The 109062-nt window shown below is 64.0% G+C and carries 117 protein-coding genes and 3 pseudogenes (2 of these 120 running past the window's edge); 69 read left to right on the top strand and 51 right to left on the bottom strand.

Translation table 11 applies throughout. From position 1 onward, the window contains the following. Both O7A60_RS20000 and O7A60_RS19995 read right to left on the bottom strand, forming a co-directional pair. Nucleotides 1–881, bottom strand: partial view of a DUF6504 family protein gene (locus O7A60_RS20000; protein ID WP_337107698.1) — the 5' portion only. 598 nt of this gene lie to the left of the window's left edge; the window shows 881 of its 1479 coding nt (coding positions 1–881); the start codon lies at nt 879–881; the stop codon falls past the left edge of the window. After that, nucleotides 823–1866: an ImuA family protein gene (locus O7A60_RS19995; protein WP_337107697.1), complete on the bottom strand. Its 1044-nt coding sequence runs from the start codon at nt 1864–1866 to the stop codon at nt 823–825. Before O7A60_RS19995 ends, O7A60_RS20000 begins: the two co-directional genes overlap by 59 nt. A 578-nt stretch (nt 1867–2444) precedes the next feature. Here O7A60_RS19995 and O7A60_RS19990 point away from each other — a divergent pair. From O7A60_RS19990 to O7A60_RS19980, 3 genes are all read left to right on the top strand, one after another. After that, a complete protein-coding gene (locus O7A60_RS19990) occupies nt 2445–2867 on the top strand; it encodes a metallopeptidase family protein (RefSeq protein WP_127280999.1) in 423 nt (140 codons plus the stop codon). 245 nt (nt 2868–3112) lie between these two features. Then, nucleotides 3113–3433, top strand: a complete 321-nt coding sequence (locus O7A60_RS19985) for a type II toxin-antitoxin system RelE/ParE family toxin (protein WP_337107696.1) — start codon at nt 3113–3115, stop codon at nt 3431–3433. Between the two features lie 13 nt (nt 3434–3446). Further along, entirely contained in the window at nt 3447–3728 is a 282-nt protein-coding gene (locus O7A60_RS19980) for a helix-turn-helix domain-containing protein (RefSeq protein ID WP_337107695.1), read from the top strand. A 19-nt stretch (nt 3729–3747) separates the two neighbouring features. Here O7A60_RS19980 and O7A60_RS19975 read toward each other — a convergent pair whose 3' ends face one another. Together O7A60_RS19975 and O7A60_RS19970 are read right to left on the bottom strand one after the other, a co-directional pair. Then, nucleotides 3748–3954: a DUF1737 domain-containing protein gene (locus O7A60_RS19975; protein ID WP_027145959.1), complete on the bottom strand. Its 207-nt coding sequence runs from the start codon at nt 3952–3954 to the stop codon at nt 3748–3750. Between the two features lie 37 nt (nt 3955–3991). Further along, nucleotides 3992–4882, bottom strand: a complete 891-nt coding sequence (locus O7A60_RS19970) for an HpcH/HpaI aldolase/citrate lyase family protein (RefSeq protein WP_337107694.1) — start codon at nt 4880–4882, stop codon at nt 3992–3994. A 340-nt stretch (nt 4883–5222) separates the two neighbouring features. Here O7A60_RS19970 and O7A60_RS19965 point away from each other — a divergent pair, with 340 nt between their 5' ends. Genes O7A60_RS19965 through O7A60_RS19950 form a run of 4 tightly spaced genes read left to right on the top strand, consistent with a single transcriptional unit; the run spans nt 5223 to nt 8987 of the window. Further along, a complete protein-coding gene (locus O7A60_RS19965) occupies nt 5223–5513 on the top strand; it encodes a DUF4153 domain-containing protein (RefSeq protein ID WP_337107693.1) in 291 nt (96 codons plus the stop codon). 3 nt (nt 5514–5516) lie between these two features. Further along, nucleotides 5517–6209 carry a response regulator transcription factor gene (locus O7A60_RS19960; RefSeq protein ID WP_027145962.1) on the top strand — a complete coding sequence of 231 codons (693 nt, stop codon included), beginning with the start codon at nt 5517–5519 and terminating at the stop codon, nt 6207–6209. After that, nucleotides 6200–7795, top strand: a complete 1596-nt coding sequence (locus O7A60_RS19955; protein WP_337107692.1) for an ATP-binding protein — start codon at nt 6200–6202, stop codon at nt 7793–7795. Before O7A60_RS19960 ends, O7A60_RS19955 begins: the two co-directional genes overlap by 10 nt. Nucleotides 7796–7820: 25 nt before the next feature. Continuing rightward, a complete protein-coding gene (locus O7A60_RS19950; protein WP_337107691.1) occupies nt 7821–8987 on the top strand; it encodes an NAD(P)/FAD-dependent oxidoreductase in 1167 nt (388 codons plus the stop codon). A 53-nt stretch (nt 8988–9040) separates the two neighbouring features. Here the strand turns inward: O7A60_RS19950 and O7A60_RS19945 are convergent, their stop codons facing one another. The 5 genes from O7A60_RS19945 to O7A60_RS19925 all read right to left on the bottom strand — a co-directional run bounded on the left by O7A60_RS19945 (nt 9041) and on the right by O7A60_RS19925 (nt 11663). Then, complete coding sequence (locus tag O7A60_RS19945; protein WP_337107690.1) at nt 9041–9766, bottom strand: DUF72 domain-containing protein; 726 nt, start codon at nt 9764–9766, stop codon at nt 9041–9043. A gap of 70 nt (nt 9767–9836) precedes the next feature. Beyond that, complete coding sequence (locus tag O7A60_RS19940; RefSeq protein WP_337107689.1) at nt 9837–10328, bottom strand: SRPBCC family protein; 492 nt, start codon at nt 10326–10328, stop codon at nt 9837–9839. A 40-nt stretch (nt 10329–10368) separates the two neighbouring features. Continuing rightward, nucleotides 10369–10815 carry an SRPBCC family protein gene (locus tag O7A60_RS19935; RefSeq protein WP_337107688.1) on the bottom strand — a complete coding sequence of 149 codons (447 nt, stop codon included), beginning with the start codon at nt 10813–10815 and terminating at the stop codon, nt 10369–10371. After that, on the bottom strand, nt 10815–11132 hold the full coding sequence (locus tag O7A60_RS19930; RefSeq protein WP_337107687.1) for an ArsR/SmtB family transcription factor: 318 nt from the start codon (nt 11130–11132) through the stop codon (nt 10815–10817). Before O7A60_RS19930 ends, O7A60_RS19935 begins: the two co-directional genes overlap by 1 nt. 75 nt (nt 11133–11207) lie before the next feature. Then, nucleotides 11208–11663 carry a GNAT family N-acetyltransferase gene (locus O7A60_RS19925; RefSeq protein WP_337107686.1) on the bottom strand — a complete coding sequence of 152 codons (456 nt, stop codon included), beginning with the start codon at nt 11661–11663 and terminating at the stop codon, nt 11208–11210. 155 nt (nt 11664–11818) lie between these two features. Here O7A60_RS19925 and leuD point away from each other — a divergent pair, with 155 nt between their 5' ends. The 3 genes from leuD (at nt 11819) to O7A60_RS19910 (ending at nt 14657) form a co-directional block, all read left to right on the top strand. Further along, nucleotides 11819–12424 carry a 3-isopropylmalate dehydratase small subunit gene (gene leuD, locus O7A60_RS19920; protein ID WP_027145969.1) on the top strand — a complete coding sequence of 202 codons (606 nt, stop codon included), beginning with the start codon at nt 11819–11821 and terminating at the stop codon, nt 12422–12424. 54 nt (nt 12425–12478) lie between these two features. Continuing rightward, nucleotides 12479–13396 carry a hypothetical protein gene (locus tag O7A60_RS19915; protein ID WP_140510533.1) on the top strand — a complete coding sequence of 306 codons (918 nt, stop codon included), beginning with the start codon at nt 12479–12481 and terminating at the stop codon, nt 13394–13396. Nucleotides 13397–13652: 256 nt separating this feature from the next. Continuing rightward, nucleotides 13653–14657, top strand: coding sequence for a L,D-transpeptidase family protein (locus tag O7A60_RS19910; protein WP_337107685.1), 1005 nt, complete (start codon nt 13653–13655; stop codon nt 14655–14657). A 167-nt stretch (nt 14658–14824) separates the two neighbouring features. Here O7A60_RS19910 and O7A60_RS19905 read toward each other — a convergent pair whose 3' ends face one another. Next, nucleotides 14825–17512 (bottom strand): tetratricopeptide repeat protein, encoded by a 2688-nt coding sequence (locus tag O7A60_RS19905; protein WP_337107684.1) that lies wholly within the window; start codon nt 17510–17512, stop codon nt 14825–14827. A gap of 252 nt (nt 17513–17764) precedes the next feature. Between O7A60_RS19905 and O7A60_RS19900 the strand changes: the two genes are divergently transcribed. The 3 genes from O7A60_RS19900 to leuB all read left to right on the top strand — a co-directional run bounded on the left by O7A60_RS19900 (nt 17765) and on the right by leuB (nt 19843). Then, a complete protein-coding gene (locus O7A60_RS19900) occupies nt 17765–18148 on the top strand; it encodes a RidA family protein (RefSeq protein ID WP_337107683.1) in 384 nt (127 codons plus the stop codon). 13 nt (nt 18149–18161) lie between these two features. Next, nucleotides 18162–18512 (top strand): VOC family protein, encoded by a 351-nt coding sequence (locus tag O7A60_RS19895; protein WP_337107681.1) that lies wholly within the window; start codon nt 18162–18164, stop codon nt 18510–18512. A 227-nt stretch (nt 18513–18739) separates the two neighbouring features. Further along, nucleotides 18740–19843: a 3-isopropylmalate dehydrogenase gene (gene leuB / locus O7A60_RS19890; protein WP_337107680.1), complete on the top strand. Its 1104-nt coding sequence runs from the start codon at nt 18740–18742 to the stop codon at nt 19841–19843. A 19-nt stretch (nt 19844–19862) separates the two neighbouring features. Here leuB and O7A60_RS19885 read toward each other — a convergent pair whose 3' ends face one another. The 4 genes from O7A60_RS19885 to O7A60_RS19870 form a co-directional block, all read right to left on the bottom strand. After that, nucleotides 19863–20312, bottom strand: coding sequence for a MarR family winged helix-turn-helix transcriptional regulator (locus O7A60_RS19885; RefSeq protein ID WP_337107679.1), 450 nt, complete (start codon nt 20310–20312; stop codon nt 19863–19865). Next, nucleotides 20305–20712: an SRPBCC family protein gene (locus O7A60_RS19880; protein WP_337107678.1), complete on the bottom strand. Its 408-nt coding sequence runs from the start codon at nt 20710–20712 to the stop codon at nt 20305–20307. Before O7A60_RS19880 ends, O7A60_RS19885 begins: the two co-directional genes overlap by 8 nt. Before the next feature lie 149 nt (nt 20713–20861). Beyond that, on the bottom strand, nt 20862–21593 hold the full coding sequence (locus O7A60_RS19875) for a DUF805 domain-containing protein (RefSeq protein WP_337107677.1): 732 nt from the start codon (nt 21591–21593) through the stop codon (nt 20862–20864). A 130-nt stretch (nt 21594–21723) separates the two neighbouring features. Then, nucleotides 21724–23592: a DEAD/DEAH box helicase gene (locus tag O7A60_RS19870; RefSeq protein ID WP_337107676.1), complete on the bottom strand. Its 1869-nt coding sequence runs from the start codon at nt 23590–23592 to the stop codon at nt 21724–21726. A 580-nt stretch (nt 23593–24172) separates the two neighbouring features. On the opposite strand from O7A60_RS19870, the gene O7A60_RS19865 reads away from it, so the two are divergent. Next, nucleotides 24173–25207 (top strand): aspartate-semialdehyde dehydrogenase, encoded by a 1035-nt coding sequence (locus tag O7A60_RS19865; protein WP_140510518.1) that lies wholly within the window; start codon nt 24173–24175, stop codon nt 25205–25207. Between the two features lie 652 nt (nt 25208–25859). Here O7A60_RS19865 and O7A60_RS19860 read toward each other — a convergent pair. After that, nucleotides 25860–26267, bottom strand: coding sequence for an ACT domain-containing protein (locus O7A60_RS19860; protein ID WP_140510516.1), 408 nt, complete (start codon nt 26265–26267; stop codon nt 25860–25862). Between the two features lie 200 nt (nt 26268–26467). Between O7A60_RS19860 and O7A60_RS19855 the strand changes: the two genes are divergently transcribed. Next, nucleotides 26468–26878, top strand: a complete 411-nt coding sequence (locus O7A60_RS19855; protein WP_337107675.1) for a DoxX family protein — start codon at nt 26468–26470, stop codon at nt 26876–26878. Between the two features lie 123 nt (nt 26879–27001). Then, entirely contained in the window at nt 27002–27265 is a 264-nt protein-coding gene (locus O7A60_RS19850) for a glycine zipper domain-containing protein (RefSeq protein ID WP_027146224.1), read from the top strand. A 105-nt stretch (nt 27266–27370) separates the two neighbouring features. On the opposite strand, the pseudogene O7A60_RS19845 reads toward O7A60_RS19850, so the two are convergent. From O7A60_RS19845 to O7A60_RS19815, 7 genes and pseudogenes are all read right to left on the bottom strand, one after another. Further along, nucleotides 27371–28216, bottom strand: a pseudogene (locus tag O7A60_RS19845) (acyl-CoA thioester hydrolase/BAAT C-terminal domain-containing protein). A 126-nt stretch (nt 28217–28342) separates the two neighbouring features. Next, the gene (gene rpsP, locus O7A60_RS19840; protein ID WP_027146222.1) at nt 28343–28744 is read right to left on the bottom strand and encodes a 30S ribosomal protein S16; all 402 of its coding nucleotides are present in this window, start codon (nt 28742–28744) and stop codon (nt 28343–28345) included. A gap of 49 nt (nt 28745–28793) precedes the next feature. Continuing rightward, entirely contained in the window at nt 28794–29120 is a 327-nt protein-coding gene (locus O7A60_RS19835; RefSeq protein ID WP_027146221.1) for a chorismate mutase, read from the bottom strand. 7 nt (nt 29121–29127) lie between these two features. Further along, nucleotides 29128–30723 (bottom strand): signal recognition particle protein, encoded by a 1596-nt coding sequence (gene ffh, locus O7A60_RS19830; RefSeq protein WP_337107674.1) that lies wholly within the window; start codon nt 30721–30723, stop codon nt 29128–29130. A gap of 388 nt (nt 30724–31111) precedes the next feature. After that, entirely contained in the window at nt 31112–32065 is a 954-nt protein-coding gene (locus O7A60_RS19825; RefSeq protein WP_337107673.1) for a CPBP family intramembrane glutamic endopeptidase, read from the bottom strand. Between the two features lie 189 nt (nt 32066–32254). Further along, nucleotides 32255–32851 carry a DUF1236 domain-containing protein gene (locus tag O7A60_RS19820; protein ID WP_337107672.1) on the bottom strand — a complete coding sequence of 199 codons (597 nt, stop codon included), beginning with the start codon at nt 32849–32851 and terminating at the stop codon, nt 32255–32257. A 62-nt stretch (nt 32852–32913) separates the two neighbouring features. Further along, complete coding sequence (locus O7A60_RS19815; protein WP_337107671.1) at nt 32914–34008, bottom strand: zinc-binding metallopeptidase family protein; 1095 nt, start codon at nt 34006–34008, stop codon at nt 32914–32916. 293 nt (nt 34009–34301) lie between these two features. On the opposite strand from O7A60_RS19815, the gene O7A60_RS19810 reads away from it, so the two are divergent. Continuing rightward, a complete protein-coding gene (locus tag O7A60_RS19810) occupies nt 34302–35099 on the top strand; it encodes a lytic murein transglycosylase (RefSeq protein WP_140718499.1) in 798 nt (265 codons plus the stop codon). A 47-nt stretch (nt 35100–35146) separates the two neighbouring features. On the opposite strand, the gene O7A60_RS19805 is transcribed toward O7A60_RS19810, so the two are convergent. Then, nucleotides 35147–35668, bottom strand: coding sequence for a hypothetical protein (locus O7A60_RS19805; protein ID WP_337107710.1), 522 nt, complete (start codon nt 35666–35668; stop codon nt 35147–35149). A gap of 108 nt (nt 35669–35776) precedes the next feature. Beyond that, on the bottom strand, nt 35777–37000 hold the full coding sequence (locus O7A60_RS19800; protein ID WP_337107670.1) for an argininosuccinate synthase: 1224 nt from the start codon (nt 36998–37000) through the stop codon (nt 35777–35779). Between the two features lie 192 nt (nt 37001–37192). Between O7A60_RS19800 and O7A60_RS19795 the strand changes: the two genes are divergently transcribed. Next, complete coding sequence (locus tag O7A60_RS19795) at nt 37193–37834, top strand: LysE family translocator (protein ID WP_027146213.1); 642 nt, start codon at nt 37193–37195, stop codon at nt 37832–37834. Here the strand turns inward: O7A60_RS19795 and O7A60_RS19790 are convergent. Genes O7A60_RS19790 through rlmN form a run of 3 tightly spaced genes read right to left on the bottom strand, consistent with a single transcriptional unit; the run spans nt 37806 to nt 39966 of the window. Then, nucleotides 37806–38288: a hypothetical protein gene (locus O7A60_RS19790; protein WP_337107669.1), complete on the bottom strand. Its 483-nt coding sequence runs from the start codon at nt 38286–38288 to the stop codon at nt 37806–37808. The two genes, O7A60_RS19795 and O7A60_RS19790, sit on opposite strands and share 29 nt — an antisense overlap. Continuing rightward, nucleotides 38285–38734, bottom strand: coding sequence for a hypothetical protein (locus O7A60_RS19785; RefSeq protein ID WP_337107668.1), 450 nt, complete (start codon nt 38732–38734; stop codon nt 38285–38287). The genes O7A60_RS19790 and O7A60_RS19785 overlap by 4 nt, the downstream gene beginning before the upstream one ends. Further along, complete coding sequence (gene rlmN / locus O7A60_RS19780) at nt 38731–39966, bottom strand: dual-specificity RNA methyltransferase RlmN (protein WP_337107667.1); 1236 nt, start codon at nt 39964–39966, stop codon at nt 38731–38733. Before rlmN ends, O7A60_RS19785 begins: the two co-directional genes overlap by 4 nt. 244 nt (nt 39967–40210) lie before the next feature. On the opposite strand from rlmN, the gene O7A60_RS19775 reads away from it, so the two are divergent. Both O7A60_RS19775 and O7A60_RS19770 read left to right on the top strand, forming a co-directional pair. Further along, nucleotides 40211–40510, top strand: a complete 300-nt coding sequence (locus O7A60_RS19775) for a hypothetical protein (protein ID WP_140510494.1) — start codon at nt 40211–40213, stop codon at nt 40508–40510. A gap of 199 nt (nt 40511–40709) precedes the next feature. Beyond that, nucleotides 40710–42065, top strand: coding sequence for a chloride channel protein (locus O7A60_RS19770; RefSeq protein ID WP_337107666.1), 1356 nt, complete (start codon nt 40710–40712; stop codon nt 42063–42065). Between the two features lie 55 nt (nt 42066–42120). Here O7A60_RS19770 and O7A60_RS19765 read toward each other — a convergent pair whose 3' ends face one another. From O7A60_RS19765 to O7A60_RS19755, 3 genes are all read right to left on the bottom strand, one after another. Continuing rightward, complete coding sequence (locus O7A60_RS19765; RefSeq protein WP_015314944.1) at nt 42121–42624, bottom strand: invasion associated locus B family protein; 504 nt, start codon at nt 42622–42624, stop codon at nt 42121–42123. Between the two features lie 286 nt (nt 42625–42910). Continuing rightward, the gene (locus O7A60_RS19760; protein WP_337107665.1) at nt 42911–43273 is read right to left on the bottom strand and encodes a YkvA family protein; all 363 of its coding nucleotides are present in this window, start codon (nt 43271–43273) and stop codon (nt 42911–42913) included. A 138-nt stretch (nt 43274–43411) separates the two neighbouring features. Then, a complete protein-coding gene (locus tag O7A60_RS19755) occupies nt 43412–43708 on the bottom strand; it encodes a 4a-hydroxytetrahydrobiopterin dehydratase (RefSeq protein ID WP_337107664.1) in 297 nt (98 codons plus the stop codon). A 50-nt stretch (nt 43709–43758) separates the two neighbouring features. Here O7A60_RS19755 and O7A60_RS19750 point away from each other — a divergent pair, with 50 nt between their 5' ends. Continuing rightward, complete coding sequence (locus O7A60_RS19750; RefSeq protein ID WP_337107663.1) at nt 43759–44277, top strand: low molecular weight protein-tyrosine-phosphatase; 519 nt, start codon at nt 43759–43761, stop codon at nt 44275–44277. On the opposite strand, the gene thpR is transcribed toward O7A60_RS19750, so the two are convergent. Beyond that, a complete protein-coding gene (gene thpR, locus O7A60_RS19745) occupies nt 44181–44777 on the bottom strand; it encodes an RNA 2',3'-cyclic phosphodiesterase (protein WP_140510914.1) in 597 nt (198 codons plus the stop codon). The two genes, O7A60_RS19750 and thpR, sit on opposite strands and share 97 nt — an antisense overlap. Before the next feature lie 129 nt (nt 44778–44906). Then, the gene (locus O7A60_RS19740; protein ID WP_337107662.1) at nt 44907–45551 is read right to left on the bottom strand and encodes an arylesterase; all 645 of its coding nucleotides are present in this window, start codon (nt 45549–45551) and stop codon (nt 44907–44909) included. 85 nt (nt 45552–45636) lie between these two features. Between O7A60_RS19740 and O7A60_RS19735 the strand changes: the two genes are divergently transcribed. From O7A60_RS19735 to O7A60_RS19720, 4 genes are all read left to right on the top strand, one after another. Further along, nucleotides 45637–46332: an ABC transporter ATP-binding protein gene (locus tag O7A60_RS19735; protein WP_337107661.1), complete on the top strand. Its 696-nt coding sequence runs from the start codon at nt 45637–45639 to the stop codon at nt 46330–46332. Further along, a complete protein-coding gene (locus O7A60_RS19730; RefSeq protein ID WP_337107660.1) occupies nt 46332–48881 on the top strand; it encodes an ABC transporter permease in 2550 nt (849 codons plus the stop codon). Before O7A60_RS19735 ends, O7A60_RS19730 begins: the two co-directional genes overlap by 1 nt. A gap of 231 nt (nt 48882–49112) precedes the next feature. Then, nucleotides 49113–49886 (top strand): Bax inhibitor-1/YccA family protein, encoded by a 774-nt coding sequence (locus O7A60_RS19725; protein ID WP_140510906.1) that lies wholly within the window; start codon nt 49113–49115, stop codon nt 49884–49886. 105 nt (nt 49887–49991) lie between these two features. Then, nucleotides 49992–50570 carry a GNAT family N-acetyltransferase gene (locus tag O7A60_RS19720; RefSeq protein WP_337107659.1) on the top strand — a complete coding sequence of 193 codons (579 nt, stop codon included), beginning with the start codon at nt 49992–49994 and terminating at the stop codon, nt 50568–50570. Between the two features lie 60 nt (nt 50571–50630). Here O7A60_RS19720 and O7A60_RS19715 read toward each other — a convergent pair whose 3' ends face one another. After that, nucleotides 50631–51017 (bottom strand): DUF2794 domain-containing protein, encoded by a 387-nt coding sequence (locus O7A60_RS19715; RefSeq protein WP_027146198.1) that lies wholly within the window; start codon nt 51015–51017, stop codon nt 50631–50633. A 520-nt stretch (nt 51018–51537) separates the two neighbouring features. On the opposite strand from O7A60_RS19715, the gene O7A60_RS19710 reads away from it, so the two are divergent. From O7A60_RS19710 to O7A60_RS19685, 6 genes are read left to right on the top strand one after another with little or no spacing between them, the layout of a single operon-like run. Continuing rightward, entirely contained in the window at nt 51538–52197 is a 660-nt protein-coding gene (locus O7A60_RS19710) for a helix-turn-helix domain-containing protein (RefSeq protein WP_337107658.1), read from the top strand. Nucleotides 52198–52232: 35 nt separating this feature from the next. Beyond that, a complete protein-coding gene (locus tag O7A60_RS19705; RefSeq protein WP_027146196.1) occupies nt 52233–53303 on the top strand; it encodes an extracellular solute-binding protein in 1071 nt (356 codons plus the stop codon). Between the two features lie 22 nt (nt 53304–53325). Then, nucleotides 53326–54189, top strand: a complete 864-nt coding sequence (locus tag O7A60_RS19700; RefSeq protein ID WP_337107657.1) for an ABC transporter permease — start codon at nt 53326–53328, stop codon at nt 54187–54189. After that, entirely contained in the window at nt 54189–54986 is a 798-nt protein-coding gene (locus O7A60_RS19695; protein ID WP_337107656.1) for an ABC transporter permease, read from the top strand. The genes O7A60_RS19700 and O7A60_RS19695 overlap by 1 nt, the downstream gene beginning before the upstream one ends. Further along, on the top strand, nt 54983–56119 hold the full coding sequence (locus O7A60_RS19690) for an ABC transporter ATP-binding protein (RefSeq protein ID WP_337107655.1): 1137 nt from the start codon (nt 54983–54985) through the stop codon (nt 56117–56119). The genes O7A60_RS19695 and O7A60_RS19690 overlap by 4 nt, the downstream gene beginning before the upstream one ends. A gap of 21 nt (nt 56120–56140) precedes the next feature. Next, complete coding sequence (locus tag O7A60_RS19685) at nt 56141–57526, top strand: NAD(P)/FAD-dependent oxidoreductase (RefSeq protein ID WP_337107654.1); 1386 nt, start codon at nt 56141–56143, stop codon at nt 57524–57526. A gap of 58 nt (nt 57527–57584) precedes the next feature. Here O7A60_RS19685 and O7A60_RS19680 read toward each other — a convergent pair whose 3' ends face one another. Further along, nucleotides 57585–58400 carry a DUF1223 domain-containing protein gene (locus O7A60_RS19680; RefSeq protein WP_337107653.1) on the bottom strand — a complete coding sequence of 272 codons (816 nt, stop codon included), beginning with the start codon at nt 58398–58400 and terminating at the stop codon, nt 57585–57587. A gap of 180 nt (nt 58401–58580) precedes the next feature. Here O7A60_RS19680 and O7A60_RS32150 point away from each other — a divergent pair. After that, a pseudogene (locus O7A60_RS32150) lies at nt 58581–58694 on the top strand (ceramidase domain-containing protein); the annotation flags it as partial. A gap of 72 nt (nt 58695–58766) precedes the next feature. On the opposite strand, the gene acnA reads toward O7A60_RS32150, so the two are convergent. Continuing rightward, complete coding sequence (gene acnA, locus O7A60_RS19675) at nt 58767–61457, bottom strand: aconitate hydratase AcnA (RefSeq protein ID WP_337107652.1); 2691 nt, start codon at nt 61455–61457, stop codon at nt 58767–58769. 285 nt (nt 61458–61742) lie between these two features. Between acnA and ccmA the strand changes: the two genes are divergently transcribed. The 4 genes from ccmA (at nt 61743) to O7A60_RS19655 (ending at nt 63956) form a co-directional block, all read left to right on the top strand. After that, nucleotides 61743–62354 (top strand): heme ABC exporter ATP-binding protein CcmA, encoded by a 612-nt coding sequence (gene ccmA / locus O7A60_RS19670; protein ID WP_337107651.1) that lies wholly within the window; start codon nt 61743–61745, stop codon nt 62352–62354. A gap of 52 nt (nt 62355–62406) precedes the next feature. Next, a complete protein-coding gene (gene ccmB / locus O7A60_RS19665) occupies nt 62407–63072 on the top strand; it encodes a heme exporter protein CcmB (RefSeq protein WP_337107650.1) in 666 nt (221 codons plus the stop codon). Nucleotides 63073–63204: 132 nt separating this feature from the next. Then, the gene (gene ccmD, locus O7A60_RS19660) at nt 63205–63378 is read left to right on the top strand and encodes a heme exporter protein CcmD (RefSeq protein ID WP_140510363.1); all 174 of its coding nucleotides are present in this window, start codon (nt 63205–63207) and stop codon (nt 63376–63378) included. Continuing rightward, nucleotides 63375–63956, top strand: a complete 582-nt coding sequence (locus O7A60_RS19655; RefSeq protein WP_337107649.1) for a DsbE family thiol:disulfide interchange protein — start codon at nt 63375–63377, stop codon at nt 63954–63956. The genes ccmD and O7A60_RS19655 overlap by 4 nt, the downstream gene beginning before the upstream one ends. A 208-nt stretch (nt 63957–64164) precedes the next feature. Here O7A60_RS19655 and O7A60_RS19650 read toward each other — a convergent pair whose 3' ends face one another. After that, nucleotides 64165–64332: a hypothetical protein gene (locus tag O7A60_RS19650; protein WP_023774506.1), complete on the bottom strand. Its 168-nt coding sequence runs from the start codon at nt 64330–64332 to the stop codon at nt 64165–64167. 252 nt (nt 64333–64584) lie between these two features. On the opposite strand from O7A60_RS19650, the gene O7A60_RS19645 reads away from it, so the two are divergent. Both O7A60_RS19645 and O7A60_RS19640 read left to right on the top strand, forming a co-directional pair. Beyond that, nucleotides 64585–65505 carry an SMP-30/gluconolactonase/LRE family protein gene (locus O7A60_RS19645; protein ID WP_337107648.1) on the top strand — a complete coding sequence of 307 codons (921 nt, stop codon included), beginning with the start codon at nt 64585–64587 and terminating at the stop codon, nt 65503–65505. 23 nt (nt 65506–65528) lie between these two features. Next, complete coding sequence (locus tag O7A60_RS19640) at nt 65529–65738, top strand: tautomerase family protein (RefSeq protein ID WP_027145571.1); 210 nt, start codon at nt 65529–65531, stop codon at nt 65736–65738. Nucleotides 65739–65761: 23 nt separating this feature from the next. On the opposite strand, the gene O7A60_RS19635 is transcribed toward O7A60_RS19640, so the two are convergent. The 8 genes from O7A60_RS19635 to O7A60_RS19600 form a co-directional block, all read right to left on the bottom strand. After that, the gene (locus tag O7A60_RS19635) at nt 65762–66292 is read right to left on the bottom strand and encodes an NADPH-dependent FMN reductase (RefSeq protein ID WP_337107647.1); all 531 of its coding nucleotides are present in this window, start codon (nt 66290–66292) and stop codon (nt 65762–65764) included. 35 nt (nt 66293–66327) lie between these two features. Continuing rightward, entirely contained in the window at nt 66328–66948 is a 621-nt protein-coding gene (locus tag O7A60_RS19630; protein ID WP_337107646.1) for a pyridoxamine 5'-phosphate oxidase family protein, read from the bottom strand. Nucleotides 66949–66971: 23 nt separating this feature from the next. After that, nucleotides 66972–67646, bottom strand: a complete 675-nt coding sequence (locus O7A60_RS19625; protein ID WP_337107645.1) for a septation protein A — start codon at nt 67644–67646, stop codon at nt 66972–66974. Nucleotides 67647–67703: 57 nt separating this feature from the next. Then, entirely contained in the window at nt 67704–69557 is a 1854-nt protein-coding gene (ftsY, locus tag O7A60_RS19620; protein WP_337107644.1) for a signal recognition particle-docking protein FtsY, read from the bottom strand. Between the two features lie 12 nt (nt 69558–69569). After that, nucleotides 69570–70895 carry a tRNA (N(6)-L-threonylcarbamoyladenosine(37)-C(2))-methylthiotransferase MtaB gene (gene mtaB / locus O7A60_RS19615; protein WP_337107643.1) on the bottom strand — a complete coding sequence of 442 codons (1326 nt, stop codon included), beginning with the start codon at nt 70893–70895 and terminating at the stop codon, nt 69570–69572. Then, a complete protein-coding gene (dapF, locus tag O7A60_RS19610) occupies nt 70895–71779 on the bottom strand; it encodes a diaminopimelate epimerase (RefSeq protein WP_337107642.1) in 885 nt (294 codons plus the stop codon). The genes mtaB and dapF overlap by 1 nt, the downstream gene beginning before the upstream one ends. Nucleotides 71780–71894: 115 nt before the next feature. Further along, on the bottom strand, nt 71895–72056 hold the full coding sequence (locus O7A60_RS19605) for a DUF1328 family protein (RefSeq protein ID WP_013892243.1): 162 nt from the start codon (nt 72054–72056) through the stop codon (nt 71895–71897). Between the two features lie 74 nt (nt 72057–72130). Next, the gene (locus O7A60_RS19600) at nt 72131–73141 is read right to left on the bottom strand and encodes an MBL fold metallo-hydrolase (protein ID WP_337107641.1); all 1011 of its coding nucleotides are present in this window, start codon (nt 73139–73141) and stop codon (nt 72131–72133) included. 205 nt (nt 73142–73346) lie between these two features. Between O7A60_RS19600 and O7A60_RS19595 the strand changes: the two genes are divergently transcribed. The 3 genes from O7A60_RS19595 to zapE all read left to right on the top strand — a co-directional run bounded on the left by O7A60_RS19595 (nt 73347) and on the right by zapE (nt 75789). Then, nucleotides 73347–73790, top strand: coding sequence for a VOC family protein (locus tag O7A60_RS19595; RefSeq protein WP_337107640.1), 444 nt, complete (start codon nt 73347–73349; stop codon nt 73788–73790). Between the two features lie 137 nt (nt 73791–73927). Continuing rightward, nucleotides 73928–74467, top strand: coding sequence for a protease inhibitor Inh/omp19 family protein (locus O7A60_RS19590; RefSeq protein WP_140510339.1), 540 nt, complete (start codon nt 73928–73930; stop codon nt 74465–74467). A gap of 122 nt (nt 74468–74589) precedes the next feature. Continuing rightward, nucleotides 74590–75789 (top strand): cell division protein ZapE, encoded by a 1200-nt coding sequence (zapE, locus tag O7A60_RS19585; RefSeq protein WP_337107639.1) that lies wholly within the window; start codon nt 74590–74592, stop codon nt 75787–75789. Between the two features lie 37 nt (nt 75790–75826). Here zapE and O7A60_RS19580 read toward each other — a convergent pair whose 3' ends face one another. Then, a complete protein-coding gene (locus O7A60_RS19580) occupies nt 75827–76255 on the bottom strand; it encodes a GNAT family N-acetyltransferase (RefSeq protein ID WP_337107638.1) in 429 nt (142 codons plus the stop codon). A gap of 212 nt (nt 76256–76467) precedes the next feature. Between O7A60_RS19580 and mdh the strand changes: the two genes are divergently transcribed. The 10 genes and pseudogenes from mdh (at nt 76468) to lpdA (ending at nt 87631) form a co-directional block, all read left to right on the top strand. Continuing rightward, nucleotides 76468–77436, top strand: a complete 969-nt coding sequence (gene mdh / locus O7A60_RS19575) for a malate dehydrogenase (protein WP_337107637.1) — start codon at nt 76468–76470, stop codon at nt 77434–77436. A 46-nt stretch (nt 77437–77482) separates the two neighbouring features. After that, the gene (gene sucC, locus O7A60_RS19570) at nt 77483–78676 is read left to right on the top strand and encodes an ADP-forming succinate--CoA ligase subunit beta (protein ID WP_337107636.1); all 1194 of its coding nucleotides are present in this window, start codon (nt 77483–77485) and stop codon (nt 78674–78676) included. A gap of 4 nt (nt 78677–78680) precedes the next feature. Next, nucleotides 78681–79052 (top strand): cupin domain-containing protein, encoded by a 372-nt coding sequence (locus O7A60_RS19565; protein WP_337107635.1) that lies wholly within the window; start codon nt 78681–78683, stop codon nt 79050–79052. Nucleotides 79053–79055: 3 nt separating this feature from the next. Beyond that, the gene (locus tag O7A60_RS19560; RefSeq protein WP_337107634.1) at nt 79056–79553 is read left to right on the top strand and encodes a DUF1579 family protein; all 498 of its coding nucleotides are present in this window, start codon (nt 79056–79058) and stop codon (nt 79551–79553) included. A gap of 12 nt (nt 79554–79565) precedes the next feature. Beyond that, nucleotides 79566–80468: a succinate--CoA ligase subunit alpha gene (gene sucD / locus O7A60_RS19555; protein ID WP_337107633.1), complete on the top strand. Its 903-nt coding sequence runs from the start codon at nt 79566–79568 to the stop codon at nt 80466–80468. A 127-nt stretch (nt 80469–80595) separates the two neighbouring features. Beyond that, nucleotides 80596–83580 carry a 2-oxoglutarate dehydrogenase E1 component gene (locus O7A60_RS19550; RefSeq protein WP_337107632.1) on the top strand — a complete coding sequence of 995 codons (2985 nt, stop codon included), beginning with the start codon at nt 80596–80598 and terminating at the stop codon, nt 83578–83580. 47 nt (nt 83581–83627) lie between these two features. Further along, nucleotides 83628–84905: a 2-oxoglutarate dehydrogenase complex dihydrolipoyllysine-residue succinyltransferase gene (gene odhB / locus O7A60_RS19545; RefSeq protein ID WP_337107631.1), complete on the top strand. Its 1278-nt coding sequence runs from the start codon at nt 83628–83630 to the stop codon at nt 84903–84905. 38 nt (nt 84906–84943) lie between these two features. Beyond that, nucleotides 84944–85449: pseudogene (locus tag O7A60_RS19540) on the top strand (hypothetical protein). Continuing rightward, nucleotides 85446–86201, top strand: coding sequence for an SDR family oxidoreductase (locus tag O7A60_RS19535; RefSeq protein WP_027145550.1), 756 nt, complete (start codon nt 85446–85448; stop codon nt 86199–86201). The pseudogene O7A60_RS19540 and the gene O7A60_RS19535 overlap by 4 nt, the downstream one beginning before the upstream one ends. A 23-nt stretch (nt 86202–86224) precedes the next feature. After that, the gene (gene lpdA, locus O7A60_RS19530) at nt 86225–87631 is read left to right on the top strand and encodes a dihydrolipoyl dehydrogenase (RefSeq protein WP_337107630.1); all 1407 of its coding nucleotides are present in this window, start codon (nt 86225–86227) and stop codon (nt 87629–87631) included. Between the two features lie 675 nt (nt 87632–88306). On the opposite strand, the gene O7A60_RS19525 is transcribed toward lpdA, so the two are convergent. The 3 genes from O7A60_RS19525 to O7A60_RS19515 form a co-directional block, all read right to left on the bottom strand. Next, the gene (locus O7A60_RS19525) at nt 88307–89374 is read right to left on the bottom strand and encodes a TraB/GumN family protein (RefSeq protein WP_337107629.1); all 1068 of its coding nucleotides are present in this window, start codon (nt 89372–89374) and stop codon (nt 88307–88309) included. A gap of 62 nt (nt 89375–89436) precedes the next feature. After that, a complete protein-coding gene (locus O7A60_RS19520; protein ID WP_337107628.1) occupies nt 89437–90375 on the bottom strand; it encodes a tyrosine recombinase XerC in 939 nt (312 codons plus the stop codon). Nucleotides 90376–90436: 61 nt separating this feature from the next. Then, complete coding sequence (locus O7A60_RS19515; protein ID WP_337107627.1) at nt 90437–91759, bottom strand: DUF6161 domain-containing protein; 1323 nt, start codon at nt 91757–91759, stop codon at nt 90437–90439. A gap of 408 nt (nt 91760–92167) precedes the next feature. Between O7A60_RS19515 and rimM the strand changes: the two genes are divergently transcribed. Beyond that, the gene (gene rimM, locus O7A60_RS19510) at nt 92168–92767 is read left to right on the top strand and encodes a ribosome maturation factor RimM (RefSeq protein WP_337107626.1); all 600 of its coding nucleotides are present in this window, start codon (nt 92168–92170) and stop codon (nt 92765–92767) included. Then, nucleotides 92764–93462: a tRNA (guanosine(37)-N1)-methyltransferase TrmD gene (trmD, locus tag O7A60_RS19505; RefSeq protein ID WP_337107625.1), complete on the top strand. Its 699-nt coding sequence runs from the start codon at nt 92764–92766 to the stop codon at nt 93460–93462. Before rimM ends, trmD begins: the two co-directional genes overlap by 4 nt. On the opposite strand, the gene O7A60_RS19500 is transcribed toward trmD, so the two are convergent. Beyond that, the gene (locus tag O7A60_RS19500) at nt 93444–94196 is read right to left on the bottom strand and encodes a sulfite exporter TauE/SafE family protein (protein ID WP_337107624.1); all 753 of its coding nucleotides are present in this window, start codon (nt 94194–94196) and stop codon (nt 93444–93446) included. The genes trmD and O7A60_RS19500 overlap by 19 nt on opposite strands. 339 nt (nt 94197–94535) lie before the next feature. Here O7A60_RS19500 and rplS point away from each other — a divergent pair, with 339 nt between their 5' ends. The 7 genes from rplS (at nt 94536) to leuC (ending at nt 100421) form a co-directional block, all read left to right on the top strand. Continuing rightward, nucleotides 94536–95081, top strand: coding sequence for a 50S ribosomal protein L19 (gene rplS, locus O7A60_RS19495; RefSeq protein ID WP_027055127.1), 546 nt, complete (start codon nt 94536–94538; stop codon nt 95079–95081). Between the two features lie 156 nt (nt 95082–95237). Then, complete coding sequence (locus O7A60_RS19490) at nt 95238–95651, top strand: organic hydroperoxide resistance protein (protein ID WP_337107623.1); 414 nt, start codon at nt 95238–95240, stop codon at nt 95649–95651. Then, complete coding sequence (locus O7A60_RS19485; protein WP_337107622.1) at nt 95648–96190, top strand: MarR family winged helix-turn-helix transcriptional regulator; 543 nt, start codon at nt 95648–95650, stop codon at nt 96188–96190. The genes O7A60_RS19490 and O7A60_RS19485 overlap by 4 nt, the downstream gene beginning before the upstream one ends. 196 nt (nt 96191–96386) lie before the next feature. After that, entirely contained in the window at nt 96387–97184 is a 798-nt protein-coding gene (locus tag O7A60_RS19480) for a transporter substrate-binding domain-containing protein (RefSeq protein ID WP_337107621.1), read from the top strand. Nucleotides 97185–97268: 84 nt separating this feature from the next. Next, a complete protein-coding gene (locus O7A60_RS19475) occupies nt 97269–98078 on the top strand; it encodes an amino acid ABC transporter permease (RefSeq protein ID WP_337107620.1) in 810 nt (269 codons plus the stop codon). Nucleotides 98079–98133: 55 nt separating this feature from the next. After that, entirely contained in the window at nt 98134–98769 is a 636-nt protein-coding gene (locus O7A60_RS19470) for a class I SAM-dependent DNA methyltransferase (protein ID WP_337107619.1), read from the top strand. Nucleotides 98770–99011: 242 nt separating this feature from the next. After that, complete coding sequence (gene leuC, locus O7A60_RS19465; protein WP_140510293.1) at nt 99012–100421, top strand: 3-isopropylmalate dehydratase large subunit; 1410 nt, start codon at nt 99012–99014, stop codon at nt 100419–100421. 36 nt (nt 100422–100457) lie between these two features. On the opposite strand, the gene O7A60_RS19460 is transcribed toward leuC, so the two are convergent. Continuing rightward, nucleotides 100458–100775 (bottom strand): hypothetical protein, encoded by a 318-nt coding sequence (locus O7A60_RS19460; protein WP_337107618.1) that lies wholly within the window; start codon nt 100773–100775, stop codon nt 100458–100460. A gap of 148 nt (nt 100776–100923) precedes the next feature. On the opposite strand from O7A60_RS19460, the gene O7A60_RS19455 reads away from it, so the two are divergent. Further along, nucleotides 100924–102120 carry a GGDEF domain-containing protein gene (locus tag O7A60_RS19455; protein ID WP_337107617.1) on the top strand — a complete coding sequence of 399 codons (1197 nt, stop codon included), beginning with the start codon at nt 100924–100926 and terminating at the stop codon, nt 102118–102120. A 74-nt stretch (nt 102121–102194) separates the two neighbouring features. Continuing rightward, nucleotides 102195–103412 (top strand): GGDEF domain-containing protein, encoded by a 1218-nt coding sequence (locus O7A60_RS19450; protein WP_337107616.1) that lies wholly within the window; start codon nt 102195–102197, stop codon nt 103410–103412. On the opposite strand, the gene O7A60_RS19445 is transcribed toward O7A60_RS19450, so the two are convergent. Beyond that, entirely contained in the window at nt 103396–103800 is a 405-nt protein-coding gene (locus O7A60_RS19445; RefSeq protein ID WP_337107615.1) for a hypothetical protein, read from the bottom strand. The two genes, O7A60_RS19450 and O7A60_RS19445, sit on opposite strands and share 17 nt — an antisense overlap. A gap of 225 nt (nt 103801–104025) precedes the next feature. Between O7A60_RS19445 and O7A60_RS19440 the strand changes: the two genes are divergently transcribed. The 7 genes from O7A60_RS19440 to O7A60_RS19410 form a co-directional block, all read left to right on the top strand. Continuing rightward, nucleotides 104026–104451 (top strand): hypothetical protein, encoded by a 426-nt coding sequence (locus tag O7A60_RS19440; protein ID WP_337107614.1) that lies wholly within the window; start codon nt 104026–104028, stop codon nt 104449–104451. A 256-nt stretch (nt 104452–104707) separates the two neighbouring features. After that, nucleotides 104708–105124, top strand: a complete 417-nt coding sequence (gene sdhC / locus O7A60_RS19435) for a succinate dehydrogenase, cytochrome b556 subunit (protein WP_337107613.1) — start codon at nt 104708–104710, stop codon at nt 105122–105124. Then, the gene (sdhD, locus tag O7A60_RS19430; RefSeq protein ID WP_027145531.1) at nt 105124–105519 is read left to right on the top strand and encodes a succinate dehydrogenase, hydrophobic membrane anchor protein; all 396 of its coding nucleotides are present in this window, start codon (nt 105124–105126) and stop codon (nt 105517–105519) included. Before sdhC ends, sdhD begins: the two co-directional genes overlap by 1 nt. A gap of 4 nt (nt 105520–105523) precedes the next feature. Beyond that, nucleotides 105524–107359, top strand: a complete 1836-nt coding sequence (gene sdhA / locus O7A60_RS19425; RefSeq protein WP_337107612.1) for a succinate dehydrogenase flavoprotein subunit — start codon at nt 105524–105526, stop codon at nt 107357–107359. Between the two features lie 2 nt (nt 107360–107361). Next, entirely contained in the window at nt 107362–107796 is a 435-nt protein-coding gene (locus O7A60_RS19420; RefSeq protein WP_337107611.1) for a DUF3052 domain-containing protein, read from the top strand. Further along, complete coding sequence (locus O7A60_RS19415; RefSeq protein WP_337107610.1) at nt 107796–108575, top strand: succinate dehydrogenase iron-sulfur subunit; 780 nt, start codon at nt 107796–107798, stop codon at nt 108573–108575. Before O7A60_RS19420 ends, O7A60_RS19415 begins: the two co-directional genes overlap by 1 nt. 62 nt (nt 108576–108637) lie before the next feature. Next, a protein-coding gene (locus O7A60_RS19410; protein WP_337107609.1) for a YceH family protein crosses the window boundary here: on the top strand, nt 108638–109062 show its 5' portion. 205 nt of this gene lie beyond the right edge of the window; the window shows 425 of its 630 coding nt (coding positions 1–425); the start codon lies at nt 108638–108640; its stop codon lies beyond the right edge, outside the window.

Below are 109062 nucleotides of genomic sequence, written 5' to 3'. Positions count from 1 at the left end.
TCGATATGCTGCTCGAGCGCGGCCAGCCTTTCATGGAACAATTTCCGGATCAGCAAGGGTTCGCGCATCGGCCGCGAGGTGCCGAGGGCGATGCGGCTGACGGCGCCGTCGACGCGAAAGAGCAGCAGCGCCAGCGTCCGGGCGCCTTCGCCGCGGCGTTCGAGGTCGGTCTTCAAGGTCGTCGCCAGCATGCCCACCAGCCTTTCTATCTCCTCCGTCAGCGTGACGGGCTCAGCGAGATGGCGTTCGACCGAAAGCGGCGCGACGGGAAGGCGCGGTGAGATCGCTTCGTCGAGACGGCCGAGCGCCTGGTCGAGGCGCTGGAGCAGCAAAGCGCCGAAGCGGCGGGCGAGCGGCGCGCGCGGCGCGGCCATGACGGCGCCCGCCGTGCGCAGCCCCACACTTTCCAGGCTGGTCCGGGTTTCCGGCGCTATGCGGAGGGCGGCCAGCGGCAAGGGGGCAAGCAAGGCTTCCTCCTCGCCCGATACAACGATGCGGTCGCCGCAAAAGCGTGCCGCCGCCCAGGCCGCCCCGGGCGTACCGGCAAGCCCGGCGCGGACGTCGAACCCCTGGTGAAAAAAGCGCGACAGGATCTCGTCCAGCATGGCGCGTTCACCGCCGAACAGATGGGTGCAGCCGGTGACGTCGAGGAACAGGCCGTCGATGCTGTCCAGCGCGACCAGAGGCGTGTAGCGGTCGCACCAGTCGGCAAGGCCCTCGAGCAGGCGCCGGTCGGCCTCCGGATCGGCTTCGACGATGTCGATCGACGGATGCATGGCGCGCGCATCGGCAATCCCCATGTCAGGCTTCAGGTGCAGCGCCTCAGCCCGCTCGTCGAGGGCCGAGATGCGCTGCGCGTTGCCCTGGCGGTGGCTGATCACGAGCGGTGGGTGAGATGGCCGCGGATGATCCGACGGCCGGGAACGCCAGGATTTCCCCAGACGCTGCCGCAGGATCCTTTCGGTCGCGAGATAGGGAAACCACAGGGACAGGATTCTCTGCCCATTCGCTTCCTCCACCGCGTCTTTCCTCGCCCCTTCTTTCCTCGAATCCGCGTTCATCGGGGTTCCACTCCAGTGTGAATTGTCCAGGCAGGGCCGTGCGGCTCTTGCCGATGCTGATGGTGAAGGCGGGGTGGCCGATCGAGCCGGCGAGCGGCCCGGCGACCGTGGCGCGCGGCACGGCCGGCGCCGAGGCGGCGATCAGACGGACAGGCGCCGCCGTCGGCTCCGGCTCGGCCGCCTGCCGCAGCAGGAACACCGGCCGGCCGGTAGCTTGCGCCCTTGCATGCAGCCGGCGTGTCGCGGTCAGGTCGAGCCGCCGCGGATTGCCACGGATTTCCAGGATAACGGCGGCAAGCGCGGTCATCCTGGCGGCTTCCTCGGCGACCCACAGCGCATCGACAAGCCGGGGCGCCTCGGAAAACAGCAATTGTCCGGGCTCGATGCCGAAGCAGCCATGCAGCCCCCTGGCGTAGGGAAAGCCGGCCTCGCGGAAAATTTCCGATGTTCCGACCCATAAGACGGGCAACCCCTGCGCCCGGTTGAGGATCAGGCTGACGAGCGACAGAGCGAAGCCGGCCACGGCTCCCGCATCGCGGGTTTCAAGACCATGGATTTCGGTCAGGGCGGCTTTCGGCAGGCCGCCGCTGAGCGCGGCATCGAGCCGCTCGATGCCGATGGGCAGGAAAGCATCCGGCAAGGCCGCGGCAAGGCCGCGCCGGACGATCGTCAGGTCGCTGCCGGCGTCGGCATCAAGGGTCGCCGCCGCCGGCGCCTGCAGGCGCTCGGGCAGCGTTCCCTCTATTTTCGCGATCTGGCGGCGCAGGGCAAAAACAGTCTCCCGCGCCACGGCGGTCATCGCCATGACGGTCAGCTTCCACTCACGATTGTTCCTGTTATGTTCTCTAGGATTCCAGAGCCGATCCGAAGAGTCAAGCAGAGTCATGAGGAATTTATTCCTGCACGTATCGCACATGAGTCCGACATTCACATGTCCGCACGTCACCATGAGGTCGTCATCCCTGGGCGAAGCAGCCGCGCAGCGGCGTCGCGGAGACCCTGGGATCCATGCCGCGACCTTGGCCGTGAAGTGCAGCGGAGCAAGTTCTGCACCGTGGCAGCGCCCAGAAGTCACGGCATGGATTCCGGGGTCTGCGCCGCGTCGCTGCGCTCCTTGCTCCGCCCCAGAATGACGAAGTGATGGGCGTTTCCTCGCCAATCGCCAACGTATTCGTCATCGAGGCTTCCTAGCCGCGAGACTAACGCGGCCACCAAATGAGACGCCCTGGCCGGCGCTGCGCGATGGTGGAAGGTCCGGCATGAGTTCTCCTGATACATGGCCGGACGCGATTCCCCGGCAGCGGCAAAAGCGCCGGCAGAAATTGCCGCGCCATTTGCCTGGACCAGCACGAAAGCCTATATGCCGGGATCAAAGGACAAAGCATGGCCCGCATCTACAAGACCCGCACCTGGCATGGCGAACTTGCGCCCTCGATGGAGGAACTGGAGTTCCTGGCCCTGGAGGCCTACGCCCATCTGCCGGAGGATTTTCGCAAGCTGACCGGCGAGATCGTCATCCAGATCGCCGAATTCCCGACCGACGAGATCATGGACGATTTGTCGCTGGAGACGCCGTTCGACCTGCTCGGCCTGTTCGAGGGGCGCGGCATCGCTGAACGCTGGAACCCGCAAACCGGCGAAGGCCCGAACCGCATCACGCTCTATCGCCGCGCCATGCTGGACTACTGGGCCGAAAACGAGGAATCGCTGGGCGACATCGTCACCCACGTGCTGATCCACGAGATCGGCCACCATTTCGGCCTGTCCGACGATGATATGGAGAAGATCGAAGAGGCTGCTGAGTAGGCTGTACCTTCGTCACCCTAGGGGTCTGCGCCGCCTCGCTTTGCTCCCCTAGCAGGACGAAGGGAGGGAGGGCCTTTCCCTACTCACTCGCTGAGTTGGGTGTCAGGCCCGTATTCCTGAACGTCGATATCCTCGACCATGGCCTAGTCGCAGCATGGGTCGGTGAGCCGCCGCTATAGTCATCAATCGGTCGCTGGCGGGTCACTGTCTTGCGCAATTATACAAGTTTTGATATAAGTCTGCCAATGCCAGTGACGAAGCGCTTAGAGTTTCTCGGAGATTCTCTTGCCCAGCTCCGAGATTTTCCAGAGGCGGCGCGCAGGGAAACAGGCGTCCAGCTGCATAAGGTGCAACTCGGACTTGAACCAAGAGACTGGAAGCCGATGACGACGGTCGGCCCGGGTGTGCGGGAAATCCGCGTCCGCGACGACGCCGGCGCGTTCCGGGTGCTTTACGTTGCGAGCATAGGCGATGCCGTCTATGTGCTGCACGCCTTCCAGAAGAAGGCGCAACAGACGGCGAAACGAGACTTGGATCTTGCCGCATCGTGGTTCAAGCAAATCTAGTGGAGATCCGACGATGGAACGTCAGAGTTTTGAAAACGTGTGGGACGCACTGGAAGGCACTTCGGCCGAATCCGCCAACATGACTATGCGCTCCAACTTGCTGATCGCGATCGAACAGCGGGTGCGGAGCTGGGACGTTACCCAGGCCGAAGCAGCCAACCGGCTCGGGATTACCCAGCCACGCCTTAACGACCTCCTGCGGGGCAGGATCACGAATTTCAGTCTGGATACGTTGATCAATCTTGCCGCGCTGGCCGGACTTACCGTGCGTCTTGATATTGTCGAGGCCGCCTGATGCTCTCTTTGCCTTCCACCTACCAGTCGCTGAGCTTGGTATCCGGCCCGTATTCCTGGCCGTCGACATCCTTCACCACGGCCTGGCCGCAGCGCATGGTCTTGGCTTTCTTGTCATAGGCGTAGGTCGGCGAGCCGAACAGATGCCAGCCCTTGTTCAGCGCCGCCGTCACCTTATGGCAGAAGCTGGCGTCGTCCGGGGCGGTGAGAAAGCGGTAGAGTTTCATCGTCCAATTCCTGTCATGTATCCCAAGTCGACGAATATCATGCGCCGATGGCGGCGGCCTTCGCCAGCAGTTTTTCGGCCTGCGCCAGGTGCAGCCGCTCGACCATCCTGCCATTCAGCGCGATGACGCCCTTGCCGCTGTTTTGCGCCAGCGCGAAGGCATCCTTCACCGCGCGCGCCTCGGCCAGCGCCTGCGCCGACGGCGCGAAGGCACGGTTGGCGGCCTCGATCTGCGATGGATGGATCAGCGTCTTGCCGTCAAAGCCCATGGCGGCGGCCTGAGCGCACTCGCGCGCAAACGCGTCCGGATCGCGAAAATCGTTGAACACCCCGTCGAGCATGTCGAGGCCGCCGGCGCGCGCCGCCAGCAGCATTTGCATCAGCCATGGCAGGAGATAGGCGCGGTCCGGCGTCGCCAGCACGCCGGTATCCTTGATCAGGTCATTCGTTCCGGCAATGAAACAATCCAGCCGCGAGGCGGGATCACGGCCGAGTTCGGCGATGGCGCCGATGTTGAGCATGGCCTTGGGCGTCTCGATCATCGCCCATAGTTTCACGCTGTCGGGAGCAAAATTGTCGTCCAGCACATCGCCGACCTCAAGCACGTCGCGCGGCGTGTCGACCTTGGGCAGCAGGATGCCGTCCGGCTCCGCCTTGGCGACGGCCGCAAGATCGTCAGCGCCCCATTCGCTGGACAGCGCATTGACGCGCACCACCATTTCGCAGCGCCGGCCATTGTGGTCGGCATCAGGACGGTTAGCCAAAATGCCGGCCAGTTTTTCGCGCGCGGCGATCTTGTCGGCGGGGGCAACGGCGTCCTCCAGATCGATGATGACAGCGTCGCAGGCAAGCTGCGCGATCTTGGCCAGCGCCTTCTCGTTGGAGGCCGGGACATAGAGCACGGAGCGGCGCGGGCGGTAGGGTTCCATGTCCGATCTATGCCGCGTGTGGTTGGTCGAGGCAAGCGTCCGCCCGGTACCTGACACGAGCCAACCGCGAAAGCTCGCGCTGCCCCTTGCCTGTCCGTCCTCTGCGGCAGTTGCGGAAGGGGGCCCTGCACGAAAACTGCACTCGCCTGCGGAAAACCTCCTCCGATCCGCCGCATCGCTTCCCTGCCAGCCTGCGAGACAGACGGCATGCACAAGCGAGCAAAACCCCGTCTGCCCTATCGGCTGCGCAGCGAAGGCTGGTGGCTGGTCGACCCGCCACGCGCCAAGCCCGCCGCAATTGTCATCCCCTTTGTCCGCCCGCATCGCGCTCGGAAAATCCATGGCCGCGGTCCGCCAATCTTCCGACGTTATCCCTAGCGCTTATGCCTGCTGTTTCATCAACGTCGCCGTGCTGATCGCCAATTACAATGTCGACCATTCCCTCGAAATGACCGGCCAGGTCATTCCCCTCGACGCCTGGTATCTGCGCTCGCCCGGTCCAGGCGCGTTTCCCGCGCTGGAAAACAGGCGGAGCTGGAACTTTCGTGACTGGCGCCTGCTTCGATATCTCGACAGCAAGGGGTCGCTCGTGCTTCCTCAGCCTTCGCAACCTTCCTTGCCGGACCGCTGACCGATGCCGCATCACATTCTTGTCGCCGACGATGACCCGCATATCCGCGAAGTGATCTGTTTCGCGCTGGAAAAGGCCGGCATGAAGACGGCTGCCGTGTCCGATGGCGCCGCCGCCCTGCAGGCGATCGAACGGCACACGCCCGACCTTGTCGTGCTCGACATCGGCATGCCGGAGATGGACGGGCTGGAGGTCTGCCGGCGGCTGCGCCAGCGATCAGACGTGCCGGTGCTGTTCCTGTCCGCGCGCGACGAAGAGATCGACCGCATCCTCGGGCTCGAAATGGGCGGCGACGATTATGTGACAAAGCCGTTCAGCCCGCGCGAACTGGTCGCCCGCGTCAACGTCATCCTGCGGCGCGCCCGCCCGGCAGGGCCCGAACCGGTTGACGACAGGCAGTTTACCCATGGCAAGCTCACGCTAGTGCCGGCCAGCCATAGCGCCGGCTTCGACGGCCGGCCGCTTACCCTGACCGGAATAGAATTCTCGATCCTGAAAGGATTTCTGGCGCGGCCCACCCACGTGCTCGATCGCGACGCGGTGATGGCCAGTGCCTATGCCGGCAAGATCCATGTCGCCGACCGCACCGTCGACAGCCATATCCGCAACATCCGTGCCAAGCTGGCGGCGGTCGGATGCCTGGATGCCATCGAGACAGTGCACGGCGTCGGCTTCCGGCTCGGCCGATGCGGCTGACGACCTCAAGCAAGTGGAGCGGCCGCAAATGGCGGCCGCGCCTCGCCACGGTCGTCGTCGCCATCCTGATCCTGGTCATGGCCTTGCCGCTGGTCGGCCTGTTCTTCTTCCGCCTCTACGAAAACCAGTTGATCCGCCAGACCGAGGCGGAGCTGATCGCGCAGGGTGCGGCCATCGCCGCCATCTATGCGCAGGAGGTGCGCGACGCCGGCATTTCCGGAGACAAGCTCGGTGTGCCGATGCCTGAGGCCAATGGCACCGCGAACCGAGGCGCCGATTCGCCTTATCGGCCGATCGAGCCGCAGCTCGATCTCGCCTCGGATTACGTGCTTGCGACCCGGCCGGCGGGAACGCCTGCCACAGCCGATCCAGCCTTCGCCGCGATCGGCGCGCGGCTGACCGGCATTCTCGACGCGACGCAGAAAACCACGCTGGCCGGCTTCCGGCTGCTTGATCCCACAGGTGTCGTCATTGCCGGGCGCGACGAGATCGGGCAGTCGCTTGCCGAGGTCGAGGAGGTGCGTGAGGCGCTCGCCGGGCACTATGCCAGCGCGCTCAGGCTGCGTATCCCCAACCAGCCGCCGCCGCCGCTCTATTCGGTCAGCCGCGGCACCAGGGTGCGCGTCTTCGTCGCGCTGCCGGTTGCCGTCGACGGCAAGGTCGCCGGCGTGGTCTATGTCTCGCGGACGCCCAACAACATCATAAAACATCTCTATGGCGAACGCGGCAAGGTGACAGCGGCGGCGATCGCCATCCTCGGCGGCACGCTGCTCATCGGCCTCGTCTTCCTGCGCACCGTCAGCCGGCCGATCTATGCGCTGATCGACCGCACCCAGCGCATTGCCGCGGGCGAGCGCGGCGCGATCCGGCCGCTCGACCATCATGGAACGCGCGAAATGGCCGAATTGTCCGCCGCCTTCCTCGACATGGCCGAAAAACTGCAGGCGCGCTCGGACTCGATCCAGACCTTCGCCACCCATGTCTCGCATGAGCTCAAATCGCCGCTGACGGCGATCCAGGGCGCTGCCGAACTGCTGCGCGATTCCGGCTCGGCGATGGATGATGACGAGCGGCGGCGCTTCTCCAACAATATCGTCACCGATGCCGGGCGGCTCAATTTGCTGGTGCGGCGGCTGCTCGACCTGGCGCGCGCCGAAAACCTTGCACCCAGCGGCGAAAGCACCTCCGTCGGTGCGGCGCTGGCGCTGCTTCCCGTCGACACCAGGCTCGCGGTTCGCGTCGAGGCCGGCGGCGATCTGGCCTTGCGCATCTCGGCCGAGAACGGAGCAATCGTATTTGGCAATCTCATCGACAATTCGGCCCGGCACGGCGCGACGCAAGTTTCGATCACCGCCGCAAGCGCCGGCGGCAAGGCGACGCTGCTGGTCAGCGACGACGGCGCCGGCATTTCGCCAAGCAACCAAGCGCGCATCTTCGAGCCGTTCTTCACCACGCGCCGCTCTACCGGCGGCACCGGCATGGGGCTGGGCATCGTGCTGGCCCTCCTGAAAGCGCATGATGGTACGATCCGGCTGGTTGACACCGAGCGCGGCACGCGCTTCGAGATCACTTTGCCGGTCGCGTAAGACGGACGGCGGATCGGAGAAAAAAGTGCGCTACGACATCGTCATCATCGGCGGAGCCATCGTCGGGTCCTCGGTCGCTTACTATCTGCGTGAGGAAGGGTTTTCCGGCTCGATCGCGCTGATCGAACGCGACCCACAATTCGCCCATGCGGCGACGACGCTGTCCATGGCGTCGATCCGCCAGCAATTCTCCATTCCGGAAAATATCCGCCTGTCGCAATTCACGCTGAAACTGTTCCGGCGGCTGAAGGAAGAATTCGGCGCGGACGCCGATATCGGTTTTCGCGAGGGCGGCTATCTCATACTTGCCGGCGAGGCCGGGCTGCCGATCCTGAAGGCCAATCACGCGGCGCAGGTCGCCGAGGGCGCAGACATCCTGCTCGAGGACGCCGACCAGCTGACGCGCCGCTTCCCCTGGCTGTCGACCGAAGGCATCACCGCCGGCGCCTATGGCCGAAGCGGCGAAGGCTGGTTCGACGCCCATGCGATGCTGATGCTGTTCCGCAAGGCGTTGCGGGAGAAGAAGATCGACTTCATCAGCGCTTCGGTCTCCGGCATCGAGCGGCAGGGCGACCGCGTCACCGGCGTCAGCCTCGACAATGGCGATCGGCTGGAGGCCGGCATCGTCATCAATGCCGCAGGGCCGAACGCCGGCAAGGTCGCCTCCCTTGCAGGGCTGGCGCTGCCGGTCGAGCCACGCAAGCGCAATGTCTTCGTCTTCGAGGCGCGCGAGAAATATGCCGACATGCCGCTGCTGGTCGATCCCTCCGGCATCTATGTCAGGCCGGAGGGATCCGTCTACCTCACCGGCGGCGCCGAGCCGGAAGAGGGCGACGGCCCGGCCAATGCCGGGGATTTCGAGGTCGACTGGCCGCTGTTCGAGGAGGTGATCTGGCCGGTGCTGGCGACCCGCATCCCGGCCTTCGAGGCCATCAAGCCGACGCGCGCCTGGGCCGGGCATTATGACTACAACACGCTCGACCAGAACGCGGTGATCGGCCCGCATCCCGAGGTGACGAATTTCCTCTTCGCCAACGGATTCTCCGGCCACGGCCTGCAGCAGGCGCCGGCGGTCGGCAAGGCGCTGGCCGAATTGATCGTACATGGCGGCTACCGGACGATCGACTGCTCGGCGTTTGGGTATAGCCGGGTTGCCGAGGGAAGGGCGTTCCGGGAATTGAACGTGATTTGAGGCGGGGCGGGCATGCCTCTCCCTTCTCCCACAAGGGGAGAAGGAAGAAGCGTCTACGCCATCATCGCATCAACTTTAAGTGCATCGCCAAGCGCATTGCCTCCGGCCGTGTTGTCGAAGATGCCCCAGACCTCGGCACCCGCAGCGGCCGCTGCCTCCAATTGTCGGCTAAATCGGGCGAGATTTTCGGCGTCGTAATCGGAGTAATAGACGCGCGGCGCGCCGTGCCAGCGGAAGTAGGCGAGGCCAGGCCAGCCGCCCGGCACCGCGGCAGATGGCACCGGAGCGGGGTCGGCGGCGACACGCGCAATCCGGCGATCGGCCAGAAGCGCTTCAGCGTCCGGTTCGAACCAGCCGGGATGCCGCGGCTCGCAGACCAGCCTGGCCTTTGTTCGCCTGCTGTCGAAGAAACGGCGCGCGACTACCGGCTCGAAGGGCAGGCTCGGCGGCAGCTGCACCAGAAGCACGCTCAGCTTTGCGCCGAGACCTTCGACCTGCTGGAGAAAGCTTTCCAAAAGCTCGTCGCAGTCGACGAGACGGCGCTCATGGGTGATCGCCTTCGGCAGCTTGACGGCGAAGCGAAAGTGCTCCGGCACGGCGCGCGCCCAGCGCTCGTAGGTCTCGCGGCGATGCGGCTTGTAGAAGGACGTGTCGATCTCGACGATCGGAAAATGCCGGCCGTAGCGTTCGAGATGCGATCCGGGTTGCGGAAAATCTTGCTGGTATCGTGTCGGAATGCCCCAGCCGGCCGTGCCTATGAAACATACCTGTTTTGCCATGCATTGGATGTGGACCGGACGAGATCCGGGTCAAGGCGGACAAAGGGTATGCAAAGCAGCGACCCGCCGCTCACGCTGCAACCCGCCTTCCAGCCTCGACGTGCGCTTGAAGCCAGGCCAGCACCCGCGCCCACCCCTCTGCATGTTCGGCCGCCGCCTCATGCAGCCCGGCAAAGCCGCCATGGCAGATGGTGACGCGCGTGCCATTGGCGACCGGCTCCAGCAGCCAGGCGGCCGTGGTTTGCCGCCGGCCAAGCGTAGGATGGTCCCACTCATAGGTCCGCGTCTGCACGATCCGGCGCGGCGCTTCGATTTCGAGGAACTCGCCGCTGGCCGGCAGGTCCATGCCGTCAGCCGTGCGGACAATAACGGTCCAACGGCCGCCGACGCGCGGGTCGGCCGACCAGTCGACCATTCGGTAGGTCTCGGCTGACCCCCACCATTGCTCTACCTCCTTGCCGACCAGCGCCTCGAAGGTGCGTTCCGGTAGCGCTTCCATCTCGGCGGACGCCATGACGGTCTCGCCATTGGTCATGCTCCGTACCCTGAGAGCGTGCATCATGGATGTCTCCACGGATTTGTTTCGCTAGCGAAACGAGCCTTCACCCTTTCGATGGCGGGCGCTCGAACCCCTTGCCGGTCTCGAGCAGGCTCTTGAGGCTGGCCAGCACCAGCGGCCAGCCCATGGCAACGTTGCCGATCAGCCTGTGCGGCCCGTCCGCTTCATGGGTGACGGCAAGCTTCATCAACTCGCCTTCCTGTTCGATGGTGAAGGTGCAGCGCGTATAGCCGTCTTCCCTGATCTCGGGCATCCATTCATTGCGCCATTTTATGACCAGGCGTCGCGGCGGGTCGATCTCGAGGATCTCGCCGCTGTCGGCGACTCGCCCGTCCGGGAAGATCAGCTTCCAACTGGAGCCCACTTTCCACTCGCTCTCCTGATAGGAGCAGAGGAAAAACTGCCGGTTGAACTCCGGGTCGGTCAACGCTTCCCAGAGCTTTTCGGGCGTGGTTCGGATATAAGTCACATAAACGAAGCTGTTGCTCATCAGTCTTCCCTTTCGAGGCGTTTCTTCAGCTCGCTGAGGGCTGTCAGTCGCCCCCGCTCGAATTTGCCGATCCAGCGTTCGGCGATCTCATTGATCGGAACCGAATTGAGGTAGTGCTCCTTCTCCCGGCCCCGGCGGATGGTGGTGACGAGGTTTGCTTCCTCCAGGATCGCCAGGTGCTTGGTCACCGCCTGGCGGGTCATGGCCATCTCAGCGCACAGCGCATTCAGCGTCTGCCCATTCCTGGCATGGAGGCTGTCCAGCAATTGCCGGCGTGTCGGGTCCGCCAGGGCGCGAAAGGCTGCATCCATGCTCATGGCTTTAATATGCAACCAAATGGTTGCATGTCAAGCGGCAAGATGCCCGTTGTTGGCCGTAGGCGGGAGAAGAAATCAGCGCTTGCGGGAGATCCAGAAGGCGTCGGGCATACGTTTCATGCCGATGCGTTCGTAGAAGCCGACAGCGTCGGGCATCGAGATCAGGCTGATGGCGACCGACGGTCCGAGCTGCCGGACAACCTCGTCCATCAGCCCCTTGCCGATGCCCAGGCCTTGCGCCTTGGCCGAGACGGCGAGATCGGAGATGTAGCAGACCCAGGAAAAGTCGGTCAGGCAGCGGGCAACGCCAACCAGCGGCTTGGCTTCCATATCGAGAGGGGCCATGTCGAGAGGGGCCATCTCGAGACGGGCGGTCACGATCAGGTTGGCGCCTTCCAGCATCGCCTTCAGTCTTGCCTCGTCATCGACGGGCCTGACTTCGCCGAGACCGGATTCCACCAGCACGCGGCGGAATTCGGGAATGCCGAGCGTCGGTTCGCGCGCGTAGAGGACGTGGGCGTTTTCTGCCATGGGACCAGACTGCACCATCGGGCGGCGATTTCGAAGCCGTTTTTATGCGGCACCCTCTTGCCGGCACCCACAAACAGTTGCCTTTTATTTGCGCGCGGCTTTGTGTAAACCGGGCCCCAGCAAATCCCCCGCAACGAAAAACACGGGCCAAAGCCATGGAAAAATTCACCAAGCTCACCGGCGTCGCCGCTCCCATGCCGATCGTCAATGTCGACACCGACATGATCATCCCGAAGGATTATCTCAAGACGATCAAGCGCACCGGGCTTGGCACCGGCCTGTTCGCCGAGATGCGCTACAATGACGACGGTTCGGAAAATCCGGATTTCGTGCTCAACAAGCCGGCCTACCGCAAGGCGCAGATCCTGGTCGCCGGCGACAATTTCGGCTGCGGCTCGAGCCGGGAACACGCGCCATGGGCGCTGCTCGATTTCGGCATACGCTGCGTCATCTCGACCTCGTTCGCCGACATCTTCTACAACAACTGCTTCAAGAACGGCGTGCTGCCGATCACCGTCAGCCCCGAGGACCTGGAGAAGCTGATGGACGACGCCTCGCGCGGCTCCAACGCCACTCTGTCGGTCGATCTCGAAGCCAAGGAAATCCGTGGTCCGGACGGCGGCGTGGTCACATTCGACCTCGACGATTTCAAGCGGCACTGCCTGCTCAACGGGCTCGACGATATCGGCCTGACCATGGAAAAGGCCGGCGCCATCGCCTCGTTCGAGAAGAAGAACGCCGAACTGCGCCCCTGGGCCTGAGCGGCGAATAGACCGGTCCTTTCGGGCCGAGCGGCGACCGAGGGAGGGACAGTCATGACACGTTTGCTTCTGGCCGGCGTTTGCGCTTCGGCGGTGATGTTTCTGACGATCGCGGGCGCGCATGCACAGACCGGCACTGACGATGCGTCCGGCGCCGCCGACCAGGGCGCGTCAAGCACGGGAAACGTGGCGCTGGCCGAGGATGACAAGCAGGCGCCGATCCCGTTCGAGGGCGGTCAGCTGACCATCACGCAGCCGGAGCAGGACGGCGAAAAGGTGCTGGCCTATGACGGCAAGCAACTGGCCAGCAACTACGATGTCTTCTTCGACAAGATCGTGGAGGTCGGCGGCATCAAGGTGGCGCTGTTCAATGTCGGCGATGGCGGCAATCAATGCGGCCCGGCGACGGTGATCGTCTGGAAGCCAGAAGGCGGCGAGATCCAGGGCACCACGGTCGAGCAGGACGAGTGCGGCGCGCCGCCCTCCGCAGTGTCCGACAACGCCATTTATTTCGTGCCGTATCTCCTGCCGGGGGACCAGAAGCCGGCGCTGCAGTGGTCGCCGACGGATGGGCTGACGATTTCGGGCAATCTCACCTACATGCCGGAACCCGGCACCGACTGGAAAGACATTGATCCGGAAAAGTACCAGAACATCATCGACGCCTTCCACAATGAGGCCGTCTACAAGGAAGCCGAAAAACTGCTCGGCAAGGACATGCCCGACATGGCGACCAGCCTGCTGGTCGGCGGCGGCACGGAAAAGACCGCGTCCGGCGCCTTCTACGCCAGCGGCTGCGTGCCGCATGATTGCGGCGGCAATGACGGCTTCATGGCGGTCGACCCGGCCAAGCATCAGCTCTATTTCGCCCGCCGCGGCGACAATGGCCAGCCGAACGCCTGGCCGGCGGTGGCGACATGGCCGGCCGACGTGAAGGAGGCGCTGGACAAGGCGCTGGGGTCGGCGAATTAGCTAAAGCATTTCCGGCGAAAACAGGGCGAGGCGAATTTCCTCCGGCTTACGCGCGACAACCGTCCATTGTTGCCGACGCGCGCAGGACTGCGGTTTATACGCCGTTCTTCCTTTGAGTGCCGCCGATCGCCGGCGCGGAGATCGAGGATGGTCTTCGCCCAACCCGCGTCAACGGCGATATTCGTGGGGCAAATGGAACCAGATCGGCCGCGCGGCGTCATAGAAGCAGCTTCGCGGCAGTGCCTGGAGTAAATTGATGGTCAGGCTCGTTCTTCTGGCGTTTGTTTTGTTGGCCTTCGCATCTGGCGCCACGGAGGCGGCAAAGCTGGACGCAGCCGCCATCAACAATGCTCAATTCGGCGAAGCCGCAACGAAGGGCGTCGATGCGACCGTGCTGAAGGCACAGATCCTTTTGGACCGCGCGCGGTTCTCGCCTGGCCTGATTGATGGCCGCCAGGCGGAGAACTTCACCAAGGCGGTGCGGGCATTTCAGGGGGCCAACGCGCTGCCCGCCGATGGCAAGCTCAACCGGGAGACCTGGGACAAGCTGGTCGCAACCTCACCAGGCCCGGTTCTTGTGAATTACGAGCTGACGCGCAAGGATGTCCGTGGACCGTTTACCAAGCGCATTCCGGCCAGTATGGAAAGAATGGCTCGCCTGCGCAGGCTCGGCTATCGCAGTTCGCTGGAACGGATCGCGGAGCACTTCCACATCAGCGAACAATTGCTGCGAAGGCTCAACCCGGGCATCAGCTTCAGGAGGGCGGGCGCAAAGCTGCTGGTGCCGGCTATCGCCCGAGGCGATCCGCCCTCAGCCGTTGCCAACGTCGAAGTCGACAAGGCCGCGCGCCAAGTTCGCGTTCTCGACAATTCCGGCAAAGTGGTTTCGGTCTACCCCGCCTCGATTGGAAGCGAAGAGAAGCCGGCGCCGAGCGGCGAGGCACAAGTCACACGCGCGGTCCACAATCCCACCTATCACTATGATCCCAACTTCGCCTTCAAGGGGGTCAAAACCAAAAGGCCCTTCACCATCGCCGCCGGGCCTAACAATCCTGTCGGATCGGTCTGGATCGACCTGTCCATTGAAAGTTACGGGATTCACGGCACGCCCGAACCAGGCAAGATCGGGAAGACTTTTTCGCATGGTTGCATCAGACTGACCAATTGGGATGCCGAAGACCTGGCCCTTGAGGTGCACAAAGGCACAAGGGTTGTCTTCACCGGAGAAACGGCTGAATCGGCCAACGACCAACCGGGCTGACGCATGGCGGCGATGCAGATCCCTGAGCCGGTACTCGGAGCCGCACGGAGAGCACCTCACGGTAGCCGGCGCACGAGATCTTCACCGTCGAAATCCACAGCGGCGCTTACCGCTCGGAGCCTGCCATGGGCCGGCCGGAACTGCTCGCAATCCCAACCGGACAAGCTTTAGTTCGCTCCGAGGCTCAGCGCCTTCTTGCGGTCGGCCTCGGCGCGCTTGCGATTGCCCTTGGCTTGCCAAGCCTGGCTTCGAGCTTTGTAGGCTGTGGCGAAATCAGGCTTGAGCGCTATCGCTTGGCTCAAATCGTCAATGGCTCCATCATAGTCCGCCCTGCTGGTGCGGATCACGCCTCGGCCAAGATAGGCAAAATGGTTCTTGCGATCGAGGCTGAGCGCCATTTCGAAATCGCGTATCGCCGCGTCATCCTTATGATTGCCCATCCATATGAGGCCTCGATCGGCATAGACCCTCGCGTCCTTGGGATTGAGGCTGATGGCCATCTCGTAATCCGCAAGCGCCCCCTGGTAATCTCCCTGAAAACCACGGTTTTGGCCGCGGTCGTAATAGGTATCGGGAAAATTCGGATTGAGCGCGATCGCTTGGCTGTAATCGGCGACGGCACGGGCGTAATCGCCCTTTGCCTCCCAGGCCAAGGCCCGGGCCAGATAGGCGTCATGGAATGCCGGAAAGAATGCAATCGCCTTGCCGTAAAGGGCGATGGCATCGTCATAGTCGTCTTTTTCCTGCAGTGCCCGACCCTTGTTGAACGTCTGCGCGGCCAGCGAAGTCCAACTCGGCCTCGTCGCTTCCTCGCCAGCCGGGCCAGCGGCTTTGCCTGGCATCTTCGATGCGTTCGCTTCGTCTCTTGCTAGGATGGCCAACTTGCGACCCTTGCGAGCGGCGGCCATCTTAGGATTGAGCTTCAGCGCGTGGTCGAAATCGGCAACAGCCGGCTCGTAGTCGCCCTTGGTGAACCAGACGCTGCCCCGCGCAAAATACACCGGCGCATACCGCGGCTTGAGTTCGACTACGCGGCTGTAGTCGGCGATGGCGCGATCCAGTTCGTTCTTGTTGGTCCATGCGACGGCGCGGCCCAGATAAGCGTCTAAATAGTTGGGATAGAGTCCGACGGCCTTGCCGAAGTCGTCGATGGCTGCGTCGTACATGCCCTTCTGGACAAGGGATATACCGCGGCCGACATAGGCCCGGGCTTTTGTCGGATCGAGCGCAATTGCCTTGCTGTATTCGGCGATGGCGCGATCGTATTTGCCTTTGTCGTAAAAAGCATCGCCCCGATCGATGATCGCCTTGAGGTTCTTGGGGACGGGGCCGACCGCGTCCGATCCGCCATCGCCTTTCCACAGCGCTTTACCTTCCGCGGCCGTCATGTCCGGAACGGTAGGCTTCGGAGCGTCTGCATCGGGCCTTGGATGCGATTCGTCCGGCGGCGACGTGAGCTTGACGCCGTCGCTCGCGACCTGCTCGTCGCATGCCTCAGCCCGCTGCGGATCGAGTTCGATGGCGCGCCGGCAATCCGCCACGGCGCCGGCCTTGTCGCCGTTCAGGGCTCTCGCGCGGCTGCGTACGAGGTAGGCCCTGGCGTTGTTTGGGTCGAGGCTGATCGCCTTGGCGAGATCGAGAAGCGCACCACCGGCGCTATAATCCGCCAGCCGCGCTTCGGCGCGTTCGACCAGGATTTCTGCGGCGGCTGGGTCCGTTTTGTTCCTGGTTGCCGACTCGTCCGGTTCGCCGGACGCCTGCTCATTGCAGGAGCCTGCGCGCCTGAGGTCCAGTTCGACGGCGCGCAGGCAATCTTTGGCGGCAACGGCGTAATTTCCCTGCGACGCCTCGGCGAGCGACCGGTCGTGAAAGGCTTCGGCACTGTAGGGATCGAGCTCAATCGCAAAGCTGAAGCTGTCGATCGCGCCGGCAACATCGCCCAGCACCTGCTGCTCCAATCCCCGCTTCAGAGTCCAGGCAACGCGCTCGGAATGATCCTCCTTCTTGGGATAGAGCTGAAACGGCTCGTATACCGGCGGCGCGGCAGGCTCTTCCGCGGCCCCGTCTGCGTCATAAGTCGGGCTGGATACTGGGTTGGGCGCCGTGGCTTGGACGCTCAGTCTTTCCTTGCGGTAATCGGGATTGGCCGGGTCGAGCGCAATAGCCTTGTCCAGATCAGCGATTGCCTTGTCGGGATCGCTCGCCTTCCAGACCAATGCCCGAATAAAGTAGGACCTTGGATCGGCCGGCTTCAAAGAGATGGCTTTGTCGAGATCGGCAAATGCTTCCTTCGCATTGCCGATCCGGGCCATGGTCATGCCGCGTACCCGGTAAGCTTGGGCGTCGGTCGGGTCGAGGCGGATCACTTCATTCAGATCGGCAAGAGCGCGGCCGTAATCTTTCTTCAAGCCCCAGCTTTTGGCGCGGTTAAAGTAGAAAGTGGAATTTGCCGGGTCCAGCCGGATCGCCTCATCGAACGCGGCGATGGCGCGGGTATGGTCGCCCTTGTCCTGCCAGGCAATGCCGCGGACGCCATAAGCCTTTGCGTTGGCCGGGTCGATGTCGATAGCTTCGTCGCAATCAATGATGGCGCGGTCGTGCTCGCCTTTCTTGCTGAATGCCCTGGCGCGATTGACATAGAGGCTGGCGTCACCCGGCGCGATCGCGCGGGTGCAGGCAGCGATCTGCCGGTCGGCGTCGACTTTGTCGTGGCTGAAACAGGTTGCCTGGTCTACGCTGGCCGCCGATGCTGGCGCGCCGAGACCGACGAGGGCGACCATCCCCGCCAGCGATAGCCAGCCGTGCAACAACCCTGCAACAGCAGCGCGCCCCAGCGCGCTCGTTCGGCGTGACATGGTCTAATGCTCCCCCCGGAGTTGCTGAGACGGCTCTTGCGGTTACTATAGTTCTGTTTTTGTTCCTAAATGCAAGCAGAAATTGCAATAGCTGCGGCCGCCGCCGATCTCCTCGCATCATGGAGTCCGGGGACGCGGCGGGAAGGAACTGGCCGTCGACATCAGAAATTCTGCACCGTCGATCCATTCGTCTTGGCCCTTGGCGGGATCGCGCTTTCCCCACAGAGTAACTGCAACCATGTGAGGCTCCTCATGCGCAAGCTCATCTCCACCGGCTCTCCGTTCGAAAAGACCGCCGGCTATTCGCGTGCGGTGGTGCAGGGCGACTGGTGTTTCGTCTCCGGCACCACCGGCTATGACTATGCGACCATGACGATGCCGGAGACGGTCGAGGCGCAGACGCGCAACTGCCTGGCGACGATCGGCAAGGCTTTGCAGGATGGCGGCTTTGACATGGCCGATGTGGTGCGGGCGCATTACTACGTCACCGACCAGGCTTTCGTGGACGTGGTCTTCCCGATCCTCGGCGAGACGTTCGGCGACATCAGGCCGGCGGCGACCATGATCGTGTGCCAGCTCAACAAGCCGGAAATGAAGATCGAGATCGAGGTGACGGCGCTGCGGCGTACGGCCTGAGGAGACCTACGCCATGAAGGTCAGGCGCATCGTGGCCAATATCGAGACACCGAACGCGACGGCGGCGAACCGTTTCTACCATGACGTGCTTGGCCTCGACATCCTGATGGATCAGGGCTGGATCGTAACCTACGGTTCCGGGGAAACGATGCAGGTGCAGGTCAGTTTCATGGCGCAAGGGGGGTCCGGTACGCCGGTGCCGGACCTGTCGATCGAGGTCGATGACGTCGATGCGGCGCTCGAGGCCATGGAGGCCGCCGGTTTCGCCATCGAATACGGACCGGCCGACGAACCCTGGGGCGTGCGGCGCTTCTATGTGCGAGATCCCCTTGGCCGGCTGGTCAACATTCTCTCGCATCGGTGAGGGCATGTTCCGTGGGGCTATGGCTTGGATTCGTGACATGTCGGCAGGCCAGAGGGGGGCGCGAAGGATCGCTGCTTGGCCACTGTTCAGCACCGCTGCGTCCTTACGGCTTGCGCTGCAACCGCTTGGCGTTTAGCAAGGCCGCGGTCGCACAGCGCCGCGCGCCTCCTTGGCGCGCAAAGGACGCTGTGCAAAATCGAAACGCAATCTTTCTGGGACGGCTCTCCATGGCAACGAAGCATCTTTTCCTGCTCCCCGGCGACGGCATCGGCCCCGAGGCCATGGCCGAGGTCAAGAAGCTGATAGCTGCCATGAACGCAAAGCTCGGCAGCGGCTTCGTCACCGATGAGGGCCTGGTCGGCGGCTGTGCCTACGATGCGCATGGCGCGGCGATTTCCGATGCCGATATGGAAAAAGCGATGGCCGCGGACGCTGTGCTGTTCGGTGCCGTCGGCGGGCCGAAGTGGGATGCCGTGCCTTACGAGGTGCGGCCCGAGGCCGGCCTGCTTCGGCTGCGCAAGGACATGGAGCTGTTCGCCAATCTGCGCCCGGCAATCTGCTACCCGGCGCTGGCCGCCTCTTCCTCGCTGAAGCAGGAAGTGGTCGAAGGCCTCGACATCCTCATCGTGCGCGAGCTGACCGGTGGCGTCTATTTCGGCGAGCCCAAGCAGATCATCGATCTCGGCAACGGCCAGAAGCGCGGCATCGACACGCAGGTCTACGACACGTTCGAGATCGAGCGCATTTCGGGCGTCGCTTTCGAGCTCGCGCGGACCCGCAAGAACCACGTCACCTCAATGGAAAAGCGCAACGTCATGAAGTCTGGCGTGCTGTGGAACGAGGTCGTCACCCAGACCCACAAGGCGCGCTATTCCGACGTCAAGCTCGACCACATGCTGGCCGACGCCGGCGGCATGCAGCTGGTGCGCTGGCCAAAACAGTTCGACGTCATTGTCACCGACAATCTGTTCGGCGACATGCTGTCCGACATCGCCGCCATGCTGACCGGCTCGATCGGTATGCTGCCGTCGGCCTCGCTCGGCGCGCCCGACGTGAAGACCAAGAAGCGCAAGGCGCTCTACGAGCCGGTACACGGCTCGGCCCCCGACATCGCCGGCAAGGGCATCGCCAACCCGATCGCCATGATCGCCTCCTTCGCCATGTGCCTGCGCTATTCCTTCGGCATGGTCGATGAAGCCGACAAGCTCGAAGCTTCAATCGCCGCCGTGCTCGACCAGGGCTGGCGCACCAAGGATATTTTCTCCCCCGGCATGACCGAGGTTGGCACCGTCGAGATGGGCGACGCGATTATCGCAAAATTCCTGGCCTAGCCGGCAGGGCGGCTCGGCCTCAGCGGATCTCGCCGGCAAGCTGCCGCAGCAGGCCGACGAGCTGCGCCTCGTCCACAGGTTCGAAGAAGGCCGCGTCGGCGGTCTCGACGGCGACGATCGCTTGCTGTGCGGCGGCCACCCCGGCGGCGGTGACGCGGATCACCTTGGCCCGGGAATCCCGGGGGTCGGCCTCGCGTGCGATCAATCCTTTCGCCTCCAGCCGGGCGACGACGTCCGAGGTCATCTTCACCTCCGTGCCGGCCTGGGCGGCGAGCTGCACCTGGTTGGGCGGCTCGCCATTGCGTGCGAGCCACATCGCCGAGGCGAGCAGCACGAATTGGACATGTGTCAGGCCGAGCGGCGCCAGCGCCGCCGTCATGACACGCTGCCAGCGCATCGTGGTCCGCCAGAGCAGCAATCCGGGGCTCTCCGATGGTCCGCCCTTGAAGCGCGTGTCCAGTTCAGCCACGGTTCGCCAACGCCTCCGCCTGCTCGAACAGCTTGGCCATCGAGACGTCGAAATCGCCACTGATCTGCGGCCCGAGTTCCGGGCCGACCTCGGCGGCCGAAGGGCCCGAGATATCAAGCCGGTGCGTCACCTGCGTGCCGCCTTCGACGGGCACCAGCGTGTGCCGGAACAGCAGCGTGGTGTCACCGAACGAAGTTTCATCGGCATAGGTCAAATTGTCGACGAAATCGACGATGGTCGATTCGAACGTGTCCTGTCCGACCGGTGTCACCGAGACGCGGGTGCCCTTGGCGAACGGCCCGTGCAGCACGAAAGTGTCGGACCCCTCATAGGTCAGGCGGCCTTCATGCAAGGCTCGCGCCGGAAGCGGGGAAGTCGCGGTGTATTCATTGGTCCACATCGTCTTGGCTCCGTCTTGTCCGATCGACTATTCGATCCGTGCACAGACTATCTGTGTGCGGATTAAATTGTAAGCGGAATTTTCGGCCGCAACGTTTGATGAGCGGACTATCCAGCAGGGTTGCTCATGATTGCCATATGCACGCCAAGCTATATGCCGACACCAGCCGGCACCGGTCCCCACTGGTTTTCACGCGCCTGGGTCGGGATCAACGCGAAGACCAGGATGATCAGGCTGCCGATGCTGGGGATGAGGATCACCAGATAGAGCCAGCCCGACAGGCCGATATCGTGCAGCCGGCGCACCGTCATGCCGAGGCCGGGCAGGAGCGTCGCCAGGAGGAAGGTGCCGCAGAGGCCGACCGTCACCACCGCGGAGACGTCGGTGTCGAAATTGCCCATTTCGATATCGGTGAAGATGCCGATGCCGCCGATGATGAGCAGGCAGACCACCCAGAACAGGCAGTAGCCCCAATATTCCTTGCGGCGGGCGCGGCCGGCGAAGTTGAAGTAGTTCCGCGTCAGGCCACGCCAGAAATAGCCCCAGAGATCACTGGGTTCGGCGGTGGCGCTCTCGCTGGATCGGCCGAAATGCTGCGCCTGCGGTGCGCGGGCCGCGGGTGCGGTGCCGGGTTGAGCCGGAGCGGCGTTTATGCCGGCGGCCACGGTCGGGTTTGCGGCCGGGCTTGCGGTGGTTTGGCCGGCGATCGAAAAAACGTCTCGCGCCTGGCCGCCGCCCGTCTGGAACTCGACCACCGTCCCATTGGGCATCGCGGTTTGCCGGCGCAGGTTCTCGCGGGTGAAGGTGTAGCGGTTGCCGTCGGCGCCGGTGATGAAGCCGAAGCCCTGATCCTCGTCATAGTGAAGCACTTCGCCGCGCATCGCCCACCCCCTTGTCGCCACGTCCCTGCCAAGATGTGGCACAGGGCCGAGCCGATGGGCAAGCCGCCCATAAGCCACCGCCTTCGCGGCAAATGACGCAAAAATCAGCAGCGAGGCTTTCGCGTCGGTCTTACGACGGCCGCTTCTTCGTCTTCTTATGCTTAGGCGCGCCGGTGTTTTCGAATTTCGGCTTGCCCGGCTTTTTCGCCCACGGCTTTGCCTCATGCGCGGCTGCCGGGCGCTGGTCGGCGGAAGCCGGTGCACGCTTCTCGAACTTGCGCTTCGGCGCGTTCGGGTCGAACGGCGCCTTGCCGCGATGCGGTTTCTTGTCGGGGCTGGGCGGCTGATAGCCGGCCCGCGACAAGTCAGGCGTGCCGTCCAGCCGCCTCACCACGATGTTGCCCTGCAATTTGCGGTCGGGGCCGATCGCGGCGAGAAAACGCTCGGCCCAGTCGGCGGCGATCTGCACGAACGTCTCTTCCGGCTGCATCTTGATGGCGCCGATCTCACGCTTGCTGATGCTGCCGGCACGGCACAGCATCGGGATCAGCCAGCGCGGCTCGGCATTTTGCCGGCGTCCGACCGACAGCGAGACCCAGACGCTGGCGCCGAAATCGTCGCGGCGGCTGGGCGCCTCGTCGCGGTGCGCAAACTTCTCGCCCGCCAGCCTTTCGCGCGAAGGTGTGAAAGGCGCGACGTCCATCAGATCCTCGGGCGCGGAGCGGCTGGCGCGGCACTGGCGCACAAAGGCGGCCGTCACCTGTTCGGCACCATGCCTGGCGAGAAGCGCGTCGATGAACGCACGCTCGTCGTCCTTCACCGGTTCGTCGAAAGCCGGATCGGTAAGGATGCGCTCGTCGTCGCGCCGTATCACGTCGTCGGCCGAGGGCGGGCTCGCCCATGTCGCCGTCAGCTTGGCGCTTTGCAGCAGCCGCTCGGTGCGCCTGCGGGCGCTATTGGGCACGATCAGCGCGCTGACGCCCTTGCGTCCGGCACGTCCGGTGCGGCCGCTGCGGTGCAGCAGCGTTTCCGGATTGGTCGGCAGGTCGGCGTGGATCACCAGCTCGAGGTTGGGGAGGTCGATGCCGCGCGCCGCCACGTCGGTGGCGATGCAGACTTTCGCGCGGCCGTCGCGCATCGCCTGCAGCGCATGGCTGCGTTCGTTCTGGCTGAGTTCGCCCGAGAGCGCGACGACGGAAAAATTGCGGTTGTTGAAGCGGGCCGTGAGATGATTGACGGCGGCACGCGTGTTGCAGAACACCAGCGCGTTCTTGGCTTCATAGAAACGCAGCACGTTGATGATGGCGTTCTCGCGGTCGGCCTGGGCGACATTCAGCGCCCTGTATTCGATGTCGAGATGCTGCTTTTCCTCGCCGGCGGCCGAGATGCGCACGGCATCGCGCTGATAGCCCTGGGCGAGCGTGGCGATGGAGCGCGGCACGGTGGCGGAAAACATCAGCGTGCGGCGGTCGGCCGGTGCGGCATCGAGAATGAATTCGAGGTCCTCGCGAAAGCCGAGATCGAGCATCTCGTCGGCCTCGTCCAGCACCACGGCCTTGAGCGTCGACATGTCGAGTGAATTACGGGTGATGTGGTCGCGCAGCCGGCCGGGCGTGCCGACGACGATATGGGCGCCGCGCTCCAGCGTCCGCCGTTCGGTGCGCATGTCCATGCCGCCGACGCAGGATGCCACCGTGGCGCCGGTCGGCTCGTAGAGCCATTCGAGCTCGCGCGTAACCTGCAGCGCCAGTTCACGCGTTGGCGCCACCGCCAGTGCCAGCGGCGCCGCCGCCTGGCCGAAACGTTCCGCGCCGTCGAGCAGCGTCGGCGCCATGGCAAGGCCGAAGGCGACGGTCTTGCCCGAGCCGGTCTGTGCCGACACCAGAGCGTCGGCCTGCCCGAGCTCCAGCACCGCCTTCTGCACCGGTGTCAGGTCGGAATAACCGCGTTTCTCCAGCGCTTGTGCCAGCGCGGGAACAATACCTTCGAAGTTGGACATCTCATTCTTTCGGAATTCAGGGGATTGCTCTTACGAAGCACATCCGGGACCGGCACGCGTGCCGGTCAGACAATCTTTGGGTGTTCGTACTTCTTGCGGTGGCCATTGTACAGTGCAGCCCGCCGAGCTTCTTCCCTTCTCCCCTTGTGGGAGAAGGTGGCCTCGCGAAGCGAGGTCGGATGAGGGGTGCTCCAGCTTGGCAAGGACGGTGTTCCGTCACCCACCCCTCAACCGTCTCGGCGCTGCGCGCCGATCCACCTTCTCCCACAAGGGGAGAAGGAAAAGAGGCGCCAATTGACTCCTGCGGCAAACCGCGTAAAAGCCGGCATCGAACGGGATCAATCTCGATGCGCGGGCTTTTGATGGCTCTTCTTGCCTTCGACGTCCCCGGCCACATCAGTGGGGCCGGACGCGTTGGTGCATCTTACCGTTCGACCAAAACTATGGCCAAAACCACCACCAAAACGGTGTGATTCCCTTGGCCTAACCACCCTCTCCCGGGTCCGGCCCGGGGGACGGAACCCGCACTTGGCCGGCGGGTTTTCTCCAAAAACCAAGCGGAGAGGGACAGGAGATTTCTATGAGTTTCAAGGTTGCAGTCGTCGGCGCCACGGGCAATGTGGGCCGGGAAATGCTCAACATTCTGGAAGAGCGCGGCTTTCCGGTCAGCGAAGTCGTGGCGCTCGCCTCGCGGCGCAGCATGGGCACGGAAGTGTCGTTCGGCGACCGCACGCTGAAGGTCAGGCCGCTCGACCAGTATGATTTTTCCGACACCGACATCTGCATCATGTCGGCCGGCGGCAACGTCTCCAAGGAGTGGTCGCCGAAGATCGGCAAGCAGGGCTGCGTCGTCATCGATAATTCATCGGCCTTCCGCTACGATCAGGACGTGCCGCTGATCGTGCCCGAGGTGAATCCGGACGCGATCTCGCTGTTCACGCGCAAGAACATCATCGCCAACCCGAACTGCTCGACGGCGCAGCTCGTCGTGGCGTTGAAGCCGCTGCATGATGCCGCCACCATCAAGCGCGTCGTCGTCGCCACCTACCAGTCTGTATCCGGCGCCGGCAAGGAAGGCATGGACGAACTGTTCACGCAGACGCGCGCGGTGTTCGTCGCCGACCAGGTCGACGTCAAGAAGTTCACCAAACGCATCGCCTTCAACGTCATCCCGCATATCGATGTCTTCCTCGACGACGGCTTCACCAAGGAAGAGTGGAAGATGGTCGCCGAGACCAAGAAGATGCTCGACCCCAAGATCAAGCTGACGGCGACCTGCGTGCGCGTGCCGGTGTTCATCGGCCATTCGGAAGCGGTCAACATCGAGTTCGAGAAGCCGATCACCGCCGACGAGGCGCGCGACATTCTGCGTGAAGCGCCTGGCTGCCAGGTCTTGGACAAGCGCGAGGATGGCGGCTACATCACGCCGCTGGAATCAGCCGGCGAGGATGCCACCTTCATCTCGCGCATCCGCGAGGATTCGACCGTCGACAACGGCCTGTCGATGTGGATCGTCTCCGACAACCTGCGCAAGGGCGCGGCGTTGAACGCGGTGCAGATCGCCGAACTGCTGGTCGAACGCGGGCTCATCCAGCCGAAGAAGAAGGCGGCTTAGTTTTCGCTCACGGGCCGTATCGCCGCTGCCGCGGCGGGCCCTCCGCGAGGGCGCCGGACGACCGGCGGCCCGCGGTCGCGGGCTCGGCCTTCGGCCGTTAGCTCCCTTCTCCCCGTCATTACGGGGAGAAGGTTCCGGCAGGCGGATGAGGGGCAGCGCCGGCCAGCCGATTTGGCGCTGCCGGATCATGAAATTAGCAGTCAAAGTCGCTCTGCGCCGATTTCACGGGCCGTATCGCGGCTGCCGCGGCGGGCCCTCCGCGAGGGCGCCGGACGACCGGCGGCCCGCCGTCGCGGGCTCGGCCTTTCGGCCGGATGCCTTTCCTTCTCCCCGTTTACGGGGAGAAGGTGCCCGAAGGGCGGATGAGGGGCAGCGCCGGCCAGCCGATTTGGCGCTGCCGGGTCATGAAATTAGCAGTCAAAGTCGCTCTGCGCCGATTTCACGGGCCGTATCGCCGCTGCCGCGGCGGGCCCTCCGCGAGGGCGCCGGACGACCGGCGGCCTGCGGTCGCGGGCTCGGCCTTCGGCCGGATGCCTTTCCTTCTCCCCGTTTGGCGGGAGAAGGTGGCCAAGGGCGGATGAGGGGCGCCGGCCATACCGATTTGGCGCTGCCGAGTCATGAGATTAGCCGTCAAAGCCGCTCTGCGCCGATTTCAACTCGCGCTATCCATACTCAGTTCGCGCAGCACCGCCATCGCCTCCTCCGCCCGCCCGGCCGGCACAAACAGATGGTCGTGGTAAAAACCCGAGACCGGATTGACGCCCATGCCGGCGGCGGCGAGGCGTGCGGTGATGGCGGCGAGGAAGCCGACGGCTTCGAGCGATGAGTGGATGTTCAGCGTGATCATCCGGCAGCGGAACGAAGCCTCCAGCCCCGTGGTCCGGGCGGCTTCCTCGGTCACGATCAGCGTCGTGCCCTCGCGCTCGCGAAACACCATCACCGGCTCCAGGCCTTCGGGCTGCGGCACGTGCGGCGCCAGCGTGGCAAAGACATAGGTGCCATCAAGCAATTCCGGCGTCATCGACGCCAACAATGTCCTCAGATCGGTCTCGCCGGTCATTTGTCGTCTCGCCTGGTGCACTGCCCGCTCCTCAATAGCCCGCCATGGACGAATGCCGATAGCTCTGCTGGCAGCAGAGTCCGCAGCATGGTGGAAATCGGCGCCAAGACAAATCCAGACACGTGTCGGATCGCCGCCTCATGGCACGTCCTTGGTTCGACCCCGCCGAAAACGGGGCTAACCATCAGGAGGGACCACCAATGAGCATTTCTCAAACCGCGCCTGTCTCGTCCGGTGCCCTGTGGACCGGCCGCGTGCTCAGCGGCCTCATCATCCTGTTCATGATCTTCGACGGCGCCATCAAGCTGCCACCGCTCGATATCGTCACCCAGACGATGGTGCCGCTCGGCTGGCCGGCCGAGGCCAATGTCGCGCGCATGCTGGGCATCATCGGCCTGATCTCGACCGCGCTCTACGCCCTGCCACGCACCTCCGTGCTCGGCGCCATCCTGCTCACCGCCTATATGGGCGGCGCCATCGCCACCAATGCGCGTATCGGCAATCCGCTGTTTTCGCACACGCTGTTCGGCGTCTATCTCGGCATCATCCTTTGGGGCGGCCTCTATCTGCGTGACCCCAAAGTGCGCGCCCTGATCCCGTTCAGCCGGTAGCCGTTCCGCGCCAATCGCTGCCAGGTGTCGTCGCGATCTTCATTCTTCTCGGGATCAAATTAGCCGTTTGAGAGTTAGGGACTTGGCGGCGAGACGGCGATCCGCATGTGAGAGGAACGACAAATGAAGAGAATCCTGACCATTCTGGTGCTGACGACGGCGCTCGGCGCCTGTTCGCAGACGGAAAAAGGCGCGGCCGTCGGCGGCCTCGGCGGTGCCGCGGTTGGCGCGGCGGTCGCCAACAATCCGGTGCAAGGCGCGGTTGTCGGCGGTGCCGTCGGGGCCGTGGCCGGTGCGCTGATCGGCCGGGCCAGCGAACCGGGCCGTTGCCGCTATCGCGACCGCAATGGCCATACCTATGTCGATCGCTGCCCAAGCGGCTATTGAACGACCGCATGCCAAAAATGAAGAGCAAAACGGCGGGCTTTTGACCCGCTGTTTTCGAATCGATGAATTGGCTGCAACTCGTTTGAGGCACTATCACGGGGCGCGCTACAGGAGCTCCCGGACGTATCGCCAGGCGTCCCGCCCCAAACCCGCGTCGGCGCGGTCATTGCCGCCATGGGCATGCGAGCTTGAGCGCGGCGTGGTTTCACCCGGCAGGAGAATGCGATGGCCGGCGTCGGGAGCCGAAACGAGGCGTGTGGCCTTTCCGGCGTCTTTTCGACGCCGGACGATCGAGCGGGCAAAATCCAGGGATGGCCACAGCGCGTCGCCGCCGCCCGCGACCAGCACGATCTCCGCCGAAATAACCTCGACGGGAATGGCGGCCCTGTCCGCTTGCTGTTTGAATCTTGCCAGGCAGTGTTCGAAAAACCCTCGATAGGACACAAGACCATCGAGGTAGCTTGCCCTCCAATCCGGGTCGGTTGGAACAAACGGGCATGGAACCCCCTTCAGCGTCTATGACGACCGCTCGGGCCAGCTGATGCCGTCGCGGCCCGGCCCGATGTTGCCCCAGACCACCGATGTCGGGCTGATCGCGAGCACGGCATCGATGCGCGGGTCATGCGCCGCCGCGAGCAAGGATGCCTCGGCGCCCTTGGATGTGCCGACATAGATGATGCGCCGGCACCCCAATCCGACAAGCCAGTCGGTCGCGGCGAAAAACGTCTCCAGGGGGATTTCGCATATGCCTGGGACCTGGCCTTCGCCGTCGAACCAGCGGAGGGCAAGGGCAGAGACGCCCACATCGGCGAACAGTCGTGCGCGCTCGACATCGACGCGGCCGCTCGATCCGCCCAGCACCACGACACCTGTCGTGGCATCGACGCATCGTAACAGGGTTCCGGCGACGCCGCCGGACAGGATTTCCTCCGCGACTGCTCGTTCGCCCATTGGATCCTCAGCCGGAAATCAGAAGCTTTTCCAAGGACACAGCAAAGGGCAGGTGAGTGACAATTGCAAACAGCAAAACGGCGGGCACAGGCCCGCCGTTCTGTTTGCGCAAGGAATAGGAAGCGATTACTCGGCGGTGGCGGCTTCCGCTTCGGCTGGTGCGGCAGCGGCCGCGGCGACGGCGGCAGCGGCGTCGTCCTGGGCCTTCTTCAGCAGGGCGGCGCGTTCCTGCGCCTTCTTGCCGGGCTCGGCCTTCTTCGGGTTGGAGCGGGCTTCGCGCTTGGCAAGGCCGGCTTCATCGAGGAAGCGCAGCACGCGGTCGGTCGGCTGGGCGCCGTGCGACAGCCAATGCTTGACGCGGTCGGCGTCGACCTTGATGCGCTCGCCGTCCTTCGGCAGCAGCGGGTTCCACGAGCCGAGCGACTCGATGAACCGGCCGTCGCGGGGCGAACGGGCGTCGGCGACGACAACGTGGTAGTAAGGACGCTTCTTCGAGCCCGCACGGGCCAGTCTGATCTTCAGTGCCATTTTCTTTTCTCCTAAAAGCTCTGATTTCGTTGATTGTTCAGGCTGGTTGTCAGCCGGTTTTCGTCACGCCGTTGGCAGCGGCGATCTGTTCGTGGTGCCGGATCACTTCGCGGACGACGAAGTTGAGGAATTTTTCCGCGAAATCCGGGTCGAGATGCGCATCTTTCGCAAGCTGGCGAAGACGGGCGATCTGCTGCTGCTCGCGCGCCGGGTCGGCCGGCGGCAGGCCATGCTCGGCCTTGAGCATGCCGACCGCCTTGGTGCAGCGGAAGCGCTCGGCCAGCATATGGATGAGGGCGGCATCGATGTTGTCGATCGAGGCGCGGTAGCCGGCCAGGATGGTGCGGGCGTCGGCCATGTCCTTTTCTTCGTTCATAGCGTCCTCACTTTTTCTTGCCGAGACCGGGCAGGCCGCCACCACCGCCAAGGCCGGGAAGCTTCATGCCGCCAGGCAGGCCGGGCAAGCCGCCGCCTGGGGCGGGCAAGCCCTTCATGCCACCGAGGCCGGCGGCCTGCGCCTGTTTCTGCAAGGCTTCGAGCTGCTTGGGATCCATCTTCGACAGGTCGGGCATGCCGCCGCCCATCATGCCGCCCATGCCACCCCCGGGTACCATGCCGCCAAGGCCCATCTTGGAGGCGAGGCCGCCCATCATGCCGCGCATCAGCCCGCCGCCTTTGCCCTTGCCGCCCATCGCCTTCATCATGTCGGCCATGCCGCGATGCATCTTCAAAAGCTTGTTGATCTCGGCCGCATCGGTGCCGGAGCCGGCGGCAATGCGCTTCTTGCGCGAGTGTTTCAGTATATCGGGATTGGCGCGCTCGGCCTTGGTCATCGAGGAGATGATGGCGAGCTGGCGGCCGAACATCTTGTCGTCGAGGCCGGCGGCGGCCATCTGGTCCTTCATCTTGCCCATGCCCGGCATCATGCCCATGATGCCGCCCATGCCGCCCATCTTCGACATCTGCTGAAGCTGCTGGGCGAGGTCGTTCAGGTCGAACTTGCCCGACTGCATCTTCTTGGCCATCGCCGCCGCCTGCTCGGCGTCGATGTTTTCCGCCGCCTTCTCGACGAGCGAGACGATGTCACCCATGCCCAGGATGCGGTCGGCGATGCGCTTGGGGTGGAATTCCTCCAGCCCGTCCATTTTTTCGCCGGTGCCGATCAGCTTGATCGGCTTGCCGGTGACCGCGCGCATCGAAAGCGCGGCACCGCCACGGCCGTCGCCGTCCATGCGGGTCAGCACAAGGCCGGTGATGCCGACGCGCTCGTCGAAGCTTTTCGCCAGGTTGACGGCATCCTGGCCGGTCAGGGAGTCGGCGACCATCAGGATCTCGTGCGGGCTGGACACTTTCTTGATGTCGGCCATCTCGACCATCAGCGGCTCGTCGATATGGGTGCGGCCGGCGGTGTCGAGGATGACGACGTCATGGCCGCCGAGCTTGGCCGCCTGCACGGCGCGCCTGGCGATATCGACCGGGTTCTGGCCTGCTATCACAGGCAGCGTCGCGACCTTGACCTGCTCGCCGAGCTGGCGCAACTGCTCCTGCGCGGCGGGGCGCCGCGTGTCGAGCGAGGCCATCAGGACCTTCTTGTTCTGCCGCTCGGTCAGCCGCTTGGCGATCTTGGCCGAAGTCGTCGTCTTTCCGGAGCCCTGCAGGCCGACCATCATGACGACGACCGGAGCAGGCGCATTGAGGTCGATGGCGACGCCCTCGGCGCCCAGCATGTCGACCAGCTCGTCATGGACGATCTTGACGACCATCTGTCCGGGCTTGATCGACTTCAGCACGGCGGCGCCGACGGCCTTCTCGCGCACCTTGTCGGTGAAGGAACGCACGACTTCCAGCGCCACGTCGGCCTCGAGCAGCGCACGGCGCACCTCACGCAACGCCGCCGAGACATCAGCCTCGGAAAGCGCGCCGCGGCCGGTCAGGCCGTTCAGGATGGAGCCAAGGCGCTCTTGCAGGGACTCAAACATTGATCAACCCACCGCGCGAGAGCGCCTTGGAGTCATAGTGATCCCTGTCGGGCCGATGGCCCTCCACGCCTCTTGTGCGCTGCTGCAGCGATTCAAACATTCGTTTTCCTTTTCCCTGGCACCCGGATGGTGCCCGAGAGGTAATGCGTTCGCGCCCAGTCTCCAAGCCAGTCCAAGCAAAAGCCCAAAATCAAAAAGCACCCGGGGGCGCACAGCGCTGCCGGGTGTTGGCCTCCAGGATCTGTTTACAGCACTTGGCCTCAAGAGGCTTCGGCGTCCTGGTCGGCTTGCTCGGAGGGATACTCGTCGCGGAATTGGTGGGCTGTAGACAGGAAATCGGCGCGAGAGTCAAGGCAAGGCCGGTGTCGCGCCGTTTCCCGGACCGCGATCAGGCCATACCCACGGCGTTCGGGACCTCGGCCGAGACCCTGAGCGGCGAGCGTGGGTGCAGCAATAGAGCAATCGTCAGCAAGCTGCAGGCGATGCCGATGAGGGCGATGAGAATTGCATCCGACATCATCCATCCCGGCCCTTCGAGCGGCTTGGCGGTGAACAAGGCGAAGGAATTGTAGCTCTGCTGATGCGAGATCAGCAGGAAACCGGTGAGGTTGTTGCCGAGATGGGCGCCAAGCGCTGCGCCGAGATTGCCGGTGGCATAAACCATGAGTGTCAGAAGCAGCGCGAAAGCGGCGATCGAGACCAGCACGCAGGCATTGATGGCGGCCGACGAACCGCCGCTCCAGTGCAGCGAGGTGAACAGCAGGCCGGGCAGCAGCGCCCAGATGAAAGGGCTGCGGAAGCGGCTGGCGAGGCCGCGCAGCAGATAGCCGCGAAACAGCACCTCTTCCGACGAGGTCTGCAGCAAGGTGAGCGCGACGATCGGGATCGCGAACAGCAGCCAGGACGACAGGCTGATCGTGCCGCGAGCGATCCCCGGCGCCAGCAAATAGAGCAGGATTTCGGACAAAGCCGAGGTGATCAGCACCGCGATCAGCCCCTTGAGGAAGTCCGGCCGCGATACGCGGCGGCCGGTGCCGAGGAGGGCCGACAGCGGCTCGCCATGCACCCAGCGCATGGCGATCCACAGGCCGATCCAGATCCCGGCGAAGGAGGTGAGCGCGCTGAGGATGCCAATGGGCGAGGCGAGAAAACCCTCCATGCCATATGGCGCAGCCGTAACCTGCCAGGCGAAGTAAACATGTGTGCCGCCGAACAGCACGGCCGCGGTGGTGGCGCCCCAGAGCAGGACGACGATCAGCGTCCCCAGAAATAGACGCAACAAAGTCGTCCTGGCGTTCGGCGTGTTGCGATAGCGCTCGAAGGCAGTGTCGTCGATTGTCACGTTTGTCCTCGATCCGAATCCATCGCTGCTTGATCCAGCTGTCCTTGATCTAGCCGATGGCCTCGGGAATCGGAATCGATATCACCAGGGATACGCGCAAACGGATCGCCCGGCACCCAAGCGCCGCCCGGGTACCGGCAGGTTCTTTCCAGTGTCGCAAGCGGCCGCTTCGGCGACCTCTGGCCTCTGTCAACGCACCACGTACATGATGCGCCTTGTCTGCGGATCGACCAGCGTCGGCTGACCGTTCACATAGATATAGCGATACTTGTAGTCGGGAATTTCGCGCAACTCGACGGTGTCGGGCAGGGTTGCGCCGGTCACCACCTCGCCTTCGAGATAGACGGGGTCGAGGCGATGGGTGTCGACATAGGTCCTGACCTCGGCCGGAGGCCGGACGACGGTGTCGATCGGCTCGCCGGCGACGATCGCTCCGGTGTACTCGGTCGAATAGTTGCCGATGTCGTCCGGCGGCGAGACGACGGCAACGGCGGAGCGGCGCTGCGTCAGCACCACGCGGCTACCGCCGAAATCGGCGGTGACGTAGTCGGAATAGACCCAGCCCTGGCCGCCGGCTTCGGCGATCGTGCACCATTTGCTGTTTTCGATGCAGCCATTGAGCGTCGCCGACTGGCCGGCGGCCAGCACGCCGATCACCGGATATTGCGGGCCCGGGCCAGCGCGCACGTTGAGATCGGTGACCGCCGACACGGCGGTGTCCGCCAAGGCGGCGCCCGACATCATGGTGAACACTCCGGCGATTGCGGGAAACAATACGGATTTCATGGTTTCTCTCCGTTTTCGTGGTCCCTCGCCAGCGAAACGGGGCAGCAGCGCATGCGTTCCGGTTAAAACGCGCGAGCCAACTCACGATTTCCCGTGTCTTTCGGCAAGCTGGTCACAAGATCGTGAACAAAGGCCAGTTTCTGCGCCGTCACGTCCGAAATGACGAAGGGGTAGAGGTCGGGCAGGCCCATGCAGCGGTTGATCGAATTGGAGGCTTCCGACAGCACCAGCCAGCGGGCAAGGATCTTGTCGAAGGGTTCGGGCGTCTTTGCAGGCTCCGAGGGCGCTGCCTGCAGCCCGCCGCCGGTATCGCCCCGCGGCAGTTCGGCCGCCTCCACCGTCTCCAGCCGGCCGAGCGGGAAGTTGAGCGCATGGACCATCTCCAGCGTGTCGGTGATGTGCAGATGGTGGGCCCAGGTCTCGGCCCAGTCCTCCCACGGATGCGAGGTGGCGTAGGCCGAGATGTGGTTTTGCTGCCAGTCGGGCGCGGCGCCATCGGCGTAGTAGGCCTTCAGCGCCTGTTCGTAGTCGGCGCGTTCGTCGCCGAACAAAGCACGGAACGCTTCCAGCCCTCGCGGATCGTCGCGGATCAGGCGGTCCCAGTAATAATGGCCGAGCTCGTGGCGGAAATGGCCGAGCAGCGTGCGGTAGTTCTCGCCCATCTCGACGCGACGTTTTTCGCGCTCGGCTGAATCGGCCTCGGCGACGTTCAGCGTGATCAGGCCATTGTCGTGGCCGGTGAGAATCCGTTCGCCGCCCGGGCCGCCGCCGATCGGATCGGCGAGGAAGTCGAAGGCCAGCCCGATCTCGTCCGTCGGGCTTTGCTTGGGCGCCACCGGCAAGCCGAAGGCGAGCAGCGAATAGATGGCGCGCTTCTTCGCCGCCTCGACGCGGATCCAGCGGCGGCGGTTGCCGTCGACCGAGAGGTCGGGGATCAGCTGGTTCAGCACGCAGGCACGGCAGAAGACCTGCCCCGGCTCGGCCATCCAGTTGCAGGCGCATTCGTCGGCATTGGTGCACTGGATGGCGCCGTCGACGCCGGACAGGACAAAGCGCGCGCGCTCAGGATCATAGAGCACGAGACTGCTGCAGTTCAGGCACTGGGCGTTCTCGAAATAGAGACGGTGGCCGCAATGCGGGCAGTCGAAAAGTTTCATCTCGGTCTCAATTCATCAGAAGGGCACAGGATGCATGGCGGCCCGTGCCCAAACGCGAGCCACCGGCCGGTGTTCCGCGGTCCGGCGAGACTATCTCGCTTCGCTGGTCCGGGCGCTCCGATGCGGTCCATGGCCGGCATCAACGTTTTTCATGCATGGCCTCGCCATAATAATCACTTGATCGTAGGCAAATTCCCCGGCATTCGCCAGCATCGCGCCACAGACGGTGACAAATGCGCGTTTCGCTGGCAAATTCGCAATCGGGACGTGAATCAGGCAACCAGGAGAACAACATGGCATTTCTTGCCAAGGGTAGGATTTTAGCAGCCGCGGTGGTGGCGGTGCTGGGGCTGGCAACGGGCGCGCAAGCGGCGGCCAGCTGCGGCAAGACCGGCGCCGGCTTCGACGCCTGGAAACAGGATTTCGCCGCCGAGGCCAAGTCCGAAGGTGTCGGGTCGAGGGGGCTGGCCGCTCTGGCCGGCGCAACCTATGCAACAAGGACCATCTCCGCCGACCGCGCCATCCACAAGGCGTTCAGCGGCTCGGTGGACGATTTCATGAAGCGCCGTGGCGGGTCCGCGATTATTTCCAAGGGCCGTTCGCTGAAGAAGTCGAACGCGGCGCTGTTCAACCAGATCGAACAGAACTACGGCGTGTCGCCGGGCGTGCTGCTCGCCATCTGGGGCATGGAGACCGGCTTCGGCGCCTCGATGGGCAACCAGAACACGGTCTCCGCCATTTTGACGCTTGCCTATGATTGCCGCCGCCCCGACTATTTCCACCCGCACGCCATCGCGGCCCTGAAGCTGGTTGATCGCGGAGCGTTGACCGCCTCGTCGGTCGGCGCTATGCATGGCGAGATCGGCCACACGCAGTTCCTGCCCGGAAACGTCCTGAAATATGCGGTCGGCAGCGGAAACCTGCGCGACAAGGCCACCGCTTTGGCCTCCACCGCCAACTTCCTCAAGGGTCACGGCTGGCGGGCTGGCGCCAGCGCGCAGTCGAATATAGGCGCGATCGCCGGCTGGAATTCCGCAAGCGTCTATCAGCAGGCCATCGCCCGCATCGCCACCGCGATCGACGCCGACTGATCGAACCGCACGGCATTGAACGAAGAACCCGGCCTTCGCGCCGGGTTTCATTTCACGTCGAGCGCATAGGAGCAGCCGGCCAGCGTCTTGCCGGGATGGGATTCGACCGTCGAGACGTTGAGCGTAATGCGCGTGGCAAGGCTCACGCCGCCGGACTCCTCGGTGCTTTCGGCCACGACCTTCTCACCGAGGAACTTGTCCGGCGTCGAGACCGTCGCCGGGACGTCGAACTGGCGGGCGAGGTCCGGCGCGGCGATGCCATCAAGCACGGCCATCGGCCCTGTCGCGGTAAAGACGATTGTCTCGGTCTCGCGCCCGAAGACATGGACCGGGGCGGGCAAGTCATATTGGCGCAGGAACGGATTGCCTGACGGACCTTCGTTCCAGCTCAGCGCCTTCGCGGCGCCGGGTTCGCCGGCCAGCCAGAGGGCAAAGCCGTTATAGCCGGGCACGTCGGACCGGCACTCGATCAGGGCGGCAAGGTCAAGCGAGGCAGGGTCGAAATCCCCGGCCATGGCCGGGGCCGCCAGAAGGACCAGCGGCACCAGGCATCTGCCGGGACAGCGCATCCCGTCTACAGATATCGCGGCGAACAGGATTTGCTGCGACATGCCGTAAGCTTCTGATTTTATGCATGTCGTTGTCCCGGAACCGAGGACACTTCCGGGCGGCAGGCATTAGCTGTTGCGGTTGCGCGCGGCCAATGTCCGCAGCCTCAGCGCATTGAGGCGGATGAAGCCGGCGGCGTCCTTCTGGTCGTAGGCGCCACGGTCGTCCTCGAAGGTGACCAGCGCGTCGGAATAGAGCGTCTTCTTCGATTTGCGACCGGTGACCATGACATTGCCCTTGTAGAGCTTCAGCCGCACCGTGCCTTCGACGTCTTCCTGGCTCTTGTCGATCATCGCCTGCAGCATCAGGCGCTCGGGCGAGAACCAGAAGCCGTTATAGATGAGCTCGGCATAGCGCGGCATGAACTCGTCCTTGAGGTGGGCGGCACCGCGGTCGAGCGTGATCGATTCGATGGCGCGATGGGCCGCGATCAGGATGGCGCCGCCGGGCGTTTCATACACGCCCCGCGATTTCATGCCGACGAAACGGTTCTCGACAAGGTCGAGCCGGCCGATGCCATTGTCGCGGCCGAGATCGTTGAGCGCCGCCAGCATGGTTGCCGGCGACGGTCTCTTGCCGTTGAGCGCGACCGGGTCGCCCTTCAGGAACTCGATCTCGATCTCGGTGACGGCATCCGGCGCGTCCATCGGCGACACGGTGCGCTGATGCACGAATTCCGGCGGCTCCACCCATGGATCCTCCAGCACCTTGCCCTCGGAAGAGGAGTGCAGGAGGTTGGCGTCGACCGAGAACGGTGCGTCGCCCTTCTTGTCCTTCGGCACCGGGATCTGGTGCTGTTCGGCGAAGTTCATCAGGTCGGTGCGCGACTTGAACGACCAGTCGCGCCACGGCGCGATGACCTTGATGTCGGGGTTGAGCGCGTAGGCGGAAAGCTCGAAACGCACCTGGTCGTTGCCCTTGCCGGTGGCGCCGTGCGCAATCGCGTCTGCACCGGTCTCCCTGGCGATCTCGACCAGGTGCTTGGAAATCAGCGGTCGCGCGATCGAGGTGCCCAGCAGGTAAGTGCCTTCATAGACGGTGTTGGCGCGGAACATCGGGAAGACGAAGTCGGAGACGAATTCCTCGCGCACGTCGACGACGCGGATGTCCTTGATGCCCATCATCTCGGCCTTGCGGCGTGCCGGCTCCAGCTCGCCGCCCTGGCCGAGATCGGCGGTGAAGGTGACGACTTCGGCGCCGAGTTCGGTCTGCAGCCATTTCAGGATGATGGATGTGTCGAGGCCGCCGGAATAAGCGAGCACGACCTTCTTGACGTCTTTGATCTTGGACATTTGGCAGTTCCACGACAGGAGTTCTCGGCGCGCGAGGTATCACGCCGCTTCCAGGCTGCGCAAGGGATGAACACGAGGCAGGTGGTGACACCAGGATCGAGCAGGGCTGGATCAGCACTCTTGCCGTCCGGCCGCTGGCAAGAACGGGCGGCATCCTCTATAGCCTGACGTCCCCAACCCAAAGGCCTGCCCATGTCCTTCATTCCCGACACCGCCACGCTGGTCCAGTTCGCCATCGCCACCGTGATCCTGGCGATCACGCCAGGCCCTGATATGACGCTGTTCGTGTCGCGCACGCTGAGCCAGGGTAGGGCCACAGGCTTCGCCTCGATGGCCGGCGCGCTGTGCGGCACGCTGATCCACACCACGCTGGTGGTGGTCGGCGTCTCGGCGCTGATCGTTGCCTCGCCGATGGCTTTCTTCGTGCTGAAGATCTTTGGCGCCGGCTATCTCGTCTTCCTGGCCTGGCAGGCGATCGCCAAGGGCTCGGCCTTTTCGCCGGAAAAGAAGACGGGCCCGCGGATCTCGCTGCTGCGCAGCTGGGCCGCGGGGCTCGGCGTCAACCTGCTCAACCCGAAGATCATCCTGTTCTTCATGACCTTCCTGCCGCAATTCGTCTCCGCGCACGATCCGAACGCGCCCGGGAAGCTGTTCTTCCTTGGCTCCATGTTCATCGTGCTGTCGATCCCGGTGACGGCACCCATGGTGCTGGCGGCGGAAAAATTCTCGGCGGCGATGAAGGCCAGCCCGCGCGTGACGCGGGTGGTCGACTATCTCTTCGCCGGCGTGTTCTCGGCCTTCGCGCTCAAGATCCTGACGGCCCAGGCGAAGTAGGAGCTTTCTCGTCCTTCCACCAGCTTCCGGCCCAGCGGCCGGCGCTGAGCCAATAGAAGATGCCGCCGACCATGCCACCACCGAGCACCGCCATGATCGCGCTGGTCTCGGTGACGGCAAAAGCGGAATCGCGGATATTGTCGACCAGACCGAGGAAAACTCCCGCCACCAGCGCGCCCGCCAGCGCGTAGAACAGCCAGTCGCGCCGGCCGAGGATTTCGGCAATCAGGATGACGATCGCGGCCGGCATGAAGCCGAAATAAGCGACAAACAGGGCGACGAAAGGAATTGAAAAATAGAGCGATGCCGCCGCCGCCGGATGGGCTTGCGCCGGCGCGTAACCGAGCGAGGCCAGGAACAGCATGTTGAGGAAGGCGCTCGCCGCCAGCGAGGCGATGGTGTAGCCGAACAGGATGACGGCGAAGCGCACGATATAAGCGACGAGACGGTTCATCGGGGATCACGGCCCGTGAGATGACCGGACTTGTGTCCAGCCAGAAGCCAGTAGACCCAGCCGGCGACAATGCCGGCCGCGGCCAGAAAACCGAGGAAGCCCGGATTGAAAACGAAGCCTCCAGCGGAGCCTGGGACAAAAACACCGAAGGCGATCGACGTGACCGCGCCCGTGACGGCAAAGTAGAACCAACCTCGCAGCGCCAGCCGTTCGGCGACGAAGATCGCCGGGCCGACGATCAGCAACGCGCAGATCGCCACGGTCAACACGGCGAGCGGGAAGGAGGCCAGCCAGTCGAATGTGAAAATGATCGACCAGTTGCCGTCCTCGATCCCGGCCAGGAGAACGATCAGCAGCACCGGCACCAGGATCGAGGTGAGCACAGCGGCGACGTAGCCGACTGTTATGATGGCGAAGCGCTTCGAGCAGGCGACGAGACGGTTCACACCTCGCCGTGCCCCGCGATCATCATGGCTTCCAGCGCCAGCCGGTCGACCTTGCGCATGCGTTCCGATTCCGACTTCAGCTGGCCGCAGGCGGCCAGGATGTCGCGGCCGCGCGGCGTGCGGATCGGTGAGGCATAGCCGGCATTGTTGATGTAGTCGGCGAACTTCTCGATCGTCTCCCAGTCCGAGCACTGGTAGTTGGTGCCAGGCCACGGGTTGAACGGGATCAGGTTGATCTTGGCCGGAATGCCCTTGAGCAGCTTGATCAGCCCCTTGGCGTCCTCGATGGAATCGTTGACGTCCTTCAGCATCACATATTCGAAGGTGATGCGCCTGGCGTTGGACAGGCCGGGATAGGCGCGGCAGGCGGCGATCAGCTCCTTGAGCGGATACTTCTTGTTGATCGGCACCAAGAGGTCGCGCAGATCGTCATTGGTGGCATGCAGCGAGATCGCCAGCATGACGCCGATCTCCTCGCCGGTGCGGAAGATCTCCGGCACGACGCCGGAGGTCGACAGCGTGATGCGGCGCTTCGACAGGGAAAGTCCGTCGCCGTCGGAGGCGATCAGCAGCGCCTTCTTGACCGACTCGAAATTATAGAGCGGCTCGCCCATGCCCATCATGACGACGTTGGACACTTTCCGGCCCTCGGCGGGCACGATGGCGCCATCCGGCGTGTCGCGGTCGGGGAAGTCGCCGAGCCGGTCGCGGGCGGTGAGCAACTGGGCGAGGATTTCCTCAGCCGTCAAATTGCGCACCAGCTTCTGCGTGCCGGTGTGGCAGAACGAGCAGGTCAGCGTGCAGCCGACCTGCGAGGAGATGCACAGCGTGCCGCGGCCTTCCTCGGGGATATAGACGGTTTCGATCTCGACCGGCCGGCCGGCGCCGCGCGGCGGAAAGCGGAACAGCCACTTTCGCGTGCCGTCGGCGGAAATCTGCTCCTCTACAATCTCGGGCCGGGCGACGGTGAAATGCCTGTCGAGCTCGGCGCGCAGGTCCTTGGAGATGTTGAACATGCCGGCGAAGTCGGAAACGCCGCGCACGTACATCCAGTGCCAGAGCTGCTGGGCGCGCATTTTTGCCTGACGCTCCGGCACGATGCCTGCAGCGACGAGGGCCTCCGCGAGCTCGGCCCGTGTCAGGCCAATCAGCGACGGTTTTTCGGCCGGCATGGCGCGGGTACGCAAGGCGTCACGGGCACCGTCGGCGGTGAGGTCGAGTGAAAGGGTCATGGTTGCACAGATATAAGCGGTTTACGGCCGATTTCATCCATCGTGCCTGATCTCAAGCGGGGCGCATAGCACAGCTTGGCGGCAGAGTCATGCCGCGGGCGATCGGGCAGCCTGTCCCGCCGCCGGGCCGTGGTGCTTCCCCAGTGCGCGATCGATCACATATTCGTGTCAGCGTAACGGCCGGCGCGCCATCCGCGAACCCTGAATGGGGCAACTGTGCCCCTGCACAATGGGAGTATGCGGAATGAAATCGATCAAGCTCGCCGTCATTGCCGGCCTCGCCGCTCTTTGCGCCTCGCAGGCGTTCGCCGAGGACACGATGGGCACCATGACCATGATGAAAGGCGGACAAGTGACGGCGATCATGCCGGACGGCCACATGGGCACCATGATGCCGGACGCGAAGATGGGCGCCGATATGATGAAGATGGCCAAGCCGATCAAGCATTGCATGATGATAATGACCGACGCCAAGGGCAAAGCCTATATGATCGACACGTCGACCAAGAAGGCCCAGGCCGAATGTGAAAAAATGGCCATGTGACGATCTCGCAACGATTGCCCGCCGGCGTGGAGGCCGGCGGGTCGCGCAGCTTTCACTTCGATTGAAGGAGGCGCTCTCTGGATCATGCTCACGAGCGGACGCCCAACACCGCGGCCCGTTCATCCCGGCCGATCGTCAGACTCTTGCTTGATCGGTGTCATGCCTGTGTTAGGGCTGGGTTTTCCCCGCGAGGACAGACATGGCCGGCCAATCGCGAAGACATCCCATGCTGCGGCGTTCGCGCGCCATGTGGGCCTCGCGCCGCGTCTGGCAGCCGCGCCTGGTGTTCTGGGCCGGTGCGATCTCGATCGGCCTGATCAGCGTGTTGTTTGCCGTGCTGGCCGACAAGGCACAGGCGCTGTTTCATGTGGTGATCGGCAATGATGGTGGCTGGCGCTTCTATCTGCCGCTTGCGATCACCCCGCTTGGCTTTGTCCTGTGCGCGTGGCTGGCGCACGCCTTCTTCCCCGGCTCGCAAGGCAGCGGCATTCCGCAGGCGATCGCCGCCCGGCACCTGCGCGACGACGACGACCGCAGCCATATCCTGTCGCTCAGGCTGGTGGCGGGCAAGATAGCCCTCACTCTTGTCGGCCTGTTCTGCGGCGCTTCCATCGGCCGCGAGGGGCCGACCGTGCAGGTCGGCGCGTCGCTGATGCTGCAGGCGGCGCGCTGGGGCGGCATGGCGCAGGCGCGCGGCCTGATCCTGGCGGGATCGGCCGCCGGCATCGCCGCCGCCTTCAACACGCCGCTTGCCGGCATCGTCTTTGCCATCGAGGAAATGGGCCGCACCTATGAGGCGCGCACCAACGGGCTGGTGCTGACGGCGGTCATCCTGGCCGGCCTCGCCTCGCTCGGCGTGCTCGGCAACTACACCTATTTCGGCGTGTCCAAGGAGACGATCTCGTTTGCCGTCGACTGGCCGCTGGTGACCGCCTGCGGCGTGATCGGCGGCGGCTTTGGCGCCTTGTTCTCGTTGCTGGCGTTGAAGGCGACGCGGCGTATCCGGCGCTGGAACGCACTGCAGCCGCTATGGCGCGCGCTGCTGGTGGCGGCGGTCTGCGGGCTGGCGGTGGCGGTGATCGGCATCGCGTCGGGCGGGCTGACCTTCGGCACCGGCTATGCGCAGGCGCGCAGCGCGGTCGAAGGCACGCCGCTGCCCTGGTTCTTCTTCGCCGAGAAATTCGCGGCCGGCCTGCTGTCGATGATTTCAGGGATACCCGGTGGCATCTTCGCACCCTCGCTGGCGGTGGGAGCGGGCATCGGCAGTTCGCTCGGCCTGGTGTTCGGCAGCGGCGCCGGCGTCGCGGCGCTGCTCGGCATGGCCGGCTATTTCGCCGGCGTGGTGCAGGCGCCGATGACGGCCTTCGTCATCATCCTCGAAATGACCGGCAATCACGACAATGTCATCGGCCTGATGCTGGCCTCGATGCTGGGCTACGGCACGGCGCGCCTGATCTCGCACGAGCCGCTCTATCACGCCCTGTCGCGGGTGTTTATCGCCGAAGCGATCCGGCGGCGGCGGGCGGAAGCCGCACCGGAATCAGGCCACGGCTGAAAAAAGCAAAAGGCCGGGGTTGCGGCCCGGCCTTTGGTTCAAAAACGAAGATAGCCTATTTGCACTTGGCGATCGAGGACAGCGCCGCCGAGATGCCCTTCAGCGAAAAGACATAATTCGTGGGATTGCCGCGGCCCGACTTCGCCGACACCTTCATGTCGGTGCCGGTCTTCATCGCCGCGATCAGCACTGGTTCCTCGGCGGCGTTCTCGACCCAGGCCGATTTTCCGCGCGTGAACATCGAGAAGCTCTTCTTGTCGATGGTGACGGTGGCCTTGGAGCCTTCCTGGAAATTGTAGCCGGCGATGAACTGCGGCTCATAGGATACCTGTTGGCCGGGCCGCTGGCTGACGAAGAAGAACATGTCGCCATGGTCGAGCGTCGGCGGCTGCTTGTCGGTCGGCACGGTCAGCACGTAGCAGACCTTGCCGCCCGACGCCTGGTAACTGTAGGTGCCCCAGGCATTGTGCTGGCCGATCTTGGTCGCCTGCTGCGCCAGCGCCGGCGCTGCCGAGGCCGCCAGGACCAGGCTCGAAACTAGTGCAATCAATCCGCGCATCGTTTTTTCCCGTATTCCAAATGGTGCGGAGGCGGGCCGCGTGGCGTCCTGCCGTCGCTTCATTTTGATTTAATCTGGGTTACCAAACGGTGAAGTTCCCAAGAGAAAAGGACCTTTACCCCAGGAAACCGCCGCCATTTCCGCGCCGCCGCCTTGTCAGCGGCCGGCACGGCGTCCCTTTGGCGACTTGGAGGCCACGAAAACGGCAAGAGTTTGACTTTTGACCCGCCGCTGAGGGCCCCTGTCCAGGGGCTGAGCCGACGTGGCGGATTTGGGCGGCGGGACTTTAGCTCTTGTCGGCGATGGCGTCCTTGGCGGCCTGCCGGTGCGCCGGCGTGATATGGGCGCTGACGGCGGTGATCGCGGCGGTCAGCACGGCGATGTCGTCGGTGAAGCCGAGGCCGAAGATGAAGTCGGGGATGAGGTCGACCGGCAGGACGAAATAGCCGAGCGCGGCCACCAATATGCCCTTGGCGCGTAGCGGCGTTTTCTTGTCCATGGCGCAGTAATAGGCGGCGACGACGTCTTCCATGAACGGGATCTGCCGCGCGGCCTTCTTGGCCGTGCGCCAGAACTTTTCGCGCACTTCGCCCTCGCCGCCCAGTCTGTCGCCAAAGCCGAAGAAGTCAAAACCGGATTCTTGCGCCATCAATCTCTCCTCGCGGGTCCCAGCGTATACTGGCGCATGCCCGCGGATCAAAATGTGGTGAAAGCCGAACCCGGCTGCAAGATGCGGGCGCCGATTTGGCGGGTCCGCGCCGGGCCCATGAGCATGGCCAGTCCGCGTTCAGCCGCCGAAATAGCGGTTCATCTTCTTGGCCAGTTCGATATCGAGCGCCGTGACGCCGCCGGCGTCATGCGTGTTCAACGTCACGTCGACGGTCTTGTAGACATTCGACCAGTCGGGATGATGGTCCATCTTCTCGGCGGCCAGCGCGACACGGGTCATGAAGGCGAAGGCTTCGGAGAAATTCTTGAAGGTGAAGGTGCGGGCGATCGAGGCGCCGTCCTTTGCCAGCGCCCAGCCGTCAAGCGCCGTCAGTGCTGCTTCGGCGGCTTCCCTGCCCAGTTTCTCTCTCGTCATGTCCGCTTCCCGTGCTATTGCGCTGGAGTAGGCAGCATAGCGCCGGATCCATGATAGCGAAGCCCATAAATTCCATTCTTTTCGTCTGCCTCGGCAACATCTGTCGATCGCCGCTGGCGGAAGGCGTCCTTCGCGCCGTGCTTTCGGAGCGCGGATATGGCGGGGATATCGTGCTCGATTCGGCCGCGACCGGCGGCTGGGAGGTCGGCTCCGCTCCCGATCCGCGCTCGATTGCTATCGCGTCGCGCCACGGCATCGACATCTCGCGGCAGCGGGCGCGCAAGATCGTGCCGGAGGATTTTCACCGCTTCGACCTGATCTTCGGCATGGACCGATCCAACGTCCGCGACCTGAAGGCGCTGGCGCCGGTGGCAGTGCGCGATCGCATCCACCTGTTCCTGGACTTCGCCGAGGGAAGGCCGCGCGATGTGCCGGACCCCTACTATGGGGACCGGGAAGCGTTTGCTTCGGTCTATCGCATGATCCGCGAGGCGTCGGATGCGCTGGCGACACGGCTTGCGGCGCGCGTATCGACGCCGGACAGCGGCCAGGCTTCCTCGACGACATAAGGGCCGCCGCCGACCGAATCACGCGACGACATCAGGACGAAGCGGCCGATGCGGAACGGTAGCGTCGAGAAATTGCCGCGCGCCGACAGATATTGGGCGACGTCGAGCGGGCTCGAATTGCGCAGGCGCGCCAGCGTCACATGCGGCATGAACTTGCGCGGATCGGCGGGAATGCCGAGCCGTTGGCAAATGCGCTCGATCTCGGCCTGAAGGGCGGCCAGATCGGGCGAGGGGGAAGCGCCCGCCCACACCGCATGCGGCTTCTTCTGGCCGAAAGCGCCGACACCCGACAGTGCCAGCGAGAAGGACGGGCGCTGCACCCGGTCGAGCGCATTGGCGATCTCGTCGGCGACATGGCCTTCGACATCGCCGATGAAGCGCAGCGTCAGATGGTAATTTTCGACGTCGATCCAGCGGGCCCCGGGCAGGCCGCCCCGGAGCAGGGACAGCGAAAGGGCGGCATCACGCGGAATTTCGAGGGCGGTGAAAAGACGCGGCATGAAGAGCCTCCCTTCCTCGAATCGAACTGTCATCCCTAGCGAATCATCGATAATCAAATGGAGCAAGTGGTTTGTTGGTCGCAGGCCTTCGCTAAACGTTTCCCCAACGGAAAGCGGCTTTATCGGACATCATGAATCTCCCGGCGCCGCCGCGATGGCCTTCTCCACCGTCGGCAGGATGCGCTCGACCATCTGATCGACCCCTCTGGCGTTCGGATGCAGGCCGTCTCCGAGTTGCAAACTGGACTGGCCGGCGACGCCGTCGAGAAAGAACGGATACAGCGTAACGCCGTATTTCGCGGCGAGTTCCGGAAAGACGGCGTCGAAGGCGCTCTCGTAGTCGGCGCCGAGATTGGGCGCGGCGCGCATGCCGGCCAGGAGCACGGCGATCTTGCGCCCTTTGAGCTTGCCCAGCATCGCGTCAAGGTTCTTCCGGGTGATGTCGGGTGAAACGCCGCGCAGCATGTCGTTGGCGCCGAGTTCGAGGATGACAAGCTGCGTCCCGTCCGGCACCGACCAATCGAGCCGCGCCAGGCCGCCGCTGGAGGTATCGCCGGACACCCCGGCATCGGCGACGGCGACGTCATGGCCCCTGGCGCGAAGGGCGGCCTGCAATTTGTCGGTAAAGCCCTCACCCGGCCCAAGGCCGAACCCCGCCATCAGGCTGTCACCGAAGCCGACGATCTTGAATGGCTCGGCGCGCGCCGACGAAATGGCGCCGCAAATGGCGAGGAAAACGATCAGGCCTGCGGCAAAGCGGCGTTTGAAAGACATGCGGCAGGCCCCATATGACAGAGAATTCTTCCGGCGATGGCTTCCGACAGGCAGAGCCTCCCTTTCCATATAGGACGCTTTCATTTTGACAGAAGCCGTCATCGCGCTGAAAGACGTATCCCTGACACTCGGCGAAGGGGCCTCGTCCGTCCATGTGCTGAAGGGCGTCAGCCTCGAAGTGGCGTGCGGCGAGGCGACGGGCATCGTCGGTCCGTCGGGGTCCGGCAAGTCGACATTGCTGATGGTGCTGGCCGGGCTGGAGCGGGTCGACTCGGGTACGGTACGAATCGCCGGCGAGCTGCTCAACGACAAAACCGAGGATCAGACCGCTTCGTTTCGTGGCCGAAACATCGGCATCGTGTTCCAGTCCTTCCACCTGATCCCCAACATGACCGCGCTCGAAAATGTCGCGGTGCCGCTGGAACTGGCCGGCCACGCCGATCCGTTTTCGGTGGCGGAGCGGGAACTGGCGGCCGTGGGCCTCAGCGACCGCGTCACCCATTACCCCGGCGAACTCTCGGGTGGCGAGCAGCAGCGCGTGGCGATCGCCCGGGCGCTGGCACCGTCGCCGCGCATCCTGATCGCCGACGAGCCGACTGGCAATCTCGACCAGGCGACGGGGCGGCAGGTCGCCGATCTTCTGTTCGCGAAGGCCGCCGAGCGCGGCATGACGCTGGTGCTGGTCACCCATGATCCGGCGCTCGCGGCGCGCTGCTCGCGCCAGGTGTCGATGCGCTCCGGGCGGATCGAAGCGCCGGCGCCGGTCAAGGTCACCGCCTGATGCCGCTGGCGCGGACCTTCAAGCTTGCCATCCGCTTCTCTGTGCGCGAGATGCGTGGCGGCCTGTCCGGCTTCCTTGTTTTCCTCGCCTGCATAGCGCTCGGCGTCGCGGCCATCGGCGGCGTCAATTCGGTGGCCCGCTCCATTACCGCCGGTGTCGCCGATCAGGGCCAGACGCTGCTCGGCGGCGACCTTCGCTTCCAGATCAACCAGCGCGACGCCAACCAGGCTGAACTTGGCTTTCTCGACGGGCTGGGCGTCGTTTCGCATACCGCAGGCATGCGCTCGATGGCGCGCCTGGCCGACGGATCCGATCAGGCGCTCGTCGAGGCCAAGGCGGTCGACGAGGCCTATCCGCTCTATGGCGCGCTGGAAACCGAACCGGCGCTGACGAAGCAGGAACTGTTCGGCGGGCAGTTCGGCGTTTTCGGCGCCGCTGCACCCGGCCTTTTGTTCGAACGGCTGCATCTCAAGATCGGCGATCGGCTGAAGCTCGGCAACGCCATCTTCGAACTGCGCGCCAGGCTGGTCAGCGAGCCCGACGCGGTTTCCGACGGGTTCGGCTTCGCGCCAAGGCTGATGATCTCGACCGAGGGCCTGGCCGCCACCGGGCTGATCCAGCCGGGCAGCCTGGTCGAGAACGCCTACAAGGTCCGGCTGCCCGCCGGTGCCGACGAGGCGCGGCTCAAGGCCATCCAGGACCAGGCAACCAAGGATTTCCCGGAGGCCGGCTGGTCGATCCGCACGCGCGGCAACGCAGCACCGGCGCTGTCCTCCAACATCGAACGCTTCTCGCAATTCCTGACGCTGGTCGGGCTTACCGCGCTGGTGGTCGGCGGCGTCGGCGTCGCCAATGCGGTGCGTGCCTATCTCGACGGCAAGCGCGGCGTCATCGCCACCTTCAAGAGCCTGGGGGCGTCCGGCGGCTTCGTCTTTGCCGTCTACCTCGTGCAGATCCTGATCATCGCCCTGCTCGGCATCGGCGCCGGCCTGATGCTTGGCGCGCTGATGCCGTTAGTCGCAAGTGCCGCCCTGCAGTCCGTCATTCCGGTGCCGGCGCAAGGCGGCTTCTATCCCGGCGCGCTCGCCATGGCGGCGCTGTTCGGCCTGCTGGTGACGCTCGCCTTCGCGCTGCTGCCGCTCGGCCGCGCCCGCGACGTGCCGGCGACCGCGCTGTTCCGGGAGATGGGGCTGGAAGGCCGCGGCTTGCCGCGCCCCGTCTATGTCGTTTGCGCGCTCGGCATCGCGCTTTTCCTGGCGGCGCTGGCGATCCTGTTTTCGGGCGACCAGCGCATCGCCTCGATCTTCGTCGGCGCCACGATTTTTGCTTTCCTGGTGCTGCGGCTCGTTGGCGGACTGGTGCAATGGGCAGCCAGGAAAAGCCCGCGCGTGCGCTTTGTCGCGCTCAGGCTCGCCATCGCCAACATCCACCGGCCCGGCGCGCTGACGCCATCGGTGGTGCTGTCGCTGGGGCTTGGACTGACTCTCCTGGTGACGCTGGCGCTGATCGACGGGAATCTCCGGCGCCAGATCTCCGGCAACCTGTCGGAGCGGGCGCCGAACTTCTTCTTCGTCGACATCCAGGGCAGCGAAGTCGATGCCTTCTCATCGCTGATCGCAAAGGAGGCGCCGCAGGGAACGCTGGCCAAGGTGCCGATGCTCCGGGGCCGGGTGATGGCGCTCAACGGCGTCGATGTCGACAAGGTCAACGTGCCGGCCGAGGGCGCCTGGGTGCTGAAGGGAGATCGCGGCCTGACCTATGATATCAGGCAGCCGGAAAACGCGACGCTGACCGAGGGCAAATGGTGGCCGGACAATTATGCCGGCGAGCCGCTGGTTTCGTTTTCCGACAAGGAGGGCAAGGAAATCGGGCTGAAGCTCGGCGACACCGTCACCGTCAATGTGCTCGGCCGCAACGTCACGGCGCGGATCGCCAATTTCCGCCAGGTCGAATGGGAGACGATGGGCATCAATTTCGTCATGGTGTTCTCGCCCAACACATTCGCGGGCGCCCCGCATGGCTGGATCGCGACGCTCACCGAAAAGAGTGCTTCGAGCGCCGACGACGCGCGCGTCCTCAATGCCGTCACCCGCGCTTTCCCGGCGGTGACGACGGTGCGGGTCAAGGACGCGCTCGACATCGTCAACCGGTTGGTCGGCCAGCTCGGCACGGCGATCCGGGCGGCGGCCGGCGTGGCGCTGATCGCCTCGGTCCTGGTGCTTGCCGGCGCGCTTGCCGCCGGCAATCGGGCGCGCATCCACGACGCGGTGGTGCTGAAGACGCTGGGCGCGACGCGCACCACGCTGATAACGGCCTTCTCGCTGGAATACATGCTGATCGGGCTCGCCACCGCGATCTTCGCGCTCGCCGCAGGCAGCGCCGCCGCCTGGTTCGTCGTCGCGCGCATCATGACCTTGCCGTCGCATTTCATGCCGGAAGTCGCGGTCGCCACGATTGCCTTTTCGCTGGTGATCACGGTCGGCATCGGCCTTGCCGGCACCTGGCGGGTGCTTGGCCACAAAGCGGCGCCCGTGCTGCGAAACCTCTGATTCGCCGCCCTGCGCCGCCTGCCCCAGGTTAAATCTTGATAAGAATGCCATCCAAAACGGCCGGCGAGGCGGCATTTTGGCCTGTCACGAACCGTTACAACAGGTTACGGTCTTGTTCTCGACGCGAATAACCATCATATTTCGGCGCAGGCATGCTGGAGCCCCGCCAGCGGCGCCTGGGTCCGCAAGAGGCCCGACACCGGACGGGGCAGAAGCAACAGAGGATTTCCAATGGCTGATCCCATTCGCAATTATCAGACGTCGGCGGTGCCCGGCGTCCGCGCCGACATCGACCAGGGTCTGCGCGCGTACATGATCAAGGTCTACAATCTGATGGGGCTTGGCTTGCTCATCACCGGCCTTGCCGCCATCGGCACGATCATGCTCGCCACCACCGCCGACCCGGCCTCGGCCGTCGCGACGCTGCCGAGCGGCGAGATGCTGACCTCGTTCGGCTATGCGATCTTCGGTTCGCCGCTGCGCTGGGTTGTCATGCTGGCGCCGCTGGCCGCCGTGTTCTTCCTGTCGTTCAGGATTCAGTCGATGAGCGTCGCCGCCGCGCAGACGACCTTCTGGGTCTATGCCGGCCTGGTCGGCCTGTCGCTGTCGTCGATCTTCCTGGTCTACACCACGGCAAGCATCTCGCAGACCTTCTTCGCCACCGCCGCCGCTTTCGGCGCGCTGTCGCTGTTCGGCTACACCACCAAGCGCGACCTGTCGGCGATGGGCTCGTTCCTGATCATGGGTGTGTTCGGCATCATCATCGCGTCGGTGATCAACATCTTCCTGCAGTCGTCGGCGCTGACCTTCGCCGTCTCGGCGATCGGCGTGCTGGTGTTCGCCGGCCTCACCGCTTACGACACGCAGAAGATCAAGGAGATGTATTTCGAGGGCGACGCATCCGATGTCGCCGGCCGCAAGGCCATCATGGGCGCGCTGTCGCTCTACCTCGACTTCATCAACCTGTTCATGTTCCTGCTCCAGTTCATGGGCGACCGCCGCTAAGCGGTATTGGACCATCAACTCCTGGAAGGGCGGCCCAATGGCCGCCCTTTTCTTTTATGTGGGCCTCTGCTGTTGTCGAGGGCACATAAGAGGGCTGCATAGAGAATGAGCAGTATCGTGATCAGGCCGGCAACCCCGGTCGACCTCGACATAATCACGGAAATCTATGCCGACGCGGTCACCAACGGCACGGCGAGCTATGAACTGGAGCCGCCCAGCCGCGCCGAGATGGGCGCGCGATTCGCCACGCTGGCGGCCGGCGGCTTTCCCTACCTGGTGGCCGAGAAGGACGGCGCCGTGCTCGGCTATGCCTATGCCGGCTCCTTCCGGCCGCGCCCGGCCTATCGCTTCATCGTCGAGGATTCGGTCTACGTCGCGCCTGACGCGAAGGGCCAGGGCGTCGGCCTCAAGCTGATGCAAAGCCTGGTCGGGGCGGTGCGGGCGGCAGGCTTTCGCCAGATCGTCGCGGTGATCGGCGATGGCCACGCCGACAGCGCCTCGGTCAGGCTGCACGAGAAGCTCGGCTTTCGCCATTCCGGCCGCCTCGAAGGCTCCGGCTACAAGCACGGGCGCTGGCTGGACACGGTGTTCATGCAGCTATCGCTGAACGGCGGGGCATCGGTGCCACCCGATCCGGATTCGTTGCCGGAGCGGAAATTCCGGAAGGGGGAATTGAAGAATTGAAGAATGAAAGAAAAATGGCGCTTACGTCAGACGCCGAGTGTCAATTCCTCAATTCCCGGTTCAAACCTGGACCAGCTTCAGCTTGCTGTCGAAGACGCCAAGCACGCGGCCAAGCTCCTGGCCGCGTTTGAGGATGCGCCCGCCCGCCGCGATGACGGCGAAGGCGCCCTGCTTGCGCGCCAGTTTCGGATCCTTGACGATCTGGAACAGCGGCACTTCGCTGGCGCGACGAAAAACGGAAAAGACAGCGCGGTCGGTGAGATGATCGATGGCGTAGTCGCGCCATTCATTGGCGGCGACCATACGTCCATAGAGCCTCAGGATCTGGTCCAGTTCACGCCGGTCGAAGCGGACCGGCTGGTCGAGGCGTTCACGTCGCGCCTCGTGTAGCGGGATCAATATTGCGGATGCGTCTCCATCCCCCATCCCGCCGCCGTCATCAGTCATGCCTCGATCCTTCAAAATGAATCTTTGCCAACCAAAGTTGGCCCCTTCGCAACCCAATTGCAAGAGCCGGCGAAGCGAAGCCGGCGGCTAGCCGTTTCCGTCGCGTCCAGTCACGTTTGTGAAACGCGTGTTGGAATTGGTGATGCTTCGCCACATTTCTGCCTTTTTTTATCCGCGCTCATGCCCCAATGTCCGACGAATTTACCGGCGTTGCCTGAGACGGTTCGGTCCGGCACCGGCTCGTAAACCCCAAGCCCCCCGCCCACGGGTCTGCGTCGGATCGAACCAACCTCGGCCTTTTCCACGGAAAAGCGCCAGGTGCGACGATCCCAAAACCTAAATGACCGGCGTCAGAAGCAAGCTGACGTCGGTTTTTTCGTTTTTGCACCTTTTTTACGCAACTAAGGCGACCCGTGGAACTCGGCGTAGAACCCGAGGCGGCCATATCGACTCAATTCCACCGACGTGCTTGCCATTTGCCGTTTCACTTAATAGGGTGTTAAGTGAAACGGAGACGGCAATGCCAGGCGCATCGGACTCCACGACAAAACAGGTGAATGGCGGGACGGCAGCGCCAGAGGCCGGCGGTGTCGGCCCTCGCATCAAGGCATTGCGCACGGCGCGGCGCGTCTCGCTGCGCCAGCTCGCCGACATGACCGGCACGACCGCTAGCTTCATCAGCCAGCTCGAGCGCAATCTGTGCGGCGCCAACACCGGCACGCTGCTCAAGATCGCCGCCGCTCTCGACCTCGGCATCAACGATCTGTTCGAGGACAATGCCCGCCCCCTGCACAAGGTGCTGCGGCGCGATGAGCGGCCGGTCGTTCCGGTCGGCGCGCAAGGCCGCAAGATGCTCCTGTCGCGGCGGCCGATCCACCAGTTCGAGGTCTATGCCGGACATTTCGAGGTCGGCGGGTCGACCGGCGACGAGACCTATGTCCATAGCGGCGAACACGAAATGTTCATGGTGCTCAAGGGGACGGTGGAGCTGACGCTTGCCGACGAGCGCCATGTGATGCGCGAAGGCGACAGCGTCGAATACGCAACGTCGGTGCCGCATCGCACGGTCAATGTCGGCGACACGCCGGCGGAGGTGCTGTGGATCATCGCGCCGCCAACCGCCGGCGCGCTCGAACTCGATCAATACAGACCCGGAAACCGCTCGCATCCGGGTGAATGAAAACAAATGCGAGTTCTGCAATGGGAGAGTTGATCATGAGACTGAGATTTGGACATGCGGCGTGCGTCGCCGTGCTTATGGCTGCTACCGCCGCGCTCGCACAATCCAAGCCGGTGGCGGGAGAGGTGGCTGAAGGCTCGCTGAAGGGCAAGACGCTGACCTTCGTGTCCTATGGCGGAATCTACCAGGACGGCCAAGTGGCCGCGCTCAAGGAGTTCGTCGACAAATCCGGCGTCAAGCTGCTCAATGACGGCCCGACGGAGATCGCCAAACTGCAGGCGCAGGTCGAGTCCGGCAATGTCACCTGGGACGTCGTCGATACCGACGACCTGCCGCCCTATGTCTATTGCGGCAAGCTGTTCCAGAAGCTCGATCTGACGAAGCTCGACGTCTCGAAAATCCCGGAAGGTCAAGTCGGCGAATGCTCGGTGCCGGCGATGAACTACGGTGTCGTGCTGATGTACAACAAGGAAAAGTACGGGGATAATCCGCCCAAGAGCTGGGCCGACTTCTTCGATACCCAAAAATTCCCAGGCGTGCGTGGGATCGACGGCTCTGGCAGCCCGACCGGCGGTTTGCTGGAACAGGCGTTCAAGGTCGCCGGCGGCGACCCGAAGGCGATGACGGTGGCCGACATCGACAAGGCCATCGATGTGGTCCGCAAGCTCGGCCCCGACACCATTTTCTGGAAGACCGGCGCCGAATCGCAGCAGCTCGCCGAATCCGGCGAGGCCGACATGCTGATGATGTGGACGGGCCGCGCCATGACGGCAGTCAAGAACGGTGCCAAATATGCACCCGCCTGGCAGGACTGGCTGGTGGTGATGGACCAGATGACGATCCCGGTCGGCGTCAAGGATACGGATGCATCCTACGCGTTGCTCAATGCCTATCTCGGCAAGCATGCCCAGGAAATATTGGCGGAGAAGACCTCCTACACGCCGATCAACAACGACGCGCAGCCCAAGGTCGACGCTTCCGTGTCCGCCTACCTGACCAACACGCCTGAACGCCAGAAGCAGGGCTACAAACAGAATTTCAAGTTCTGGGTGCCGAACTTCGCGGTGGCGCAGGAGAAGTGGTCGGCGCTGATGGCCGGCAACTGACCGGCTGACGGGAACACAGACCGTGAGCGCGTCCAAGCCAACCATTCCTGCTGCCGAAAGGCGCCGGGCATGGCGGCCGTACGCGCTCGCGCTGCCGGCGCTGGTCCTGCTCCTGGCGGTGATCGGCTATCCGCTGCTCACCATCATCCTGCGCAGCCTGTCGGAGCCGGAGTGGGGCCTGCAGAACTATATCTGGTTCTTCAGCATGCCCATCAATCTCACCGTGCTCCAGCGGACCTTCGTCATTTCGACGTGGGTCACGCTGGTGTGCATGGTCTCGGCCTATCCCTACGCCTATCTGATGACCGCGGTCGGGCCGCGCGTTCGGCTGGTGCTGATGCTGTGTGTGCTGATCCCGTTTTGGGTGAGCGGCGTGGTGCGCACCCTGTCGTGGGTCATTCTGCTCCAGGATTCAGGGGTCATCAACTCGATCCTGCGGTCGCTCGGGCTCGGCGGCGTCAGGCTGATCCGTACCCAGACGGGCGTGGTCATCGGCATGGCGCAGGTTCTTTTGCCCTTCATGATCCTGCCGCTCTATTCGGTCATGAAAGGCATCGACCTCAGGCTGATGCGCGCCGCGCAAAGTCTTGGCGCCCGACCGTCCCGCGCCTTCTTCACCATCTACCTGCCGCTGTCGCTGCCGGGCGTCTATGCCGGGGCGATCATCGTCTTCATCCTGGCGCTCGGCTTCTACATCACACCGGCTCTGCTCGGCGGTCCGCGCTCCACCATGCTGTCCACCCTGGTGCAGACGCAGGTGCTCAGTCTGCTGCAATGGGGCAGGGGCGGCGCGATGGGCGTGGTGCTGCTGGTCACGACCTTCGTGCTGCTGGCGCTTGCCGCGCCGGTGATGCGATCCCGGTACCGGGAAGCGGAGCGGCGCTGATGGAGATGAAGCCGCTCACGCGCGTCGTCCTGGGTCTTGTCTGCCTGCTGGTGGCCATATGGCTGGTGGCGCCGACGCTGGTCGTGGTGCCGATGTCGTTCAACGAGAACAAGTCGCTGGCGTTTCCGCCGCAGGGCTTCTCCTGGCAGTGGTACCAGAATTTTGTCACCAACCCGGATTGGTCGAACAGCTTCCTGAATTCGCTGAAAGTCGCCTCGATCGTCGCGGTGCTGGCAACGGTGCTCGGCACGCTTGCCGCCTTCGGCCTCGACCGCATGAAAGCGCGGCCGGCAAACCTGCTGCGCATGCTGATGTTGACACCGATGGTCGTGCCCGGCGTGGTGCTGGCCATCGGCATCTATGCTGTCTATCTCGATACGCGGCTTGTCGGCACGCTGCTCGGCTTCGTGCTCGCCCACACCATCCTTGCGCTGCCCTTCGTGCTGACTGCCGTCTCGGCCAATCTCGAAGTGTTCGACAGGCGCCTCGAGACGGCCGCGGCGAGCCTGGGCGCGAACGCGCTCACCACGTTCCGCACGGTGACGCTGCCGTTGATTGCGCCCGGCGTGCTGTCAGGGCTGCTGTTCGCCTTCGCCACCTCCTTCGACGAGATTGTCGTGTCGCTGTTCATCACCAATCCCTATCTCAAGACATTGCCGGTGCAGATCTTCGCTTCCATCACGCGCGATGCCGACCCCACGGTAGCGGCCGTCGGCACGATCCTGTTGTTTGCCACCACGATCCTGATCGGCAGCGGCATGCTTCTTCTTGGCCGTGAGCGGAAAGGACGCCAATGAATCCGGGGCAAGAGAGCAGGGGGAATCCGGGGCAAGAGAGCAGGGGCGCGGCGATCGATCTGAAGTCGATCAGCAAGGCCTATGGCAGCTTCAAGGCGCTGGACGGCGTATCGCTGCACATCAAGGCCGGCGAGTTCATGACGCTGCTCGGGCCGAGCGGCTCCGGCAAGACGACGACGCTCAATGTCGTTGCCGGTTTCACCGAGGCCAGTTCGGGCGCGCTGGAAGTGGGCGGCAAGAGCGTCGTCGGCGTCCCGGCGCACAAGCGCAACATCGGCGTGGTGTTCCAGCATTACGCGCTGTTTCCGCACATGACTGTGAGCCGCAACGTAGCCTATCCGCTCGCCCTGCGCGGTGTAGCCGGAGCCGAGCGCGAACGCCGCGTGCGCCAAGCGCTCGACATGGTCAAGATGGCGGATTTCGGTCACCGCTTTCCCAGCGAACTTTCGGGCGGCCAGCAGCAGCGCGTGGCGCTGGCGCGCGCCATCGTTTTCGATCCGCCGCTGCTGTTGATGGACGAGCCGCTCGGCGCGCTCGACAAGAAGCTGCGCGAATGGCTGCAGCTCGAAATCAAGCGCATCCACCGCGAACTCGGCACCACCTTCGTCTATGTGACGCACGACCAGGAAGAGGCGCTGGTGCTGTCGGACCGCATAGCCGTGTTCAACCGGGGCCGCATCGAACAGATCGGCACCGGGCGCGAGCTGTATGACGAACCGGCGACGCTGTTCGTCGGCAAGTTCATCGGCGATTCCACCGTGCTGCGCGGGGCCGCCGCCACCTCCGGCGGGGAGACGGCGATCGACATTGCGGGCCAGAAGGTCGCGACAGCCAAGCGTCTCGCCAATGGCGGCAGGCCGGTCATGCTGCTGCGGCCCGAAAAGCTGGCGCTTGCCCGCCGTGGTGCCGGCGGCGTTGGCCGCAACCGGCTCACGGGGCGCATAGGCGAAGCGATCTATCTCGGCTCCGGCTCCAAATACGAGGTCGATCTGGCCGACGGCTCCAAAGCCATCGTACGCTCGACCCTGGAAGCAGACAGTTTTGCCATCGGAGACGAGGTCGACGTGCTGTTCGCCGGCGCCGACGTGAAGCTGCTCGCCGACGACGACAAGGCCGACCTGACGCTTACCTGATTTCGGAACGGATTTCAAAAAATGCAAGCCAAGCATAATGGCGACGTGTCGTTCTGGTATGCCGATATCGGCGGCGTTCCCGCTTATCGGCCGCCCTTGCCCGGCGACATCGAGGCCGATGTCTGCGTCGTCGGCGCCGGCTACACCGGCCTGTGGACCGCCTATTATCTGAAGAAGGCACAGCCCACGCTGCGCATCGCCATCGTCGAAAAGGAGTTCGCCGGCTTCGGCGCCTCGGGCCGCAATGGCGGCTGGCTGTCGGGCGGTTTCAGCTGGTCGCGCGAGAAATACGCAAAAACATCGTCGCGCGGCGCCGTGATCGACATGCAACGCGCCATGTTCGGCACGGTCGAAGAGGTGATCGCGGTGACGGAAGCCGAGGGCATCGATGCCGATATCCGCCGTGTCGACAACATCACCGTCGCCACCAACGCCGCGCAATTACAGCGCGCCAAGGCAGAATACGAGGAGCTGCTGGGCTGGGAGATGCCGCCGGAGCGGCTGGCCTTCCTCGACGCGCGGGAGGCGCGCCAGCGCATCGCCATCGACAAGGTGCTGGGCGCCTTCGTCGTGCGCAACGTCGCGCGTGTACAGCCGGCCAAGCTGGTCCAGGGTCTGGCGGCCGCGGTCGCGCGGCTCGGCGTGCCGATCTACGAGCAGACGCAGGTGCTGGCGATCGAGAAGGGCAAGGTCACCACCACCAGAGGCATCGTGCGGGCGCAAAAGATCGTCCGCGCCACCGAAGGCTTCACGGCTGGCATTCCCGGCTATGAGCGTCTCTGGCTGCCGCTGAACAGCGCCATCGTGGTGACCGAGAAGCTGCCGCAAGAACTCTGGGACGCGATCGGCTGGAACGGTTACGAGGTGCTGGGCGATGCCGCGCACACCTATTGCTACGCTCAGCGCACGCGCGAAGGCCGCATCGCCATGGGCGGCCGCGGCGTACCCTATCGCTTCGGCTCGCGCACCGATGTGCGCGGCCGGACCCAGCAGGCAACCATCGGCCAGTTGCACGAGGTGCTGACCAGGCTGTTGCCGCAGACCAAAGGCGTGCGCCTCGACCATGCCTGGTGCGGCACGCTCGGTGTGCCGCGCGACTGGTGCACGACTTCGGGTTTCGATCGTGAGAGCGGCATCGGCTGGGCCGGCGGCTATGTCGGGCTCGGCGTGTCGAGTTCCAACCTGTCGGGCCGCACCTTGCGCGACCTGGTGCTCGGCCACGACACCGAACTGACCCGGCTGCCCTGGGTCAACCGCACGGTCAAGAAATGGGAACCGGAACCGCTGCGCTGGCTCGGCGTGCACACCATGTACCAGCTCTATCGCATCGCCGACCGGCGTGAAGCAAACGGCTTGGGCCGTACCTCACGCCTTGCGGCCTTTGCCGATCGCCTGACCGGACACTGAAACCATTCGAAGACGATGTGTAACGGGTTGCGTCTGGAATTGCGCCGAACCCGTGATGTTACAGGTTTCGATCGATGGAGGTCTCGGATCCGGGCTTGTGGATGAAAGCCGCACCCAGGATGGGACCCGGGAGGCCATCCTTGCCGACCGATTGCAAAAGCACGGCGCAGCCGCCCTTCTTGGTGATCTCGCTCAGCGGCAATTCGTAGCGCTGCGCCTTGCCGTGCCACATGCCGGCGGTCTGGATCCCGGTGACCGCGTTCCAATAGGTCATCTTGCGGCCGGAGTTCTCGCCCTGGCCGATCTTGACCGTCTGCGGTGCGTCGAAATAGACGATGACGACATGGGCGTCGTTCGGGCCGGTGCCGGCATCGCCGGTGTCGATGATCACACGGTCGCCGGCGCGGCTGACCTTGATGGGCACACGCATGCCTTCGCCGGCACGGGCCATGCGGGCAAGCGCGCCGTCGACCTCGGCGCGATTGGCGCCGTTGACATGCATGCGGCCGTTCAGGACGGCCTGCGGCGTATAGACGGAACGGCTGCTGAAATAGCGCATATAGTCATATTGCCGCTCGGTGTTTTCCTTGTGGCTCAGCGTGTCCTTCCAGCCGAGATAATCCCAGTAGTCGACGTGGTAAGCGAGCGCGACAAGGTCTTGCCTGGTGGCGAGTTCGGCGAAGAACGCGTCCGCCGGCGGGCAGGAACTGCAGCCCTGGCTGGTGAACAGTTCGACCACACCAAGCGGCCGGTCGGGCTGGGATTTTTCGGCCTGGACCGTTTCGGGCTCGCTGCCTTGGCCAGCACCGGCAAAAACCGAGAAGGCCAGCGCGAAGGCTGCCAGCCACAATGATCGTCGCGAGGCCATGACCATTCCAATTCCCGCCGGTGATGCCGGCTTTGTTCTGCTTTGCCGAAATATGTGGCAGAACGGGAAGTCAACGGGAAGTCACGTTGCGGTGAAATTTTATCGCTGCAATCGTGAGGTAAGGCCGCAATAGGAGAAGCCACTGCATTTCACGGTGTGGTTCGATCCGGCGGCGGCATCATCCCCATGTGGCAGGTTCTCCTCACCCCCGCCGATCTCTATTGCGAACGCACCGGGCCTGGACTTTGGTCCGGGCCGGTCAATGCTTTGACGAAGCGTGCCTTCATCGCTGCAGGACTGTAGGGGAGTAGGGGAGTAGGTTACCCGTTTCGGGCTTAGTGTCCTTATTCCTACTCCCTTACTCCCTGCTTTCTACGCCGCCAGATCGCGCAGCACGTATTGCAGGATGCCGCCGTTCTTGAAGTAGTCGAGCTCATCCAGCGTATCGATGCGGCAGATGATCGGCACATTCTTTATCGTGCCGCCGCCATAGGTGATCTTGGCGACCATCGTCTGGCGCGGCTTGATGGCGCTCAATCCGTCGATCTCGACCATCTCGTCGCCCTTGAGGTTGAGCGAAGCCCACGAGGTGCCGTCCTCGAAGACGAAGGGGATGACGCCCATGCCGACCAGGTTCGAGCGATGGATACGTTCGAAGGACTGGGCGATGACGGCGCGGACACCCAAGAGGTTGGTGCCCTTGGCCGCCCAGTCGCGCGACGAGCCGTTGCCGTATTCGACGCCGGCGAAGATGACCAGCGGCACGCCTTCCTTCTTGTATTCCATCGCCGCGTCGTAGATCGATTCCTCTTCCTTCGTGGGATAGTGGATGGTGTAGCCGCCCTCGCGGCCGTTCTCGCCCAGCATGTGGTTGCGGATGCGGATGTTGGCGAAGGTGCCGCGCATCATCACCTCATGGTTGCCGCGCCGCGTGCCGTACTGGTTGAAGTCGGCGACGCCGACGCCATGGTCGGTGAGGTATTTGCCGGCCGGCGAGGCCGCCTTGATCGAACCCGCCGGCGAGATGTGGTCGGTGGTGATCTTGTCGCCGAAGAGGCCGAGCACGCGGGCGCCCTTGATGTCGCCGATCTTGCCGAAACCTGATGTCATGCCGGCGAAGTAGGGCGGGTTCTGCACATAGGTCGAATCGTTGTCCCAGGCATAGGTCTGGCCTTCCGGCGCCTTGACGTTCTGCCAGTACTCGTCGCCCTTGAAGACGTCGGCATATTTGCGGGCGAACAGCTCGCGGGTGACGTTCTTCTCGATGAACTCCTGGATCTGGGCCGAGCTCGGCCAGATGTCCTTGAGATAGACCGGATTGCCGTTCCTGTCGTCGCCGAGCGGCTCCATGGTCAGGTCCTTGGTCACGGTGCCGGCCAGCGCGTGCGCCACGACCAGCGGCGGCGACGCCAGGTAATTCGCCTGCACGTCGGGCGAGACGCGGCCCTCGAAGTTGCGGTTGCCGGAGAGCACGGCTGCAGCAATCAAACCTTTGTCGTTGATGGTCCTGGAGATCGGCGCCGGCAGCGGGCCGGAATTGCCGATGCAGGTGGTGCAGCCGAAGCCGACCAGGTTGAAGCCGATCTGGTCGAGCTCCTTCTGCAAGCCCGACTTTTCCAGATATTCCGCCACCACCTGGCTGCCGGGCGCCAGCGAGGTTTTTACCCACGGCTTCTGCTTCAGCCCGAGGCGGTTGGCGTTGCGGGCAAGCAAGCCGGCGCCGATCAGCACGGATGGGTTCGAGGTGTTGGTGCACGAGGTGATGGCGGCGATGACGACGTCGCCATGGCCAAGATCATGGTCGGTGCCCTCGACGGCGTAGCGCTTGGAGATTTCCGCCGCCTTCTTGTATTCGGTCTCCATCGCCTTGGCGAAGCCGGCCGGAATGCCTTCGAGCGCTACGCGGCCTTCCGGACGCTTGGGACCGGCCATCGACGGCACGACGCTGTCCAACTCCAGTTCGAGCAGATCGGTGAAGACCGGGTCGGCGGAGCCGGCCTCGCGCCACATGCCCTGCGCCTTGGAGTAGGCCTCGACCAGGGCGATGCGGTCCTCGCTGCGGCCGGACATTGTGAGGTAGCGGATGGTTTCCGAATCGACCGGGAAGAAACCGCAGGTGGCGCCGTATTCGGGCGCCATGTTGCCGATGGTGGCGCGGTCGGCCAGCGTCATGTTGGACAGACCTGGGCCGAAGAACTCGACGAACTTGCCGACGACACCCTTCTTGCGCAGCATCTGGGTGACGGTGAGCACGAGGTCGGTGGCGGTTACGCCCTCCTTGAGCTTGCCGGTGAGGCGGAAGCCGATGACTTCGGGCAGCAGCATGGAAACCGGCTGGCCGAGCATGGCCGCCTCGGCCTCGATGCCGCCGACGCCCCAGCCGAGCACGCCAAGGCCGTTGATCATGGTTGTGTGCGAATCGGTGCCGACGCAGGTGTCGGGATAGGCTGTCGTTTCGCCGTCCTCGGTGTTGGTCCACACGACCTGGCCGAGATATTCGAGGTTGACCTGGTGGCAGATGCCGGTGCCGGGCGGCACGACGCGGAAGTTGCGGAACGCCTGCTGGCCCCATTTCAGGAACTTGTAGCGCTCTTCGTTGCGCTCATATTCGAGCTCGACGTTGCGGGCGAAAGCCATCGGCGTGCCGAACTCGTCGACGATGACGGAATGGTCGATGACGAGGTCGACCGGCACCAGCGGGTTGATCTTCTGCGGATCACCGCCGAGCGAGGCCATGGCGTCGCGCATGGCGGCAAGATCGACCACGGCCGGAACGCCGGTGAAATCCTGCATCAGCACGCGGGCCGGGCGATAGGCGATCTCGACGCCGGCGGTGCCCTTGTCGGTCAGCCAACCGGCCACCGCCTGGATGCTCTCCTTGGTAACGGAGCGGCCGTCCTCGTTGCGCAGCAGGTTTTCCAGCAGCACCTTCATAGAATAGGGCAGTTGGGCAATGCCGGTGAGGCCGTTCTTCTCGGCCTCGACGAGGTCGAAATAGGCATACTCGGCGTCGCCCGCTTTCAGCGTGCGGCGGCAATTGAAACTGTCGAGGGATTTTGACACGTGCGATCCGTCCTTGTCTGTTCAGCCTGAAAGGGAACGGACGCCGATGGCATGCAATCACGCGCAAAGGTGCGGGTACGGCCATTTCCGCTGTCCGTTCCCAAGCAACCCGAGCCGTTCAAGGCGGCGCGTGCGCTGGTTCGGCGCTAATTCTGTTCCCGCGCCGACCGCTGGCACGGATGACCCGCATATAGAGAATTTTCTGGAATAGTTCTAGACAGTTGCAAAGCAAATTTGTGCGATGCGGCAGCGACCGTGCCGCTTCGTTCGAGAGACAGGTACGGGATGCGGCTGATCGCCGAAAATCTGGGCGGCGAGCGCGGCGGCGCGGCGGTGTTCTCCGGCATCGGGTTTGCGTTGGAGGCCGGGCAGGCGCTGGTCGTCACCGGGCCGAACGGTTCGGGCAAATCGACCTTGCTCAGGGTGGTCGCCGGGCTGCTGCCGAAAGCCGAAGGCCGTGTGCTGCTCGAAGGCGGCGGCGAGGAATTCCCCTCTATCGCCTCCGCCTGCCACTATCTCGGCCATCAGAACGCGATGAAGACGGCGCTGAGCGTGACGGAGAATTTGCGTTTCTGGCGGGAGTTCCATGGCGAAGGCCGGCTCGATGTCGAGGAGGCGCTGGAAACGGTCGGACTGGGCGGCATCGGCCATCTGCCGTTCGGCTATCTCTCGACTGGACAGCGACGACGCGCGGCGATCGCGAAGCTTCTGGTCAGCCATAGGCCACTGTGGCTGCTGGATGAACCGACGGCTGGGCTGGACAAGGCTTCGGAGGAGCGGCTTGCGGGGCTGATGACGGCGCATTGCGCGGATGGCGGTATGGTCGTGGCGGCAACGCATTTGCCGCTGGGATTGGAGGGCGCGAAGGCGTTGGCGATGGGGGAGGCCTTTCCATGACTGCACTTTACGGCGCGACAGAACGCCAGCCTCAGCAAGGGACCACATCGTAATGTGGTCCCTCCTCCTCCGCGACATCCGCCTCTCGATCCGTGCCGGCGGTGGCGCGCTGACCGGCGTCATCTTCTTCCTTGCCGTCATCGCCACCATCCCCTTCGGCGTCGGTCCGGACCTCAAGCTTTTGGCCCGCATCGGTCCGGCGATCCTGTGGATCGGGGCCTTGCTTGCCTGCCTGCTCGGGCTCGACCGGCTGTTCCAGGCCGACCGCGAGGACGGCTCGCTCGATCTGCTGGTGCTCGGCGACGACCGGCGCATGCTGGCGCTGACGGTGCTGGTGAAATGCGTGGCGCACTGGGCGGGCAGCGTCTTGCCGCTGGTGGTCGCCGCACCCCTGCTCGGCCTGTTCATGAACATGGAGCCGTTGGCCATAGGCGCCACGGCGCTGACGCTTCTGGTCGGCACGCCGGCCATCACCTTCATCGGCGCTGTGGGTGCGGCGGTGGCGGTGGCGCTGCCGCGTGGCGGGCTCCTGATCTCGGTGCTGGTGCTGCCGCTGACCATCCCGGTGCTGATCTTCGGCGTTTCGGCAAGCTATGGCGCGACGGCCAATCTGGATCCGTTCCTGCAGCCCTTCCTCATTCTTGCCGCGCTGACCTTGTTTCTTGCGGTGCTGGGCCCGGTGGCCGCGGCGCTTGCATTGCGTCATGGCACGGATTGAGGTGGCCACGAGCGGCAGAGGCTGCGGCGCGGCGGCCGATTGCGCGGGCCGTGGCGCGAGGTTAAGGGAAGGCATGATCGAGCGCAGCGAACGGATCGGGTTGGCGGGCGGCATGCCAAGGAGGCGGCCGGCATGAGCCCGCACGCCCTCTACGTCACCGCCGCCTATGCCATCACCGCAGTGGTGCTGGCCGGACTGATCGGCTGGATTCTCATCGACCAGCGGGCACGCAAGCGCGAACTCGCCGAACTCGAGGCGGCTGGCGTGCGCCGCCGTTCCGACAAGACCGGGGCGGGAAAGCCGTGAGCAGCGAAATCGAAACGCCGCCGCCGGCCCGTCGCCGCCTGCTTGTATTCTTGCCGCTGCTGGTCTTCCTCGGCCTGGCCGGACTGTTCCTGTCGCAGCTCTTGTCTGGACGCGATGTCTCGGAAGTGCCGTCGGCTTTGATCGGTTTGCCGGCACCGCAAACCAACCTGCCGCCCTTGGAGGGCAGCACTCTGCCGGGGCTCGATTCGAAGGCCTTCGCCGGCAAGGTCACGCTGGTCAACGTCTTTGCATCGTGGTGCGCCCCATGCCGGGAAGAGCACCCGGTGCTTCTGGCGTTGGCGCAGGACAAGCGGTTCGTGATGGCGGCGCTGAATTACAAGGACCGGCCGGAAAACGCCCGCCGCTTCCTCGGCGACCTCGGCAATCCGTTCCAGGCGATCGGCGTCGACGAAGCCGGCCGCACGGCGATCGACTGGGGCGTCTATGGCGTGCCGGAAACCTTCGTCATCGGCAAGGATGGCAAAATAGCCTACAAGCATGTCGGCCCGCTGACGGCGGAGTCCGCCAAGGAGCTTCTGTTACCGCAGATCGACAAGGCGCTCGCAGCGCCGAAGTGATGTCGCCTTGCTTCCATGCCGCGCCGTTGACCAAATGACGCAACGGTCCAGAATTGGCGCTTGTTAACGAGCGAAATCCACCGATCATCGCAAACATCTGTTCTGCAGCGTTGCGGTGCTCGAAAGTCGCGGCATGGATCCTTGGGTCTTCGCTCCGCTTCGCGTCGCTACGCCCAAGGATGACGAACGTGACAGGTCGACCGAATACTCAGCCGTAGATCTGCTTGTGGATCTGGTAGAGCATTTCCGAGCGATCGGCGCGCATGTCGGCCAGATCGCGGCTGGAGAAGCTGTCGATTTCGGCGACGAGGCGGTTGTAGTGCTTGCGCTTGGCGATGCTGCTGCGAGCGCGGGTCATGAGATCGTTGAAGATCATAGCAAGGTTCCTTCTGTGCCGCATTCTCGCGGCGGGTTCTTCCTCCCTTGATCGATACGGAACATGACATAGTAATGGTGCATTGCAAAAAGAAGATGTTGCAATGCACCATTGCACGCAGCGCATAGCCGGTTAATGGCGTCCTAAAGGCACGTCCTGTCCGTTTTGTCTTACAAATTGCTGATAGCCCGTCTTGCCAGATCGGTCGCGGGCTGGCTTGATCCGGCGTCACGTGATGCCGGGAGGAAATGCATGGCGGCCGCAGACTATTACGAAATTCTCGATCCGCGTTTCGCGCGCCTGTTCAACGGCAGCGCGCAAGTGGAGAAACTGTTTACCGGCTGCCGCTGGGCGGAAGGGCCAGCCTGGTTCGCCGCCGGCCGCTATGTCGTGTGGTCCGACATTCCGAATAACCGCATGCTGCGCTTTGACGAGACGGACGGCAACGTCAGCGTGTTCCGCCAGCCGTCGGGCAACTCCAACGGCAACACCGTCGACCGGCAGGGCCGGCTGGTCACCTGCGAGCATTCGGGCCGCCGCGTCAGCCGCACCGAGCATGACGGCTCGGTCACCACCGTCGCCGCCAAATGGAAGGGCAAAAGGCTGAACTCGCCCAACGATGCGGTGGTGAAGTCCGACGGCTCGATCTGGTTCACCGACCCGACCTATGGCATCGACACCGACTATGAGGGTGACAAGGCCGACAGCGAGATCGGCGCCTGCCATGTCTACCGTGTCGATCCCGACAGTGGTGAGGTCGAAGCCGTGATCACCGATATGGTCAGGCCGAACGGGCTTGCCTTCTCGCTCGATGAAAGCCTGCTCTATGTCGTCGACACCGGCCGCACGCATGGCGCGCAGAATCCGGCGCATATGCGGGTGTTCAATGTCGGCAAGCACGGCAAGAAGGTTTCGGGCGGCAAGGTGTTCGCCGACTGCACCGCCGGCCTGTTCGATGGCTTTCGGCTCGATGCCGACGGGCGTATCTGGACCAGCGCCTTCGACGGCATCCATTGCTACGATCCGGACGGCACGCTGATCGGCAAGGTCAAGGTGCCGGAGGTGACCGCCAATTGCGTGTTCGGCGGCGCCAAGCTGAACTGCCTCTACATCGCCGGCACCACCTCGCTTTATTCGGTGCGGCTGATGGTGAATGGGGCCAAGACGTACTGATCAGGAATGAAGGGGAGGACGTCATGCCATTCGTCAACATCCGCATCGTCAAGGAAGTGATCGCCGCCGATCCGGCAGGCAAGAAGGCTGACATCGCCAGGAAAGTCACGGCGGCGATCATGGACGCCACCGGACTTGGCAATGACGATATCTGGGTGGTCTTCGAGGAAGTCAACGCCCGCGACTGGTATGTCGGCAAGACCGATGTCGAGACATTGCGGGCGAAGGGCTAGGGCGGCGGAAGAGAGGTCGTCGCTCAACGCGAGCGAATGAAATCCGCGAAGGCAGCCAGCGCGTCGCGCATGGCCAGCACGTTCGCCGGCTCCGCCAGAATGCTCGCCACCTCCGGCGGCTTCTTGCCGAGCAGGGCAATCTCCGGTTCGCCATCATAAAGCGCGAACGACATGGTGCGCATGATCTCGGCCAAAGCCGCGCGGGCATAGAGGGAACGCGGCGAGGCGTGCGCGAGCATGGCCGGCTTGGCAACGGCGGCGTCGCGCGAGACCAGCCAGTCGAGCGCGTTCTTCAGTCCGCCCGGCACGCCATGGGCATATTCGGGGCAGGAGACGATGATGCCGTCGGCGCCGGTGACGGCGTCGATCAGATCGGAAGCATCGCGTGGCGTCCGCTCACCCTCATCGTCGGGGTTGAAGATCGGCAGGCGGCCAAGTCCGTCATAGACGGTGACGCGACAGCCCTCGGGCGCGTTCAACGCCAACGCCGCGACCAGGGCCGAATTGGTGGAGGCCGCCCGCAGGCTGCCTGAGATGGCAAGAAGATTGAGCAAGATGGACAGGTCCGGGCGAATCGTGGCCGAAAACCCTACCACATCGTCTGCTTGTACTCGTCGTCCAGCCAACGGTCGGTCGCCTCGGCCGAATCGGCCAATGCCAGTTGGTCGCGCAGGATCTGGCCGAGCGTCGGCAGCGTCGCGCGGTCGTACCAGCTCTCCGGCTTCCACAAATCGGAGCGCATGAAGGCCTTGGCGCAATGCATGTAGGCGGCCTTGACGGCGACCACGATAACGCTTTGCGGCGTCTTGCCGTCGACCGCGAGGCGCCCGCGCAAAGTGGCATCCACGGTGATACGGGCTTCGCCGTTGACGCGCAGCGTCTCGTTCATGCCCGGTATGAGGAAGAGCAGCCCGACCGAGGGATTGCGCAGGATGTTCTCCAGCGTATCCAGCCGGTTGTTGCCGGGCCGGTCGGGGATGGCGATCGTCTTCTCGTCGAGAATGGCGGCGAAGCCGGGCTTGTCGCCTTTCGGGGTGACGTCGGCATTGCCTTCGCCATCGGACGACCCGATCAGCACGAACGGGCTCTTGCCGATGAAGGAGCGGCAATGGCCGTCGAGCGCCTTCAGTTCCTTGCGGATCGAGCCATCGGTCGGGCGCGGGGTCTTGTAGATCGTCCGCAGCTCTTCCCGGGTGGTGACGAATTCCATGGCTCTCCCCTTTAGTCCCTGCCTTATTTGCCGGCTTTCTCTTCCCCGCCGGCCTTGTCGTCGAGCGAATGGCGCAGGATCAGCGGCATCTGGCTGAAGGTGAACAGAAGCGTGATCGGCATGATGCCCCAGACCTTGAAGGTAACCCAGGCGTCGGTGGAAAAATTGCGCCAGACAACTTCGTTGACGATGGCCAGAAACAGGAAGAACAGGCCCCAGCGGAAGGTGAGCTTCCGCCAGCCTTCGGCATCGAGTTTGAAGGCGGACTCGAAGACATAGCCGAGCAGCGAGCGGCCGAAGTACAGGCCGCCGAGAAGCACGCCGCCGAACAGCGTGTTGACGATGGTCGGCTTCATCTTGATGAAGATGTCGTCCTGCAGATAGAGCGTCAGCGCGCCGAAGATGAAGACGACCACGCCCGACACCATAGGCATGATCGGCAAGGTGCGGGTGAGCAGCCATGAGGCGATCAACGCGATCGCGGTCGCGGCCATGAACAGGCCGGTGGCGACAAAGATCGGGCCACCGAATTCAGCCAAAACGGGTAATTTCTGCGTCAGCCACTCGCCGCGCGCATTGGCGAAGAAGAACACCATCAAGGGCCCGAGCTCCAGCACCAGCTTGAGCACGGGATTGACGCCTTCCTTCTTCTCTTTCTGCGGGTCGGACGGATCGCGTTCGAGAATGGGTGGGTTCATGGTATCCTTCTAACGCACGATCCAATCCGGAAGCCTCACTTCCGGCATCGTGCTTGTTCAAGCCACTCCAGCGATCGCCCTGGCGAATTCGCTTGCCGAGAAAGGTTCGAGGTCGTCGACCTGTTCGCCGACGCCGATGAAATAGACCGGCAATCTGTGCTTTGCCGCGATCGCCACCAGAATACCGCCGCGCGCCGTGCCGTCCAGCTTGGTCATCACCAGGCCGTTGACGCCGGCGACATTGCGGAAGATCTCAACCTGGTTGAGCGCGTTCTGGCCGGTGGTGGCGTCGACCGTCTGCAGCACCGTGTGCGGCGCATCCGGATCGAGCTTGCCCAGCACGCGGACGATCTTTTCCAGCTCCGCCATCAGTTCGGTCTTGTTCTGCAGCCGGCCGGCGGTGTCGATGATCAGCACGTCCGAACCTGCCTCCTTAGCCCTCTCGAAGGCATCGTAGGCGAGACCGGCGGCATCGGCGCCGAGCTTGGAGGCAATGACGGGCGATTTCGTGCGTTCGCCCCAGATCTTTAGCTGTTCGATGGCGGCGGCGCGAAAGGTGTCGCCGGCGGCCAGCATCACCGACAGGCCGCCATCGGTCAGCTTGGCGGCGAGCTTGCCGATCGTCGTGGTCTTGCCGGTGCCGTTGACGCCGACGACCAGGATGACATGCGGCTTGTGCGAAAGGTCGAGCTCGAGCGGTTTCGCGACCGGGGCGAGCACCTTCTCCACCTCGGCCGCCATGACCGCGCGCACCTCTGTATCGGAGACGTCCTTGCCGTAGCGGCTGGAGGCCAGTGAATCGGTGACGCGCAGCGCCGTTTCCACGCCAAGATCGGCGCGGATCAGCACGTCCTCCAGGTCCTGCAGCGTCTCCTCGTCCAGTTTGCGCTTGGTGAAGACGCCGGCAATGTTGCCGGTCAGCTCGCGCGAGGACCGGGCAAGCCCGTCCCGCATGCGCTGAAACCAGGATCGCCTCGGCGCCGGCTCGGGCGCCTTCTGCGGCTCGGCCTTCTGCTCGACCTTCCTGGCAACCGTCACCTTGCCGGGCGCGGGTTTTGCCTCCGCGGCGAGTTGCGGAACCGATTGAGGCTCGGGCGCGATCTCGGCGATGACCGGTTGTGTTTCGACCGGCGCCGGCTGGCGGATGGGTGGCGCGATTTCCGCTGGTGGAATGCCTGGCTCGGTTTCGGCCGCTGGCGGCGGAAGAACCTCCTCCTTCTCTTCGTCACCATACGGGGACAAGGTGCCGGCAGGCGGATGAGGGGCAGCGCCGGCCTCTGAAGCTGGCTGCTCGACGCCGGCCGACGGAGGCACTTCAACCGGCGCCGCCGGTGGCACCTCGACCGGTGCGGGCACCTCGGCCGGCACTTCGACGGGCGGCGTCGGCACTTCGACGGGCGCGGGTTCCGGTTGCCTCTCGGGACGCGAAGGAACGATCTCCGGCTCGGATGGCGCGGGCGGGGGCACCTCTTGCGGCCGCGGTTCGGGCGTTGGCTCCGGAACGGCGGGCCGCGCCGGAATTTCCTCGGGCGCAGGCGGCTCGGCAGGGGTTTCCGGAGCAGGCTTTGGCACTTCCGCGGGCTTGGGTTCAGGTAAAGGCTCCGGGGTCGACGGAACGATCGGCTCCGGTGCGGGCGGAATGATCGGGGCAGGCTCCGGTGTTGGTTCCTCGGCGGGCGCTGGCCTTACCTCCTCATCCTCCTCAAGGGGAGGACGGGGCGCGGCCGCCGGCGCGGCTTCCGCCGCAGGCTCCTCGCGCTTCAAAAACTCCGGCAGGGCCTGCTCGGCCGCCGGCTTCAGCGCGTCGAGCTGGTCCCAATTGATCGGCGGCAGCGGGGCGGTCTCGTCGATGCGCTCCTCGACGACCTCCTTCTTGCCGAACGAAAATATCTTCTTGAAAAAACCAGCCATGCTTTTGCGTTCTCAGGCGGCGTGGGCGGCAAGCGGCGTCGCCATCAGCCGAGCGCCATCGTGGCCGGTTATATCAGCTTCGACGATCTCTCCCGGCGCGCTGGTGCCGAGTGCGGCAAGCGTGAACCCTTCGGTGCGGCCAAGACCGTCGCGCTCGATCAGGATCGACTGGCGGCTGCCGGCAAGCGAAGACAGGTGCCTGACATAGGCCGCTTCGCCGGCGGCGCGCAGCCGCGCGGCGCGCTGCTTGACCAGCTCGCGGCGAACTTGCGGCATGCGCGCGGCGGGTGTGCCTTCGCGCGGTGAAAACGGAAAGACGTGGAGATGGGTCAGGCCGCATTCCTCGACGATCTCCAGCGAATTCTCGAACATGGCGTCGGTCTCGGTCGGGAAGCCCGCGATGATGTCGGCGCCGAAAACAATACCCGGACGCAGCTTGCGCACATCCTCGCAAAAGCGGATTGACTGATCGCGCAGATGCCGGCGCTTCATGCGCTTCAGGATCATGTCGTCACCCGACTGCAGCGACAGATGCAGATGCGGCATCAGCCGCGGCTCGGTGGCAATGGCGTCGAGCAAGTCCTCGTCGGCCTCGATCGAATCGATGGAGGACAGCCTGAGCCGCCTCACGTCGGGGACCTGCCTGAGGATGGTCTTCACAAGCTTGCCGAGCTTCGGCGCACCCGGCAAGTCGGCTCCGAAAGACGTCATGTCGACGCCGGTCAGCACGATCTCGGCATAACCGTTGCCCGCCAGCCGCTTGACCTGCTCGACCACGGCGCCCATCGGCACCGAGCGCGAATTGCCGCGGCCATAGGGGATGATGCAGAAGGTGCAGCGATGGTCGCAGCCGTTCTGCACCTGCACGAAGGCACGTGCCCGGCCCTCGATGGCGTCGACCATGTGGCCGGCGGTCTCGCGCACCGAGAAGATGTCGTTGACGCGCGCCTTCTCGGTGTCGTTGACGCCGAAATCCGGCAGCGCGCGATAGGAATTCGCCTTGAGCTTCTCCTCATTGCCAAGCACGAGATCGACCTCGTCCATGGCGGCGAATTTTTCGGGCTCGGTCTGCGCGGCGCAGCCGGTGACGATGATGCGCGCGGCCGGGTTGTCGCGGCGCGCCTTGCGGATCGCCTGCCTGGCCTGGCGCACCGCTTCGCCGGTGACTGCGCAGGTGTTGAAGATCACGGCGCCACCTGCCAGCGCGGCGAGGCCCGCAGTTTCGGCCTCGCTCCGCATCACTTCGGACTCATAGGTGTTGAGCCGGCAGCCGAAGGTCACCACGTCGATGCGGCCGGGCTGCTTCGCCACGTCGACGTCTTTGGCAAGAGCGGACATCAGGCCGCGCTTTCGGTATCGCGGGCCCATTGTCCGGTCGACGGATCGAAGCTGCCGGAAAATTCCCATTCGGCCGCGCCGGTCAGGATGACGTGGTCGTCATCGCGCCACTCGACATGCAGCGTGCCGCCGCCGGGGGTCAAAAGGTTGACGCTGCGGCCGGTGCGCCTGGTGCGGGCCGCTGCAACGACAGCCGCGCAGGAGGCGGTGCCGCAAGCCTTGGTCAGGCCGGCGCCGCGCTCCCAGGTGCGGATGATCATGCTGTCGGGTGAGGTCACCTGCGCGATGGTTATGTTGGCGCGCTCGGGAAAGATCGGATGGTTTTCGAGCAGCGGGCCGAAACGGTCGAGTTCATAAGTCCAGACGTCGGCGTCGACCCAGAAGATGGCGTGCGGATTGCCCATCGAGACGGCGGAGGGCGAATGCAGCACCGGCGCGTCGATCGGGCCAACCTGCAATTCGATCATGCGCGTATCGCGGAACTCCTCGGCCAGCGGAATATCCCGCCAGCCGAAGCGCGGCGTGCCCATGTCGACCGAGATCGAGCCGTCGGCATGTTCGCGGGCATTGAGGACGCCGGCCACGGTCTCGAAGGTGAAGGTCTTCTCGCCGGTCTCGGCGGCCAGTGCCTGGACGACGCAGCGCATGCCGTTGCCGCAAGCCTGCGCGCCGGACCCGTCTGAATTCAGGATGTCGACGAAATAGGCGGTGCCCGGCGTCCTGGCGTCATGGATCGCCATGATTTGGTCGAACCGCGTCGCCGCGTCGCCATTGAGCGTGATGGCAGCCGCGGCCGTCACCCGATCCGCACGGCCGCGCATGTCGGCAACGATGATCTCGTTGCCGATGCCGTTCATCTTGGCGAAAGGGGCCGTGCCTGCCATTGCTCCGAAAATTCCATGTCCGTTCGGCGCTATATGGCGGAAACGGGCAGGAATTACCAGTGCGCAGCCGCGTTCACGGCGAAGGCGCCGGACCGACATCACGGCGAAGGCGGACTTACGTCACCGCGAAGACCCCGAACAAGATCAACAGGAAGATGATGAGCACGATGCCGATGAGAATACGCGCGCCGGTGGCGGCGGCGCCGGCCAGCGCCGGCATGCCGAGCAGGCTCGCCGCGGCGGCGATGATCAGGAGAATGATGATCCATCTAAGCATGGGAACGCCTCGCAAGCCGAACACATTGAAACCGGTTGAAAAACGCGGTTGTCGAGCTTGGGTTCCCGAGGCTATCAAATCCGGGGCACTTCCCAGACTTCGCCGGGCCGCAAGGCACGGAAATGCTCTCGCGGCAGGCCTTCGGCGTCCAGCGCTTCGACCAGTTTCCGGACCGGCTCGTCGAACGGCTCGTCGGTGAGCTGGAAGGTGCCCCAATGGCAGCCGGCGGCGAAGGCGGCGTTGCACAACAACATGCCCTGGACGGCTTCCTCGGGGTTCTGGTGCTGCGGCGCCATGAACCAGCGTGGCTCGTAGGCACCGATCGGCAGGATGGCGAAACGGAACCCGCCATGTTTTTCCGCCATCAGCCGGTAGTTGATGCCATCGTGGAAGCCGGTATCGCCGGCAAAATAGATCTTTCCGCCCGGCGTCTCGATGACGAAGCCGGCCCACAACGCCATGCGCCGGTCGCGCGCCCCGCGCGCCGACCAGTGATGCGCGGGCTCGACGTGGATGGCGGTGCCTTCGCCGGCATCGACCCTGTCGCCCCAGTCATGCGCGGAAAGCCGCATGCCGGGCACGGCGGCGGCGATGATGGCATCGTTGCCGAGCGGCGTCACCACCAGCGGATCGTGCGTCTCCTTCAACTGCCTCAGCGTGGCAAGGTCGAGATGGTCGTAATGGTTGTGGCTGACCAGCACGAGGTCGATCGCCGGCAGATCGCCAAAAGCGATACCCGGCGGATTGACGCGTCTGGGTCCCACAAAGGAGAACGGCGAGGTGCGTCGCGACCAGACCGGATCGGTGAGGATGTTCAGCCCGGCGGTCTGGATCAGCAAGGTGGCATGGCCGACCATGGTCACGGTCAGATCGGCCCCTTGAACCGTCGCGACCGGCTTTGCCTGCGCAAAGGGGCTCGGGCTGGCGGCCGGCCATTTCGCGCGTTGGCCGCTGAACTGCCATTTCAACAGGTCCCTGAAGGGGCCGGGCATCCGGCCGCCGGGATTGAAGAACAGGGTGCCGTCGAAGTGATCGCTGGGCGGGCCGCTGTAGTAGCGGTTGGCGGCTTTCTGTCTCGCGGCCAAGGTCTGCGCTCCAGCGGGTTTGGGTGAACTCTTTTTTCACGCACTCCCTGGGGAAAGCGCCACGCATTCTTCCGGGAAAACCGCTTTTCCTGGAACTGCTCACATCTAGAGATAAGCCCCGCCGCGGCTGGCGCAAGCGTTTGCCGGCCGAAGGCCAAGGGCGGCGAAGCGGTCTCGGCTAGGATCAGATCAGGAGGAAGACGCCATGGCGATGAAGCGGACCAAGATGCCCTGGATGAAAGCCGAGGATTTCGGCCGTTCGCTGCCGCGCGGCATCGGCGTCAATCTGCTGGTATCGGACATGGCGGCGATGGAAGCCTTCTGCCGCGACGTGCTTGGTGCCCGCATCGTCTATGCTGACGAGGATTTCGCCGCGATCGAGCTTCTGGGGTCGGTGTTCATGCTGCATGCCGACCATTCCTATCTCGACAATCCGATGACGGGCTCCATCACGGGCGCCGAGACGCGCGGCGCCGGCATCGAACTGCGCCTTTATGGCGTCGATCCCGACGCGGTCGAGGCGGCGGCGCTGGACCATGGCCACATCGTGCTGGCCGGCGCGATCGACAAACCGCATGGTCTGCGCGAGTGCTATATCGTTGGACCGGACGGATATGTGTTCGTGCCGAGCGCGCCGCTCGCCGGATGAGTGCGATAAATTTGCAACAATTCGTTCCGCAAACCCTATTTTAACCATATCGGGTTGAAATTTCGCCACCTTCTCCATCTTGGTGGAGGTGAGATTGCGCGGACGGCGTCCCCCAGCCGAATCCGACGGAGGTTGTAATGAATTTTTCGAAAGGCGGCCTGGTGGCCGTATCCCTGGCGGCACTCGTTGCGAGCGGCTGCTCAACCTCACGCTTCTCGTCGATGGACGACCAGCAACCTGCACCGTTGCAGCCGGCGCCTGCCGGCCAGGTGAGCTCGAATCAGCTGCCGCCGCCGGCCTCGCCCGGCACCACCGACCCGTCGCAATTCCCGACCGCGCCGGCGAACACGCAGGTTGCCTCGCTGCCGCCGGATGGTGCGGCGCCGGCAGGCGCCGCGGATCTCAACGCGGCAAGCGTCGCCGGTGTCTGGAACGTCAGCGTCTCCGGCCAGAGCTGCAAGGTGGCGACGCCGCAGACCAAGTTCGGCGCCGGCTTCCGCGCCGGACCGCTGCATTGCCCGGCGCCGATCGATGGCATCAAGTCGTGGAACGTCGCCGGCAAGCAGCTGACGCTTTATGACGAGAACGGCGGCTCGCTGGCGCGGCTCTATTCGTCGGGCGGTTCGAAATTCGACGGCCAGACTTCCAATGGGCAGCCGATCTCGCTTACAAGATAGGCTAGGGTATGCTGATATTCAGGTGATGCCGGCCTGCGAATGGCGGCTCGGCCTGACCCGAATCCCAACATGCGCCCTCTCGCTCTCTCTTGGGCGTCCTGCTTTGAACAACGACGTGAACGATGCATCTGCGTGACGGCCTCCAGACCCATGCGACCGTCAGGCAACGCTACGATCATCTGGTGGAAACCGGCGCGATCGGACGCGATGGCGCGCAGGAAGGGATCGCCGCTGCGCTCGACCGGCTGACCGTGGAGATCTCGGCCAAGCGGCTGGCGCACAAGTCCAGTGCGCTGGGCTGGCTGTTTGCCCGCAAGCGCGAGACGCATGAGGCGGTCAAGGGCCTCTACATCCATGGCGGCGTCGGCCGCGGCAAGACCATGCTGATGGACATGTTCTTCGAGCTCTTGCCGGTCAGGCGCAAGCGCCGCGTCCATTTCAACGACTTCATGGCCGACGTTCAGGACCGCATCCAGAAGCACCGGCAGGCGCGCAAGGAGGGCACGGCCAGGGAAGACGACCCGATCCCGCCGGTGGCCAAGGCGCTCGCCGAGCAGGCCTGGGTGCTGTGCTTCGACGAGTTCTCGGTCACCGACATCGCCGACGCCATGATCCTGTCCAGACTGTTCTCGGCGCTGTTCGCCAATGGGGTCGTGCTGGTCGCCACCTCGAACGTGGCGCCGCAAAACCTCTACCGTGACGGGTTGAACCGCCAGCTTTTCCTGCCGTTCATCGCCATATTGGAACGCCACACGCAGGTGCTGTCGCTGGACAGCGACAAGGACTACCGGCTGGAAAAGCTCGCCCGCACGCCAGTCTATGTCACGCCTGCGGATGCGGCGGCCGACCAGGCGCTCGACGAGGCCTGGCAGGCGATGACGCGCGGGACGGCGACGGCCGAGACGTCGCTGACGCTGAAGGGCCGCAAGGTCGCGGTGCCGGCCGCCGCCGGCGATGCCGCGCGTTTCTCCTTCGCCGATCTCTGCGAAAAGCCACTCGGCGCGCGCGATTATTTGGCCATCGCCGGCCGGTTTTCGTCCGTCTTCATCGATCATGTGCCGGTGCTGGGTGAAGGCAAGCGCAACGAGGCAAAGCGCTTCATCCTGTTGATCGACACGCTCTACGACCATCATACGCGCCTTGTGGTGAGCGCCGAGGCGCCGCCGCATGAGCTTTATGTGGCCAAGCGCGGCGTCGAAGTGTTCGAATTCGAGCGCACCGCCTCACGGCTGATCGAGATGCAGAGCCGCGACTGGCTGGAGGATTGGGCGGAGCGGCGGAAGGCGAAGGCGGCCCCAGCGGAAGCGCGGGCGCAGGCCTGAAATATCCGGAAGCCGCTGTCCCGTCAGCTTAGAAAATCTACAGCCCGTACACATACATCACAAAGCTCTTCGCCTCGTCATGCGGTTCCTTGCGCGCTTCATAAAGCGCCCGGGCTGGCAGATTGTCCGGCTCGGTGCCGACCCAGGCCTCCTCGCAGCCGTGCTCGCGGCCGAGCGCGAACATGGCGTCCAGCATTTTGCGCGCAATGCCCCGGCGCTGAAAGGCCGGCGAGACCCCGACTTCGTCGATATAAAGTTCGGTCGGCTTGTCCGGGTGGCGGTGGATGACCGCCGCGCATTGGCCGACGACAACGTCCCTGGCCAGGGCGACGATCATGAAATGGCCTGATTGCGCGAGATAGCTGGCAAGGCGATCGAGCCGCACCGGCTCGTCGAACACATCGTCGGCAACCCGCATCACAAGGGTGTCATCGCCGGGATTGAGCCTTCTGATCTCGATCGTCATCGTGTAAATTCTCCCAAGTCGGCTTACAAATTTTGACGTTTACGTAAATCCCAAACACTCTAACCGATTGAAAATGCAAGGGTCGAAATAATCGTTTGAATTTATCCCGCACCGGAGCTATTGGGTGCGGCGAATTCGCGGTCCCCGCAGCATTCCGGCCTCTTCCTCGACGCCGTGTTGGCGCGTCACAGACAAAGGGAAATCATCCTCACATGGCACGCAACAAGATAGCGCTTATCGGCTCTGGCATGATCGGCGGCACGCTCGCCCACATGATCGGCCTCAAGGATCTCGGCGACGTGGTCCTGTTCGATATCGCCGAGGGTATCCCGCAAGGCAAGGGGCTCGATATAGCGCAGTCGTCGCCGGTCGATGGCTTCGATTCTCGGCTGACCGGCGTCAATGACTATGCCGGCATCGAGGGTGCGGACGTGTGCATCGTCACCGCCGGCGTGCCGCGCAAGCCTGGCATGAGCCGCGACGACCTGCTGGGCATCAATTTGAAGGTCATGGAGCAGGTCGGCGCCGGGCTGAAGAAGTACGCGCCGAAGGCCTTCGTCATCTGCATCACCAACCCGCTCGACGCCATGGTGTGGGCGCTGCAGAAGTTTTCGGGCCTGCCCAAGACTCATGTGGTGGGCATGGCCGGCGTGCTCGACAGCGCGCGTTTCCGCTACTTCCTGGCCGAGGAATTCAAGGTCTCGGTCGAGGACGTCACCGCCTTCGTGCTCGGCGGCCACGGGGATTCCATGGTGCCGATGATCCGTTATTCGACGGTGTCGGGGATTCCGCTTCCCGACCTGATCAAGATGGGCTGGACTTCGAAGGAAAAGCTCGACCAGATCGTGCAGCGCACCCGTGATGGCGGCGCCGAGATTGTCGGCCTGCTCAAGACCGGCTCGGCTTATTACGCGCCGGCGGCTTCGGCGATCCAGATGGCCGAATCCTACATAAAGGACAAGAAGCGCGTGCTGCCTTGCGCGGCGCACCTCTCGGGCCAATATGGCGTCAAGGGCACCTATGTCGGCGTGCCCGTGGTCATCGGCGCCGGCGGTGTCGAGCGCGTCATCGAGATCGACCTCAACAAGGCCGAGCAGAAGATGTTCGAGGTTTCGGTGGCGACCGTGCAGGGCCTGACCGAGGCCTGTGTCAAGATCGCGCCGCAGCTCGCCTCGAAGTAACCCGCCAAAACATCACCCCCGGCAACCGACCTGGAGATAGTTCCCGATGAACATCCATGAATATCAAGGCAAGGCGCTGCTGAAGAGCTTTGGCGCGCCGGTGGCCGAAGGCGTGCCGGTGTTCAAGGCAAGCGAGGCGGAAGCCGCGGCACAAGCGCTGCCCGGCCCGCTCTACGTGGTGAAGAGCCAGATCCATGCCGGCGGCCGCGGCAAGGGCAAATTCAAGGAGCTCGGCCTCGACGCCAAGGGCGGCGTGCGGCTGGCGAAGTCGGTCGCCGAGGTGGTGGCCAACGCCAACGAGATGCTCGGCCACACGCTGGTCACCAAGCAGACCGGCCCGGCCGGCAAGCAGGTCAATCGCCTCTATATCGAGGACGGTGCCGACATCGAGCGCGAGCTCTATCTCTCGATCCTGGTCGACCGCTCGGTCGGCCGCATCGCCTTCGTCGTCTCGACCGAGGGCGGCATGGACATCGAGGCGGTCGCGCACGACACGCCGGAAAAGATCATCACCGTCGCCATCGACCCGGAAAAGGGCGTGACGGCCGACGACGTGAAGGCGCTCAATGGCGCGCTGAAGCTCGACGGCGACGCGACCAGGGATGGCGGCACGCTGTTCCCGATCCTCTACAAGGCCTTTGTCGAGAAGGACATGAGCCTGCTCGAGATCAATCCGCTGATCGTGATGAAGAGCGGCCGTCTGCGGGTGCTCGATGCGAAAGTGTCGTTCGACAACAACGCGCTGTTCCGCCACTCCGATCTGATGGAACTGCGCGACACCACCGAAGAGGACGAGAAGGAGATCGAGGCGTCGAAATACGACCTCGCCTATGTCGCGCTCGACGGCAATATCGGCTGCATGGTCAACGGCGCCGGCCTTGCCATGGCGACGATGGACATCATCAAGCTCTATGGCGCCGAGCCCGCCAACTTCCTCGATGTCGGCGGTGGCGCTTCGAAGGAGAAGGTGACGGCGGCGTTCAAGATCATCACCAGGGACCCGGCCGTCAAAGGCATCCTGATCAACATCTTCGGCGGCATCATGAAGTGCGACATCATCGCCGAGGGCGTGATCGCCGCGGTCAAGGAAGTCGGGCTGAAAGTGCCGCTGGTCGTGCGCCTCGAAGGCACCAATGCCGAGCTCGGCAAGAAGATCATCAACGACAGCGGTTTGAACGTCGTGTCCGCCGATGATCTTGATGACGCGGCCAAGAAGATCGTTGCGGCGGTGCAGGGCTGAGACGGTGCCTCCGCGCAAGATAAATCTGGTCGAGGCGGCGGATCAAACGATCACCGGGGTGTTCGATCCGCATATCGCCGGCGATGTCAATGACAGCCGGGCCAAGGTCGCCAAGTTCGGCGAGACCTTCGACTGGCACGCGCATGACAATGAGGACGAAGCCTTCCTCGTGCTGCGGGGCAGGATCGCCATCGATTTCCGCGATGGTCCGGTTGAGCTCGGCGAGGGCGATTTCATCGTCGTGCCGCGCGGTGTCGAGCACCGGCCGCGCTCGCTCACCGCAGAGCCCGTGGTGCTGATGTTCGAGCCGGCGACGACGCTCAACACCGGCAATGCCAAGAGCGATCTCACCGTCACCGATCTGAAGCGGCTCTGATCCATGAACGCGGCGTCCTTCTCTTCGCTCTCGGCCGACCATCAGCGCCTGCAGGCGCTGGTCGGCGCGTGGCGCGGCGAGGAAGAGGTGGCGGACACGCAATGGGCCGATGGCGGCACGGCGACCAGCGAAGTTTTGGCGGAAGCGGAGTTCGGCGGCCAGTTCGTGGTGCAGCGTTATCGTCAGCGTCGCGACGGCACGATTTCGTTCGGTTCGCACACCGTATTCGGCGTCGACCACCAGAACGGCGTCGGGACCATGCACCAGTTCGATTCGATGGGCTTCGTGCCGTTGTCGCCTGCCACGGGTATGTGGAACGGCAACGAGCTGGTGCTGGAGCGCTCGTCGCCGCGCGGCTTTGCGCGCGTGACCTATATTTTCGACGATGCCGACACCTACCGCATGCGATTGCATTTCAAACCTGCCGGCAGCGATGACTGGCAAGACATGGTGAGTGGCGTCTACCGGCGCGTCTCACCTTCCTCGATCAACGGTTTTTAGAAAAGGGCTCCGATGTCCATTCTCGTCGACAAGAACACCAAGGTGCTGGTGCAGGGCCTGACCGGCAAGACCGGCACGTTCCACACAGAGCAGGCGCTGGCCTATCACGGGACAAAGATGGTCGGCGGCATTCACCCGAAGAAGGGCGGCGAGACCTGGACCGGCGCGAAGGGCGAGAGCCTGCCGATCTTTGCCACGGTCGCCGAAGGCAAGGAAAGGACAGGCGCCAACGCCTCCGTCATCTACGTGCCGCCGGCGGGCGCGGGCGAAGCCATCATCGAGGCGATCGAGGCGGAGATCCCGCTGATCGTCTGCATCACCGAAGGCATTCCGGTGATGGACATGGTCAAGGTCAAGGCGCGGCTCGACCGCTCGACTTCGCGGCTGATCGGACCGAACTGTCCGGGTGTGCTCACCCCCGACGAATGCAAGATCGGCATCATGCCCGGAAACATCTTCCGCAAGGGTTCGGTCGGCGTTGTTTCGCGCTCGGGAACACTTACCTATGAGGCCGTGTTCCAGACCACCAATGTCGGCCTCGGCCAGACCACCGCCGTCGGTATCGGCGGCGATCCCGTCAAGGGCACCGAGTTCGTCGACATGCTCGAGATGTTCCTCGCCGACGATGAGACCAAGTCGATCATCATGATCGGCGAGATCGGTGGTTCGGCCGAAGAAGACGCCGCGCAGTTCCTCAAGGACGAGGCCAAGCGCGGCCGCAGGAAACCGATGGCGGGCTTCATCGCCGGGCGCACCGCGCCGGCCGGCCGCACCATGGGTCATGCGGGCGCGGTCATCTCCGGCGGCAAGGGCGGCGCCGAAGACAAGATCGCGGCGATGGAATCGGCCGGCATCAAGGTTTCGCCCTCGCCGGCGCGGCTGGGCACGACCTTGGTCGAGGCGATCAAGGGTTAAGTGAGTAGTGAATAGTGAGCAGTGAAAAAACTGAGCGGTGAACAAATGAGAGACATCCATTTCTCTACTGACTACTGACTACTTACTCCCCAAAAAAAGGAGACGGAGCCAGGCTCCGCGGACAAAAATGGCACGACAAGATCAGGCCAACGACCAATTCTCGCTTACCTCTTTCCTCTATGGCGGCAATGCCGATTACATCGACGCGCTCTACGCGGCGTATGAGGACGATCCCGCCTCGGTCAATCCCGAGTGGCAGGAGTTCTTCGCCGGACTGAAGGACGATGCCGGCGATGTGCGCAGGAACGCCAAGGGCGCCTCATGGGCCAAACCCTCCTGGCCGTTGCAGGCCAATGGCGAATTGGTGTCGGCGCTCGACGGCAATTGGGGCATCGTCGAAAAGCACCTGGAAAAGAAGGTCAAGGACAAGGCGGTCACCAACGGTGTCGTGCTGTCCGACGCCGATGTGCATCAGGCGACGCGCGATTCGGTGCGCGCCATCATGATGATCCGCGCCTTCCGCATGCGCGGTCATCTGCATGCCAATCTCGACCCGCTCGGCATTGCAAAGCTCGAAGACTATAACGAGTTGTCGCCGGAGAATTACGGCTTCACCGAAGCCGACTACGACCGGCCTATCTTCCTTGACAATGTGCTCGGGCTCGAATTCGGCAGCATCCGGCAGATGCTGGAAATCCTCAACCGCACCTATTGCTCGACGCTCGGCGTCGAGTTCATGCATATTTCCGATCCCGAGGAAAAGGCGTGGATCCAGGCGCGTATCGAGGGCGCCGACAAGGAGATTTCGTTCACCGCCACCGGCAAGAAGGCGATCCTGCAGAAGCTCGTCGAGGCGGAAGGCTTCGAGCAGTTCATCGACGTCAAGTACAAGGGCACCAAGCGCTTCGGTCTCGACGGCGGTGAATCGTTGATCCCGGCGCTGGAGCAGATCGTCAAGCGCGGCGGCCAGTTGGGCTTGAAGGAAATCGTGCTCGGCATGGCCCATCGCGGCCGCCTCAACGTGCTTTCCCAAGTGATGGCCAAGCCGCACCGCGCCATCTTCCACGAGTTCAAGGGCGGCTCCGCAGCCCCCGACGAGGTCGAGGGCTCGGGCGACGTGAAGTACCATCTCGGCGCCTCCTCGGACCGCGAGTTCGACGGCAACAAGGTGCACCTGTCGCTGACCGCCAACCCCTCGCATCTGGAGATCGTCGATCCCGTGGTGATGGGCAAGGCGCGTGCCAAGCAGGATTCCCTGTTCGGCCGCGGCCGCGAGGAAATCGTGCCGCTGGAGGAACGCGCCAAGGTGTTGCCGCTCTTGCTGCACGGCGACGCCGCCTTCGCCGGCCAGGGCGTGATCGCTGAAATCCTCGGCCTGTCGGGCCTGCGCGGCCACCGCGTCGCCGGCACGCTGCATTTCATCATCAACAACCAGATCGGCTTCACCACCAATCCGCGCTTCTCGCGCTCGTCGCCGTATCCGTCCGACGTCGCCAAGATGATCGAGGCGCCGATCTTCCACGTCAATGGCGACGACCCGGAAGCCGTGGTGCACGCCACCAAGGTGGCGATCGAGTTCCGCATGAAGTTCCACAAGCCGGTGGTCGTGGACATGTTCTGCTACCGCCGGTTCGGCCACAATGAGGGCGACGAGCCGGCCTTCACCCAGCCGCTCATGTACCGCAACATCCGCACCCATAAGACGACGGTGCAGATCTATGGCGAGCGCCTGATCGCGGAAGGCCACATCACCCAGGCCGAGCTCGACCAGCTCAAGGCCGATTGGCGCGCGCATCTGGAAGCCGAATGGGAAGTCGGTCAGCATTACAAGCCCAACAAGGCCGACTGGCTCGACGGCGCCTGGTCGGGCCTGCGCACGGCCGACAATCAGGACGAGACAAGGCGCGGCAAGACCGCCGTGCCAGTCAAGACGCTGAAGGAAATCGGCAAGAAGCTGACCGAGGTGCCGAAGGATTTCGAGGCGCACAAGACGATTATCCGCTTCCTCGAGAACCGGCGCCAGGCGATCGAGTCCGGCGAAGGCATCGACTGGTCGACGGCGGAGGCACTGGCCTTCGGCGCAATTCTACTCGACGGCAATCCGATCCGGCTGTCGGGGCAGGATTCCGAGCGCGGCACCTTCTCGCAGCGTCATTCCGTGCTTTACGACCAGCGCGACGAGACCCGCTACATCCCGCTCAACAATCTGTCGGCGGCGCAGGCCGGTTACGAAGTCATCAACTCGATGCTGTCGGAAGAGGCGGTGCTGGGGTTCGAATATGGCTACAGCCTTGCCGAGCCGAAGGCGCTGACCTTGTGGGAGGCGCAGTTCGGCGACTTCGCCAACGGCGCCCAGGTGGTGTTCGACCAGTTCATCTCGTCGGGCGAGCGCAAATGGCTCAGAATGTCGGGCCTCGTCTGCCTGCTGCCGCATGGCTATGAAGGCCAGGGCCCGGAGCATTCTTCCGCCCGGCTCGAGCGCTTCCTGCAGCTTTGCGCCGAAGACAATATGCAGGTGGCCAACTGCACGACGCCGGCCAACTACTTTCACATTTTGCGCCGGCAGCTGAAGCGCGACTTCCGCAAGCCGCTGATCCTGATGACGCCGAAATCGCTGCTGCGTCACAAGCGGGCGGTGTCGACGCTGCCGGAAATCTCGGGCGAAAGCTCGTTCCACCGGCTGCTGTGGGACGACGCCCAGCTGTTGCCGAACCAGGCGATCAAGCTGACCAAGGATTCCAAGATCCGCCGCGTCGTGCTGTGCTCGGGCAAGGTCTATTACGACCTCTATGAGGAGCGCGAGAAGCGCGGCATCAACGACATCTACCTGCTGCGCGTCGAACAGCTCTACCCGTTCCCGGCCAAGGCGCTGATCACCGAGCTGTCACGCTTCCGCAACGCCGAGATGGTGTGGTGCCAGGAGGAGCCCAAGAACATGGGCGCCTGGTCGTTCATCGATCCGTATTTGGAATGGGTGCTGGCGCATATCGACGCCAAGCATCAGCGGGTGCGCTACACCGGCCGTCCCGCGGCCGCGTCGCCGGCGACCGGCCTGATGTCGAAGCACCTTGCCCAGCTCGCCGCCTTGCTCGAAGACGCTCTCGGCGAATAAAGCAGAATTGGGCGAATAGAACTGAAGCGAAAGAACGGACAGGCACAATGGCTACCGAAATCCGCGTTCCCACCCTTGGCGAATCCGTCACCGAAGCGACCGTCGGCAAATGGTTCAAGAAGGTCGGCGATGCCATTGCCGCCGACGAGCCGCTGGTCGAGCTCGAGACCGACAAGGTGACTGTGGAGGTGCCCGCCGCCGCCGCCGGCACGCTCGGCGAAATCACTGTAAAAGAAGGCGAGACGGTCGGCGTCGGCGCGCTGCTCGGGTCGATTTCGGGCGGTGGGGCGGCTGCTCCCGCGACCAAGCCGCAAGCGGTAGCGCAGGCTTCGAGCCCCGACGCGGCGCAGACCACCAAGCAGGCCGCGGCAGAGACCGCCAAGGTTGCAGGCGACGCCGGCCCGGTCGAGCCGCGCACCATGCCGCCGGCGCCGGCAGCGGCAAAGCTGATCGCCGAGAACAATCTGTCGGTCGACCAGCTTTCCGGCTCGGGCAAGCGCGGCCAGGTGCTGAAGGGCGATGTGCTCGACGCCATCGCCAAGGGCGCGCCGTCGCAGCCGGCCGAAACGCCCAAGGCAGCGCCAGCACCGGTCGCGGTCCGGGCGCCGTCGTCGGGCGACGATGCTTCGCGTGAAGAGCGCGTGCGCATGACCAAGCTGCGCCAGACCATCGCGCGCCGGCTGAAGGAAGCGCAGTCGACCGCAGCCATGCTGACCACCTTCAACGAGGTCGACATGTCGGCCGTGATGGCGCTCAGGACCAAATACAAGGACGTGTTCGAGAAGAAGCACGGCGTGAAGCTCGGCTTCATGGGCTTCTTCACCAAGGCCGTCACGCACGCGCTGAAGGAAATCCCTTCGGTCAATGCCGAGATCGACGGCACCGACATCATCTTCAAGAACTATGCCCATATCGGCGTCGCGGTCGGCACCGAAAAGGGTCTCGTGGTTCCGGTCGTGCGCGATGCCGACCAGATGTCCATCGCCGAGATCGAGAAGGATATCGGCCGGCTGGGCATTGCCGCACGTGACGGCAAGCTGTCGGTGGCGGATATGCAGGGCGGCACCTTCACCATCTCCAATGGCGGTGTCTACGGATCGCTGATGTCGACGCCGATCCTCAACGCGCCGCAGTCGGGCATTCTCGGCATGCACAAGATCCAGGAGCGGCCGGTCGTGGTCGGCGGCCAGATCGTGATCCGGCCGATGATGTACCTGGCGCTCAGCTACGATCACCGCATCGTCGACGGCAAGGAAGCCGTAACCTTCCTGGTGCGCGTCAAGGAAAGCCTGGAGGATCCCGAGCGGCTGGTGCTCGATCTCTGAGGCGGTCGGATGGCGGGTTGCGGCAGGGCTGGCCAATGATGGCCCTTTTGCCTGGGCTCGCCAGACCGGTCGTGCTGGTGGCCGGCATTCTCGCGGCTGTTGCAAATGCCCATGCCGCCTGTCCAACCGAGCTTGCCGTTTACGGCGACAGCCAGAGCGGCGCGGAGATCGACTTCACTCCAACAGGCACGTCGACCACCGTCACCAACAGGTTTCGCTTGGTCCTCGACAACAATGTCGTGCTGAACGGTATCGTCATATGGACCCAGGGCGTGGCGCGGCCGAACGGCGCGCTGATGTACAAATGTCCGGAAGGCGATGTCACCGGCGAGGAGCTTGCCGCCTGCACGCTGTGGAACGGCGTCATCTACACGTCCGACGAAAAGGGCAATATCGGGCTTTTGCCGGCCGAGGGCGTCGAGGCGCCGAAGACGCTGATCCTGCCCGATCTCGGGCCGGCGTTGCGGCATCCCGGGCCTATGGCGGCAGCGGTTTTTCGAAAGTGCCGTCGGATGTGTTCGCGATGAAGGGATGCCAGGAATGAGCGCGACGCAAAAAGTGCTGCTGGTCACCGGCGGCAGCCGTGGCATCGGCGCTGCCATTTGCCGGCTGGGAGCCAAGGCTGGCTATCGCGTCGCGGTCAATTACGCCTCCAGCAAGGCTGCGGCAGATGCGCTGGTTGCCGAGATCAAGGCCGGCGGCGGCGAAGCTGTTGCCGTCAGGGGCGATGTCGGCAAGGAAACCGATATCGTGGCCATGTTCGGCGCTGTCGACCACGCCTTTGGCCGGCTCGACGCCTTCGTCAACAATGCCGGAATTGTCGACGTCAAGGCGCGCGTCGACGAGATGGATGTGTCACGGCTGGAACGCATGATGCGCATCAATGTCGTGGGCTCGTTCCTGTGCGCCCGCGAGGCCGTCAAGCGCATGTCGACGCGGCATGGCGGGTCGGGCGGATCGATCGTCAACATCTCGTCGGCGGCGGCGACGCTGGGCTCGCCGGGCGAATATGTCGACTATGCAGCCTCCAAGGGCGCCATCGACACCTTCACCATCGGCCTCGCCCGCGAGGTGGCGATGGAAGGCATTCGCGTCAATGCGGTGCGGCCGGGCATCATCGACACCGACATCCACGCCTCCGGCGGCCAGCCCGACCGGATAGAACGGTTTCGCGATCTTCTGCCGATGAAGAGAGCAGGCACGGCGGATGAAGTCGCCGGCGCGGTCCTCTATCTTTTATCCGATGCCGCGTCCTATACGACGGGCGCGATCCTGAATGTCAGCGGCGGCCGCTGAGCCCCAAGCAAAAGGGAAACAACATGGCTTATGACGTGGTTATCATCGGCTCGGGACCGGGCGGCTATGTCTGCGCCATCAAGGCGGCGCAGCTCGGGCTGAAGGTCGCGGTGGTCGAGAAGAACGCGACCTTCGGCGGCACCTGCCTCAACATCGGCTGCATCCCGTCCAAGGCGCTGCTTCATGCCTCCGAGATGTTCGCCGAGGCCGGCCATTCCTTCGACACGCTCGGTGTCGAAATCCCGGCACCCAAGCTGAACCTGAAGAAAATGATGGCGCACAAGGACGCGACGGTGTTGTCCAACGTCAATGGCGTCGCCTTCCTGTTCAAGAAGAACAAGATCGATGCCTTCCGCGGCACCGGCAAGGTGGTCGCCGCCGGCAAGGTCTCGGTGACCGGCGAGGACGGCAAGGTCGAGGAGATCGAGACCAAAAACATCGTCATCGCCACCGGGTCCGATGTCGCCGGCATTCCCGGCGTCAAGGTCGATTTCGACGAGAAAATCATCGTGTCGTCGACCGGCGCGCTGTCGCTGGAAAAGGTGCCTGGCCATCTGGTGGTGGTCGGCGGCGGCGTCATCGGGCTCGAACTCGGCTCGGTCTGGGCACGGCTCGGCGCCAAGGTCACCGTGGTCGAGTTCCTCGACAGCATTTTGGGCGGCATGGACGGCGAGGTGTCGAAACAGTTCCAGCGGCTGCTCTCCAAGCAAGGTTTTGAGTTCAAGCTCGGCGCCAAGGTCACCGGCGTCGCCAAGGCCAAGAAGGGCGCGACCGTCACTTTCGAGCCGGTCAAGGGTGGTGCCGCCGAAACGATCGATGCCGACGTGGTGCTGATCTCGACCGGACGCCGCGCCTTTTCGGATAGCCTCGGTCTAAAGGAAGCCGGCGTCGACGTCGATGAGCGCGGCCGGGTCAAGGCCGACGGCCACCTCAGGACCAATGTTCCCGGTATCTATGCCATCGGCGATGTCATCGCCGGGCCGATGCTGGCGCACAAGGCCGAGGACGAGGGCGTGGCGGTGGCCGAGACCATCGCCGGCCAGGCCGGCCATGTGAACTATGAGGTCATTCCGAGCGTGGTCTACACCAGTCCGGAGATCGCCTCGGTCGGCAAGACCGAGGAAGAGCTGAAGAAGGCCGGCATCGACTACAAGGTCGGCAAGTTTCCCTTCACCGCCAATGGCCGCGCGCGCGCCATGCTGCACACCGACGGGTTCGTGAAGATCCTGGCCGACAAGCAGAGCGACCGCGTGCTCGGCGTCCATATCGTCGGCTTCGGCGCCGGCGAGATGATCCACGAGGCGGCGGTGCTGATGGAGTTTGGCGGCTCGTCGGAAGACCTGGCGCGCACCTGCCACGCGCATCCGACGATGTCGGAAGCGGTGAAGGAAGCGGCGCTGGCGACGTTCTTCAAGCCGATCCATATCTAGGCTGTCTCGACATTCAGGTGATGCCGGCCTGCCAAGGGCGCGTTCCCGCGCTTCCCCGTTCTACTGCGTCGCAGTAGGACTGTACTTATGTATTTTAAGTACGCTCAGTTCTCGGACCTCACCATTCTTGGCTCGGCCTGACCTGAATTTCAAAACACCCTGTGCTCGCCGTCCAAAACGAAACGGCCCGCCTTTGAGCGGGCCGTTCCTCTTTGATTCGAGCCGCCTACTGGGCTGGAGCCGGTGCGGGGGCAGGCGCGGGAGCTGGGGCTGGTGCCGGAGCGGGCGCGGGAGCCGGTTCGGCTGGCTTGGCCGGTTCGGCGGGCTTCATCGGTTCAGCGGGCGCGGGCGCGGGCGCCGGTGTGCTGGCCGCTGGCGGCTCGGCGGGTGCCGGGTGCTGGCCACTTCTTCCGAAAACGTAATACGCGACTATCGCCAGAATAACGACGACCAGCGCAATCAGCCAAGGGCTGCCGCCACCGCCGCTCGGCCGAGGGGCATTGGTGGACGAATTGTACGGATCGTTTGGGTTTGGTGTGTTCGCCATAAACGTGTCCTCCGGGAAATAAAAATGGTCAATCAACATCCATCAACGCGCAACCGTTGATTGGGTTTCACGCTAGCGGAGGAAAACGCCGGAAACGCGGCGTTTGCGGGCCTCCGCTGCCATCCGACTCAATTGACGGCGGTGACAGTATAGCCGGCTTTGCGGAAATCCTCGACCAGTCCCTCTGGACCGGGAAGATGCAGCGCGCCGACCGCCATGAAGGCGTTGCCCTTGGCCAGAATCGGCCCGGCATGATCGACCATCACCTTGTTGCGGCTGGTGATCATGGTCTCCTCGAAGGCGGCATAGCCCGCGGGATTGTCTTGCTCGTCGGGCATGGCGACGCGGAACAGCGGCCAGAACATGCCGGTGTCGCCACGCTGGTAGAGCACGATCATGGTCTCGTTGATATCGTTGACCTTGTCGCCCAGCTTCAGCGTGTCGACCAGACCCTTCATGTGGAAGGCGAGCGGCAGCGAAGCCATGGCGCGCAGCTGGCTCTCGGCCGTTTCCAATCCTTCCACCGGCTTGCCGGCCGCCTTGGCGCTCTCCGCCAGCTTGACGTCGAGCACCGGCGCTCCGCCGGCCTGGCGGGCGAGTTCGCAGGCTGGAAGCGCCATCATGGCCGACAACATCCATGGCTTCATCTTGGCGACCGTTGCCGGCGGGATGCCGCGCGCGTCGAGCGCGGCGTTCATAGCCGCCGCTTCGTCCGGCGACAGCAATGACGACAGCGTCGTGGAGTCGGTGAACATCATCAGGTCCGGCTCCTTCAGCATCGCCGCCATCATCTTCTGCTTGTCGAGCACGTCGGTGGTCTCAATGATGAGGGTGCCGGCGGCGTCAAAGGCTTTCTGCGCATAGACCGGCAGCGTGGTCACGCGCGGATCGGTCATGTGCATGGTGCCGAACAGGTAGGATGGCTGTTCGCCTGATTTTTCCAGCTTCCACAGCAGGCCCTTGCCATTGAGCGTGGCCGCCGCCTCCGCCTCGATCTTGTCGTAGGTGGCGGGGTTGCCCTTCTGCAAGGCCGACAGCATGTCGGCGCCGGTACAGGTCGGGACTTCCGCGTGCGCCCTGCCGGCGGCGAACAGCAGCACGGCAAGGAAGGACAGGAAAAACAGCACGTTGAGGGCGACAAGCAGTTTCAGCGAGACGGAAGCTGCACGGTCGGCGATGGCGATGACGCGTTTCATGATCCCATTTCTAGGACCGAAAAGCGGCAAAACCGTTAATCGGGACGGCAAAATTGAAGGGTTCAGGCCCTGGGGTGGGCCGATTCGTAGATTTTCAGCAGTCTTGCGGTGTCGACACCGGTGTAGATCTGCGTCGTCGACAGGCTGGCGTGGCCCAAGAGTTCCTGGATGGTGCGCAGATCGCCGCCACGGCCGAGCAAATGGGTGGCGAAGGAATGGCGCAAGGCATGCGGCGTCGCGGTGTCGGGGAGGTTGAGTGCCGCGCGCAGTTTCGCCATGTCGCGCTGGATGATGGCCGGGTTGAGCGGGCCGCCGCGCGCGCCGCGAAACAGCAATTCCTTCGGGTCGAGATGGTAGGGGCAGAGCCTGCGGTATTCGGCGATCGCCCTGATCGCCACCGGCAGCACCGGCACCAGCCGCGTCTTGCCGCCCTTGCCGGTGACACGCAGCACGGTGTCGGCCTCCGATGCCAGATCGGCGCCGGCCAGCCCAAGCGCTTCCGAAATGCGCAGGCCCGAGCCGTAGAGCAGCGTCAGCACGGCGGCGTTGCGGGCAGCGATCCAGGGTTCTTCGGCCAGCTGACCCTCGACGGAGACCACGTGCCTGGCATCGCTCGCCGTCAGCGGCTTGGGCAGCGATTTGGGCTGGCGCGGCGCGCGCAAGGCAGCCGCACCAGCCGCATTGGCCAGGCCTCGTCGTTCGAGGAACCGCAGCAGCGAACGGATGCCGGCCAATCCGCGGCCAAGCGTGCGTGCGCCGGCACCGGCATTGCGGCGAGCGGCGAGGAAGCCGCGCAGATCGGCCGGGCGCAGGTCGGCGATATCGGAAATGCCGGGCGGTCCGCCGATATGGCCGGTGAGGAAGTGCAGGAATTGGCGTGAATCACGCTCATACGCCTCGACGGTTTGCGGCGACAGCCGGCGTTCGCGCGCCAGCATCTTCAGCCAGCTTTCACGCGCCGCCTGGAGATCGGGTTTTGCCGGTATGAGGAATTCCTGCATCGCGGCATTTTCGGGTATTCGGGTTAGGAAGCGGTGAAGAGGCGAACCACATTTCTTTAGGTCAGGGGGTGACTGATTTGCCCACAGCCTTCTCTACAACGTCCGTGAGACTTGGAGGATCTACGCTATCGCCACCGTGACCAGGCGGCGGGCGGCAAAGCGCCTGTAGGATCATCGCGCGGTCTTCCTTGGTTGCGGCCTGCTGCTCGATCATCTTGTAATATGTTTCTATGATGGTGGACCGCTGCCGAGCGTCGTCCATAAGCAGCATGGATCGCATGTTAAATCTCACGACAAGCTTGATCAGCCAAAAATATAGCGCCAACGGAATGGTGATGACGACCAGCCGGCTAACCGTGGCAACCGTCAGAACCACGGCGTTCGGCTCGGTCGTGCCTACTGGCACACTAGTCGCGTCAGTCAGATGCTTCAGAAGCGTGACCACCACATCGTTCTCATAGACCGCGAAGGCAGGCAACGCCACAAGTAACACCGCGAGTACTAAGCTCGACAGAACAAGCGCCCACCATGAAGCGTTCGCACGGTCATCCCAATATTTGACAATGTGTTGGTACGCGGTCCGAGCTCTTGCTGCGTCGAGGAAGCTGTCTAGCTTGTCTTGTGCGTCTTGGGTTTTCGCCTCGATATCAACCTGAAATGAGTCGATCCGATCGCCCAAGTCCTTGGTTCGAAGTCCAAATTCACCGGCCTGCTTTGCTGCAGTTTCTGCTGCCTGCAATGCCGTGGCAGCGCGCTCCTGTAACTGCTCGGAGAGTTCTCGAATACTATTAGATGCGGCGGCCGTTTGTGACTTGATGTCGTCCAGCAGTGTGTTGGCCGTCGTGGCTATGTCATTGAGTCTTCTAGATATCCCCTCCCTTGAATCGAGGGGCGCGATCTCGATAGCTCTCAGAGCAGCATAGTTGCTAAGTTCTGGAAGCACGGCACTTGGGATTTCACTAGCTGGGATGTCGAAAAGCGGCTGAAACTCATACATCAGACCTGCAACAAATGCCGTGAAAATGTCGTCATCGGTGTTGCCATTCGCTTTGAGCCAATCCCGCGCCTCACCTGCCATCGGGTCGGTGACAATAGGAACGGCGGATACAAGTATACTCCGATGGTCGATTATATTTACCTCTGGTGGAGAATTTTCGGTGCCTTGATTGATAATGTTTTCAGCTGCCGACCTTAGCCGACTGTAGTAATTATCCGAAGATTTCCTGTTATTCGCTTCTCTTACCACCGTACTTAGTATGCGCTTGTATATTGTCAGCTGTTGACCGGAATAGAGAGCTACGGCCTCGCGAGAATTAGAGCTGCCCGGGTCATATATCTTTGAGCCCAAAATCGATCGGATAAAGCGATATGTGCTATCTTGCATCAGTCTCCCCAAGGTGGCCCGTTCGAAGTTTTACAGGACGGCTCTCACTTCGCAATGGTGAACGGATTGAACTCTAACGGTATGGGTATTCCCTTCTCCTCTTGCTAAGCCTCGCACCTTGATTGGCAGTAACGCTTCTTGCGGCAAAGGAGGCGCTATGATTGCCGGGCCTCTTACGTGATGATCCTTGCGCAACGACAGTGGAAGGGAACGTCCAAAATGCCTAGTCAAGAGAATACTCAACGTCAAATCGCAACCGCTTAGCAGCGAGCGAAGAGATCGAGCGCTTACCTCGCTGACCCGACGACCACGTCCTCAGGAAGCTTCCTGGCCTGGGCCTTCGTTTTCTGCCCGTCATTGAAATGACGGCGAGGCGGCGCTAGAGCAGGGGCAAAGGATTTTTCGCCCATGAGCAAACCCCAAAACCCCGTCCAAATGGCCGTGATCGGAGCCGCGCACGGCATCAAGGGCGAGCTCAGGGTGAAAACCTTCACCGGCGATCCAATGGCGCTGGCCGACTACGGGCCGCTCTACGACAGGGACGGCCGTGCCTTCCAGATCACCGACATAAGGCCTGCCAACACCGTTGTCGTGGTGCGGTTCAAGGGCGTCAGTGACCGCAATGCGGCCGAGGTGCTTGCCGGTACGGAGCTGTTCGTCGACCGCTCGATGTTGCCCGACGATGGCGAGGAGGACGAATTCTACCATGCCGACCTGATCGGGCTGGAAATCCGGGATGATACCGGTGCCGCCATCGGCAAGGTCGTCGCGGTGCACAATTTCGGCGGCGGCGACATCCTCGATGTGACGCTCGCCGGGCGCAAGGGTGTACTGATCCCGTTCACGCAGGCCGCCGTGCCTGCCGTGTCGATCGCCGAGGGTTTTGTCCGCGTCGACCCGGTGGCGGCCGGGCTGGTCGAGGACGAGGATGGCGAGGCGCCGCGCGAGGACGATTTCGACCCCAAGGGCAGGCCGCGCGGACCGCGCGACGCCGGGGGCAACCGGTGAGTTTTGCCGCGTCGGTTCTGACGCTCTATCCCGAGATGTTTCCGGGCGCGCTCGGCGTGTCGCTGGCCGGACGGGCGCTGGAGGCCGGCACATGGTCGCTTGATGCGATCCAGATCCGCGATTTCGCCATCGACAAGCATCGCACCGTCGACGACACGCCGGCCGGCGGCGGCGCCGGCATGGTGATGCGCGCCGATGTGCTGGCCAGGGCGGTCGACCATGCTTCGCCTCCCGGTGATTCGCGGCCACGGCTGTTGATGAGCCCGCGCGGCAAACCACTGACGCAGACGCGCGTGCGCGAGCTCGCCGCCGGGCCGGGCGCCCTCATCCTGTGTGGCCGCTTCGAAGGTGTCGACCAGCGGGTGATCGACGCGCGCGGCCTGGAGGAAGTCTCGATCGGCGATTTCATCCTGTCGGGCGGCGAGCCGGCGGCACTCGTGCTGCTCGACGCCGTGGTGCGGCTGTTGCCCGGTGTGATGGGCAATGCCGTGTCCGGCGAGGAAGAGAGTTTCGAGAACGGCCTGCTCGAACATCCGCATTATACCAGGCCGCAGGAATTCGAGGGCCGGGAGATTCCCGAAGTGCTGATCTCGGGTAATCACAAGAAGATCGCCGCCTGGCGGCGTGAGCAGTCAGAGCGGCTGACGAAGGAGAGGCGGCCCGATCTTCTGGGCGCTCAGCCTTTGGTGAAATAGTAGAAGGCGAGAAACAGGCCGACGGCGACGACGAAGCCGCGCACCACGTTCTGCGGCACGCGCTTGGCGATCCAGACGCCGGCATAGCCGCCCAGCGCGCCGGCCGGGATCATGATGATCGCCTGCGGCCAGGCGACGACGCCGCCCGACACGAAGACGATGATGGCGACAGCGGCGATGACCACCGCGAGCATGTTCTTCAGCGCGTTCAGCCGGTGGTAGTCGCCGGCCTGGGTCAGGCCGAGGGTGGCCAGCATCATCACGCCCATGCCGGCGCCGAAGAAGCCGCCATAAATGGCGGTGACGAATTGCGCCAGCGAACCGGCGAGAGAACCCACGGCCGCTTCATGTCCAGGTTTCGGCGCCGGCTTCAGCCAGGGTCCGGCGGCAAACAGCGCCGTCGCGCCCAAAAGCAGCCACGGCACCAGGGCGCGAAAGGATGGATTGTCGAGCGCCAGCAGGATCAGCGCTCCGGCCATGGCGCCGATCGCCGAGATCAGGCAGAGCAGCAGCGCGCCGCGCCAGAAGTGTCTGATGTCGTCCCAATAGGCGAGCGTCGAGGTGATGTAGCCGGGAAATTGCGTCACCGAGGAGGTGGCGTTGGCGACGATCGGCGGCACGCCGACCAATGTCATGGCGCCGAAGGTGATGAAGGTACCGCCGCCGGCGACCGCGTTGGCGGCGCCTGACAGAAAGCCCGCCAGGAAGAGCAGGATGGCGTGGAAGACAGACATGGAGGGCCGCCGTAAGGATGTGTGCTATTTCTGCCTTAGGGAGCTTGCCGGACCTGCGCAACCCGGCACGGCAGGATTAAGATGGTGCCATGCCGGGAGCCATGCCGGCAAAAAATGCGTGGGCAAGGCGTGACAAAGCGCCGAAATAGCTGTATGTGCCCGCCCGTACCGGCAAGAACAATCTGCCGGACCCGTCAACAATGACGGTGTAGTCGCCCCTGCCCGATGTTTTGAAGACAAATGTCTTGGAGACAAAGGGCATAGCCGAGCGGTCGAATGGAACTGCAAGGCGAGCGTAGGGCGCTCTGACTGTCGGAAGAACAAGAAGTGGATTTCTAGATGGATCTCATCCGTCAGCTCGAGGCCGAACAGGCCGCCAAGATCGAAGCCAAGCGCAAGCTTCCCGAATTCCAGCCCGGCGACACCGTGCGCGTCCAGGTCCGCGTGACCGAAGGCACCCGCACCCGCGTCCAGGCCTATGAGGGCGTCGTCATCGCCCGCGCTGGTTCCGGCTTCCAGGAAAATTTCACCGTCCGCAAGATCTCCTACGGCGAAGGCGTCGAGCGCGTGTTCCCAGTCTACTCGCCGATGGTCGAAGGCGTCGAGATCGTGCGCCGCGGCAAGGTGCGCCGCGCCAAGCTCTATTACCTGCGCGATCGTCGCGGCAAGTCGGCTCGTATCTCGGAAAACACCGGCGTGCGCGCCCGCAAGCTCAACGATGAGGAGCGCGACGCGCTGAACGCCGAGAAGGCCCGCATCGAGGCCGAGAAGGTCGCCGCCGCCCAGGCCTTGGCCGCCGAGACGGCTGCCAAGGAAGCCGCCGAGAAGAAGGCGGCCGCCGAGGCCGAAGCAGCCAAGGCCGCTGAAGCGACCCCCGCCGAATAAGGTTCGACGAAGGATTTTGGAAAAGGCGGCTTTGGCCGCCTTTTTTCGTTTCACCAGACTGTGAACGCTTTCAGTTCCGGGAATGCGGAACGGTGGTTGACCTCCAATTACATAGTGTACTAAATAATCGTGCACAATATGATTGGAGACTACGATATGGCACTCTACACCACACAGGCCCACGTGACCGGCGGTCGCGCCGGCCATGGCGAGACCAGCGACGGCCTGCTCAAGGTCGACCTGGCGATGCCCAAGGAGCTCGGCGGGCCGGGCGGCGCCACCAATCCCGAACAGCTTTTCGCCATCGGCTATGCCGCCTGCTTCGAAAGCGCCGTCCGCTTCGTCGCGCGCAAGCAGAAACTGCCGCTCGAGGATGCCGCGGTAACCTCGACCGTCAGCCTGCTTCCCAACGGCGAGGGCTTCAGGCTCGGCGTCGCGTTGGCAGTGGAGACAAAAGGCCTTGATCAGGCGGCGGCGGAAGCGCTTGTATCGGCGGCGCATCAGGTTTGCCCCTATTCGAACGCCATCAGGGGCAATGTCGAGGTGGCGCTTTCGGTAAAGGCGGCATGACGACAAAGGTCGAAACGAAAGACAGCGAGGCCCCGGCGGAGGCCGCCGGGGCGATCCCGGTGCCACGGCTCGATCAGCAGCTCTGCTTCGCGCTCTATTCGGCGAGCGGGCTGATGACCAAGCTTTACCGGCCGTTGCTCGATCCGCTCGGCCTGACCTATCCGCAATATCTGGCGATGCTGGCGCTGTGGGAACGCGCGCCGAGCACGGTGGGCGATCTTGGCGAAGCGCTGGGCCTGGATTCAGCGACGCTGACGCCGCTGCTCAAGCGGATGGAGGCGGGCGGCCTGGTCACCCGCCGGCGCGATGCCGCGGACGAGCGCCGGGTGCTGGTCGAGCCGACAGCCAAGGGCCAGGCCCTGCGCGCCCGCATGAAGGATGTCTCGGCCGCACTTGCCTGCAGCGTCCCGCTCGGACCAGGTGAAGCGAAGGCCCTGCACGGCACACTCACCCATCTTGTCGCGGGCCTGCGTAGCGCTGTGGCCGACGACCAGTCGACGGACGCGGAAGCGTCGGTCCCCGACACGGGCAAATCCTAGCCGTCAACGCAGCCGTCCATTGCCGTGGCACGGATCGTTCCGGAATCTCCGGATTGAAGGCATCCAAATCCGTTTTGGGCTATCCCAACGCAGCGGACCGTCTTGCATGGCGCTTGCGGAAAGCTAAAGTCGGCGCCGGATTTTCCTGCAAGCCCGGTCGATATCCGGGCGCTTTCAATTTCCGGGGAGTGTTGTCATGACCAAATCAAAATTGCTGCTGGCCGGCCTGTTGGCTCTCGTCCTGGCGCCCGTTGCCGCCTTCGCGCAGGCGCTGCCCGATCTCGGCGGCAAAAAGGTGGTGGTGGTGACGGAGAATGCCTATCCGCCGCTGCAATTCATCGATGCCAAGACCGGCAAACAGATCGGCTGGGAATATGACGCGATGAACGAGATCGCCAAGCGGCTCAATTTCAAGGTCGAGTACCAGAACACCTCCTGGGACGCGATGATCCAGGCGGTTTCGGATAACCAGTATAACATCGGCATGACCGGGATCACCATCAAGGACGATCGCAAGCAGAAGGTGGATTTCTCCGACCCCTATATGCGCTCGGAACAGTTCATGCTGGTGCGCGGCGATGAAAGCCGCTTCACCGATGCCAAGACCTTCGGCGCCTTCAAGGACGGGCTGATCGGCGCGCAGGCGGGCACCACGCCATTCTATACCGCCGTCTACAGCGTGCTGGACGGCAATGAGCAGAACCCGCGCATCAAACTGTTCGAAACATTTGGCGCCACGGTGCAGGCGCTGAAATCCGGCGATGTCGATGTCGTGCTGACCGACGGCACCGCGGGTAAGGGCTATGTCGATGCTTCGGAGGGCAAGCTGAAGCTGATCGGCGGCCCGCTCGGCACCGAGGATTTCGGCTTCATCTTCCCCAAGGGCTCGGACCTGGTGAAGCCGGTCAATGCGGCGATCGCGGCGCTCAAGGCGGATGGAACGCTCGATGCGCTCAACAAGAAATGGTTCCTTGATTACAAGATGGGGCAGTGAGCCAATCTTGTTGATGGCGTCTGAGGGGCAGGGAGTTGCGCTGAGGTTGCGCCCGCGTCCCTCTCTCGGTTCTTACGCCACCTGATGGCAGCCCCCTCCATCTCCAAACCCGACTTTCCCTGGTGGCTCGCCGTTGCCGGCGTCCTTGCGTTGGCGGCCGCCCTCGCCATCGCGGCCAGCGATCTCTACGCGCAGGTCTTCGCCACTGTCGCCAAGGGCATCGGCATCACCGTCTTCGTCACCGTGGTCGCTTTCGCCATGGCGTCGATCATCGGCCTCGGCATTGCGCTCATGGGCCTGTCGGGCTCGACCTGGCTGCGGCAGATCGCGCGCTTCTATGTCGAGATAATTCGCGGCGTGCCGATCCTGGTGCTGCTGTTCTGGATCGCGTTTGCCGGCGCGCCGGCGTTCGTCGCGGCCTGGAACGCGCTGACCGCACCGTTGCAGAGCACCGGCATTCTCGGCGAGCTGCTGGTGCGCGACGTGTCGTTGCTGTGGCGCGCCATCATGGCGCTGACCATCGGCTATTCGGCCTTCATCTCCGAGGTTTTCCGGGCCGGCATCCAGTCGGTCGAGAAAGGCCAGATCGAGGCGGCGAAGGCCTTGGGGCTGAGCCGCGCGCAGCGCTTCCGGCTGGTCGTGTTCCCGCAAGCGATCCGCACCATCCTGCCGCCGCTCGGCAATGATTTCGTCGCCCTGGTCAAGGATTCCTCGCTGGTCTCGGTGCTCGGCGTCGCCGACATCACGCAGATGGGCAAGGTGTATGCGGCCGGCTCATTCCGCTTCTTCGAGACCTATTCGATAACAGCCTATATCTATCTCATCCTCACCGTCGGCCTGTCGCTGTCGCTCAGGGCGCTGGAGCGGCGTTTGCGCCGCCAGCACGAGGAATAGTTTTTCGGCCAGGACAGCGTTAGGCTCGGGCGTTTACCGGAGGAGGAGCGTGCCCATGAACATCGACAAGGCCAATGCGGCGCTGGATTCGGTCTACACGGCCGATACGCCCGAAACGCTGGCGCAGGCCTATGCCGCATGGGCCGCGACCTATGACAGCGAGACCGCCTCGCTCGGTTATCTCCTGCCGTTCCTGATCACCGCCTGGGTGACGCGCCACGTGCCGGCGGGCGAGGGGCCGCTGCTCGACGCCGGCTGCGGCACCGGCCTGTCGGGACCTTCCTTGAAAGCGCTCGGTTACAGCGACATTGCCGGGCTGGATCTCTCGGACGACATGCTCAAGATAGCTGGCAGCCGCAATGCCTACAGCGAGTTGAGGCAGGCAATGCTTGGCGGCCCGCTGCCGTGGCCGGACGGCCATTTCCGCGCCTTCTTCTCCACCGGTGTGTTCACCATCAGCCACGCGCCGGCGTCTAGCCTGCACGAGCTGGTGCGCATCACGAAGAAGGGCGGCCACGCCATCTTCACCGTGCGCGATCAGGTTTTCGAGAGCGGCGGGTTCCAGGCGGTGTTCGATGAATTGGAGCAGGGAGGAAAGTGGCGGACGGTTGAGGCAAGCCCGTGGTTTCGCTGCTATGCGATCGCCGAGCCGGACGCGCTGGTGAGGACTTTTGTATTCGAGGTGATCTGAGCGCTGGCGACACGCCGCAATTGCCGAAAAGCCAAAACATTGCTATCTACCCGGCGATGGAAGAGCTTTTTGGCGATCCGGCCTACAAGGGATTCGTGCTGCAGGACAGAAAACGCCTGCCGTCGCGCTTCTCCGCGCGCGTGTCAGGCGCCCTGACCAGCCGACTTCGCTGATCCCTGACGGCCGGCCGCAGGCTTGCGGCATCAGTTCTTTCCCATTCTCAGATCGACGGATTTACGCACATGAGCGCACCGCGCACCCTCTACGACAAGATTTTCGACGACCATGTCGTCGACCGCCAGGACGACGGCACCTGCCTGCTCTATATCGACCGCCACCTCGTCCATGAGGTGACCAGCCCGCAGGCCTTCGAAGGGCTGCGCATGAGCGGCAGAAAAGTCCGTCACCCGGAAAAGACGCTGGCCGTTGTCGATCACAATGTCTCGACCTCGCCCGAGCGCAAGTTCGGCATCAAAAACGAGGAAAGCCGCATCCAGGTCGAGGCGCTGGCCAAGAACGCCAGGGATTTTGGCGTCGAGTATTATTCCGAGAACGATATCCGCCAGGGCATCGTCCACATCATCGGACCTGAGCAGGGTTTTACGCTGCCGGGCATGACCATCGTCTGCGGCGACAGCCACACCTCCACCCATGGTGCTTTCGGCGCGCTGGCGCATGGCATCGGCACGTCGGAAGTCGAGCATGTGCTGGCGACGCAGACGCTGATCCAGCGCAAGGCCAAGAACATGCTGGTGCGCGTCGATGGCGTGCTGCCGGAAGGCGTCACGGCCAAGGACATCATCCTCGCCATCATCGGCGAGATCGGCACCGCCGGCGGCACCGGCTATGTCATCGAATATGCCGGCGAGGCGATCCGTGCGCTGTCGATGGAAGGCCGCATGACGATCTGCAACATGTCGATCGAAGGCGGCGCGCGCGCCGGCCTGATCGCGGCGGACGAGACCACCTTCGCCTATGTCAAGGACAAGCCGCGTGCGCCCAAGGGCGCTGCCTGGGACGCGGCGCTCGAATACTGGAAGACGCTGCGGACCGACGAAGGCGCGCATTTCGACAAGGTGATCGTGCTCGACGCGGCGAAACTGCCGCCGATCGTCTCCTGGGGCTCTTCGCCCGAGGACGTCGTCTCCGTGCAAGGCATCGTGCCTAACCCGGATGACATCACCGACGAGAACAAGCGCACCTCCAAGCTGCGCGCGCTCGACTATATGGGCCTGACGCCGGGGACGAAGATCACCGACATCACGCTCGACCGCGTCTTCATCGGCTCCTGCACCAATGGCCGCATCGAGGATCTGCGCGCCGTCGCCAAGGTGGTCGAAGGCAAGACGGTCAGCCCGCATGTCGATGCCATGATCGTGCCGGGCTCCGGCCTGGTGAAGGAGCAAGCGGAAGCCGAGGGGTTGGACAAGATCTTTCTCGCCGCCGGTTTCGACTGGCGCGAGCCGGGCTGCTCGATGTGCCTGGCCATGAACGACGACCGGCTGAAGCCGCATGAACGCTGCGCCTCGACCTCGAACCGCAATTTCGAAGGCCGGCAAGGCTTCAAGGGCCGCACCCATCTGGTGTCGCCGGCGATGGCGGCGGCGGCGGCGATCGCCGGCCACTTCGTCGACATCCGCGACTGGAAATAAGCCGGGCTCGGCATTGACCCGAGCCTGGCGCCCGGGTCAGGCCTTGTCGTCACGCCGTATGAGCTCGTGGAATTCCTCGCGGCGACCAGGTTCGTCCGCCGCGACCACGAGCGCCAGCTGCTGCTCTTCGAAGAGCTTGAACCATTCGTCCCATTCGACAAGCTCATAGCCGCCGGCATTGACGGGCCGTTCCGGCTGGTCCTGGTCCTGATAGGCGTTCTGGCCGAAGACCAGCCTCAGCATGGGTTGCGTCCCAGCCTCGGGCGATATGTCGACGATTGCCGGAAAGCCGGCGCGCCCGGCAGCCCATGAACGGATTGCATCGTGGTCGGTCAATGTGATCGTGTCGGCCATGGCCTGCTCCTGGATTGTGAATTGAGGAACGCTGTCGACAGCACCGGGTTCCCCCGCCGACATATCGCACCAACACCCTGGCTTAACGGCTTGTTTGGGCTTGCCCCCTAAGGTCTTCCGTGACGTCAAGCGAGGGAAGTCACGGTCCTTGGACACTGGCCTGTTCATAGCGTTGCTCAATCCGACGATCGCGCTGGCGCTCGGCGCGGCGTTTCTCGTGCTGTGGTTTTATCAGCGCCATCGCCCCTATCTGGCGGTGCTGGCGCTCAGCTACTGCGTCTCGGCGCCCGGCTTCCTGTTCCAGTATTTCACCTTGCCGATCGGCGTGGTGCTGACCAAGCTGGTGTCGAACATCTGCTTCACCATCGCCGCCTGCTGCCTGTCGGGCGCCATCATCGCCCGCTACGGCAGGAAGGTGCCCGGTGTGGGAATCGCCGTGCTGGCGGGCGGCGGCCTTGCGGCGTTCGCGTGGTTTCTCTTCGTCACCCCGGATCTCACCTGGCGCATCCTGGCGATGAATTTCGGTTTCGGCGGCCTCAGCCTGCTCGTCGCCGCCGAATTGCGCCCGGTGCGCAACAATGGCCCGACAGAAAAGATCCTGTTCGTGCTGTCGCTGCTGTCCAGCGTCAATTTCTTCGTGCGCACCCTGGTGGTGGTCATCGCGCACGGGCCCTTCGCCAGCTATGACGGCTTCTACGGCTCGTCCTACTGGACGACGGCGTTGTTGTCGCACGCACTGCTGTCGCTGCTGATCGCGCTTTGCCTCTTCACCGCGGCCGCGCTCGACGTGATGAAGGCGCTGAAGTCGGAAACCCATACGGACCCGCTTTCGGGGCTGCTCAACCGCCGAGGTTTCGAGGAGCGCGCCGCCATGCTGCTGCAGCATTGTGCCATGGCCAAATTCCCGGTGGCGCTGGTGCTGGCCGACCTCGACCATTTCAAGGCCCTCAACGACGTGCACGGGCATGCCGCCGGTGACCGCGCGATTGCGGACTTTGCCGCCAAGCTGCGCTCGGCCACGGGAGCACGAGGTGCCGCGGGGCGCATCGGCGGCGAGGAATTCGCCGTGCTCCTGCCGCTGACCGATCTCGCCGCCGCCCGGCTGTTCGCCGAGGCGGTGCGCACACTCTATTCGGCCGGCGGCGTCGTCGGGCTTCCCGCCGGCACGAAGGTCACCGCCAGCTTCGGCGTGGCGGCCCGCAGCGGCGACGAGACGCTGGAGCCCTTGTTGCGCCGGGCCGACGAGGCGCTTTACAAGGCCAAGAAAAATGGCCGCGACGGCGTGCGCGTCTCCTACGAGCGGCCGGAGACGGTGCTCGTGCCGGAGCCGCTCAGGGCCAGCTGACCGCCGCATCCGCGCTCGGCGTTAACGTCTTTTTCGCCCGGCGATGTTAGCTGTCGGCAGGGGTTTGAGGATCCATGAGCGGCGCCAACTTCATCCTGTTGATCAACCTGGCGGTCGCCGGCCTGCTAGCGGCATCCTTCATGGCTGTCTCGTTCCACGATGCCGGCCGCGCGCCGGCGCGCTGGTTGGCGTCAGGTTATGTCCTGGGCATGGCCTATTCGGCGATCGAATTCAGCATTCCCGTCTTCAGCGACGCGCGGCTTCCGGTGGTTACCGCCTTTGCCGTTTTCCTTGGCGCCACCATTGCCTTCAACGGCGGACTTGCCCGCAAATATGGCGTGGCGCCGCCATGGACGCCGATGCTGCTCTTTCTGGCCGTCACCACCATCGCGGTCTATTTCGTGCAGGATCTGCCGCGCCAGTCGCTCACCCGCATGATGGCCTACCAGCTTCCCTACGCAGCCATGCAGTTCACCGGCCTCGGCATCGTCTGGCAGTCGAGGCAAGGCCGCGGTCGGCTCGATCTGATCTTGATGGCGTTGCTTGCCGCCAGCGGCCTGCAGTTTGCCTCAAAGCCGTTCATCGCGCATGCGCTCGGCGGCTGGGGCGCCAATCCGCAGGCTTATCTGCAAAGCAGTTACGCGCTGGTGTCGCAGTCGCTGGGCACTGTCTTTGCGCTGGCGCTGGCTCTGCTGATGCTGGCCATTCTCGTTCGCGATGTGCTTGCCGAAGTGACGTCGAAGTCGGAGGTGGACACGCTGTCGGGCCTGCTCAACCGTGGCGGTTTCACGCGTCACGCGGAGCTGGCCGTGCACGACGCCACGCGCCTGGGCGCGCCGGTGGCAATGGTCATTGCCGATCTCGATCATTTCAAAAGCGTCAACGACAGTTTCGGCCATGCCTCCGGCGATCGGGTGATCGAGACCTTCGCCGGCCTGCTGCGAGAGGCGGCCGAGGGTCATCACGTGGTTGGCCGCATCGGTGGCGAGGAGTTCGCTATTATCCTGACAGGAGCCAACCTTGCAGCCGCCCGGCTGTTCGCGGAAGGCATCCGCCACGCATTCGGCGCTTCGCCCGTCAACGGGTTGCCGCCCGACACGCGCTGCACGTCGAGCTTCGGCATTGCCGAGCTTCACATGGGCGAGGGTTTCTCAGACCTGATGCGGCGTGCGGATGAAGCGCTCTACCTGGCAAAGAATGCCGGGCGCGACTGCGTGCGTGTCTCCACCGGGCCAGCCGATGGGCTGGCCGTGGTAAGAATCGGCCAGGCCCGTATCAGCGGCAGGGGCTGAGCTCCGGCATCTCGCCGTCGGAAAGGCCGTACATATAGGAGCGGCCCTTGACGAACACCGGCGGGCGATAGCAGTCGCCGTCGCCCGATATGTCGTCGGATTCATTCTGGTAGATCACCTTGGGCTGGCCGGCGCTGGTGTAGTCGGACAGTTGTTTGGCCAGCTTGCCTTCGCCGACGATGATGCGCTTGTAGCCGGCGGCGCTGTCGATGACGAGATTGCCGAACGAATCGGCGTAGACGCGGTCGTGATGGCGCAAGCCGGCCTCGGCCGGCGCGGCCACCGCAACGGCAAGTGCGGCCAGCGTGACCGCGAGGCTTGTCCGGACCAGTTTGACCCGCACCGATTTGGCCCGCACTGAGTTGGCCCGCAATGAGTTGGAATGCATGTCGCTCTCCCTTTGTCGGCGCGAGAGAGATCGCGCCCCGATCTGATCCGAATCGGAAATTAACTCTTTGTTAACCTTTGTTAAGGGGAGGAGCGGCTCAATGGCCGTTTCTTAATGAACATGGTTAATTTTTGCGGTCTCCAACCGGTCGACATGGCCGGTCGGGCGAACTTGATCTTGCCGCGCCGCGTGGCTAGCGTGCCCCGGGGCATGAGGGGGCAGCACATGATGTTTGGCCGAACGGTTCGGGTGTCGTTCATTATTCCGCTGCTTCTCGCGACCGGTGCCTGTGTGCCGGAAGACGGCGCGCCCAAGGCCGCGAGCACGGTTGCACCCGTGGTGCCGCCTGCCTCTCCCGCCCAGCAACAGCCCGCGCCACCTGCGACCAAGATCACCACGGACCTCACCGCGCCACGTCTCACCACGGGCATGGCCACCTACAGGTGCGGCAATGGCGGCATGATCACCATCCAAAATCTCGGCACGTCGCTGCGCGTGGTCGGGCAGGAAGGCGCCACCGAGGAGTTCGCGGCATCGCCGGCAAACCAGAGCAGCCGCTACCAGGCGGTGACGCATGACGCAATCGTGATCGACGGGCGCGAGGCGCTGGTGATGAAGAGGGGGTCGACGCCGCGGACCTGCACCCGCTGATGCAAATCCCGGCACGGCAGCGCCTCGGGCCAGACATGCTGCACTGCAACGATATCGAGCCGGCTTCGGGTGTTCAGCCGCTAATCGATTGAAGCCGCATCCGGCCTTTTAGTCAGACTAAATTACGTTTTCGAAACGGTTTTCTGGCTTTGACGCGGTGCAAAAAGAGCATTAGAAACCGGCTGTCCGAAGTCGCAACCGGAAGCGGCAATGCCGCATTTCCACCTGAGGCGGGAGACGCCGAACTGGGGCAGCCATGAGCAAATCACCAGCCACCCGAGCCAGACGCGAAAGGCCGCTTTCGCCGCACCTGACGGTCTACCGGCCGCCGATCACCATGACGATGTCGATCATCCATCGCATCACCGGGGGGGCGCTCTATTTCGGCACGCTGCTGGTCGCGGTCTGGCTGATGGCGGCGGCAAGTTCGCAGGGTGCTTTCGACTGGGTGAACTGGGCGTTCGGCACGTGGCTCGGCCGGCTCATCCTGTTCGGCTACACCTGGGCGCTGATGCATCACATGCTGGGCGGTGTCCGCCATCTGATCTGGGATACCGGCGCCGGACTTGAAAAACACACGGCCTCGAAGATCGCCTGGGCGACGCTTGCCGGCTCGGTCCTGCTCACACTCTTGATCTGGATCGCCGGTACCATGGCGCGGGGAGCTTTGTGATGAGTGCGAAAAACACCGACATGCGCACCCCGCTGGCCAAGGTGCGCGGCCTGGGCTCGGCCCGTGAAGGCACCGGGCATTTCTGGCGCCAGCGGTTGACGGCGATCGCCAACATCCCGCTGATCCTGTTTTTCACCGGGTTCCTGATCGCGCTCAACGGTGCCGGTTATGCGCAGGTGCGGGCAGCGCTCGCCAACCCGTTCGTGGCGCTGGTGATGGCCCTGGTGCTCATATCGCCGCTCTATCATATGCGGATCGGCATGCAGGTAATCATCGAGGACTATGTGCATGGCGAAGGCATGAAGCTGGCGCTGATCGCCCTCAACACATTCTTCACCATAGCGGTCGGCGTCGCTTCGCTCTTCGCCCTGCTGAAACTGGCATTCGGAGGCTGAAGTCTTGGACCAGGACACGAAATCAGCCAACGCGGCAGGCTACACCTTTGTCGACCACAAGTTCGACGTGGTCATCGTCGGCGCCGGGGGCGCTGGCCTGCGCGCCACGCTCGGCATGGCCGAGCAGGGGCTGCGCACCGCCTGCATCACCAAAGTGTTCCCGACGCGCTCGCATACGGTCGCAGCGCAAGGCGGCATCGCCGCCTCGCTGTCCAATATGGGGCCGGATTCCTGGCAGTGGCACATGTACGACACCGTCAAGGGGTCGGACTGGCTGGGCGATGTCGATGCCATGGAATACATGGTGCGCGAGGCGCCGGCCGCGGTCTACGAGCTCGAACATTATGGCGTGCCGTTCTCGCGCACCGAAGAAGGCAAGATCTACCAGCGGCCGTTCGGCGGCCACATGATGAATTATGGCGACGGCCCGCCCGTGCAGCGCACCTGCGCCGCGGCAGACCGCACCGGCCACGCCATCCTGCATACGCTCTACGGCCAGTCGCTGAAGAACAACGCGCAGTTCTTCATCGAGTATTTCGCGCTCGACCTGATCATGGAGCCGGACGGCACCTGCACCGGCGTCGTGGCGTGGAATCTCGACGACGGCACCATTCACCGCTTCTCGGCCAAGATGGTGGTGCTGGCGACTGGCGGTTATGGGCGCGCTTATTTCTCCGCCACCTCGGCGCATACCTGCACCGGGGACGGCGGCGGCATGGCCGCACGGGCCGGGCTTCCCCTGCAGGACATGGAGTTCGTGCAGTTCCATCCGACCGGCATTTACGGCGCCGGATGCCTGATCACCGAGGGCGCGCGCGGCGAGGGCGGCTACCTCGTCAACTCCGAGGGCGAGCGCTTCATGGAGCGCTACGCACCGTCGGCCAAGGACCTCGCCTCGCGCGACGTCGTCTCGCGCTGCATGACGCTGGAAATCCGCGAAGGCCGCGGCGTCGGCAAGAACAAGGACCACATCTTCCTGCACCTCGATCATCTCGATCCGGCGGTTTTGCACGAACGACTTCCGGGCATTTCGGAGTCGGCAAAAATCTTCGCCGGCGTCGACCTGACCAAGGAGCCGATCCCGGTGCTGCCGACGGTGCACTACAATATGGGCGGCGTGCCGACCAATTACTGGGGCGAGGTGCTCAACCCGACCGCCGAAAACCCCGACCGGGTCTCGCCCGGCTTGATGGCGGTCGGCGAGGCGGGCTGCGCTTCCGTGCACGGCGCCAACCGGCTGGGCTCCAACTCGCTGATCGATCTGGTGGTATTCGGCCGCGCCGCGGCGATCCGCGCCGGCCAGGTCATCGACCGCAAGGCGGCGATCCCGTCACCCAACCAGGCTTCGGTCGATAAGATCATGGACCGCTTCGACCGGCTGCGCCACGCCAACGGCTCGACGCCAACGGCGGTTCTGCGCGAAAAGATGCAGAAGGCGATGCAGGAGGACGCAGCCGTGTTCCGCACGCAGGAATCGCTCGAAAACGGCTGCAAGCGCATTTCGCAAATCTGGACCGAGCTCAAGGACATAAAGGTGTTCGACCGCTCGATGATCTGGAATTCGGACCTGGTCGAGACGCTGGAGCTGGAAAACCTGATGGCCAACGCCATCACCACCGTCTATGGCGCCGAGGCGCGCAAGGAGAGCCGTGGCGCGCATGCGCGGGAAGATTTTTCCGCCCGCGACGACGCCAACTGGCGCAAGCACACGCTCGCCCATCTCGGCGAGGGCGGCGCGGTGACGCTGACCTACCGGCCGGTGCACACCGAGCCACTGGTGGCGGAGAAAGACGGCGGCATTAGTCTCGCCAAGATCGCGCCGAAGGCCAGGGTGTACTGACGATGGCGACGGCGGCGGGATATTCCGGCACGCCCCTTCCGGCCAAGCTCGGCCTGAAGGACGGCATGATTGCCGCCTTTATCGCGCTGCCAAGCGAACTCGAGAGCCTCACTGAGGCCGTCAATTTTGCCGAGGTCGACCGGCTGGCCGAATGGTCCGGCATTTCGGGCGCAACCCTGAAATACGACGCCGTCCACGCCTTCACCCGGCAGCGCGCCGAGATCGAAGATCGCCTCGGCGATGTCGAAGCGGCGATCAAACGCGACGGCATGATCTGGGTCTCCTGGCCGAAGAAGGCGTCGAAAATGGACACCGACGTCACCGAAGGCGTTGTCCGCGCTGAAGCGCTCAAGCTCGACCTTGTCGACGTCAAGATCGCCGCCGTGAATGAAATCTGGTCCGGGCTGAAGCTCGTCATCCGAAAGGACCTGAGGTAATGGTCGAACTCACCCTCCCGAAGAACTCGAAGATCCAGCAGGGCAAAACCTGGCCCAAGCCGGAGGGTGCCACCAATCTGCGCGAATATCGCATCTATCGCTGGTCGCCGGACGATGACGAGAACCCGCGCATGGACACCTATTTCGTCGATATGGACGATTGCGGACCGATGGTGCTCGATGCGCTGCTGTGGATCAAGAACAGGATCGACCCGACGCTGACCTTGCGCCGCTCCTGCCGCGAGGGCATTTGCGGCTCCTGCGCCATGAACATCGACGGCTCGAACACGCTCGCCTGCACCAAGGGCTGCGACGACGTTTCAGGTGCGATCAAGGTCTATCCGCTGCCGCATATGCCCGTGATCAAGGACCTGGTGCCCGACCTTACCAATTTCTACGCCCAGCACGCCTCGATCGAGCCGTGGCTGAAGACGGTGTCGCCAACGCCGGCCAAGGAATGGCTGCAGAGCCATGAGGACCGCGAGAAGCTCGACGGGCTTTACGAGTGCATCCTGTGCGCCTGCTGCTCCACCTCGTGCCCGAGCTACTGGTGGAACGGCGACCGTTATCTCGGCCCGGCGACGCTGCTGCAGGCCTATCGCTGGCTGATCGACAGCCGTGACGAGGCCAAGGGCGAACGGCTCGACAATCTCGAAGACCCGTTCCGGCTCTATCGCTGCCACACCATCATGAACTGCGCGCAGACCTGTCCGAAGGGGCTGAATCCCGCGAAGGCGATCGCCGAGATCAAGAAGATGATGGTGGAGAGAAGGGTTTAGTCCGGCGGTTGGCCGCGATCCTTCGCGTTGTCCCTCCGGCTTTCGAAAGGATAGCGATCTCAATGAGCGATGACCTTCCCATTCTCTCTCCCGTCGAAGCGCGCGTGCTCGGCTGCCTGATCGAGAAGAAGGAGCTGACGCCGGACGTCTATCCGCTGACGCTCAACGCGGCACTTGCCGCCGCCAACCAGAAGACCGCGCGCGAACCTGTCATGGTGCTGGAGCAAACAGAGGTGCACCGGGCCCTGAAGCTGCTCGAGCAGAAGGGACTTGTGCGGCAGATGTTCGGCTCGCGCGTGGAGCGTTATGAGCATCAGATGGCGCACCGCTTCTCGCTGACCACGCCGCAGACCGCGTTGCTCGGCCTGCTCCTGCTGCGCGGACCGCAGACGGCGCATGAACTGCTGGCGCGCGCTGAGCGCATGGCGCGGTTTGCGTCGATCGAAGACCTGCGCGGTGAACTCGATATGCTGATCGGCCGCCGACC

It is taken from the genome of Mesorhizobium salmacidum (SeqCode) (genome assembly GCF_037179605.1).
Lineage (GTDB): Bacteria > Pseudomonadota > Alphaproteobacteria > Rhizobiales > Rhizobiaceae > Mesorhizobium > Mesorhizobium salmacidum.
The sequence above is the reverse complement of the archived record's forward strand: the minus strand, read 5'-3'. Positions and strand labels throughout refer to the sequence as shown.

Excerpts from the sequence above, each read along its gene's own strand:
- O7A60_RS19995 (WP_337107697.1), bottom strand. The coding sequence starts at position 1,866 with ATGGCGATGACCGCCGTGGCGCGGGAGACTGTTTTTGCCCTGCGCCGC.
- O7A60_RS19990 (WP_127280999.1), top strand. The coding sequence starts at position 2,445 with ATGGCCCGCATCTACAAGACCCGCACCTGGCATGGCGAACTTGCGCCC.
- O7A60_RS19985 (WP_337107696.1), top strand. The coding sequence starts at position 3,113 with ATGCCAGTGACGAAGCGCTTAGAGTTTCTCGGAGATTCTCTTGCCCAG.
- O7A60_RS19980 (WP_337107695.1), top strand. The coding sequence starts at position 3,447 with ATGGAACGTCAGAGTTTTGAAAACGTGTGGGACGCACTGGAAGGCACT.
- O7A60_RS19975 (WP_027145959.1), bottom strand. The coding sequence starts at position 3,954 with ATGAAACTCTACCGCTTTCTCACCGCCCCGGACGACGCCAGCTTCTGC.
- O7A60_RS19970 (WP_337107694.1), bottom strand. The coding sequence starts at position 4,882 with ATGGAACCCTACCGCCCGCGCCGCTCCGTGCTCTATGTCCCGGCCTCC.
- O7A60_RS19965 (WP_337107693.1), top strand. The coding sequence starts at position 5,223 with ATGGCCGCGGTCCGCCAATCTTCCGACGTTATCCCTAGCGCTTATGCC.
- O7A60_RS19960 (WP_027145962.1), top strand. The coding sequence starts at position 5,517 with ATGCCGCATCACATTCTTGTCGCCGACGATGACCCGCATATCCGCGAA.
- O7A60_RS19955 (WP_337107692.1), top strand. The coding sequence starts at position 6,200 with ATGCGGCTGACGACCTCAAGCAAGTGGAGCGGCCGCAAATGGCGGCCG.
- O7A60_RS19945 (WP_337107690.1), bottom strand. The coding sequence starts at position 9,766 with ATGGCAAAACAGGTATGTTTCATAGGCACGGCCGGCTGGGGCATTCCG.
- O7A60_RS19940 (WP_337107689.1), bottom strand. The coding sequence starts at position 10,328 with ATGATGCACGCTCTCAGGGTACGGAGCATGACCAATGGCGAGACCGTC.
- O7A60_RS19935 (WP_337107688.1), bottom strand. The coding sequence starts at position 10,815 with ATGAGCAACAGCTTCGTTTATGTGACTTATATCCGAACCACGCCCGAA.
- O7A60_RS19930 (WP_337107687.1), bottom strand. The coding sequence starts at position 11,132 with ATGAGCATGGATGCAGCCTTTCGCGCCCTGGCGGACCCGACACGCCGG.
- O7A60_RS19925 (WP_337107686.1), bottom strand. The coding sequence starts at position 11,663 with ATGGCAGAAAACGCCCACGTCCTCTACGCGCGCGAACCGACGCTCGGC.
- leuD (WP_027145969.1), top strand. The coding sequence starts at position 11,819 with ATGGAAAAATTCACCAAGCTCACCGGCGTCGCCGCTCCCATGCCGATC.
- O7A60_RS19915 (WP_140510533.1), top strand. The coding sequence starts at position 12,479 with ATGACACGTTTGCTTCTGGCCGGCGTTTGCGCTTCGGCGGTGATGTTT.
- O7A60_RS19910 (WP_337107685.1), top strand. The coding sequence starts at position 13,653 with ATGGTCAGGCTCGTTCTTCTGGCGTTTGTTTTGTTGGCCTTCGCATCT.
- O7A60_RS19905 (WP_337107684.1), bottom strand. The coding sequence starts at position 17,512 with ATGTCACGCCGAACGAGCGCGCTGGGGCGCGCTGCTGTTGCAGGGTTG.
- O7A60_RS19900 (WP_337107683.1), top strand. The coding sequence starts at position 17,765 with ATGCGCAAGCTCATCTCCACCGGCTCTCCGTTCGAAAAGACCGCCGGC.
- O7A60_RS19895 (WP_337107681.1), top strand. The coding sequence starts at position 18,162 with ATGAAGGTCAGGCGCATCGTGGCCAATATCGAGACACCGAACGCGACG.
- leuB (WP_337107680.1), top strand. The coding sequence starts at position 18,740 with ATGGCAACGAAGCATCTTTTCCTGCTCCCCGGCGACGGCATCGGCCCC.
- O7A60_RS19880 (WP_337107678.1), bottom strand. The coding sequence starts at position 20,712 with ATGTGGACCAATGAATACACCGCGACTTCCCCGCTTCCGGCGCGAGCC.
- O7A60_RS19875 (WP_337107677.1), bottom strand. The coding sequence starts at position 21,593 with ATGCGCGGCGAAGTGCTTCACTATGACGAGGATCAGGGCTTCGGCTTC.
- O7A60_RS19870 (WP_337107676.1), bottom strand. The coding sequence starts at position 23,592 with ATGTCCAACTTCGAAGGTATTGTTCCCGCGCTGGCACAAGCGCTGGAG.
- O7A60_RS19865 (WP_140510518.1), top strand. The coding sequence starts at position 24,173 with ATGAGTTTCAAGGTTGCAGTCGTCGGCGCCACGGGCAATGTGGGCCGG.
- O7A60_RS19860 (WP_140510516.1), bottom strand. The coding sequence starts at position 26,267 with ATGACCGGCGAGACCGATCTGAGGACATTGTTGGCGTCGATGACGCCG.
- O7A60_RS19855 (WP_337107675.1), top strand. The coding sequence starts at position 26,468 with ATGAGCATTTCTCAAACCGCGCCTGTCTCGTCCGGTGCCCTGTGGACC.
- O7A60_RS19850 (WP_027146224.1), top strand. The coding sequence starts at position 27,002 with ATGAAGAGAATCCTGACCATTCTGGTGCTGACGACGGCGCTCGGCGCC.
- rpsP (WP_027146222.1), bottom strand. The coding sequence starts at position 28,744 with ATGGCACTGAAGATCAGACTGGCCCGTGCGGGCTCGAAGAAGCGTCCT.
- O7A60_RS19835 (WP_027146221.1), bottom strand. The coding sequence starts at position 29,120 with ATGAACGAAGAAAAGGACATGGCCGACGCCCGCACCATCCTGGCCGGC.
- ffh (WP_337107674.1), bottom strand. The coding sequence starts at position 30,723 with ATGTTTGAGTCCCTGCAAGAGCGCCTTGGCTCCATCCTGAACGGCCTG.
- O7A60_RS19820 (WP_337107672.1), bottom strand. The coding sequence starts at position 32,851 with ATGAAATCCGTATTGTTTCCCGCAATCGCCGGAGTGTTCACCATGATG.
- O7A60_RS19815 (WP_337107671.1), bottom strand. The coding sequence starts at position 34,008 with ATGAAACTTTTCGACTGCCCGCATTGCGGCCACCGTCTCTATTTCGAG.
- O7A60_RS19810 (WP_140718499.1), top strand. The coding sequence starts at position 34,302 with ATGGCATTTCTTGCCAAGGGTAGGATTTTAGCAGCCGCGGTGGTGGCG.
- O7A60_RS19805 (WP_337107710.1), bottom strand. The coding sequence starts at position 35,668 with ATGCGCTGTCCCGGCAGATGCCTGGTGCCGCTGGTCCTTCTGGCGGCC.
- O7A60_RS19800 (WP_337107670.1), bottom strand. The coding sequence starts at position 37,000 with ATGTCCAAGATCAAAGACGTCAAGAAGGTCGTGCTCGCTTATTCCGGC.
- O7A60_RS19795 (WP_027146213.1), top strand. The coding sequence starts at position 37,193 with ATGTCCTTCATTCCCGACACCGCCACGCTGGTCCAGTTCGCCATCGCC.
- O7A60_RS19790 (WP_337107669.1), bottom strand. The coding sequence starts at position 38,288 with ATGAACCGTCTCGTCGCTTATATCGTGCGCTTCGCCGTCATCCTGTTC.
- rlmN (WP_337107667.1), bottom strand. The coding sequence starts at position 39,966 with ATGACCCTTTCACTCGACCTCACCGCCGACGGTGCCCGTGACGCCTTG.
- O7A60_RS19775 (WP_140510494.1), top strand. The coding sequence starts at position 40,211 with ATGAAATCGATCAAGCTCGCCGTCATTGCCGGCCTCGCCGCTCTTTGC.
- O7A60_RS19770 (WP_337107666.1), top strand. The coding sequence starts at position 40,710 with ATGGCCGGCCAATCGCGAAGACATCCCATGCTGCGGCGTTCGCGCGCC.
- O7A60_RS19765 (WP_015314944.1), bottom strand. The coding sequence starts at position 42,624 with ATGCGCGGATTGATTGCACTAGTTTCGAGCCTGGTCCTGGCGGCCTCG.
- O7A60_RS19760 (WP_337107665.1), bottom strand. The coding sequence starts at position 43,273 with ATGGCGCAAGAATCCGGTTTTGACTTCTTCGGCTTTGGCGACAGACTG.
- O7A60_RS19755 (WP_337107664.1), bottom strand. The coding sequence starts at position 43,708 with ATGACGAGAGAGAAACTGGGCAGGGAAGCCGCCGAAGCAGCACTGACG.
- O7A60_RS19750 (WP_337107663.1), top strand. The coding sequence starts at position 43,759 with ATGATAGCGAAGCCCATAAATTCCATTCTTTTCGTCTGCCTCGGCAAC.
- thpR (WP_140510914.1), bottom strand. The coding sequence starts at position 44,777 with ATGCCGCGTCTTTTCACCGCCCTCGAAATTCCGCGTGATGCCGCCCTT.
- O7A60_RS19740 (WP_337107662.1), bottom strand. The coding sequence starts at position 45,551 with ATGTCTTTCAAACGCCGCTTTGCCGCAGGCCTGATCGTTTTCCTCGCC.
- O7A60_RS19730 (WP_337107660.1), top strand. The coding sequence starts at position 46,332 with ATGCCGCTGGCGCGGACCTTCAAGCTTGCCATCCGCTTCTCTGTGCGC.
- O7A60_RS19725 (WP_140510906.1), top strand. The coding sequence starts at position 49,113 with ATGGCTGATCCCATTCGCAATTATCAGACGTCGGCGGTGCCCGGCGTC.
- O7A60_RS19720 (WP_337107659.1), top strand. The coding sequence starts at position 49,992 with ATGAGCAGTATCGTGATCAGGCCGGCAACCCCGGTCGACCTCGACATA.
- O7A60_RS19715 (WP_027146198.1), bottom strand. The coding sequence starts at position 51,017 with ATGACTGATGACGGCGGCGGGATGGGGGATGGAGACGCATCCGCAATA.
- O7A60_RS19710 (WP_337107658.1), top strand. The coding sequence starts at position 51,538 with ATGCCAGGCGCATCGGACTCCACGACAAAACAGGTGAATGGCGGGACG.
- O7A60_RS19705 (WP_027146196.1), top strand. The coding sequence starts at position 52,233 with ATGAGACTGAGATTTGGACATGCGGCGTGCGTCGCCGTGCTTATGGCT.
- O7A60_RS19695 (WP_337107656.1), top strand. The coding sequence starts at position 54,189 with ATGGAGATGAAGCCGCTCACGCGCGTCGTCCTGGGTCTTGTCTGCCTG.
- O7A60_RS19690 (WP_337107655.1), top strand. The coding sequence starts at position 54,983 with ATGAATCCGGGGCAAGAGAGCAGGGGGAATCCGGGGCAAGAGAGCAGG.
- O7A60_RS19685 (WP_337107654.1), top strand. The coding sequence starts at position 56,141 with ATGCAAGCCAAGCATAATGGCGACGTGTCGTTCTGGTATGCCGATATC.
- O7A60_RS19680 (WP_337107653.1), bottom strand. The coding sequence starts at position 58,400 with ATGGTCATGGCCTCGCGACGATCATTGTGGCTGGCAGCCTTCGCGCTG.
- ccmA (WP_337107651.1), top strand. The coding sequence starts at position 61,743 with ATGCGGCTGATCGCCGAAAATCTGGGCGGCGAGCGCGGCGGCGCGGCG.
- ccmB (WP_337107650.1), top strand. The coding sequence starts at position 62,407 with ATGTGGTCCCTCCTCCTCCGCGACATCCGCCTCTCGATCCGTGCCGGC.
- ccmD (WP_140510363.1), top strand. The coding sequence starts at position 63,205 with ATGAGCCCGCACGCCCTCTACGTCACCGCCGCCTATGCCATCACCGCA.
- O7A60_RS19650 (WP_023774506.1), bottom strand. The coding sequence starts at position 64,332 with ATGATCTTCAACGATCTCATGACCCGCGCTCGCAGCAGCATCGCCAAG.
- O7A60_RS19645 (WP_337107648.1), top strand. The coding sequence starts at position 64,585 with ATGGCGGCCGCAGACTATTACGAAATTCTCGATCCGCGTTTCGCGCGC.
- O7A60_RS19640 (WP_027145571.1), top strand. The coding sequence starts at position 65,529 with ATGCCATTCGTCAACATCCGCATCGTCAAGGAAGTGATCGCCGCCGAT.
- O7A60_RS19630 (WP_337107646.1), bottom strand. The coding sequence starts at position 66,948 with ATGGAATTCGTCACCACCCGGGAAGAGCTGCGGACGATCTACAAGACC.
- O7A60_RS19625 (WP_337107645.1), bottom strand. The coding sequence starts at position 67,646 with ATGAACCCACCCATTCTCGAACGCGATCCGTCCGACCCGCAGAAAGAG.
- ftsY (WP_337107644.1), bottom strand. The coding sequence starts at position 69,557 with ATGGCTGGTTTTTTCAAGAAGATATTTTCGTTCGGCAAGAAGGAGGTC.
- mtaB (WP_337107643.1), bottom strand. The coding sequence starts at position 70,895 with ATGTCCGCTCTTGCCAAAGACGTCGACGTGGCGAAGCAGCCCGGCCGC.
- dapF (WP_337107642.1), bottom strand. The coding sequence starts at position 71,779 with ATGGCAGGCACGGCCCCTTTCGCCAAGATGAACGGCATCGGCAACGAG.
- O7A60_RS19605 (WP_013892243.1), bottom strand. The coding sequence starts at position 72,056 with ATGCTTAGATGGATCATCATTCTCCTGATCATCGCCGCCGCGGCGAGC.
- O7A60_RS19595 (WP_337107640.1), top strand. The coding sequence starts at position 73,347 with ATGGCGATGAAGCGGACCAAGATGCCCTGGATGAAAGCCGAGGATTTC.
- O7A60_RS19590 (WP_140510339.1), top strand. The coding sequence starts at position 73,928 with ATGAATTTTTCGAAAGGCGGCCTGGTGGCCGTATCCCTGGCGGCACTC.
- zapE (WP_337107639.1), top strand. The coding sequence starts at position 74,590 with ATGCATCTGCGTGACGGCCTCCAGACCCATGCGACCGTCAGGCAACGC.
- O7A60_RS19580 (WP_337107638.1), bottom strand. The coding sequence starts at position 76,255 with ATGACGATCGAGATCAGAAGGCTCAATCCCGGCGATGACACCCTTGTG.
- mdh (WP_337107637.1), top strand. The coding sequence starts at position 76,468 with ATGGCACGCAACAAGATAGCGCTTATCGGCTCTGGCATGATCGGCGGC.
- sucC (WP_337107636.1), top strand. The coding sequence starts at position 77,483 with ATGAACATCCATGAATATCAAGGCAAGGCGCTGCTGAAGAGCTTTGGC.
- O7A60_RS19560 (WP_337107634.1), top strand. The coding sequence starts at position 79,056 with ATGAACGCGGCGTCCTTCTCTTCGCTCTCGGCCGACCATCAGCGCCTG.
- sucD (WP_337107633.1), top strand. The coding sequence starts at position 79,566 with ATGTCCATTCTCGTCGACAAGAACACCAAGGTGCTGGTGCAGGGCCTG.
- O7A60_RS19550 (WP_337107632.1), top strand. The coding sequence starts at position 80,596 with ATGGCACGACAAGATCAGGCCAACGACCAATTCTCGCTTACCTCTTTC.
- odhB (WP_337107631.1), top strand. The coding sequence starts at position 83,628 with ATGGCTACCGAAATCCGCGTTCCCACCCTTGGCGAATCCGTCACCGAA.
- O7A60_RS19535 (WP_027145550.1), top strand. The coding sequence starts at position 85,446 with ATGAGCGCGACGCAAAAAGTGCTGCTGGTCACCGGCGGCAGCCGTGGC.
- lpdA (WP_337107630.1), top strand. The coding sequence starts at position 86,225 with ATGGCTTATGACGTGGTTATCATCGGCTCGGGACCGGGCGGCTATGTC.
- O7A60_RS19525 (WP_337107629.1), bottom strand. The coding sequence starts at position 89,374 with ATGAAACGCGTCATCGCCATCGCCGACCGTGCAGCTTCCGTCTCGCTG.
- O7A60_RS19520 (WP_337107628.1), bottom strand. The coding sequence starts at position 90,375 with ATGCAGGAATTCCTCATACCGGCAAAACCCGATCTCCAGGCGGCGCGT.
- O7A60_RS19515 (WP_337107627.1), bottom strand. The coding sequence starts at position 91,759 with ATGCAAGATAGCACATATCGCTTTATCCGATCGATTTTGGGCTCAAAG.
- rimM (WP_337107626.1), top strand. The coding sequence starts at position 92,168 with ATGAGCAAACCCCAAAACCCCGTCCAAATGGCCGTGATCGGAGCCGCG.
- O7A60_RS19500 (WP_337107624.1), bottom strand. The coding sequence starts at position 94,196 with ATGTCTGTCTTCCACGCCATCCTGCTCTTCCTGGCGGGCTTTCTGTCA.
- rplS (WP_027055127.1), top strand. The coding sequence starts at position 94,536 with ATGGATCTCATCCGTCAGCTCGAGGCCGAACAGGCCGCCAAGATCGAA.
- O7A60_RS19490 (WP_337107623.1), top strand. The coding sequence starts at position 95,238 with ATGGCACTCTACACCACACAGGCCCACGTGACCGGCGGTCGCGCCGGC.
- O7A60_RS19485 (WP_337107622.1), top strand. The coding sequence starts at position 95,648 with ATGACGACAAAGGTCGAAACGAAAGACAGCGAGGCCCCGGCGGAGGCC.
- O7A60_RS19480 (WP_337107621.1), top strand. The coding sequence starts at position 96,387 with ATGACCAAATCAAAATTGCTGCTGGCCGGCCTGTTGGCTCTCGTCCTG.
- O7A60_RS19475 (WP_337107620.1), top strand. The coding sequence starts at position 97,269 with ATGGCAGCCCCCTCCATCTCCAAACCCGACTTTCCCTGGTGGCTCGCC.
- O7A60_RS19470 (WP_337107619.1), top strand. The coding sequence starts at position 98,134 with ATGAACATCGACAAGGCCAATGCGGCGCTGGATTCGGTCTACACGGCC.
- leuC (WP_140510293.1), top strand. The coding sequence starts at position 99,012 with ATGAGCGCACCGCGCACCCTCTACGACAAGATTTTCGACGACCATGTC.
- O7A60_RS19460 (WP_337107618.1), bottom strand. The coding sequence starts at position 100,775 with ATGGCCGACACGATCACATTGACCGACCACGATGCAATCCGTTCATGG.
- O7A60_RS19450 (WP_337107616.1), top strand. The coding sequence starts at position 102,195 with ATGAGCGGCGCCAACTTCATCCTGTTGATCAACCTGGCGGTCGCCGGC.
- O7A60_RS19445 (WP_337107615.1), bottom strand. The coding sequence starts at position 103,800 with ATGCATTCCAACTCATTGCGGGCCAACTCAGTGCGGGCCAAATCGGTG.
- O7A60_RS19440 (WP_337107614.1), top strand. The coding sequence starts at position 104,026 with ATGATGTTTGGCCGAACGGTTCGGGTGTCGTTCATTATTCCGCTGCTT.
- sdhC (WP_337107613.1), top strand. The coding sequence starts at position 104,708 with ATGAGCAAATCACCAGCCACCCGAGCCAGACGCGAAAGGCCGCTTTCG.
- sdhD (WP_027145531.1), top strand. The coding sequence starts at position 105,124 with ATGAGTGCGAAAAACACCGACATGCGCACCCCGCTGGCCAAGGTGCGC.
- O7A60_RS19420 (WP_337107611.1), top strand. The coding sequence starts at position 107,362 with ATGGCGACGGCGGCGGGATATTCCGGCACGCCCCTTCCGGCCAAGCTC.
- O7A60_RS19415 (WP_337107610.1), top strand. The coding sequence starts at position 107,796 with ATGGTCGAACTCACCCTCCCGAAGAACTCGAAGATCCAGCAGGGCAAA.